At 48.8% G+C, this 107,587-nt stretch carries 148 protein-coding genes, 4 pseudogenes and 1 riboswitch (1 of these 153 cut by a window edge); of the genes and pseudogenes, 48 read left to right on the top strand and 104 right to left on the bottom strand.

Translation table 11 applies throughout. From position 1 onward, the window contains the following. The 7 genes and pseudogenes from ABJ225_RS12845 to ABJ225_RS12815 all read right to left on the bottom strand — a co-directional run. Positions 1–132: the start of a DUF7003 family protein gene (locus tag ABJ225_RS12845; RefSeq protein ID WP_347320589.1), read on the bottom strand. The gene continues 552 nt to the left of window position 1, outside the view; the window shows 132 of its 684 coding nt (coding positions 1–132); the start codon lies at positions 130–132; its stop codon lies off the left edge, out of view. 172 nt (positions 133–304) lie between these two features. After that, positions 305–1,144: a leucine-rich repeat domain-containing protein gene (locus ABJ225_RS12840; RefSeq protein WP_347320587.1), complete on the bottom strand. Its 840-nt coding sequence runs from the start codon at positions 1,142–1,144 to the stop codon at positions 305–307. Positions 1,145–1,845: 701 nt separating this feature from the next. Further along, positions 1,846–2,262: a WapI family immunity protein gene (locus ABJ225_RS12835; protein ID WP_347320585.1), complete on the bottom strand. Its 417-nt coding sequence runs from the start codon at positions 2,260–2,262 to the stop codon at positions 1,846–1,848. 479 nt (positions 2,263–2,741) lie between these two features. Next, positions 2,742–3,335 (bottom strand): DUF4240 domain-containing protein, encoded by a 594-nt coding sequence (locus tag ABJ225_RS12830; RefSeq protein WP_347320583.1) that lies wholly within the window; start codon positions 3,333–3,335, stop codon positions 2,742–2,744. Positions 3,336–4,006: 671 nt separating this feature from the next. Continuing rightward, positions 4,007–4,548, bottom strand: a pseudogene (locus ABJ225_RS22375) (RHS repeat-associated core domain-containing protein); the annotation flags it as partial. A gap of 64 nt (positions 4,549–4,612) precedes the next feature. Then, positions 4,613–5,428 carry an alpha/beta fold hydrolase gene (locus ABJ225_RS12820; protein WP_347320578.1) on the bottom strand — a complete coding sequence of 272 codons (816 nt, stop codon included), beginning with the start codon at positions 5,426–5,428 and terminating at the stop codon, positions 4,613–4,615. Positions 5,429–5,512: 84 nt separating this feature from the next. Continuing rightward, positions 5,513–6,304, bottom strand: a complete 792-nt coding sequence (locus ABJ225_RS12815; protein ID WP_347320576.1) for a LysR family transcriptional regulator — start codon at positions 6,302–6,304, stop codon at positions 5,513–5,515. A 119-nt stretch (positions 6,305–6,423) separates the two neighbouring features. Between ABJ225_RS12815 and ABJ225_RS12810 the strand changes: the two genes are divergently transcribed. Beyond that, positions 6,424–6,969, top strand: a complete 546-nt coding sequence (locus tag ABJ225_RS12810) for a DUF4865 family protein (RefSeq protein WP_347320574.1) — start codon at positions 6,424–6,426, stop codon at positions 6,967–6,969. A gap of 38 nt (positions 6,970–7,007) precedes the next feature. On the opposite strand, the gene ABJ225_RS12805 is transcribed toward ABJ225_RS12810, so the two are convergent. Further along, entirely contained in the window at positions 7,008–7,880 is an 873-nt protein-coding gene (locus tag ABJ225_RS12805; RefSeq protein WP_347320572.1) for an AraC family transcriptional regulator, read from the bottom strand. A gap of 575 nt (positions 7,881–8,455) precedes the next feature. Beyond that, complete coding sequence (locus tag ABJ225_RS12800; RefSeq protein WP_218245370.1) at positions 8,456–9,835, bottom strand: amino acid permease; 1,380 nt, start codon at positions 9,833–9,835, stop codon at positions 8,456–8,458. A 372-nt stretch (positions 9,836–10,207) separates the two neighbouring features. Here ABJ225_RS12800 and ABJ225_RS12795 point away from each other — a divergent pair, with 372 nt between their 5' ends. Both ABJ225_RS12795 and ABJ225_RS12790 read left to right on the top strand, forming a co-directional pair. Next, positions 10,208–10,444: a DUF3923 family protein gene (locus tag ABJ225_RS12795; RefSeq protein ID WP_048005514.1), complete on the top strand. Its 237-nt coding sequence runs from the start codon at positions 10,208–10,210 to the stop codon at positions 10,442–10,444. A gap of 169 nt (positions 10,445–10,613) precedes the next feature. Continuing rightward, positions 10,614–10,952 (top strand): hypothetical protein, encoded by a 339-nt coding sequence (locus ABJ225_RS12790; protein WP_347320568.1) that lies wholly within the window; start codon positions 10,614–10,616, stop codon positions 10,950–10,952. 15 nt (positions 10,953–10,967) lie between these two features. Here the strand turns inward: ABJ225_RS12790 and ABJ225_RS12785 are convergent, their stop codons facing one another. From ABJ225_RS12785 to ABJ225_RS12775, 3 genes are read right to left on the bottom strand one after another with little or no spacing between them, the layout of a single operon-like run. Beyond that, positions 10,968–11,480: a methylated-DNA--[protein]-cysteine S-methyltransferase gene (locus ABJ225_RS12785; RefSeq protein ID WP_347320566.1), complete on the bottom strand. Its 513-nt coding sequence runs from the start codon at positions 11,478–11,480 to the stop codon at positions 10,968–10,970. Continuing rightward, positions 11,434–12,348, bottom strand: coding sequence for a DNA-3-methyladenine glycosylase family protein (locus ABJ225_RS12780; protein WP_218245367.1), 915 nt, complete (start codon positions 12,346–12,348; stop codon positions 11,434–11,436). Before ABJ225_RS12780 ends, ABJ225_RS12785 begins: the two co-directional genes overlap by 47 nt. Next, positions 12,335–12,907 (bottom strand): bifunctional transcriptional activator/DNA repair enzyme AdaA, encoded by a 573-nt coding sequence (locus ABJ225_RS12775; protein WP_218245366.1) that lies wholly within the window; start codon positions 12,905–12,907, stop codon positions 12,335–12,337. Before ABJ225_RS12775 ends, ABJ225_RS12780 begins: the two co-directional genes overlap by 14 nt. A gap of 156 nt (positions 12,908–13,063) precedes the next feature. On the opposite strand from ABJ225_RS12775, the gene ABJ225_RS12770 reads away from it, so the two are divergent. The 5 genes from ABJ225_RS12770 (at position 13,064) to ABJ225_RS12750 (ending at position 15,273) form a co-directional block, all read left to right on the top strand. After that, positions 13,064–13,390, top strand: a complete 327-nt coding sequence (locus tag ABJ225_RS12770) for a hypothetical protein (RefSeq protein WP_218245365.1) — start codon at positions 13,064–13,066, stop codon at positions 13,388–13,390. Positions 13,391–13,441: 51 nt separating this feature from the next. After that, positions 13,442–13,729, top strand: a complete 288-nt coding sequence (locus ABJ225_RS12765) for a 3-isopropylmalate dehydrogenase (RefSeq protein ID WP_218245364.1) — start codon at positions 13,442–13,444, stop codon at positions 13,727–13,729. A gap of 13 nt (positions 13,730–13,742) precedes the next feature. Beyond that, positions 13,743–14,018 (top strand): hypothetical protein, encoded by a 276-nt coding sequence (locus ABJ225_RS12760; RefSeq protein ID WP_218245363.1) that lies wholly within the window; start codon positions 13,743–13,745, stop codon positions 14,016–14,018. Positions 14,019–14,121: 103 nt separating this feature from the next. Further along, complete coding sequence (locus ABJ225_RS12755) at positions 14,122–14,616, top strand: DinB family protein (RefSeq protein WP_218245362.1); 495 nt, start codon at positions 14,122–14,124, stop codon at positions 14,614–14,616. Positions 14,617–14,760: 144 nt separating this feature from the next. After that, entirely contained in the window at positions 14,761–15,273 is a 513-nt protein-coding gene (locus tag ABJ225_RS12750; RefSeq protein ID WP_218245361.1) for a DEAD/DEAH box helicase family protein, read from the top strand. A gap of 74 nt (positions 15,274–15,347) precedes the next feature. Here ABJ225_RS12750 and ABJ225_RS12745 read toward each other — a convergent pair whose 3' ends face one another. The 5 genes from ABJ225_RS12745 to ABJ225_RS12725 form a co-directional block, all read right to left on the bottom strand. Continuing rightward, positions 15,348–15,728, bottom strand: a complete 381-nt coding sequence (locus ABJ225_RS12745; RefSeq protein ID WP_347320563.1) for a hypothetical protein — start codon at positions 15,726–15,728, stop codon at positions 15,348–15,350. A gap of 537 nt (positions 15,729–16,265) precedes the next feature. After that, positions 16,266–16,949, bottom strand: coding sequence for a zf-HC2 domain-containing protein (locus tag ABJ225_RS12740; protein WP_347320561.1), 684 nt, complete (start codon positions 16,947–16,949; stop codon positions 16,266–16,268). Next, the gene (locus ABJ225_RS12735; protein WP_347320559.1) at positions 16,946–17,431 is read right to left on the bottom strand and encodes an RNA polymerase sigma factor; all 486 of its coding nucleotides are present in this window, start codon (positions 17,429–17,431) and stop codon (positions 16,946–16,948) included. The genes ABJ225_RS12740 and ABJ225_RS12735 overlap by 4 nt, the downstream gene beginning before the upstream one ends. Positions 17,432–18,112: 681 nt before the next feature. Further along, positions 18,113–18,469: a dihydrofolate reductase family protein gene (locus tag ABJ225_RS12730; protein ID WP_347320557.1), complete on the bottom strand. Its 357-nt coding sequence runs from the start codon at positions 18,467–18,469 to the stop codon at positions 18,113–18,115. Then, positions 18,466–18,675, bottom strand: coding sequence for a dihydrofolate reductase family protein (locus ABJ225_RS12725; RefSeq protein WP_347320555.1), 210 nt, complete (start codon positions 18,673–18,675; stop codon positions 18,466–18,468). Before ABJ225_RS12725 ends, ABJ225_RS12730 begins: the two co-directional genes overlap by 4 nt. A gap of 90 nt (positions 18,676–18,765) precedes the next feature. On the opposite strand from ABJ225_RS12725, the gene ABJ225_RS12720 reads away from it, so the two are divergent. From ABJ225_RS12720 to ABJ225_RS12700, 5 genes are all read left to right on the top strand, one after another. Next, positions 18,766–19,107, top strand: coding sequence for a helix-turn-helix transcriptional regulator (locus tag ABJ225_RS12720; RefSeq protein ID WP_347320553.1), 342 nt, complete (start codon positions 18,766–18,768; stop codon positions 19,105–19,107). 66 nt (positions 19,108–19,173) lie between these two features. Further along, the gene (locus ABJ225_RS12715) at positions 19,174–19,707 is read left to right on the top strand and encodes a helix-turn-helix transcriptional regulator (protein WP_347320551.1); all 534 of its coding nucleotides are present in this window, start codon (positions 19,174–19,176) and stop codon (positions 19,705–19,707) included. 171 nt (positions 19,708–19,878) lie between these two features. Then, on the top strand, positions 19,879–21,063 hold the full coding sequence (locus ABJ225_RS12710) for a hypothetical protein (RefSeq protein WP_347320549.1): 1,185 nt from the start codon (positions 19,879–19,881) through the stop codon (positions 21,061–21,063). Positions 21,064–21,094: 31 nt separating this feature from the next. After that, positions 21,095–21,427, top strand: coding sequence for a hypothetical protein (locus ABJ225_RS12705; protein WP_347320547.1), 333 nt, complete (start codon positions 21,095–21,097; stop codon positions 21,425–21,427). Between the two features lie 216 nt (positions 21,428–21,643). Further along, positions 21,644–22,477, top strand: coding sequence for a YitT family protein (locus ABJ225_RS12700; RefSeq protein WP_251401246.1), 834 nt, complete (start codon positions 21,644–21,646; stop codon positions 22,475–22,477). A 17-nt stretch (positions 22,478–22,494) separates the two neighbouring features. On the opposite strand, the gene ABJ225_RS12695 is transcribed toward ABJ225_RS12700, so the two are convergent. Continuing rightward, a complete protein-coding gene (locus ABJ225_RS12695) occupies positions 22,495–23,076 on the bottom strand; it encodes a DedA family protein (RefSeq protein WP_347320545.1) in 582 nt (193 codons plus the stop codon). A 176-nt stretch (positions 23,077–23,252) separates the two neighbouring features. On the opposite strand from ABJ225_RS12695, the gene ABJ225_RS12690 reads away from it, so the two are divergent. Further along, positions 23,253–23,510: a hypothetical protein gene (locus ABJ225_RS12690; protein WP_048012377.1), complete on the top strand. Its 258-nt coding sequence runs from the start codon at positions 23,253–23,255 to the stop codon at positions 23,508–23,510. 104 nt (positions 23,511–23,614) lie between these two features. Here the strand turns inward: ABJ225_RS12690 and ABJ225_RS12685 are convergent, their stop codons facing one another. The 3 genes from ABJ225_RS12685 to ABJ225_RS12675 form a co-directional block, all read right to left on the bottom strand. Then, positions 23,615–24,412 carry a CPBP family intramembrane glutamic endopeptidase gene (locus tag ABJ225_RS12685; protein WP_347320543.1) on the bottom strand — a complete coding sequence of 266 codons (798 nt, stop codon included), beginning with the start codon at positions 24,410–24,412 and terminating at the stop codon, positions 23,615–23,617. Positions 24,413–24,422: 10 nt separating this feature from the next. Then, positions 24,423–24,845, bottom strand: a complete 423-nt coding sequence (locus tag ABJ225_RS12680) for a VOC family protein (protein WP_347320541.1) — start codon at positions 24,843–24,845, stop codon at positions 24,423–24,425. A gap of 108 nt (positions 24,846–24,953) precedes the next feature. Beyond that, the gene (locus ABJ225_RS12675) at positions 24,954–25,625 is read right to left on the bottom strand and encodes an NAD(P)H-dependent oxidoreductase (RefSeq protein ID WP_347320539.1); all 672 of its coding nucleotides are present in this window, start codon (positions 25,623–25,625) and stop codon (positions 24,954–24,956) included. Positions 25,626–25,747: 122 nt separating this feature from the next. Between ABJ225_RS12675 and ABJ225_RS12670 the strand changes: the two genes are divergently transcribed. Then, positions 25,748–26,617, top strand: coding sequence for a LysR family transcriptional regulator (locus ABJ225_RS12670; RefSeq protein WP_252265856.1), 870 nt, complete (start codon positions 25,748–25,750; stop codon positions 26,615–26,617). Positions 26,618–26,744: 127 nt separating this feature from the next. Here ABJ225_RS12670 and ABJ225_RS12665 read toward each other — a convergent pair whose 3' ends face one another. The 9 genes from ABJ225_RS12665 to ABJ225_RS12625 form a co-directional block, all read right to left on the bottom strand. After that, a complete protein-coding gene (locus ABJ225_RS12665; RefSeq protein ID WP_347320537.1) occupies positions 26,745–26,969 on the bottom strand; it encodes a hypothetical protein in 225 nt (74 codons plus the stop codon). Further along, positions 26,945–27,433 (bottom strand): NUDIX hydrolase, encoded by a 489-nt coding sequence (locus tag ABJ225_RS12660; RefSeq protein WP_347320535.1) that lies wholly within the window; start codon positions 27,431–27,433, stop codon positions 26,945–26,947. Before ABJ225_RS12660 ends, ABJ225_RS12665 begins: the two co-directional genes overlap by 25 nt. Before the next feature lie 24 nt (positions 27,434–27,457). Beyond that, a complete protein-coding gene (locus tag ABJ225_RS12655) occupies positions 27,458–27,841 on the bottom strand; it encodes a DUF4362 domain-containing protein (protein ID WP_347320533.1) in 384 nt (127 codons plus the stop codon). 93 nt (positions 27,842–27,934) lie between these two features. Continuing rightward, a complete protein-coding gene (locus ABJ225_RS12650; RefSeq protein ID WP_218245344.1) occupies positions 27,935–28,150 on the bottom strand; it encodes a hypothetical protein in 216 nt (71 codons plus the stop codon). A 431-nt stretch (positions 28,151–28,581) separates the two neighbouring features. Then, positions 28,582–28,755, bottom strand: a complete 174-nt coding sequence (locus ABJ225_RS12645; protein ID WP_162838961.1) for a hypothetical protein — start codon at positions 28,753–28,755, stop codon at positions 28,582–28,584. 113 nt (positions 28,756–28,868) lie between these two features. Beyond that, positions 28,869–29,468 carry a hypothetical protein gene (locus ABJ225_RS12640; protein WP_347320530.1) on the bottom strand — a complete coding sequence of 200 codons (600 nt, stop codon included), beginning with the start codon at positions 29,466–29,468 and terminating at the stop codon, positions 28,869–28,871. Positions 29,469–29,601: 133 nt separating this feature from the next. Further along, the gene (locus ABJ225_RS12635) at positions 29,602–32,856 is read right to left on the bottom strand and encodes an ABC transporter permease (RefSeq protein WP_347320528.1); all 3,255 of its coding nucleotides are present in this window, start codon (positions 32,854–32,856) and stop codon (positions 29,602–29,604) included. Further along, the gene (locus ABJ225_RS12630) at positions 32,853–33,545 is read right to left on the bottom strand and encodes an ABC transporter ATP-binding protein (protein WP_347320526.1); all 693 of its coding nucleotides are present in this window, start codon (positions 33,543–33,545) and stop codon (positions 32,853–32,855) included. Before ABJ225_RS12630 ends, ABJ225_RS12635 begins: the two co-directional genes overlap by 4 nt. A 140-nt stretch (positions 33,546–33,685) precedes the next feature. Continuing rightward, a complete protein-coding gene (locus tag ABJ225_RS12625) occupies positions 33,686–34,231 on the bottom strand; it encodes a cupin domain-containing protein (protein ID WP_048005541.1) in 546 nt (181 codons plus the stop codon). Between the two features lie 118 nt (positions 34,232–34,349). Here ABJ225_RS12625 and ABJ225_RS12620 point away from each other — a divergent pair, with 118 nt between their 5' ends. Continuing rightward, positions 34,350–34,949, top strand: a complete 600-nt coding sequence (locus tag ABJ225_RS12620; protein WP_347320524.1) for a LysE family translocator — start codon at positions 34,350–34,352, stop codon at positions 34,947–34,949. Between the two features lie 6 nt (positions 34,950–34,955). On the opposite strand, the gene ABJ225_RS12615 is transcribed toward ABJ225_RS12620, so the two are convergent. Further along, positions 34,956–35,312 carry a DUF3221 domain-containing protein gene (locus ABJ225_RS12615; protein ID WP_347320522.1) on the bottom strand — a complete coding sequence of 119 codons (357 nt, stop codon included), beginning with the start codon at positions 35,310–35,312 and terminating at the stop codon, positions 34,956–34,958. A gap of 214 nt (positions 35,313–35,526) precedes the next feature. On the opposite strand from ABJ225_RS12615, the gene ABJ225_RS12610 reads away from it, so the two are divergent. The 4 genes from ABJ225_RS12610 (at position 35,527) to ABJ225_RS12595 (ending at position 38,566) form a co-directional block, all read left to right on the top strand. After that, positions 35,527–36,003: a GNAT family N-acetyltransferase gene (locus tag ABJ225_RS12610; protein WP_063191066.1), complete on the top strand. Its 477-nt coding sequence runs from the start codon at positions 35,527–35,529 to the stop codon at positions 36,001–36,003. A 284-nt stretch (positions 36,004–36,287) separates the two neighbouring features. Next, the gene (locus ABJ225_RS12605) at positions 36,288–37,577 is read left to right on the top strand and encodes a right-handed parallel beta-helix repeat-containing protein (RefSeq protein ID WP_347320520.1); all 1,290 of its coding nucleotides are present in this window, start codon (positions 36,288–36,290) and stop codon (positions 37,575–37,577) included. A 21-nt stretch (positions 37,578–37,598) separates the two neighbouring features. Further along, the gene (locus ABJ225_RS12600) at positions 37,599–38,165 is read left to right on the top strand and encodes a maltose acetyltransferase domain-containing protein (RefSeq protein WP_347320518.1); all 567 of its coding nucleotides are present in this window, start codon (positions 37,599–37,601) and stop codon (positions 38,163–38,165) included. A gap of 122 nt (positions 38,166–38,287) precedes the next feature. Continuing rightward, complete coding sequence (locus tag ABJ225_RS12595; RefSeq protein WP_347320516.1) at positions 38,288–38,566, top strand: hypothetical protein; 279 nt, start codon at positions 38,288–38,290, stop codon at positions 38,564–38,566. 50 nt (positions 38,567–38,616) lie between these two features. Here ABJ225_RS12595 and ABJ225_RS12590 read toward each other — a convergent pair whose 3' ends face one another. After that, positions 38,617–39,195 carry a histidine phosphatase family protein gene (locus tag ABJ225_RS12590; protein ID WP_347320514.1) on the bottom strand — a complete coding sequence of 193 codons (579 nt, stop codon included), beginning with the start codon at positions 39,193–39,195 and terminating at the stop codon, positions 38,617–38,619. Positions 39,196–39,332: 137 nt separating this feature from the next. Here ABJ225_RS12590 and ABJ225_RS12585 point away from each other — a divergent pair, with 137 nt between their 5' ends. Then, positions 39,333–39,494 carry a hypothetical protein gene (locus ABJ225_RS12585; RefSeq protein ID WP_347320512.1) on the top strand — a complete coding sequence of 54 codons (162 nt, stop codon included), beginning with the start codon at positions 39,333–39,335 and terminating at the stop codon, positions 39,492–39,494. Positions 39,495–39,512: 18 nt separating this feature from the next. Further along, positions 39,513–40,307 (top strand): GNAT family N-acetyltransferase, encoded by a 795-nt coding sequence (locus ABJ225_RS12580; RefSeq protein ID WP_347320510.1) that lies wholly within the window; start codon positions 39,513–39,515, stop codon positions 40,305–40,307. A 70-nt stretch (positions 40,308–40,377) separates the two neighbouring features. Here the strand turns inward: ABJ225_RS12580 and ABJ225_RS12575 are convergent, their stop codons facing one another. From ABJ225_RS12575 to ABJ225_RS12545, 7 genes and pseudogenes are all read right to left on the bottom strand, one after another. After that, on the bottom strand, positions 40,378–40,947 hold the full coding sequence (locus ABJ225_RS12575; protein WP_347320508.1) for a GNAT family N-acetyltransferase: 570 nt from the start codon (positions 40,945–40,947) through the stop codon (positions 40,378–40,380). A 112-nt stretch (positions 40,948–41,059) separates the two neighbouring features. Further along, a pseudogene (locus ABJ225_RS12570) lies at positions 41,060–41,731 on the bottom strand (5'-methylthioadenosine/S-adenosylhomocysteine nucleosidase family protein). A gap of 123 nt (positions 41,732–41,854) precedes the next feature. Beyond that, positions 41,855–42,220 (bottom strand): fluoride efflux transporter FluC, encoded by a 366-nt coding sequence (locus ABJ225_RS12565; RefSeq protein WP_347320506.1) that lies wholly within the window; start codon positions 42,218–42,220, stop codon positions 41,855–41,857. Continuing rightward, positions 42,217–42,591: a fluoride efflux transporter FluC gene (locus tag ABJ225_RS12560; protein ID WP_048012354.1), complete on the bottom strand. Its 375-nt coding sequence runs from the start codon at positions 42,589–42,591 to the stop codon at positions 42,217–42,219. Before ABJ225_RS12560 ends, ABJ225_RS12565 begins: the two co-directional genes overlap by 4 nt. Positions 42,592–43,066: 475 nt before the next feature. Then, on the bottom strand, positions 43,067–43,291 hold the full coding sequence (locus ABJ225_RS12555) for a hypothetical protein (protein ID WP_063191005.1): 225 nt from the start codon (positions 43,289–43,291) through the stop codon (positions 43,067–43,069). Beyond that, the gene (locus ABJ225_RS12550) at positions 43,282–44,070 is read right to left on the bottom strand and encodes an aminoglycoside phosphotransferase family protein (protein ID WP_347320502.1); all 789 of its coding nucleotides are present in this window, start codon (positions 44,068–44,070) and stop codon (positions 43,282–43,284) included. Before ABJ225_RS12550 ends, ABJ225_RS12555 begins: the two co-directional genes overlap by 10 nt. A gap of 15 nt (positions 44,071–44,085) precedes the next feature. Then, complete coding sequence (locus tag ABJ225_RS12545; RefSeq protein ID WP_347320500.1) at positions 44,086–44,574, bottom strand: hypothetical protein; 489 nt, start codon at positions 44,572–44,574, stop codon at positions 44,086–44,088. A gap of 425 nt (positions 44,575–44,999) precedes the next feature. On the opposite strand from ABJ225_RS12545, the gene ABJ225_RS12540 reads away from it, so the two are divergent. Then, a complete protein-coding gene (locus ABJ225_RS12540; RefSeq protein ID WP_197082207.1) occupies positions 45,000–45,206 on the top strand; it encodes a hypothetical protein in 207 nt (68 codons plus the stop codon). Between the two features lie 20 nt (positions 45,207–45,226). Here ABJ225_RS12540 and ABJ225_RS12535 read toward each other — a convergent pair whose 3' ends face one another. Continuing rightward, positions 45,227–46,267: an NAD(P)-dependent alcohol dehydrogenase gene (locus ABJ225_RS12535; RefSeq protein ID WP_347320498.1), complete on the bottom strand. Its 1,041-nt coding sequence runs from the start codon at positions 46,265–46,267 to the stop codon at positions 45,227–45,229. A gap of 192 nt (positions 46,268–46,459) precedes the next feature. On the opposite strand from ABJ225_RS12535, the gene ABJ225_RS12530 reads away from it, so the two are divergent. Then, positions 46,460–46,867 carry a MerR family transcriptional regulator gene (locus ABJ225_RS12530; protein ID WP_347320496.1) on the top strand — a complete coding sequence of 136 codons (408 nt, stop codon included), beginning with the start codon at positions 46,460–46,462 and terminating at the stop codon, positions 46,865–46,867. Between the two features lie 32 nt (positions 46,868–46,899). Here ABJ225_RS12530 and ABJ225_RS12525 read toward each other — a convergent pair whose 3' ends face one another. Continuing rightward, on the bottom strand, positions 46,900–47,037 hold the full coding sequence (locus ABJ225_RS12525; RefSeq protein ID WP_159129250.1) for a CbrC family protein: 138 nt from the start codon (positions 47,035–47,037) through the stop codon (positions 46,900–46,902). Positions 47,038–47,164: 127 nt separating this feature from the next. Here ABJ225_RS12525 and ABJ225_RS12520 point away from each other — a divergent pair, with 127 nt between their 5' ends. Genes ABJ225_RS12520 through ABJ225_RS12510 form a run of 3 tightly spaced genes read left to right on the top strand, consistent with a single transcriptional unit; the run spans position 47,165 to position 48,444 of the window. Then, positions 47,165–47,584: a MarR family winged helix-turn-helix transcriptional regulator gene (locus ABJ225_RS12520; protein ID WP_347320494.1), complete on the top strand. Its 420-nt coding sequence runs from the start codon at positions 47,165–47,167 to the stop codon at positions 47,582–47,584. Then, the gene (locus ABJ225_RS12515; protein ID WP_347320492.1) at positions 47,569–47,922 is read left to right on the top strand and encodes a DUF3147 family protein; all 354 of its coding nucleotides are present in this window, start codon (positions 47,569–47,571) and stop codon (positions 47,920–47,922) included. The genes ABJ225_RS12520 and ABJ225_RS12515 overlap by 16 nt, the downstream gene beginning before the upstream one ends. 12 nt (positions 47,923–47,934) lie before the next feature. Continuing rightward, complete coding sequence (locus ABJ225_RS12510; protein WP_218245317.1) at positions 47,935–48,444, top strand: YfiT family bacillithiol transferase; 510 nt, start codon at positions 47,935–47,937, stop codon at positions 48,442–48,444. A 43-nt stretch (positions 48,445–48,487) separates the two neighbouring features. Here the strand turns inward: ABJ225_RS12510 and ABJ225_RS12505 are convergent, their stop codons facing one another. The 5 genes from ABJ225_RS12505 to ABJ225_RS12485 form a co-directional block, all read right to left on the bottom strand. Next, a complete protein-coding gene (locus tag ABJ225_RS12505) occupies positions 48,488–49,231 on the bottom strand; it encodes a phosphotransferase family protein (protein ID WP_218245316.1) in 744 nt (247 codons plus the stop codon). 41 nt (positions 49,232–49,272) lie between these two features. Then, entirely contained in the window at positions 49,273–50,238 is a 966-nt protein-coding gene (locus tag ABJ225_RS12500; protein WP_218245315.1) for a DUF2268 domain-containing putative Zn-dependent protease, read from the bottom strand. Further along, positions 50,235–50,759, bottom strand: coding sequence for a P-loop nucleotide/nucleoside kinase family protein (locus ABJ225_RS12495; protein WP_082140677.1), 525 nt, complete (start codon positions 50,757–50,759; stop codon positions 50,235–50,237). Before ABJ225_RS12495 ends, ABJ225_RS12500 begins: the two co-directional genes overlap by 4 nt. A 51-nt stretch (positions 50,760–50,810) precedes the next feature. Further along, a complete protein-coding gene (locus ABJ225_RS12490; protein ID WP_218245314.1) occupies positions 50,811–51,251 on the bottom strand; it encodes a YhfM domain-containing protein in 441 nt (146 codons plus the stop codon). A gap of 96 nt (positions 51,252–51,347) precedes the next feature. Further along, on the bottom strand, positions 51,348–52,058 hold the full coding sequence (locus ABJ225_RS12485) for a lysozyme inhibitor LprI family protein (protein WP_347320489.1): 711 nt from the start codon (positions 52,056–52,058) through the stop codon (positions 51,348–51,350). Between the two features lie 141 nt (positions 52,059–52,199). On the opposite strand from ABJ225_RS12485, the gene ABJ225_RS12480 reads away from it, so the two are divergent. Continuing rightward, a complete protein-coding gene (locus ABJ225_RS12480) occupies positions 52,200–52,673 on the top strand; it encodes a GNAT family N-acetyltransferase (RefSeq protein ID WP_347320487.1) in 474 nt (157 codons plus the stop codon). Positions 52,674–52,676: 3 nt separating this feature from the next. Here ABJ225_RS12480 and ABJ225_RS12475 read toward each other — a convergent pair whose 3' ends face one another. Next, positions 52,677–53,051, bottom strand: coding sequence for a YobA family protein (locus ABJ225_RS12475; RefSeq protein ID WP_347320485.1), 375 nt, complete (start codon positions 53,049–53,051; stop codon positions 52,677–52,679). 96 nt (positions 53,052–53,147) lie between these two features. On the opposite strand from ABJ225_RS12475, the gene ABJ225_RS12470 reads away from it, so the two are divergent. Together ABJ225_RS12470 and ABJ225_RS12465 are read left to right on the top strand one after the other, a co-directional pair. Next, complete coding sequence (locus tag ABJ225_RS12470; protein ID WP_347320796.1) at positions 53,148–54,131, top strand: BRCT domain-containing protein; 984 nt, start codon at positions 53,148–53,150, stop codon at positions 54,129–54,131. 83 nt (positions 54,132–54,214) lie between these two features. After that, the gene (locus ABJ225_RS12465) at positions 54,215–54,607 is read left to right on the top strand and encodes a DUF5412 family protein (protein ID WP_053072456.1); all 393 of its coding nucleotides are present in this window, start codon (positions 54,215–54,217) and stop codon (positions 54,605–54,607) included. Positions 54,608–54,638: 31 nt separating this feature from the next. On the opposite strand, the gene ABJ225_RS12460 is transcribed toward ABJ225_RS12465, so the two are convergent. Further along, complete coding sequence (locus ABJ225_RS12460) at positions 54,639–55,499, bottom strand: HAD-IIB family hydrolase (RefSeq protein WP_347320483.1); 861 nt, start codon at positions 55,497–55,499, stop codon at positions 54,639–54,641. Positions 55,500–55,583: 84 nt separating this feature from the next. Here ABJ225_RS12460 and ABJ225_RS12455 point away from each other — a divergent pair, with 84 nt between their 5' ends. Continuing rightward, positions 55,584–56,570 (top strand): LacI family DNA-binding transcriptional regulator, encoded by a 987-nt coding sequence (locus ABJ225_RS12455; protein WP_347320481.1) that lies wholly within the window; start codon positions 55,584–55,586, stop codon positions 56,568–56,570. A gap of 243 nt (positions 56,571–56,813) precedes the next feature. Beyond that, positions 56,814–57,284, top strand: a complete 471-nt coding sequence (locus ABJ225_RS12450; protein ID WP_347320479.1) for a YrvL family regulatory protein — start codon at positions 56,814–56,816, stop codon at positions 57,282–57,284. Between the two features lie 149 nt (positions 57,285–57,433). Here the strand turns inward: ABJ225_RS12450 and ABJ225_RS12445 are convergent, their stop codons facing one another. After that, entirely contained in the window at positions 57,434–57,565 is a 132-nt protein-coding gene (locus ABJ225_RS12445) for a lipoprotein (protein ID WP_347320477.1), read from the bottom strand. Positions 57,566–57,712: 147 nt separating this feature from the next. Between ABJ225_RS12445 and ABJ225_RS12440 the strand changes: the two genes are divergently transcribed. The 5 genes from ABJ225_RS12440 to ABJ225_RS12420 all read left to right on the top strand — a co-directional run bounded on the left by ABJ225_RS12440 (position 57,713) and on the right by ABJ225_RS12420 (position 60,235). After that, on the top strand, positions 57,713–58,024 hold the full coding sequence (locus ABJ225_RS12440; RefSeq protein ID WP_347320475.1) for a hypothetical protein: 312 nt from the start codon (positions 57,713–57,715) through the stop codon (positions 58,022–58,024). Positions 58,025–58,148: 124 nt separating this feature from the next. Beyond that, positions 58,149–58,403 carry a hypothetical protein gene (locus ABJ225_RS12435; RefSeq protein ID WP_142126673.1) on the top strand — a complete coding sequence of 85 codons (255 nt, stop codon included), beginning with the start codon at positions 58,149–58,151 and terminating at the stop codon, positions 58,401–58,403. 70 nt (positions 58,404–58,473) lie between these two features. After that, positions 58,474–58,962: a DinB family protein gene (locus ABJ225_RS12430; RefSeq protein WP_347320473.1), complete on the top strand. Its 489-nt coding sequence runs from the start codon at positions 58,474–58,476 to the stop codon at positions 58,960–58,962. A gap of 40 nt (positions 58,963–59,002) precedes the next feature. Next, a complete protein-coding gene (locus tag ABJ225_RS12425) occupies positions 59,003–59,266 on the top strand; it encodes a hypothetical protein (protein ID WP_347320471.1) in 264 nt (87 codons plus the stop codon). Between the two features lie 195 nt (positions 59,267–59,461). Then, positions 59,462–60,235, top strand: a complete 774-nt coding sequence (locus tag ABJ225_RS12420; protein WP_347320469.1) for an HAD-IIB family hydrolase — start codon at positions 59,462–59,464, stop codon at positions 60,233–60,235. On the opposite strand, the gene ABJ225_RS12415 is transcribed toward ABJ225_RS12420, so the two are convergent. Then, a complete protein-coding gene (locus ABJ225_RS12415) occupies positions 60,225–60,692 on the bottom strand; it encodes a PH domain-containing protein (protein ID WP_347320467.1) in 468 nt (155 codons plus the stop codon). The genes ABJ225_RS12420 and ABJ225_RS12415 overlap by 11 nt on opposite strands. 158 nt (positions 60,693–60,850) lie before the next feature. On the opposite strand from ABJ225_RS12415, the gene ABJ225_RS12410 reads away from it, so the two are divergent. Beyond that, positions 60,851–61,246, top strand: coding sequence for a VOC family protein (locus ABJ225_RS12410; protein ID WP_148796933.1), 396 nt, complete (start codon positions 60,851–60,853; stop codon positions 61,244–61,246). Between the two features lie 48 nt (positions 61,247–61,294). Here the strand turns inward: ABJ225_RS12410 and ABJ225_RS12405 are convergent, their stop codons facing one another. The 15 genes from ABJ225_RS12405 to ABJ225_RS12335 form a co-directional block, all read right to left on the bottom strand. After that, positions 61,295–61,480, bottom strand: coding sequence for a hypothetical protein (locus tag ABJ225_RS12405; RefSeq protein WP_347320465.1), 186 nt, complete (start codon positions 61,478–61,480; stop codon positions 61,295–61,297). A 29-nt stretch (positions 61,481–61,509) separates the two neighbouring features. Beyond that, the gene (locus ABJ225_RS12400) at positions 61,510–62,697 is read right to left on the bottom strand and encodes an iron-containing alcohol dehydrogenase (RefSeq protein WP_347320463.1); all 1,188 of its coding nucleotides are present in this window, start codon (positions 62,695–62,697) and stop codon (positions 61,510–61,512) included. Positions 62,698–62,720: 23 nt separating this feature from the next. Beyond that, positions 62,721–63,347, bottom strand: a complete 627-nt coding sequence (locus ABJ225_RS12395; RefSeq protein ID WP_347320461.1) for a VanZ family protein — start codon at positions 63,345–63,347, stop codon at positions 62,721–62,723. A 127-nt stretch (positions 63,348–63,474) separates the two neighbouring features. Then, positions 63,475–64,152 (bottom strand): hypothetical protein, encoded by a 678-nt coding sequence (locus tag ABJ225_RS12390; protein ID WP_218245291.1) that lies wholly within the window; start codon positions 64,150–64,152, stop codon positions 63,475–63,477. Further along, the gene (locus ABJ225_RS12385; RefSeq protein WP_218245641.1) at positions 64,145–64,660 is read right to left on the bottom strand and encodes an RNA polymerase sigma factor; all 516 of its coding nucleotides are present in this window, start codon (positions 64,658–64,660) and stop codon (positions 64,145–64,147) included. The genes ABJ225_RS12390 and ABJ225_RS12385 overlap by 8 nt, the downstream gene beginning before the upstream one ends. A 179-nt stretch (positions 64,661–64,839) precedes the next feature. Next, positions 64,840–64,989 (bottom strand): hypothetical protein, encoded by a 150-nt coding sequence (locus tag ABJ225_RS12380; protein ID WP_347320459.1) that lies wholly within the window; start codon positions 64,987–64,989, stop codon positions 64,840–64,842. Between the two features lie 135 nt (positions 64,990–65,124). Continuing rightward, complete coding sequence (locus tag ABJ225_RS12375) at positions 65,125–65,673, bottom strand: YdhK family protein (RefSeq protein ID WP_347320457.1); 549 nt, start codon at positions 65,671–65,673, stop codon at positions 65,125–65,127. A gap of 81 nt (positions 65,674–65,754) precedes the next feature. Continuing rightward, positions 65,755–66,366 (bottom strand): FMN-binding negative transcriptional regulator, encoded by a 612-nt coding sequence (locus tag ABJ225_RS12370; RefSeq protein ID WP_347320455.1) that lies wholly within the window; start codon positions 66,364–66,366, stop codon positions 65,755–65,757. 99 nt (positions 66,367–66,465) lie between these two features. After that, positions 66,466–66,678 carry a hypothetical protein gene (locus ABJ225_RS12365; RefSeq protein WP_148796943.1) on the bottom strand — a complete coding sequence of 71 codons (213 nt, stop codon included), beginning with the start codon at positions 66,676–66,678 and terminating at the stop codon, positions 66,466–66,468. 117 nt (positions 66,679–66,795) lie between these two features. Further along, positions 66,796–67,332 carry a GNAT family N-acetyltransferase gene (locus ABJ225_RS12360; RefSeq protein ID WP_347320453.1) on the bottom strand — a complete coding sequence of 179 codons (537 nt, stop codon included), beginning with the start codon at positions 67,330–67,332 and terminating at the stop codon, positions 66,796–66,798. Between the two features lie 88 nt (positions 67,333–67,420). Beyond that, on the bottom strand, positions 67,421–68,449 hold the full coding sequence (locus ABJ225_RS12355; protein WP_290031492.1) for an ABC transporter ATP-binding protein: 1,029 nt from the start codon (positions 68,447–68,449) through the stop codon (positions 67,421–67,423). Continuing rightward, positions 68,446–69,957 (bottom strand): ABC transporter permease, encoded by a 1,512-nt coding sequence (locus tag ABJ225_RS12350; protein WP_347320451.1) that lies wholly within the window; start codon positions 69,955–69,957, stop codon positions 68,446–68,448. The genes ABJ225_RS12355 and ABJ225_RS12350 overlap by 4 nt, the downstream gene beginning before the upstream one ends. Before the next feature lie 56 nt (positions 69,958–70,013). Next, on the bottom strand, positions 70,014–71,063 hold the full coding sequence (locus ABJ225_RS12345) for an extracellular solute-binding protein (RefSeq protein WP_347320449.1): 1,050 nt from the start codon (positions 71,061–71,063) through the stop codon (positions 70,014–70,016). Between the two features lie 177 nt (positions 71,064–71,240). Next, positions 71,241–71,576 carry a YesK family protein gene (locus tag ABJ225_RS12340; protein ID WP_056533303.1) on the bottom strand — a complete coding sequence of 112 codons (336 nt, stop codon included), beginning with the start codon at positions 71,574–71,576 and terminating at the stop codon, positions 71,241–71,243. Next, positions 71,557–71,721, bottom strand: coding sequence for a hypothetical protein (locus tag ABJ225_RS12335; RefSeq protein WP_164468446.1), 165 nt, complete (start codon positions 71,719–71,721; stop codon positions 71,557–71,559). The genes ABJ225_RS12340 and ABJ225_RS12335 overlap by 20 nt, the downstream gene beginning before the upstream one ends. A 145-nt stretch (positions 71,722–71,866) precedes the next feature. Here ABJ225_RS12335 and ABJ225_RS12330 point away from each other — a divergent pair, with 145 nt between their 5' ends. Both ABJ225_RS12330 and ABJ225_RS12325 read left to right on the top strand, forming a co-directional pair. Further along, complete coding sequence (locus ABJ225_RS12330; RefSeq protein WP_347320446.1) at positions 71,867–72,271, top strand: Rrf2 family transcriptional regulator; 405 nt, start codon at positions 71,867–71,869, stop codon at positions 72,269–72,271. Between the two features lie 142 nt (positions 72,272–72,413). Continuing rightward, positions 72,414–73,046, top strand: coding sequence for an NAD(P)-dependent oxidoreductase (locus tag ABJ225_RS12325; RefSeq protein ID WP_347320444.1), 633 nt, complete (start codon positions 72,414–72,416; stop codon positions 73,044–73,046). 165 nt (positions 73,047–73,211) lie between these two features. Here the strand turns inward: ABJ225_RS12325 and ABJ225_RS12320 are convergent, their stop codons facing one another. The 9 genes from ABJ225_RS12320 to ABJ225_RS12280 all read right to left on the bottom strand — a co-directional run bounded on the left by ABJ225_RS12320 (position 73,212) and on the right by ABJ225_RS12280 (position 79,492). Further along, positions 73,212–73,802 carry an HD domain-containing protein gene (locus ABJ225_RS12320; protein WP_347320442.1) on the bottom strand — a complete coding sequence of 197 codons (591 nt, stop codon included), beginning with the start codon at positions 73,800–73,802 and terminating at the stop codon, positions 73,212–73,214. A 72-nt stretch (positions 73,803–73,874) separates the two neighbouring features. Continuing rightward, entirely contained in the window at positions 73,875–74,069 is a 195-nt protein-coding gene (locus ABJ225_RS12315; RefSeq protein ID WP_063191027.1) for a hypothetical protein, read from the bottom strand. A 143-nt stretch (positions 74,070–74,212) separates the two neighbouring features. After that, positions 74,213–75,103 carry a hypothetical protein gene (locus ABJ225_RS12310; RefSeq protein WP_347320440.1) on the bottom strand — a complete coding sequence of 297 codons (891 nt, stop codon included), beginning with the start codon at positions 75,101–75,103 and terminating at the stop codon, positions 74,213–74,215. 450 nt (positions 75,104–75,553) lie between these two features. Continuing rightward, positions 75,554–75,967 carry a GNAT family N-acetyltransferase gene (locus tag ABJ225_RS12305; RefSeq protein WP_048005693.1) on the bottom strand — a complete coding sequence of 138 codons (414 nt, stop codon included), beginning with the start codon at positions 75,965–75,967 and terminating at the stop codon, positions 75,554–75,556. A gap of 58 nt (positions 75,968–76,025) precedes the next feature. Further along, positions 76,026–76,535 carry a hypothetical protein gene (locus tag ABJ225_RS12300; protein WP_347320438.1) on the bottom strand — a complete coding sequence of 170 codons (510 nt, stop codon included), beginning with the start codon at positions 76,533–76,535 and terminating at the stop codon, positions 76,026–76,028. A gap of 240 nt (positions 76,536–76,775) precedes the next feature. Continuing rightward, a complete protein-coding gene (locus tag ABJ225_RS12295; protein WP_048005601.1) occupies positions 76,776–77,636 on the bottom strand; it encodes a GNAT family N-acetyltransferase in 861 nt (286 codons plus the stop codon). Between the two features lie 12 nt (positions 77,637–77,648). Then, positions 77,649–78,092, bottom strand: coding sequence for a hypothetical protein (locus ABJ225_RS12290; RefSeq protein ID WP_347320436.1), 444 nt, complete (start codon positions 78,090–78,092; stop codon positions 77,649–77,651). A gap of 78 nt (positions 78,093–78,170) precedes the next feature. After that, the gene (locus tag ABJ225_RS12285; protein WP_347320434.1) at positions 78,171–78,611 is read right to left on the bottom strand and encodes a GNAT family N-acetyltransferase; all 441 of its coding nucleotides are present in this window, start codon (positions 78,609–78,611) and stop codon (positions 78,171–78,173) included. Then, positions 78,584–79,492, bottom strand: coding sequence for a DMT family transporter (locus ABJ225_RS12280; RefSeq protein ID WP_347320432.1), 909 nt, complete (start codon positions 79,490–79,492; stop codon positions 78,584–78,586). The genes ABJ225_RS12285 and ABJ225_RS12280 overlap by 28 nt, the downstream gene beginning before the upstream one ends. Before the next feature lie 97 nt (positions 79,493–79,589). Between ABJ225_RS12280 and pdxR the strand changes: the two genes are divergently transcribed. After that, entirely contained in the window at positions 79,590–80,990 is a 1,401-nt protein-coding gene (gene pdxR, locus ABJ225_RS12275) for a MocR-like pyridoxine biosynthesis transcription factor PdxR (protein ID WP_347320430.1), read from the top strand. Between the two features lie 101 nt (positions 80,991–81,091). Here pdxR and ABJ225_RS12270 read toward each other — a convergent pair whose 3' ends face one another. After that, positions 81,092–81,724, bottom strand: coding sequence for a hypothetical protein (locus ABJ225_RS12270; protein ID WP_347320428.1), 633 nt, complete (start codon positions 81,722–81,724; stop codon positions 81,092–81,094). Between the two features lie 171 nt (positions 81,725–81,895). On the opposite strand from ABJ225_RS12270, the gene ABJ225_RS12265 reads away from it, so the two are divergent. Both ABJ225_RS12265 and ABJ225_RS12260 read left to right on the top strand, forming a co-directional pair. Then, positions 81,896–82,780 (top strand): ABC transporter permease subunit, encoded by an 885-nt coding sequence (locus ABJ225_RS12265; protein ID WP_218245275.1) that lies wholly within the window; start codon positions 81,896–81,898, stop codon positions 82,778–82,780. Beyond that, positions 82,773–83,798 carry a hypothetical protein gene (locus ABJ225_RS12260; RefSeq protein ID WP_347320426.1) on the top strand — a complete coding sequence of 342 codons (1,026 nt, stop codon included), beginning with the start codon at positions 82,773–82,775 and terminating at the stop codon, positions 83,796–83,798. The genes ABJ225_RS12265 and ABJ225_RS12260 overlap by 8 nt, the downstream gene beginning before the upstream one ends. Positions 83,799–83,842: 44 nt before the next feature. On the opposite strand, the gene ABJ225_RS12255 is transcribed toward ABJ225_RS12260, so the two are convergent. The 10 genes and pseudogenes from ABJ225_RS12255 to ABJ225_RS12210 form a co-directional block, all read right to left on the bottom strand. Continuing rightward, on the bottom strand, positions 83,843–85,918 hold the full coding sequence (locus ABJ225_RS12255) for a class I SAM-dependent methyltransferase (protein ID WP_347320424.1): 2,076 nt from the start codon (positions 85,916–85,918) through the stop codon (positions 83,843–83,845). Positions 85,919–86,031: 113 nt separating this feature from the next. Then, positions 86,032–86,618, bottom strand: a pseudogene (locus ABJ225_RS12250) (histidine phosphatase family protein). A gap of 28 nt (positions 86,619–86,646) precedes the next feature. After that, positions 86,647–87,000, bottom strand: a complete 354-nt coding sequence (locus tag ABJ225_RS12245; RefSeq protein ID WP_347320422.1) for a DUF2085 domain-containing protein — start codon at positions 86,998–87,000, stop codon at positions 86,647–86,649. Beyond that, positions 86,978–87,265: a hypothetical protein gene (locus ABJ225_RS12240; RefSeq protein WP_347320420.1), complete on the bottom strand. Its 288-nt coding sequence runs from the start codon at positions 87,263–87,265 to the stop codon at positions 86,978–86,980. Before ABJ225_RS12240 ends, ABJ225_RS12245 begins: the two co-directional genes overlap by 23 nt. A gap of 82 nt (positions 87,266–87,347) precedes the next feature. After that, the gene (locus tag ABJ225_RS12235) at positions 87,348–88,211 is read right to left on the bottom strand and encodes a gluzincin family metallopeptidase (RefSeq protein WP_347320418.1); all 864 of its coding nucleotides are present in this window, start codon (positions 88,209–88,211) and stop codon (positions 87,348–87,350) included. 13 nt (positions 88,212–88,224) lie between these two features. Further along, complete coding sequence (locus tag ABJ225_RS12230; RefSeq protein ID WP_347320416.1) at positions 88,225–88,725, bottom strand: NUDIX hydrolase; 501 nt, start codon at positions 88,723–88,725, stop codon at positions 88,225–88,227. 358 nt (positions 88,726–89,083) lie between these two features. Then, a complete protein-coding gene (locus tag ABJ225_RS12225; RefSeq protein ID WP_347320414.1) occupies positions 89,084–90,481 on the bottom strand; it encodes a DUF4179 domain-containing protein in 1,398 nt (465 codons plus the stop codon). Beyond that, positions 90,474–91,013: a sigma-70 family RNA polymerase sigma factor gene (locus ABJ225_RS12220; RefSeq protein WP_347320412.1), complete on the bottom strand. Its 540-nt coding sequence runs from the start codon at positions 91,011–91,013 to the stop codon at positions 90,474–90,476. The genes ABJ225_RS12225 and ABJ225_RS12220 overlap by 8 nt, the downstream gene beginning before the upstream one ends. A gap of 149 nt (positions 91,014–91,162) precedes the next feature. Continuing rightward, entirely contained in the window at positions 91,163–92,548 is a 1,386-nt protein-coding gene (gene rlmD, locus ABJ225_RS12215; protein ID WP_347320410.1) for a 23S rRNA (uracil(1939)-C(5))-methyltransferase RlmD, read from the bottom strand. Positions 92,549–92,563: 15 nt separating this feature from the next. Then, entirely contained in the window at positions 92,564–93,424 is an 861-nt protein-coding gene (locus ABJ225_RS12210) for a DNA-3-methyladenine glycosylase family protein (protein WP_347320408.1), read from the bottom strand. A 136-nt stretch (positions 93,425–93,560) separates the two neighbouring features. Between ABJ225_RS12210 and ABJ225_RS12205 the strand changes: the two genes are divergently transcribed. Then, positions 93,561–93,758 (top strand): hypothetical protein, encoded by a 198-nt coding sequence (locus ABJ225_RS12205; RefSeq protein WP_048016059.1) that lies wholly within the window; start codon positions 93,561–93,563, stop codon positions 93,756–93,758. 33 nt (positions 93,759–93,791) lie between these two features. On the opposite strand, the gene ABJ225_RS12200 is transcribed toward ABJ225_RS12205, so the two are convergent. From ABJ225_RS12200 to ABJ225_RS12190, 3 genes are all read right to left on the bottom strand, one after another. Next, positions 93,792–94,124, bottom strand: coding sequence for a hypothetical protein (locus ABJ225_RS12200; RefSeq protein WP_347320406.1), 333 nt, complete (start codon positions 94,122–94,124; stop codon positions 93,792–93,794). Continuing rightward, on the bottom strand, positions 94,125–94,367 hold the full coding sequence (locus tag ABJ225_RS12195; RefSeq protein ID WP_347320404.1) for a hypothetical protein: 243 nt from the start codon (positions 94,365–94,367) through the stop codon (positions 94,125–94,127). Positions 94,368–94,432: 65 nt separating this feature from the next. Further along, complete coding sequence (locus tag ABJ225_RS12190; RefSeq protein ID WP_347320403.1) at positions 94,433–94,930, bottom strand: NUDIX domain-containing protein; 498 nt, start codon at positions 94,928–94,930, stop codon at positions 94,433–94,435. Positions 94,931–95,055: 125 nt separating this feature from the next. On the opposite strand from ABJ225_RS12190, the gene ABJ225_RS12185 reads away from it, so the two are divergent. After that, complete coding sequence (locus ABJ225_RS12185; protein ID WP_231578704.1) at positions 95,056–95,997, top strand: 3-oxoacyl-ACP synthase III family protein; 942 nt, start codon at positions 95,056–95,058, stop codon at positions 95,995–95,997. Here the strand turns inward: ABJ225_RS12185 and ABJ225_RS12180 are convergent, their stop codons facing one another. From ABJ225_RS12180 to ABJ225_RS12145, 8 genes are all read right to left on the bottom strand, one after another. Beyond that, positions 95,998–96,402, bottom strand: a complete 405-nt coding sequence (locus tag ABJ225_RS12180) for a cytidine deaminase (protein WP_056533258.1) — start codon at positions 96,400–96,402, stop codon at positions 95,998–96,000. A gap of 32 nt (positions 96,403–96,434) precedes the next feature. Beyond that, positions 96,435–97,013: a GNAT family N-acetyltransferase gene (locus tag ABJ225_RS12175; protein WP_048006920.1), complete on the bottom strand. Its 579-nt coding sequence runs from the start codon at positions 97,011–97,013 to the stop codon at positions 96,435–96,437. Positions 97,014–97,038: 25 nt separating this feature from the next. Beyond that, positions 97,039–97,230 (bottom strand): hypothetical protein, encoded by a 192-nt coding sequence (locus tag ABJ225_RS12170; RefSeq protein WP_048006919.1) that lies wholly within the window; start codon positions 97,228–97,230, stop codon positions 97,039–97,041. Between the two features lie 93 nt (positions 97,231–97,323). Beyond that, positions 97,324–98,136 (bottom strand): SDR family NAD(P)-dependent oxidoreductase, encoded by an 813-nt coding sequence (locus ABJ225_RS12165; protein WP_347320401.1) that lies wholly within the window; start codon positions 98,134–98,136, stop codon positions 97,324–97,326. A 411-nt stretch (positions 98,137–98,547) separates the two neighbouring features. Continuing rightward, on the bottom strand, positions 98,548–98,964 hold the full coding sequence (locus tag ABJ225_RS12160; RefSeq protein WP_347320399.1) for a hypothetical protein: 417 nt from the start codon (positions 98,962–98,964) through the stop codon (positions 98,548–98,550). A 27-nt stretch (positions 98,965–98,991) separates the two neighbouring features. Continuing rightward, positions 98,992–100,158 carry a M20 metallopeptidase family protein gene (locus ABJ225_RS12155; protein ID WP_347320397.1) on the bottom strand — a complete coding sequence of 389 codons (1,167 nt, stop codon included), beginning with the start codon at positions 100,156–100,158 and terminating at the stop codon, positions 98,992–98,994. A gap of 57 nt (positions 100,159–100,215) precedes the next feature. Then, positions 100,216–100,313, bottom strand: a riboswitch (SAM riboswitch). A gap of 11 nt (positions 100,314–100,324) precedes the next feature. After that, on the bottom strand, positions 100,325–101,164 hold the full coding sequence (locus ABJ225_RS12150) for a DUF2785 domain-containing protein (RefSeq protein WP_347320395.1): 840 nt from the start codon (positions 101,162–101,164) through the stop codon (positions 100,325–100,327). 176 nt (positions 101,165–101,340) lie between these two features. Then, positions 101,341–101,799, bottom strand: coding sequence for a 2-thiouracil desulfurase family protein (locus tag ABJ225_RS12145; protein WP_347320393.1), 459 nt, complete (start codon positions 101,797–101,799; stop codon positions 101,341–101,343). Between the two features lie 210 nt (positions 101,800–102,009). On the opposite strand from ABJ225_RS12145, the gene ABJ225_RS12140 reads away from it, so the two are divergent. Continuing rightward, positions 102,010–103,185 carry an iron-containing alcohol dehydrogenase gene (locus ABJ225_RS12140; protein WP_347320391.1) on the top strand — a complete coding sequence of 392 codons (1,176 nt, stop codon included), beginning with the start codon at positions 102,010–102,012 and terminating at the stop codon, positions 103,183–103,185. Positions 103,186–103,225: 40 nt separating this feature from the next. Here ABJ225_RS12140 and ABJ225_RS12135 read toward each other — a convergent pair whose 3' ends face one another. The 6 genes from ABJ225_RS12135 to ABJ225_RS12110 form a co-directional block, all read right to left on the bottom strand. Continuing rightward, a complete protein-coding gene (locus ABJ225_RS12135) occupies positions 103,226–103,636 on the bottom strand; it encodes a DUF4181 domain-containing protein (protein WP_347320389.1) in 411 nt (136 codons plus the stop codon). A gap of 216 nt (positions 103,637–103,852) precedes the next feature. Next, positions 103,853–104,260: a DUF4181 domain-containing protein gene (locus ABJ225_RS12130; protein WP_347320387.1), complete on the bottom strand. Its 408-nt coding sequence runs from the start codon at positions 104,258–104,260 to the stop codon at positions 103,853–103,855. 40 nt (positions 104,261–104,300) lie between these two features. Further along, positions 104,301–104,696, bottom strand: coding sequence for a DUF4181 domain-containing protein (locus ABJ225_RS12125; RefSeq protein WP_347320385.1), 396 nt, complete (start codon positions 104,694–104,696; stop codon positions 104,301–104,303). Between the two features lie 12 nt (positions 104,697–104,708). Then, positions 104,709–105,101 carry a DUF4181 domain-containing protein gene (locus ABJ225_RS12120; RefSeq protein ID WP_347320383.1) on the bottom strand — a complete coding sequence of 131 codons (393 nt, stop codon included), beginning with the start codon at positions 105,099–105,101 and terminating at the stop codon, positions 104,709–104,711. 11 nt (positions 105,102–105,112) lie between these two features. Beyond that, a complete protein-coding gene (locus tag ABJ225_RS12115; RefSeq protein WP_347320381.1) occupies positions 105,113–105,259 on the bottom strand; it encodes a hypothetical protein in 147 nt (48 codons plus the stop codon). Continuing rightward, positions 105,259–105,693, bottom strand: a complete 435-nt coding sequence (locus ABJ225_RS12110) for an Lrp/AsnC family transcriptional regulator (RefSeq protein ID WP_347320379.1) — start codon at positions 105,691–105,693, stop codon at positions 105,259–105,261. Before ABJ225_RS12110 ends, ABJ225_RS12115 begins: the two co-directional genes overlap by 1 nt. A gap of 151 nt (positions 105,694–105,844) precedes the next feature. On the opposite strand from ABJ225_RS12110, the pseudogene ABJ225_RS22370 reads away from it, so the two are divergent. Beyond that, positions 105,845–105,973: pseudogene (locus ABJ225_RS22370) on the top strand (DUF1272 domain-containing protein); the annotation flags it as partial. Beyond that, entirely contained in the window at positions 105,968–106,570 is a 603-nt protein-coding gene (locus ABJ225_RS12105) for a cysteine hydrolase family protein (RefSeq protein WP_481900625.1), read from the top strand. The pseudogene ABJ225_RS22370 and the gene ABJ225_RS12105, both read left to right, overlap by 6 nt. On the opposite strand, the gene ABJ225_RS12100 is transcribed toward ABJ225_RS12105, so the two are convergent. Together ABJ225_RS12100 and ABJ225_RS12095 are read right to left on the bottom strand one after the other, a co-directional pair. After that, positions 106,515–106,988 (bottom strand): GNAT family N-acetyltransferase, encoded by a 474-nt coding sequence (locus ABJ225_RS12100; RefSeq protein WP_347320375.1) that lies wholly within the window; start codon positions 106,986–106,988, stop codon positions 106,515–106,517. The two genes, ABJ225_RS12105 and ABJ225_RS12100, sit on opposite strands and share 56 nt — an antisense overlap. Next, the gene (locus ABJ225_RS12095) at positions 106,975–107,409 is read right to left on the bottom strand and encodes an HIT family protein (RefSeq protein WP_347320373.1); all 435 of its coding nucleotides are present in this window, start codon (positions 107,407–107,409) and stop codon (positions 106,975–106,977) included. The genes ABJ225_RS12100 and ABJ225_RS12095 overlap by 14 nt, the downstream gene beginning before the upstream one ends. Positions 107,410–107,587 lie beyond the last annotated feature (178 nt).

Below are 107,587 nucleotides of genomic sequence, written 5' to 3'. Positions count from 1 at the left end.
AAAAGCAATTAGCCAGTTTTGATCTTTTACATATACGTCTAACTTGCATTTAACATAATCAAAGTTCGCATTTTCCAAGAAAATAAAATCGTAGTTATTATAATGTTGATCTAATACATCGGTTAATTTCAACTCGCGACCTCCGATAGTGAATATTTTTAGTCATTAATTACCTCTTTCCTGTTTAACAAAACACTGTTTGCAACGGGTGTATAATCTTCGGAAAGCTCCTGGATTATAAATTTGGTTAGCTGGTTGATGGTCACAAATATAAATTCCTTTTAAACTATTATTGAATAATACTTTAATTATATGGACTTTGATTTGAAAAATCAGAATACGAATGCGAATAATGTTTCTTATCATCGAAAGCTACGTAATCAAGTCTTTCAAGAGGAGTTAAATTTCCATCTTCTACTTCGGTCTTAACAAAAGCAAAATGGGATAGTGACGGCATTTCAGATATGAATTGTATACTAGGTATTTTTCCGCACCCTTCCAACATAATTTTCTTCAAGGTTTTTATTTTACTTAATGAGTCCATGTTGAGAAATTTCTTACAGTTTTCAATACTAATCTCTTCAAGTGTTAGACTAGATAATTCATCTAAATTCAAAGCTGTTCTACAATAATTCAATTCCAAACGCTTAAGATTCCCTAGAGAGGTACAACCTTCAAAAGAAGTAATATTGGATAGAGTTATTATTAATGATGTTAAGTCAAACATTTCTTCCAATTCAATTAAATTTTTATTTTTGGGTTTGTAATTATAAAGCATTAATTCCTTTAGTCTTGTTCTAGATGATAACCCTTTCATTTTACTATTCCATTCTATATCCAAATCTATTAAATCAGGGAAACACGTTAAATCAAGTGAGATTCCAGGAACATGAATACTTAATTTTTTCAGGGATTTTATATCATATAAACCTTCAATATCAGTGATGTAGCTACTGGAAATATAAATTTCCTCCACCCCTGGACACTCTCTTAAAAAATCTAAATTATCCATTTTAAAATAATAGTCGGTGATCTGGAGCTTTTTTTCATCGTTCTCTTTAATATATTCTAAGTGATAAGATAAGTTATTATCCTCAACAATAATTCGGCCATCATGTATTTTTCTTAAGCGCTTGATTGGCATTAGCCCTAACCTCCCTTAAGAAATAGAGAAGAAAAAGAATTCTCTCCTGCTATCTTTTTTGATACGTTCAATCCTGGACTGTTTATTGCATTTTAATTGCCCTATTTCGGTACAACTCCACCATCTTTCATTATCCTGGCATTCTCATCTATAAACGCAGCGTTTTCATTTTTTTGCTAGAGTCCAATGAATTCTTAACACTTGGATTTCTTCAGTTTTTGTTTTCGACCTACCTGACGCTCTAGCTCTAGATTTTGGTCCTATATCATGATATTTCATCCCGTTCTTAAAAACAGTATAGGAGCCCACTAGAGCTTATGGTTTCTTTGCTTTTTTGCAAATCCAACTGCTTTTCCAACCTTCTTCAGGTGGGCAACTTTCACAAAATTAATTCCAGCTGTCTACGACACGCGCAAGCTTTCTGCCCTTCTTACCGCCTTACTTTCCTGCTTTATATGCTTTGTAGCCATCACATGTCGCAATGACAGCATTCACCGCAAACCATATCAAAGTTAAATGAGTTTATATACTTAAAAACAATTCTTATTCATGACGGAATCTTTATCATTATTGACTCTTTAAATGGACGAGCCAGGAGAGAATCATAAAAAGAAGCCCCCAATTCAATATCAAAGTCTTCTCATTTCAAATAAGTTCAAGCTACTTTTATTAAACACTCTTCATTATTGAAACGGTAATCTTTAAGGAAGGTACCGACTGGGTTGAACATTAGATAATTCTTTAGATAGATCGTCTATAAATTGATGCAGATCTTTTTCATCGCATAAAATATCGACTTTAAATTCCTCTTTGTCATTATAGTCGACAATACTAATAACCCACTTATATCCTTTTGTTTGTTTGTGTACGTGTAACTTAATGAAAGGTTCTATGGATTCGAAGTAAAAGGACTGCGGTTTGTTCTCAATTAATAATGACAAATTGTTAACTATTTTTTCGTATTCTGACTTTAATAGTAGGGATGCAAGCAAGTTAAATACTGGTATTTCATTTCTTGAAATCCCCAAAAATGAATAGATAAACGGGTCATCTTCTTTTCCATTATATTTTCTTGGAAGGAGTTCAAGTTGAATCGTTAAGTCAGAAATTATAGCCATATAAAATTCTCCTACTTAGGAATTTTAATTTTCATGCCCTAATGTTAATGCTCTCTTCACAGCTTTATTTCCTGATCCTTGTGGAAGAAACTGTTTTATTGCCTATTGACTTGAACTCCCAAAACCGTTATTACTTGACCCTTGCATTTATAACCACATGCGCTTTTTCACCTACATGTTTCCTTGCACCGTCCGTCTTGATAGATTACTTTCTTAGGATTCTTTATAGCGTCTAGCTTTGCTTTTCGCTTACGCCTCTTCCACCATCTCAACCTATCGACTGATTTAAGCCATGGTATCGTATCGGGTGCTGCCTTCAGTATGAAGCAACAGCTGGTATTTATAGCTTTTTTATATAGGTACAGCACTCCAAATTTGTGCATATTGATGTAAAAATTGGGACTACCCGTCTCACAAAAGTGACTTACTATCAAATCATTCAATCAAGTTCAGGTTGTTTGTTTTCATTTCTGATTATTTCATTTTTCCCAAGCAGATGTATTCGAGTAAGTTTCATAATCAAAACTACTAACATAATCAAAAGTCTCACCGGTTTTTCTACTATAAGCTTCACTTGCCACTTCCAGGAGCTCTTCTGCATCCCACTCTAAGTCAATTTCCGCTGCCTCTTTGACTACCTGATCAAAATAATGTTGACCTTCTGTGATCACTGCACAACGTGCATAAAGGAAGGCATCGGGTGAGAGGTATTCTTCTGACTCACCATCAACTCCAGCATGTTCTGGCCTATTCAATAAAAAGAGCTTGTGGCTAAGTGTCTCTTCAAATGCATAGATTGTTTCAACAGGTAATTTTTCCAAATGACAGATTAATGCCTCCATTGGATCCTCTTGATCCATATCAATGAGATCAATTAACGACCAAAAGGTCTTCTCATCTAGCTCTTCAGAATAATCACCTTCCAGCACTGTAGGTTCTTGCTTATAGACAATCTCTGATTCTTTTTGTTTGTCTCTCATAAGGTCACTTGGAAAAAACTGCTTCCATATTCCACTGTACCAATTACTCTTCTTGATCTCATTTTTTCCTTTTAAATCAATTTCCCCGATCAATTTATAATTATCTCCAGGCTTCCCATCAATCCAATAGATGGATGGTTCGGGGCGTTTTAAATGTAAATCATAACCATAGTAAAATTGTTACAAGTAAGGATCCTCAATTTCTGGAGGAATTTTACTATAATACGAAGTCGTATAGACCAAATACGAATTTTCAACTACATTCAATACAACGAGGGCAAACCAGTAATGATTAGGAAATTGGGCTGTATATACTTGTCCAGGAACTGGTTTTTTCATCTTATTACTCATACTTTTCAGACTCCTTTACCTTCTTGGCTGAGGCCTCTTATGCTTCTTTTGACTTAAATCAAGATTCCCTGTTCTATATTCTCGGTTCACAGACGCCTTTTCCCATTGCTTGGCTCGACTTCTACCTCGAATATTTTGATGAATTATTACAGCTTTATACTGACCAGGACTATTTTTATTCCAAGCATTAACTTGTCTTTGAGCTCGTGGAGATGTTCCATTCTTATTTAATTATACCAATTTTCACCTCTTTATTTGTCGCATTCTCAGTAATATGGTATCTGTGGTTATTAGCCATGCTTTTGTTTACTTTTTTTGACTGCTTTCAGGACTTTACCAGCTTTTTTCAGATGGCCAACTTTAACAAAATTACTTCCAGTTGCCCTAGCAACAGATTCCGCAAGCTTCCAGCCCTACTTCCAAGCTTTCTTTCCTGCTTTATACGCTTTGTAACCATCATAAGCCGCAAACCCAGCATTTATAGCAAGTCACACATAATGACCATCTGGATCCACTAACATGACAGGATTGTTATTCGCATACGTGTAGACATCTTGAGTAAGAATATCATCGTCATCCCCGGGCTCAAGGTCCATTGAAGTAAATACGCCGGCTTTCGGATTGTAAAAACGAGCCATTAAATAGTAGTTATTGGTTTCAACATCAAATTGGTACCCGGCATAGCGATGAGGGTTCTTCGCAGCATAACTGCCTTCCTGGTAGAGGACATTCCCCCATGCATCATATACGTATGATGTAACAATCATGTTCGCTTTCATTGTTCCACCATTCTTTGTTACCATCACCACATCTCGATGAGCATTGGAATGGTAATAATAACGGGTACTGCCTTCCTTACGAGCTAATAATTGACCATTCGTATTGTACGTATGTAAGCAGTGATCACATCATTTGCATTAGCATCGTACAGAACGTTCAAGCCATTGCCATCATATCAATAGGAATTTTAAAATAAAAACAGAACTTCACATCCCGAAGTTCTGTTTTTTCACCTCATATTAGATGGTTTCTTCAACCCGCTCCAACCATTCTCCTACTAGAGCATTAAAAATCCCCGGCTGCTCAATCTGCAAGTTATGCCCTGCCTGGTCCACTACGGCAAATGTACCACGTGGATACTTCTCTTCTAATTCAAGGGCATCTTGGTATCCGACCGTCGCGTCTTGTTTCCCGAGGAGGAACAAACTTGGCTTGGCAAAGACCGATTGACCGACCTCAAATGAAAAACCATAATTCTCCTGGACCTTCTCCAAAAAGGCACGATCCGCCAGCCTAATTCCACTTATGATCTCGTTGTTGTATCTCTCCCATGTCGACTTATTCAGCACCACATTGTTGCTCCTGAAGTCTTCAAGTTCATTCTGACTCAGTGTGCTGATGAAATTCTCATCAATCTTCAAAACCTCGTGCTCCGGCACGGTCCGATCCTGATGATTGGGCTTAATCAATGGACAGATGAATGCTGCGCCAAGGATGTTATGTTCATCCTTATGGATCAGGCCGTTGGTTAAGTAACCACCGTATGACTCGCCCGCTATGACATACTTCTGATTAGGAATCACGGTCTGAATGAACTCATGGACTGCTTCCAACATATCATCGGAACATTTAATCCCGTCATAATTCTTCGTCGAGCCCATGCCTGGAAGGTCTATGTAGATCCGCCTCCACCCATGCCGTTCGTTGAATACCGGCTCCATGCACCCTTTCATTAAACGATGATCAGGTGAAAAGCCATGGATCATGATGATGGGGGTGCCTTCTCCTATTTCTTCATAATAGATGTCTGCTTTCCGGACTTTACAATAAGGCATGTGATCGTCTCCTTTTATATGTCTATCAATCTGTTATCACCTATTATATCGTGTTGAGTCATGAAATGTTGAAGAGGAAAAATCTTAAGACAACAGTCCAACAGGAATCTCCCGCCCTGATTCACGCATCGTATAGAAGTGTACAGGCAAGCTTTCTTCCCCTACATCTTCTACTCTTCCTAGTTGCTCATCATTTATAGGCAGAAAGGCGATGCCTTTTCCCTCTGAGATGAATTCCTGGATCAGTGAGAAAGAATCCAACGGTTGAAGTTTCTCCTTGGGGATATGCTTCTCCTCCATAAAGTCAATCGTACGCTTCCTGAAGGGGCATTGCCGGTCCTGACTGACAAAGAAATATTCGTTTGAATAATCCATGATCGTCTTCCCCTTCGCTTTCTGCAATCCCATTGAAATAGGGTGGCTACCTACTTGTCGGAAGTCCGAATCGGCATACGTTCCATACGTGATGACCATATCCACCTTTTCATTCCTTAACAATGAATGCAATTGGCTGCTGTTCTCGATCGTCAATTCGTACTTCGTGAACGTCCCGCCTATCCGTTTGCTGACATAGCTGGACAGAATCGATGGGGATGTGGCGATGCGGTAAGGAAGGGCGTTGGTCCTTTTGATTTCATGTTTGGCTTCGTCCACCAGGTTCAAGATCTTATTTGCGTAGTCGACCAGCACATCTCCTGATGGAAGGGTGGTGACGCCCTTATTCGATCGGTGGAGTAACGGTGTGTCCAGTTCTTGCTCCAGCCGTTTGATCCGTTCCGTCAGATGAGGCTGCACATAGCCCAATACGTTGGCAGCCTTACTGATCGACCCTTCTGTTACGACCGTTTTGAATATAATAAGGTCATTGATTTCCATATCGTTCAGCTCTTTTCCTGCTATCAGGTTTCATGATGACCAGCATCATTTCTACCTATTTTACACCTAATCTCTGCAGGATTATCATGAATCTATACCATTGAAAGAGAGTGATGAACATGATTGGCATGCAATACAAAGTCGTCCTGCCAAAGGATTATGATATGGGGATCATCAGAAACAGAGTTCAAGAAAACGGAACGAAGACGGATGGGTTCAACGGACTCAATTTCAAAGCCTATTTAATCACTGAAGCAGGGAAGAACGGTCAACTCTATAACTCTTACGCACCTTTCTATATGTGGAACAACCATGAAGGTATGAACACCTTTCTATTCCATGGATATTATGACAATATCCTGGACTCTTTCGGCTGGCAGCAGATTCAGATCGGTGTCCCCCTGATCCTCGACGTAGACCCGGACTTTTCCAACAGTCAGTACGTTATAGAATACGCTGGCCGTATTGCCAAGACTTCTTCATTAGCGGACCACTCCCTTCTTGAGGCCGTCAACGTGGAAAAATCCGGAGAATGCTTGGGAAATGTACTGGTTTATAATCCGGATAAATGGGGCTACAGTCATTTTCGTTTTTATGAAGAGAAACCGGATGTTGTGGCGTCAGAGCACCTGACTGTGTATGAGATTTTACATATTTCGAGATAAGCAAGAAGGGAGACCCGTGACGGATCTCCCTTCCTCCATTATTTTCTCCTCACCGGGATCCAAATCTCACTTCTATAGGTCGGTGAAGACAGATCCTTGCTTTCATTCCACAAAAGTTCCGGTCCTTCCACAAGTTCGTACCCGGATGAGGGGAACCATTCGGAGTAAATCCGTCCCCAGACGTCTTGAAGTGTTTCAGGAAAGGGACCGACGGATTCGAACACTGCCCATGTCAAAGCCGGCACCTCAAGATCCGCGAACCGGGCTGGGCATTCCTTCGATGTGGCCACCCCGATTATATGATCAAGCTCTCCCTTTTCCTCCATCCGTTCTTCAGAAAAGCGGGCGGAAGCACTGATTAGTCCCGTTGGCTCCACATCGGACAGGTCCTTCAATTCCTTGATCATGTCTTCCGTCAAACGCTCCCACAAGGCAGCAATCTTCGGGTTTACGCCTTCGAACTGGATCGGGACGCGTTCCTTCAGGCCAACGATGCGAAATGCCCCTTTTTCTTCTATTCGATAGTTCATTTCATTTCCTCCCTTAATGGCCAGTTGGAAGGTCATCGGTGGATACGCTTTGAGTGAAAGCCCACTCTTCCTGGCTTCTGAAGGCGTGATCCCATGAAGCTGCTGAAAGGCCCTGGCGAACGAATCAGGTGAATGATATCCATATTTCACCGCCACATCAATCACCTTCACCCCGTCCTGCTTCAGTTCAAAGGCAGCAAGAGTCAAGCGCCTCCGGCGAATGTACTCTGACAACGTGACGCCTGCCAGGAACGAGAACATCCGCTTGAAGTGATACTCAGAGCATAACGCCCGCTTGGCCACTTCCCTATAATCGATTTCCTGGGTCAGGTTCTCCTCGATATACGTCAGTGCATGGTTCATTTGTTTTAGCGAATCCATCTTCATGACCTCCTCTTCCTATACATTATCAGGGTCAGCATGCCTCCATCCGACTTTTCATGCACGGTTATGCAGGGGTCAGTCCATCCGTATCGCAAGAGTTTTCTTTAAAATTACATTTATGGATGAATTTATATTTATGAGGTAAGATGAACATAAGTTACATTGTTCATTCAGTGCGAGAGGAGTCTTGTCCATGTATAAACCGTCCCCTTCCATACGAATCTTCCTGTTGAGGCTTACCGGAATGGCCTGTCTGTTCGGCACCGTTTCGGTCCTGTACAGTTTGATTCGATTCTCCACATTCAATACCAACAGTTTCACATTGGCTCTCTGCTCTCTGCTCTCTGCTCTCTGCTCTCTTTATTTATTTTTTCACTATCATCAATCTTCTAGGAAACCTACATCTCCCTGAACAATCCGTCAGATTCCACCCAACCAATTTCATTCCAGAGGTGTCATGCTATGAAACGAGCAACACGTAAGACATTCAGTACATTACCTATAAAAACAGCTTACGCTTCCCCAAGGTTAAAAAAGAGGCATCCAACCATCGGATGCCTCTCAATTCTATTCTATTGATCCAATTCCTTCTCCTCCAACGGAACCTTCTTCCCAATCCCGAACGCAAAGTAACTGATCGTCACCAGCGCAAGGAAAACAATCCCCACAATAAGAGACATGCGAGTGTCGTCATTGAACCACATGCCGACCAGCACGGCGACCAGGAAGGCGAGAGTCAGATAGTTCGTGACCGGTGCGAACGGCATTTTGAACGGGTGATCGTCGAGTTCGGCACCCTTTATCTTCCGGAACCGGATCTGACTGATCAGGATGACGAACCACGGGACCATTCCCGGGAGGACGCTTGAGCTGTATACGTAGACGAAGAGGTTCTCCGGTGCGATGTAGCTCAGGATGACCCCGATCCCGAGTCCGATCATGACGCCGATCGTCCCGAGGAGCGGTACTCCATTACGTGAGAGCTTCGTGAACGATTTCGGTGCTTGTCCATTCACGCCGAGCGTGTACAGCATCCGTCCTGCACTGTAGATCCCACTGTTACAGCCTGACATGGCCGCGGTGATGACGACGAAGTTGATGACGCCGGCCGCTGCCGTGATCCCCACTTTGGCGAATGTCGCGACGAACGGGCTTCCGATTGCGTTCAACTCATTCCACGGATACACAGTGACGATGACGAAAATCGCCCCGATATAGAAGATCAGGATCCGCCAGATGATGCTCTGGATCGCTTTCGTAATTGTATTTTTCGGATCGCGTGCCTCACCGGCCGTAATCCCAATCAATTCCACCCCTTGGTAGGCCGCCACCACAAGGGAAAGGGCGAAGAAGAAGCCAGACCAGCCGCCGGCAAAGAAGCCGCCGTTCGCCCACAGGTTCGAGAGCCCGATGGCGTCTCCCCCATTACCGAGTCCGAAGAAGATCAGGCCGATCCCCGCGAAAATCATCAGGACGATGGTGATGATCTTGATGAGAGCAAACCAAAATTCAAACTCCCCGAAGGATTTCACGGAAATCAGATTCGCCGCACCCAGGATGGCCATGGCGATGATTCCCGGTATCCACGCCGGCAGATCAGGAAACCAGTACTGCATGTACGCCCCTACTGCGACGATTTCGGCCATCCCGACGATGACCCATTGGAACCAGTTGCTCCACGCCGTCATGTACCCGGCAAGTGGATGGATATATTTGTGCCCGAAGGTTGCGAATGAACCGGTGCTCGGCTCGACATACAGCATTTCCCCCATGGCACGCATGATGAAGAAGATGAAAATCCCGGCAATCGCATAAGCCAGCAGGACAGACGGACCCGTCCACTGGATCGTGCTTGCCGACCCCATAAATAATCCGACGCCAATCGTACCGCCCAAAGCAATCATCTGAATGTGACGTGCTTCCAGGCCTCGATGCAATTCTTTGTTAGCCATGCTGTTCCCCTCTTTTACGATTATTCGCTCTGATGTAGTAGAACGTGAAGACTTAATTGTTTTTCATTATAATATGTTTCCTAGGTGAAAACAATTGTGTTTTTGGGAGAAACAATCATTCATCAGGACTATTGACAAAATAATTACGAATGGAAATATCAGGATTCCTTATTTCAGTATAATTTCTGACTAGATCCTTGTTCATATGATTGGAACAGAAGCCTCTTTTCGTATCCGTCTTTCTCCATCCATACATCCATCCCCCACCCTACGTCTCTAGCCTTACTCGAAAATAAAGCCGTGGTCCATCAAAAGGAAGCTTCGAACACGGTAGAATAAGAAAAAGAATGAGATAGGAAATGGAGTGAGAACATGAAGAAAATGTGGACTTTCTGGTGGCTGACCAACCTGTTCTGGGTGATCCTGTTCGGTGTGATCTCGGCGTTCATCTGGCTGCGGGATGTGGACGGGGCAGGGATTGTGCAGTCTCCGGAAGCGAAGCTAGTGGCGTTTCTGATCCTCGCTGCTGCGTTCCTTTTCCCGGCCATCATTCAAGGCGTTTGGCTTGTGGTGAACGTGGTGATGAACCGGAAGAAAACGGTGATATAAGAAAACAGAACTTCCTTCTCATAGGGAGTTCTGTTTCGTTATGTATGGAGTCGGTTGCACATAGAACTTTTATTAGTTTGTTTCACTGGTGGAAATAAAAAAATCTCCTAAAATAAGGGACCAATCTATGATATGATGGGACACATCACAAGAAAGGAGTGCGAAGTTCATGACAGACAACAAGTGGTCCATCCTCCTCAACGCGGTTGCCGCACTCGGTTTTGCCATCAGTCTCTTCTATTACGATCCCTTTTTCTACACACGGATGATGGCATGCCTTTTTGCCCTATCGGAAGTCGTGATTCTGCTGCAAAAGGGACGAATTAAGAAAGGCGTGTATATCGTCTACTCTATGATCATCCTCGTCTTAATGGTCATTGCGAATCAATATGATCAGGATCGTGTTTATGACTGGCAGACCATCCTTCTTTGCATCAGTGTGTTTATGCTGTTAAGCACCACCTATCGAACCTTGTACCATGAGCCTCGTACATCGCCAAGCAGCTGAAGACCTGAACGGTTTTCAGCTATTTTCATGATTTCTCTCATGTCTCAGTAGCCACTCTTTCCGCCAGACGCCTCCCGCATACCCGGTCATTGTCCCGTTGGACCCGATGATCCGGTGGCACGGGATGACGATGCTCAGCTTGTTCTTCCCGTTGGCACTACCGACGGCACGGATTGCTTTTTCATTGCCGATCGAGACAGCGAGGTCCTTATATGAACCGGTTTCGCCGTAAGCCAGGTCGAGCAGTCCCTCCCAGACGCGCTTCTGAAAGTCGGTCCCCTTAACATGGACTGGGAATGAGAACGTCCGCCGGCTTCCGTTGAAATATTCAACGAGCTGATCATGGCAATCAATCATCACGTCAGGCGTATCGTCCTGTGTAACGTACTCCTTCTCTTCCCTATCCGCAAATAAGATCGAAGACACCGCCTCGGCAGTCCCGATGATCTCGAGGATCCCAAGGGGCGTGTCCAGATCCAGTTTATACTCCTTCTCCGTACAGTGATCGCCAGAGATAAAACGTAGCATAGGCTTCCCATCCTTTCCAATTGATTGCGAGTTCTTCGATTTCCCCGATTGTCGGCTTTCGTTCAAGGCCGAGGGCTTCCTTCAGGGCAAGATGAAGACCGACGTCGGCGACCGGGAACGCGGTCCGGTCATGGAAGCATTTCATCCTCACATAGTCTGCCGTCCATGCTCCGACACCACGAATCGCAAGTAACCTCTCCCGTATAGCCGATGGATCCAATTGGAGTAACGCCTCTTTGGAGAGTTCGCCTTTCGCCATAGCGTTTGCGAGATCAAGGATGTACTCTGCCTTCCGCTTCGTGAACTGAAGCTCCCGCAGTTCATCGATGGAGAGACTGGCCACACGTTCCCAGGAAGGGAAGATCCAATGCGTGCTCCCGTTGAACGTCAGACTTTCTCCGTACCGTTCAACAAAGCGTTTCTTCAGTGTATAGGCAAATGTCAGGTTGATCTGCTGACCAAGGATGGCCCATACAAGCGCCTCGAACAAGTCGGGTATGCAGAGGATGCGCATGCCTTCGAACCGCTCAGCGAATGGCTTCAGCACAGGATCCCGTCCAGCCATCTCCATGAACCCTGTGAGGTCCTGTTCCAGATCAAACCACTCCACTATAAAATCGGACACATATGCCCGAGCGCGTGTTGATGGAGCTGTGTTCTGGAACGTGACATTCAAGGCTTCGCCGGAGGAGGTGACCTTACAGAGAATCAACTCTCCATCAACTTTTAGAAGCTTAAGGACCGCGCCCTCTCCTACCTGATGAAGCACTTCCTGGTCCGACCTGGCCAAAAACCTCAAGCACTCCTTGAAGCTGAAGGGCTTTGGCAGACTGATTTCAATCGACGATCCATGATCACTCCACCTCATCCAACCGCTCCCTTCGGTACTCACTCGGTGAACACTCTTTTATGCGTTTAAACACTTTATAAAAATTGGACGGACTCTGGAATCCCACTTCATAACAGATTTGAAGATTCGTCAGACCGGACTCACGAAGCAAGTTCGCCGCCTTATCAATCCTGATCTTCTCCAGATACATCCGCGGCGTATGGGACGTTTCTTCTTTGAAGACCCGCTCCAGGTGATAGCTGCTCAGCCCCACCCCGTCTGCGATATCCTGCAGCTTCAGCGGCTCTTTGTGGTGGTTGACCAGGAATGCGATCGTCTCCTGGACGACCCCGATATGCGGCGAATGCTCCTCTTCGGGTTTGCACCTCTTGCAGGCACGGTATCCCGCCTGCTCCGCCTCTGCCCGCTCCTGATAGAAGTCCACGTTTACTTTTTTCGGCTTCCTCGACCTACACGAGGGCCGGCAGTAGATCTTCGTCGTCTTCACCGCTGTGAAGAACAGTCCATCATATGTCCGGTCGCATGCCATAATTTTCTCCCACATCTCTTCAAAAGAGAGATTCACCGCCGTCTTCATCGTCCTTCACCGCCTTCCTTCATCATCACTGGTTCCATCTTACCAATCTTTCACGGGGCATTTCATCCTCATTCTTGCTGTTTGGGTCTGACGTCATTCACACGCCACCCTTTTATTGGTAAAATATGAGTAACTATCTAAAAAAGGAAGGTTTTCATGTTCTATAAAGCTCCACTCATCCGCTCCTGTATCCTACTGGCCGCCTTTTATCTGATTATCACCGAAATCTATTTTTACGCTTTCCTGCTCATCATACTCTCCTTCGTTTTCCAATCACCGGGATCCAAAGGAAAAAAAGCTGAGCACTATCGGGTCAGTGACGCCGCCTATCGATGCAGCTTCCTATTCATTCTCATATTGCTCGGAGTCCACTTGTACATCGTGGAACTTACCCTACCGGCCGGACTCGGAATGACCGTCATCTTCATGCTAGTGTCAGAGATTGTCTTTTCCCTTGTCTTTCGTGCTCCCGATTATTCATAATCAGCTGGCTTGCCGGTACATATACTTTCTGTATAAAGGAGGAATCCGAACATGGATTTGTTGCTCTACATTCTGATGGGACTCCTGATCGTAGCGGCCAATGTGCTGGGCTTTCTCTCCTACCGCAAAAAGAAAAGCCTGTACTCCGTCACACTTACCGTCCTGCTGATGGCACCCGTCCTCGGCGGGATCGGAGGCGTGATCGCACTCCTCATCATCCGCGATGCCTTTGCCGTCTTTTATGGACTTCAAGTAGCGTACTTCCTGCTCGTGAACAGCGCGATCGTCCTAGTCATCGCCGTCATCACGTCTGCCGTCAGAAACTATCGCACTCCTTGAGGAGGGGAATCACTTGAAGAAAACCTATTCCATTCTTTCAGGCGCTTTTTCCATCATGGCCATCTTCCCAATCCTCGCCGGATTGACGAAGTGGGGATTTCCGCTGTATGTAGCTGTCCTGGAAGTGAGTCTCTTTTTGCCGTTCACACTGGCACTGGCTGGACTCGTTTTTGCGCTGATGGGACTGAAAGGCAAGTTGAAAATCAGCTTGGTTGTGATGAATGCAGCCGGGCTATCCCTGTCGTTGTTACTAGTATTTGTTGCGCTGTTTGGATTTCAGCAGCCATAAAAGTATACCCTTTAAATGAAAACCCTTCCATTTCACTAACGAACAACCTCCCTCCTTCATGCTACAATGAAACTGTCTTACATCCAAAAGGAGGGATTTTTTCATGTTCACATCAACCAGCGATTTTCTACGCGAATGGAAGCAAGAAGCCGCCACGACCCAGAAGATATTCGACGCACTCACGGATGCGTCACTGACGCAGGAAGCCGGCCCTGACCTTTACACGATCGGAAGCGTGGCCTGGCACGTAACGGGGGCAGCGTATTATTTCTTGGCTCAAGTAGGTGTCACCTTTGAAGCACCGGACCTTCAAAAAGAAGCCCCGGCATCCGCTTCCGAAATCGCCGAAACGTACAAGCTCGTGAGCACACGCCTAGCCGATGCCGTGTCAGATCAGGTAGCCGACGAGAAACTGAACGAACCAATCAGCCTCTTCGGCATGGACATGCCTTTCCAAGGCGTCCTTCGCCTCCTCATCCAGCATCAGGCCCATCACCGTGGTCAGCTGACCGTCCTCATGCGTCAAGCCGGACTTCAGGTACCTGGAGTGTATGGACCGAGTAAAGAAGAGACGGAAGCGATGCGGGCGGGGAAATAAGAGAGCCAGCGTCAAAACAAAAAGAAGACCCGCCGGGATGGGGGTCTTCTTTTTAACTTTATGAATTTTTTCACAAAGACGCATTGGCTAAGCACGAATGTCCTTATTCCTGCATATGGTTTTAGAAAGGCAGGAGGGATTGCCGTGAATCAAACTTCTTTATTCATCGTCACCGGCCTTAGTGGAGCTGGGAAGACCATCACATCCAAAGTGCTAAGAAGGATTGCCACCAACTTTTACGTATTTGATATGGATATCCTGGTGGAGAATCATGACTATCAAAAAGCAAGTTGCCAATGGCTGACGATCGCCCGCTACAACAGTATCAGCCAGAAACCTACGGTATTATTTGGAGCTGTTCCTCATCCTTATAACTTGGAAATATGCAAGGACTATCAAGCGTTCAGTACCGTCCATACCGCCCTGCTACATTGCAATCATGAGGATAGGTACAAACGATTGCAGGCGAGGGGAAGCGTTTGGACAGATGAGAATATAGCACTGACCATAGAGGAAGCCGAACGACATTTTAACGAGGCGCAAGCGAAAAAAATGCCCATTATCAATACCTCCCTTTATACCGTGGAGGAAGTTGCAGAAGGGTTATATTACTGGGTAGAGAACATTTTGCAGCAACTTGGCGAGCAAAAGCCATGACTCATCAAGACGATAAAGCGTCCTCCACCGAATAATATAGATAGAGCCAAGGGTCGGTCAGGTATGAAACGCCATCATACCAACGTCTCATGTTTGTTTCCACGCCCTTTCCCCGTCGTCACCCAAACCACTATGAACTGTGGAATCAAATTCAGCACCCCGACCACCAGCACCATCCGACTCCCCCACAGTGGTTTGAAGTACCCTTCCCACGCGGGGTCATCCACCATACCGCTTTTGAAGTAAAGGGATACCGCCACCGTTAGGATGTTCCCGATTATTAGGTAAGGGGTGTAGCTGAATCGTATGCACAGATATGCCAAAACAAGGGACGACGCGATCATGATCCCATATCCGGTCACCAAGCCGCTCGTGAAATCTGTGTGCATCGCGTAATAAGCAAATGGAAAAGCGTATATCATCACTATGATGATTCCGATGATCTGTTTTTTCATTCCGGTTCTCCTCTTCCTTTCATCGAACCATTCAGACAATGCTCATTTTACAGCTTCCTCACAAGCCTCGCCTCTCTTTGCTTCCTCCTTCAGGTGCGCGATGAACGGTTCCGGATCGTCCATGTATAGGTACACGCTCGTCACTGGCTTTTTCTTCGACATACTCCGAGACCTTCTAAAATTCTATAAATGGTATTTTAATACAATTTAATTGTACCACGATTTCTCCCCCTCTAACTCAATAAAACGTCATTTCCACTGAAATGACGTTTCAAAGTCTATTCTTTCTTTTCTTATCCTCCAATGCCCAGGTGAAAAAAGCAGCCGTGCAGAATATGCTTACACCAAAAAGAATGTTCTCTCCCCAATCAACCGTCCCGTTGTCCGTGTAGCTACGGAAAGCGTGGGTCGCTGCAATACCTAAGACTCCGAATAACACCATCATGAGCCATTTCACAATCCTGATAAATACCGCCCTCAAATCCTTTTATTGGAATCCCCACCATTATAGAGGGGAAGATTCACTTCTGTAAAGGACTATTCGAATCCGAACCGTTCCAGCACATTTTGATCTGTTTGCGGAAGGTCCATACCTTCTTTCCAAATTAGCTTACGATCATCGGGCGATCCAAAGTAAATGGCCTCGATTTTCACCTCGCGGATTTCTTCCTGCTCAGAAAGATCGACGAATTCATCAGCGTTTTCCAGGGCACTTGGACGGGATGCTTCTTCCTTGATCACCTGACGCTTGCCGGTGACATAGAAATCCCCGTTACTGTTCACATCATACTTCAACGTTGAAATCCTGTACCCATCGTCTACATTCAGATGAAAAAAGATCTTCCCATCTGCCTGACTCACTTTACTGATTTCCGCGTTCTCGGTCCCGACATTGACCACATTCCACTGGAACAGCCCCACATAAGCAAGGACCAGGCAGGCTGCGACGACAGACGTCACAAGCATCCCCTTCCAAAACGACCGCTTCCTCCCCTTCTTCCACGAGGACGCAATCCCCTTCATCACACGGTCATCGCTATTCCGATCAACCGCCACCTTTTCCTCGACCGGCAGCCCGGCACGCATCCGCTGAAGCTCATTCCGGCACGCTTCACATTGGCTAAGATGCCCCTCCACGAGTGTTCGGCTTTCCTCGCTGCACACGTCATCATGATATAGGGGCAGCAGGTCTTCAATGACCCGGCATGGTACATCCCTCATACGTCTTCCTCCTTCAAACAATCCTGAATTTTTTTCCGTGCCCGGTGATACGTCACCCTGGCCCAGCTTTCCGTCTTACCGAACAGCCCGCTGATGTCCCGGAAGGAAAGCTCCCCGAAGATCCTCAAGGTGAACACTTCCTTATACGGATCTTGAAGGGAGTGCAGCACCTTATGGACCCGCATCGCCTCTTCCCGGTTCTCAATGAGCCGCTCCATGACCGCATCCCCACTGGATTCGACCACTTCTTCCGGCACCATTCGCTTCTGCTTTGATAAATGGGTAAAGTATGTATTCTTCGCGATCTGGCACAGCCACACATTCATCTTGCACTGCCCCTTGAAGCCATCAATCGCCTTCAGCGCCTTGAAAAACGTCTCCTGCGTGATTTCTTCGGCCAGCTTCTCATTGCGGCTCATGGATAGGATGAATGCATACACTTCCCTGAAATGCTGATCATAGATCTTCTCAAATTCTGTCACCCGGCTGCCTCCCTTCTGTTGTATGACCTGGTTGGGGTGGATTCGTTACAGGATTAAATAAAATAAGTGGTTGGTGATTCTCACGTTCCTACATTCATCAAGTATGTTATAGTTTTTAAGCAGGTACACGCCCCATATAATACGGTGACAGAGCGGAACTCGTCAGGATCATTTCAATTCACTCGTGAATCCCGAACCGGTTATTTGCTACTTTTTTAGGATACTAGCGAAAGATCCCGTTTCTTTTCAAGCAGGATGGGAATATCAGCGATCACAAAGTGTGATTTCCGTCTATATTCGGTCGGTGACACCATTCGACATGCTTCGCACCCGCTTTTGACCCATTTCCCCTTAACCAACGTCCCTGACCCGTTCCAAGCGTGAAATACTTGCGAATTCCAAAAAAATATTTGCGGAATTTTTGATTCTATTTGCGATAATCAGAAATGTATTTGCGAATGGGCTTTTCACTGATTTTTGCATTTGCGAGATACACAGAATTCATACGATCGCTGTCCTTTATTTGCAAACAAGCCAGTTTACTAGCTATCAACAAAAACCTTGCATCCAGCACACGCCCTCCTAAGTATATAATTACAAGTCCCCTTGAACATAGAGGGTCCCTCAAAAATTCCACGCAAAAAAAGACAGCCCATCCCATGAGCTGCCTCGAATCCAATTCTACCTCTTCACTTCATAATGCAATTCCACAAACTGATTGAACTGCTGTGTCCCCTTCAGCGTTAGATTCAGACTGCGATCACCTTCCCTAAACAGCGGAATCCCGTTCCCAAGAATCACCGGTGCGACGGTGATGATGAACTCATCAATCAGGTCTTCTTGAATGAACGCATCCAGTAGCTCCCCACCGCCTACGATCCAGATGTTCTTTCCACCTTTACTTTTCTCCTTATCGACAAAATCACGTATATCTCCATTGACGAATGTTACATGGTCGGTATCCTCTTGGGAGGAACGTGAAAAAACATAACACTCTTTATTCTTATGGGGAACCTCGCCCGATTCTTGGTTCTTCACCCAATCATACGTCTTTTCCCAATTACTTCAGTATCCACTGTCTCATAGAACGCCGAGAATCCGTTATCTTCCTCACCGTCCACCTGAAACAACCACTCCAATGACTCATCCTTCGTCGCAATATACCCGTCAAGACTACATGCAATGAACACAACCATCTTACGATCCTGATGTATCTCATCTTCCTCCTTTTCATGTCGATACATTCAGTATACGATTAAAACATGACATCGTTTGTCATATTAATACTGACTAGTTTAACCAAAGGGGCGGATGGTATGAGAGCGGATCGATTGATGAACATTATGATCCTATTACAGAACCGGGGCAAGATGACAGCGAAGGAACTGGCGGATGAGCTGGGGGTGTCGGAGCGGACGATCCTCCGGGACATGGATGCCCTGACGCATGCGGGGATCCCGGTCGTTTCCGAACGCGGGAAGGATGGGGGATGGCGCCTGTTGGATCACTTCCGCAGCCGACTGAGCGGATTGAACAGCGCGGACATGACCTCGCTCTTCCTGTCCCCCTCCAAGGCACTCCTTGAAGATCTCGGGCTTCATCACTCCCTCGATACGCGACAGAAGCTGTTTGGAGCGATCCCCGACACATATCGTGAAGAGGCGCAGGCCATGTAGGAGAAGATCCATATCGATTCAGGCACATGGAAACCTTCCAGTGAGAAAAATCGCGCCATCACCATCGTGAAGCAGGCACTATGGGAAAATAAAAAACTGTTCATCCGCTACGGACGCACAGAAGGGGACATGAAGGAGCGGATCGTGGAACCACTGGGCCTTGTCGCAAAGGGAAGCACATGGTATCTGGTGGCAACCCGGGATGGGGACATCCGAAATTACCGGGTCTCACGGATTGGGCTAGCGAGCATGGAAGAGGAGACGTTCGAGCGCCCTCCCCATTTTCACCTTCCCGATTACTGGGAACAATCCAAGGCGTCCTTTGTGAAGAATCTCCCCGCCTATGATGTGGACGTATGGCTTCACCCCCGTATCATAGGAAGGATCACCTTCACCGGCAAATTCGTGAAAGTAGTGAAGAGAGATCAGCCCGCAGACAACGGATGGATCCCCGCGACCCTTCAGTTCAATGATGAACAGGAAGCTATTGAATTCATCCTTGGATTTTCCGATCAGATCCGGGTCGATTCCCCTCATCTCCAGGAGAAGGTACTGACGGCGGCACATGCGGTCATCGCGTCTTACCAGGGCAAATCCTGATCCTGATTTGAACGGATCGCCTCTCCCCGGGCGATCCGTTCATCTATCCAGACGGATCGCTCATTTCCTCTGAAAAACCACTCAAAACATATTGACCAGAACAACCCAATTACTTACACTTATAGAAACAATTGTATTAATAGAAGCATCATGAAACGGAAAGGGGAAAATATGAAATACATACTGATGATAGCCAGTGCGCTCTTCCTGCTTGTCGGATGCAGCCACAAAGAGGAGATAAAAAAAGAATCCCCCGGGGAAACCCGCCATGCACCAGTCACTTCCATGTCCAATGAGGCCACTCCTGTTTCAACGAACGAGAATCCAACCACCACGAGCGAGCACCTACTTTCCATTTCAAAAGATCCCATCGACCATCTCACACCTCACTCCTATGAACTCACCGATTCTTCTTGTCCAAAAGGAATGATTGCACCTTCCTATATCACGGACCAGTCCATCTTCTATGTGCATGACCCAAGCAGCGAGCAGCCGCTTGATCAGATCATTGCCTTTTCCCGATCAAGCGAAACATGCGATGTTCTATATGAAGCAACGGAAGGTATTGATTCTCTCGTCGGAATCGATCAAACACTGTATTGGACCGAGTATGATACAAGGCGCACGTCCGATGTCAGCTGGACGATCCACGCATTGGACCTTGATACCGGAAATGTCCAGACAATCCACGAAGGAGAGAGTACAAATGAAAACCCCACGCCTATCCTGACAACCGAAGATCAGTCCCTGAACTGGATTCAATACGAAGTGAAGGATGACCGGGTGATATCCCAGGTGATCAACTATGATGCGAAAACCCGTGAGAAGAATACACTCGTAACGACTGAATTAAACGAAACCGGAAGTCCTGACGGGGACTATATCCTGGAGCAGAAAAGGACAGGGAATAGCCTGCTTCTCCATAAAGCCATGTCCAAGGACGGTAAAAGGAGGCTCACCCTGGAACGGGTGGCAGACGATGAGGAGCACACCCTCCTCACAGATGAGGAAATCCTGAGTTTTGATGGAGCGGATGATCGTTTTGCCTATACATCTGACGAGGGATTAACCATTGTAGACAGTGGAAAAGAAGAAACCTACAGGTTCAAGACAACCTCGAGGCCCCCGTCGGATGCCGCCGTTTTCGTGAATCCTCACACGGTCGCCTTCAGAGATCGCACAGAAAACGTTTATCTTGCCGATTTGGATACCAGAACGGCCCTTGCATTGAGGCGCGATGGGTTTGGCCACACGGCAACAAAGCCTATATACTTCAACGATACTCTCTGTTTTGCCGTGTTGAAGGAAGAAAGCCCGGGTGAATCCATCACCTTCCATACGTATAAGATGAAGTAAGCTTCAAGAGTCCATTAAGGAGGAATGTCACATGGCGAACACCCTTCCACCCTGGTTTTGGATCGCCTATTATCTATTTTTGGCCGTCACCATCGGGATTGCGATCTACAACGTTTTCAATCAAAAAGAAAAACGATTGTCCCTCCTCACCATTTGGGTGGCCATCACGGTTCCTATTGTTGGTCTCTTGAATAGCATCGGGCGATTTGATGAACTCAATGAGTTTCAACACTTGGTGAACGAACTGCATCAAGGGGCTCTTTGGGCCTGGTATGCCTACAGTGGCTACTTGTTCCTTGTTGTCTGGTGGATCATATTGCTTCTGAAGATCATTACGCGTCAAAAAAAGATCGTCACCCGCTGAACCACGTCATGAACGGCCCCATCATCGGGGTCTTTTTTGTGCCTGCCTAGCAGATAATCCCCTCCCAACTGGATATACTACCAGTTAAAGTAAACCTCTTAGCTAAAACGTTCCCTTCCATTGAAATAACGCCACCGAACCGGCTGAATCACCTTCCCCCGCCCCATCCTCTGTGCTATAGTATTCTGGTATTCAAACGGAACGGAGTGATCACATATGAATTCGACAGCTAAAGAAATCACATTGATTATTATCGGATCCCTGTTCTTCGCGCTTGGAGTGAATCTGTTTGCGATTCCGAATGAGCTTGGCGAGGGAGGCGTGACGGGGATCTCCATGACCCTCTACTATGTATTCGGCTGGTCACCGGGCTACACGAACTTTATCATGAACGGGATTTTGCTGGCCATCGGCTATAAAGTACTGAATAAACGCGTGACATGGTATACGCTGCTGGCGATCTTCTTCACATCGGTGTTCCTGCACTTCACGGAAGGAATGGGACGCTCCCTTGATATCATGCTCGGCACCGTCTTCGCCGGTGTGTTCATCGGAATCGGCCTCGGTCTTGTCCTCCGCTCCGGCGGGACAACGGGCGGGTCCACGATCGTCGCCCGCATGCTCAACCAGAAGTTCGGCTGGGCCGTGAGCACGAGCATGTTCGTGTTCGATATCCTAGTTGTCATCGGCTCCGGCTTTGTCATCGGGATCGAGAACACAATGTACACAGGGATCTCGATCTATATCAGTACGAAAATCCTCGACTACCTGATCGACGGCTTCGATACGAGGAAGGCCGTCACCATCATCTCGCCCCTCACCGACGCCATCGCCGAGAAGGTGAGCGCCGAGATGGACCGCGGTGCGACGATCATCAACGCCCGCGGCCACTACTCCAAGGAATCGAAGGACATCCTGTATGTGGTCATCAACAAGCAGGAGCTCTTCCTCCTGAAAAAGACCATTCAGCAGATCGATGATAAAGCATTCGTCGTCGTCCACGACGTGCGCGATGTATTCGGCGAAGGATTCACCTTCCCGAAAACGTAATGAAAAACGCCTGGAATCTAGAATCCAGGCGTTTTTTCTATGAGTTCTTCTTTATGGACCTTCCGTCTCCACCTGAGCACGACGAAGCCGACAACGAGTACGACGATCGTCAACACTAGGGGCAAACGGTCAAGTAACAGCCCCACTACGAATTCTACCCCGACCTTTTCATCGAACGTGTATACAAGTCCGGTCCAGATCCCCGTGTAGATCGATGAGGCGATGAGCATTGCCGTCACATATTTCCTGAGTGGCATCCGCATGATGCCCGCCACATAGTGGATCGGATGACGGATCCCAGGCACGAAAAACGACACCATCACCGCCCAAAACCCATAGCGGGAAAGCATCCTCTCTGCCTTGTTCAACCACTTCGTCGACATCCATTTATTGAATAAGGGAATGCTCCGGAAGAACATCCCGACCACATAAAACCACAGGAAGGCCACGAAGACCGTCCCCCACGACGCAAGCCAGACACCGTAAGGATTCACCCCGTCCGCCGCCCAGATCCCGAGGCTCGATAGAAGGATCACCTCATCCGAGATCGGCGTAAACATGATGCCTGCCGCAAGACTGAGCAATTCGATGCTCTCCATAGTGCACCTCCCCCTCCGTTCATTGATACCTCCATTATATTCACGGAACCTTAATGTTTCAGGGGGGAAGTTCTTAAGAATTCTTAAGGAATAACAATCAGGAGACTTGGTGTTCCCTTTACCAGCTGCTCATAATGGTATATTATGGTTTAAAAGGACAAGAAAGGTGGATTTACATGAAACTCTTCCTGCAATCCATTGCCCTCTCCATCGGCATCCATCTGCTATTTTTCCTCGGGACTTACGTGACCGGTATCATCAGGACGATGAACTACACGCCTCACTTTGAGGCAGCTGGTTCCCTCACGTCAGAAGTAACATTCGGTACCACCTACACCTCGTCACCACTACTGCTTCCCATCACCTTCATCAGTGTCGCCGTGATCGCCGGGGCCCTCATTACCTTGTACAGAAGCAAATCGGCTGCCTACTGAGGAATGTCATATCCCGGGCCGTTGGTATCCCAAGGAAAATGGTCTGACTAGGGAACATTCAGCACTCTAATCAAAAAGAACTTCCACAACGGGAAGTTCTTTTTTTAATACGGCAGAATAAATCCACTGAAAACCATCAGTAGATTGATGATGAAATGCCACAGGATCGGTGGGAACAGACTTTCACTCCTCCATTTGACAATGGCAAAGAAAAACCCGCCAATGGAAAAGCCGAGCGCAGCCCAAAAGGGGATCCCGAGGGCAATATGATGGAGACCGAATGCCAGGCTTGTCACAACGAGTGCATACATCCATGAGACCTGTCCGGCCAGGACCGGGAAAAGGGTCCCCCTCCACAACATTTCCTCCAGCGTCGCATTCACGATTGAAAACGCGAGGGCGAGCAGCACGATCTCTTTCATCCCGTCCCATTCACCGAAGAAAAACACATTGAACGAGAACCCTAAGACGCTGCCCATGACGGAGAAGAGGAAGAAGAGCCTGATCGGAATCGAATGAAATCCGTGCGTGATAAAGGGGAAATAGATTCGATTGTTCCACCTCGGTTTTTGAAGCTGCATGGAAAAAGGGGTATTCGTCAGCTTGGCGGTCAGCACCAGCGCCGCAATCAGGAAAAAGAGCGTCCCCCTCTCGATGAGGATGGCCGTCGCCACATCCTCAACGTGAAGGCGCAAAAACGTCCTGAATGAGACATAACCATAAAATCCGGCTAAAAAGACACCCATAAAAAGGAGTGGCAAGACAGGCGTTTTGGGGATCAACCTGATACCTGCCAGTATAGCGAAAACGAGCAACACCCATGCCGGATGAGCTTGGCAGGCGATGACCACCATACCGAGAAGGAACACGATTCCTCCTCCCATGATACCGGGATGTTTCATATCCGATAAGTCACCTCGCCCGCTTCGCAATCGGATGATCCTTCTTCAACTGCAGCAGATCCCACAGATTCCCGTACAGATCCTTTAACACCGCAACCTTGCCGTATTCATGCTCCTTCGGCTCCCGCACGAATTCAATCCCGCTCTCCTTCATATCCCGGTAATCGCGTTCAAAATCATCCGTGTTCAGGAACAGGAACACCCGTCCACCCGTCTGATTCCCGATGAAGGGTTCCTGCTCCTCTTTCGATGCCTTGGCCAGAAGGATCGTCGTCCCGACCGAACCGGGCGGCGACACCACCACCCATCTCTTATCCTGTTCAGGCTGATATGTGTCCTCCACTAAGGTGAAATGAAGTTTCTTTGTGTAAAACTCGATCGCTTCATCATAGTCGTTGACGACGAGGGCGATATGGACGATGGATTGGTTCATGGGGAAATCCTCCCGTATGTAGGTTTTTTTATTACTATACCATTTTCTGTATAAATACAGTTGCAAAAAAGACGCCAGTTCCATAGAAACCGGCGTCTTTTTGTTATCTTATTTCACCCACTCAACGATGTCTTCGATCGGCTGTCTGACTTTCTCACGGTGAGGCTCCTCTGCACGGTAGCCGAATGCCGCCATGACCGAGATGCCGAAGTTCTCGCTGTCGAGGATACCTGCTTCCTCAAGGATGAGGGTGGCTTTTTCATAGTTGAATCCTTCGATCGGACATGAATCGATGCCGATCATCGCGGCTGAGGTCATCATATTGCCGAGGGCGATGTACGTCTGCTTGCTGGCCCAGTCGAATAATGCCCGTTCGCTTTCGTAGATGTTGATGTCCTCGTCTTGGAATCTTCTGTACGCTGCTGCCATTTCGTCCATCATGTGATCGGGTACTTCCTTGACGTTTCTCAACAGGTGCTGCGCATAGTCTGATTCTGGCGTCGCATTCTTACGCGCAAGGATGATGACCATATGACTTGCAGTCGGCAACTGCCCTTGTGCTCCGAAGCTTACTTCGCGCAGTCGCTCGCGGATTTCAGGATTTTGAAGGATGACGAATTTCCAAGGCTCATAGCCCACGGAGCTCGGTGACAACCTTCCTGTCTCAAGGATATAGTCAAAATCGGCATCGGAGATTTTTTTCTCCGGATCGAATGCTTTTGTCGCATGACGGAATGAAAATGCGTTCAGGACGGCTTGTTTTGTGTTTTCATTGCTCATGATTGATTCCACCTTTTCTTGAATATGATTGACTCTTTTTATTCTATTGAACATCTATCGTTTAGTAAAATAGATATATCAGAACGAAACGTTCAGTAATACTGAACTTAAGGAGAGTCACTATGGAACTGCGTCATCTACTCACATTCAAGACCATCGTCGAAAAAGGCGGATTCAAAAAAGCGGCAGACGAGCTGGGATATGCCCAGTCTTCCGTCACCAATCACATCAAGGACCTGGAAGATGAGCTTCATCAACCCCTATTCGATCGACTCGGGAAGAAAGTGGTCCTCACCACCTTCGGAAAAGAGTTCTTCCCCTATGCCACCAAGATCATCGACCTATATACAGAAGTAAAAGAAAAGGCCACCCATCAAGATGAGCCGAGCGGCAACCTCAGGATCGGGGCATTCGATCACCTCACGAGCTATCGTCTGCCACAGATCCTCGTCGAATACAAAAGAAGATACCCGAACGTGAACCTGTCTATTTCGTCCATCGACTTTCACAATCTCCACTCGGAACTTCAGAACGGCACCATCGACCTTGCCCTTATCCTTGAGACGAAAGAGTGGACCCCGAAGGAGCTGACCGTCCAACCGATCAAGCACGAGCCGATGGTACTGATATCACCGCCAACCGAACAAGATACCGATCCGACACGGACCGTCCTATATACAGAAAAGACGTGTGCCTACAAAAGCCTCTTCGACCGGTACATTGACCAGCAAAGCCTCGAAATCCAGGGAAGCGTGGAATTCGGAAACATCGAAGCCATCAAGCGCTGTGTCATGAGTGGCCTCGGAAGCTCCATGCTCCCGTATTTCACCGTGAAGAATGAAATCGATCAACACGCGTTCAAAGGCGACATCATTGAAGATCCGGCGTATCAAATCACCACATTCGTCGCGTATCATAAGGACAAATGGATCTCACCGGCCATCGCTTCCATGATCTCTCTCATTGAGGATCATGCCGAGCATTGGGATTGATTGATTCATAGAAAAAACGTGCATCATCCTTTAGGAGATGCACGTTTTATATGATGCTGTTCACCTTACCGTCTGGTACCCCGGCTCCGCCTGACTCGTTTCACCAAAACGGTTACCAGGTACCCCATCAGCAAGAGAAGGATATACAGGCGTACATCGAAGGAACGAACATTTCTGCAACCACTTCTGAAAAGGAGATCTCGCTCAGCACCGATATATGTTTCGTTGCTCCCGATAGCAGGATGAACATGGCCAGATTGGAAAGAAAAAATCCACTGACCATCAGTGAGACGGCCCGCCCTTCGGATACCTCCTTCTCCAGCTCCTCTATTTCCCCGATAGCACTTCCCACTCATCATACACAACGGCCTCGCCAAGTCCCCCTGTACGCAGCCATTCAAAGGCCTTGAGTACAAGCGGCGACGCATTATCAAGCGTCACTTCTTCTTCAGAAACCCATACCGCCCCCAAGGAATCCTGCCCCTCGAATTGCTCGGGTACCACGATCCCACCGCCGATTTTCCTGACAGAATAGTAGACGGCGATATGATGGACATTGGTGAAGCCCCGCCATTCCCATGGGAGCTTGAAGTCCGTCACACCGATGTTCTCTTCGATTTCAATTTCCACACCCGTTTCCTCGAGGAACTCCCTTTTCATTGCCTCTTGCAGCGACTCCCCGTCCTCGAGACTTCCGCCCGGAAGATCATACCGGTGAATATAGGGTCCCCCGTTCTTCAGGATGACCAGGAGCTTCCCGTCCCTGGCATAAATTCCGTACACGCCGAATGCCCTATGATACTTCTGTACTGTCATATTGTCTTCTCTCCGTTTCTTTCATCATTGAACGGGTGCGAGCTGAAGCTTTCCGTCTTCCTCAAAATCGCATCCTTCCAAGCTATAATGCTCTCCGTCGTTCCCCTTTGTAATCGTGAAGTCCCCACAGACATATTCTTCGATAAGTTCACCATCTACGCTGTGAGTCACCTCGATCTGCTTGCTCGTATAGTCCATGGTATGTACGACCCGTTGACCCTCGATCCCGTAACTTACATAATCGATGACCTGGGATTTCCCCTCTTTGACATTCTTTGCAAATGTCTTTAACCCTTCGCTATTCTGAATCTCCCCGTGATTGTTGACCACTTCGACCGTCGCGAGACGCTGGCAACCGCACAGGATACTTACTAGAAGCATGGCCAATGCAAAATAACGCATCCCCATTCCACACCCTTTTTGTTTAAATATACCATTAACTAAAATGAACATCTTGCTTTTTCACGCAAAAAAACAGGGAGTCCCTTCCCCCCTGTTCGGCTAATCCTGCTCCCCACTTACGTCCACGTCCAACCCATCTACCACAATGGAAAACGAAACAGAGTCCATGAGCCAGGATTCAAAGCATCTTCGAATGGCATTTTCTATTTCTTCTTTGGTTCCACTTTCATCAATATTCAGTTCCTCAAGGGTGAACGTTTGCTCCATACGTGCATCTTCTCCTGCCGTGCTGGCAGTGAAGTTAACGGTTATCATGTTGGATCCCTCTCCTGTCCCATTCCATTGGGTGTGCATCTCTAATACAATACGTTTCGTTTCGCTGCGGGAGTCCGCTTTCCACGGGGCTCGCGGTGAGCTGTTTCCCGTTGGAGTCGGACTCCCTCCTCTGCACTTCACTCTGTGATATGACAGGGGGCCAGCAATCTAGATATCTATTGATACGTACTCTATGTAAAGACCTCTGATTCCTCGTATCTTTTTACGAGCGCTCACCTGTTCAAACCAAAGAGTGCATTGAAGCGAAAGGCGCTTGACTCCTGCGGAAAGGAGGAGAAGCGAGACCCCGCAGGCACGAGGAGGCTCGATCTCCTCCCCGCGGAAAGGAACGGTCACATTTCCATTTATCCAAACTTTAAAATAAAACATTCTCACCAGTGACAGAAGAAGAAATGCGATTTCCCCTTCCCCTACTGACCACTTCCAGTATGACGATTGTCCCCCATCATATAATTCGAACTGTCACCCGGCTTCGCGTTCGGATCGGTTGGGATATGAGGGTTATTGTTGTTTCTCCTGCGCCTCCAGTCAATGAATAACGCGAACAATAAAACCCCAACAATCAGTATGACAAACCACCACATATCAGTTGCCTCCTAATTCGAGTGGATTTCGTCTTTACTATGCATACGAACTTGATTGAGAAAGGTTTCAAATTTCTACCATTCCATTAAAATATGGAGGACGCATATCAATCTTATTCTCTATCCAACGCCTCCAAATCAACAAGCAGATCCGACAAAAGCATTCCGTTTTTATCCATTTTGTAATAAAGGACTTTCGTATCTTTCGGTATTTCAAAGCTCTTTATAAAGATGATGTGACCATCAGGCTTCATATTCGCATTGTTCCAGCGTTCTTTTTTGACAAAGGTCGTTTGGACGGCTTCGTATTCTTCTCCGTTTTCATCGATTACAACCTGACCCCTGAGGGCAAATGGCGAATCGGTATCTGTCCCTTTTGTATCCTCATTGGGGAGCATTTTCACTTCCCCCTGAAGCGTGATGATTTCATTGTCGGGGTTCTCCGGAGCAATTTCTTCTGCAGGTTCTGCCTGGTCCACTACAATGGAATATTCAAAGGATTCTTGTGCTTCACCCAATGTTACTTTATTCGCCCCGTTTTCCAAGGTAGCCAATGCTTCTTGCGATTCGTTCCCTTCTTTCTCTTTGCTCTTTTCTTCCTGTTTGCCTGTCGTTTTTTCATCCGTACCCGAACCGGACATCACCACAACCAGATAGCTGATTCCTGCGATGACAATGAGTGCCCCGACCAATGAAAGGATGAGTTTCTTCATAAGGCCACACCTGCCTTCCCTGTAATCATCCGGATATCCATCGCATTTACTTTGAATTCTCTTATCAACAGCTCTACCACATTCTTAATTCTCACACATACTCCCCCTTTTTTATGTTCCACCTTTACTCCCATCACTCTGTTACTTCCTCACTCATCCCCTTCAAATCAATCAATAAGTAAGGTCTCGGCTTCCCGCTTGTGGCCCTCCTCATGTAGAGTGGAGTAGCGTCCTTTGGTACTTCAAAGCTTAGTTGAAGAATGACATGGCCACCTTTTAGAAGTTTGATATTGTTCCATTTCTCCTTCTCAAGGACGTTTGTTTGAACAGGCGTGTAGACATTGTTCTGATCATCCATAAGATCAAGTCCTTTCAGGGTGAACTCTGTGTCATCAATTGAATATTCATCATCCTTACGTGCATCCAGATAAAACTCCCCCTGCAATGTAATGATCCGGTTATTGGGGTTCTCGGGATTAATGGACTCCTCTGCTTCAGCCTCTTTGAATAAAATCCTTAAGGACTGATCCTCCATCACTTCATCACCGAGCTCTGCGATCTTCCAAGCTTTATTCTCGATTGACTGCGAATCACGGGCTTCCTCACTGTCTTTGTCCTCAGGTTTTTCTTTTTTCTCCTCTTGCTTGAACACGCTTTGCGCCTCTCCATCCGTCCCCTTCACCGTAGAAGGATCCACCTTTTCCGATGCTGACTCTTTGACCTGAGGTACGGCATTTGCGAGCACGGCGATCATGCCGGCAAACAGGATGATGCCTCCTGTCACAAGGACGACTTTGAACCCTTTTTCCGTTTTCTCTGAAGTATCGGCACTTCCCCCCAGCGCCTGGTATGGCATGACCTTGACCGCCGCTGCTGCCGGGAATAAGGCCCCGAGCATACCCGTTGCGATCGGGATGAGGATGCAGGCCAGAATGAACGGTAGATGCTCCGTCGGGAATTCTCCGTAAATTCTCCAGATGGCCGTAATGGCGATCACCAAGCCCAGGATGCCGGCTGCAAGGCCGTTGAGGAGTCCTTCATACAGGACAACCCTGCGGACCTTCCCGTTCTGCCACCCGACGGATTTCAGTAGGGCAATCTCGGGCTTCCTCTCAGACACGTTCTGCCAGATGATCTCCGTCGTCGTCAGAATGGCAATGAGAAGGGCGACTCCCATGGCGATATAATGCATGGCTCCGACTTCCATGGCGACGTATTCCCCGAGCCATGTGGCAAACATGACCCCCTTCAGCCTGAAAGTGATGAACAGGAAGAGGATGAAGAGACCCGTCGGAAGGGCGATGGAGACAATGGAAAGGATGCTCCGTTTCCACGTTCCTATAAAATGATTCACACTCATGGTGAAAATGGATGAGGAAGGCAGTAACCGCCTACCAATCGCGGTGATTTCACCACTCCTCATCGCTTCGTACGGTTTGATTTTCCGCACAAGGATGGCCGATATGACCGTACCGAGGAGGTAGATCAGAAGACCGAAACAACCGATGAGGATAAAGCGCACGATCGATGTGGAAACACTCGAGCTCACATAGAAGTACCCAAGGATGACCCAGCTCACAAGCGAGACGAAGCTTCCGAGGAGTATGGCTTCCATGAACAGGAGCTTTGACAGCTGATTCGGTCTCCAGCCTATGGAAAGGAGAACGGCGAATTCCTTCTTCCTCGTGAACATCATGATCAGGTTAGACGAGAAGACATAGACGATGGCGACTAGGATCACACTGGCAATGATGGCGCTCAGTCCCACCTTCGCTTCCTTGAAGATCGTCATGGAGGATCCGATCTTGATCCACGGCTGTTCCACCCATCCGATTCCTTCCTTCCCTTTCAAACCGGGGACATGGGTCAGAGCCGGTTGAGGGGAGGAACCGAGGGTGATGTCAGTGATCAGACCCGTTTCCTTCTCGATTTGATCGGCCACGGCTTGAAGGCGTTTCTCGCTCTCATCATTCATGGTTTCGACGCCTTTCACTTTGACCCGGATCGAGGAAACGGGCTTTTCCCCCAGCACCTTCTCCGCGGCATCCATGGTCGTCAGCATCATCGGCGGCTTTGTGAGGAATCCGTAAGGGTTGTTCGTCGGCATCATCTCAACTGGCGGATTGACGGGATTCTGATCCTCATCCATCACTAAGTTTGATTTTGCCGGGAAATACGTTTCCATCGGAAGCTCTGTTAATGGATCTTTCGAAATTTCAAGCTTGGTAGGGTCATAGACACCTTTAATATCGAGCCTTAGGCGTTTCCCATCTTGCAATCTTTCTCCAAAGAGATTGACTTGACGGTACGCTTCCCGCTCCAACAATTGCACGTCGTCGGGGATCAGATAAGGCTTTACCTCATAAGCAAACGGCCATCTTTCCGGGAACGGGCTGGACACCGGACGATACTCAACCGGTGACGCTTTGAATAGGACAATCGGGTCCAGGGCTAATCGCGAACCATTGGCCGAAGGATCCACAATATTTTTGATGTATTTTTCATGTGCTTCCTTGGAGGTGAACGAGTAGGATTCGATTTCTTCTCCTTCTTGCTTATCCAGATACTGTTCTCCACCTTTTTCCTTAATGCTTTCCATCGTCTTATCTCGTTCTTCTACAGGAAATGGAATGTCCAGTTTGGTAATGTTATAAAACTGCTTACTTTCGACAAAGTCCACATTGCTCAATAGGACCGGGATATTGGTTTCAACCATCTCTTCGAATTGGGACTGGGTCGCTTTATCGTTTTCCTCAAAGTATCGGCTGTTGTACCCTTCGACCACAGCTCCCTCAAGACCCACAAGGGCATTCTCAGCCTCAGGGTCGACCCCGGCCAGCATGACCTCCGAAATGACTGAAAGGGGAACATCACCTTCATAATTAAATGTCCCATGTTCCCCCATTCCTTCATCTGCCCAGCCGACCGAATAGTAACTATTGAATCCATTTTTTTGAGTCTCGTTGCCGTTCGTCAGCTCCTCCATATACTCAACGCGATAGATCCCGGGATCCTGAAAGGTCACTCTTTCTAAAGTCGTTTCATTATCCACAAACCCGATCATGGCAATCGGTGCCGCCACCTCGACATCGCCGATCCCTTTCACTGTCTCCAGCTGTTCCATGGTGATCCCGCCTGATAAGCCGCTCTGATAGTTCGGTTCGAGAAGATTCAACTCTTCTGTCACGCTGCGGGAATCGGCGGGTCGGACGACGATATGGTAGGAGGACTTCCAGCGCTGCTGCAGTTCATCCACGACCGTTCCCGAATTGGACTGGGTCACCCCGACCAGATAGCTGAGCCCCGTGCTGACGATGAGTGCCCCGACCAACAGCAGGATGAATCGCCCCTTATTCCGCCACCAGCTATTCCAGATGAACCTCATCATAGAGCCATGCCTTCCCTGTCCGAAATCACCCGGGCATCCTTCATCTCAATGATGCGATCCGCTTTCGCCGCAAGGGCGGGATCATGTGTGACGAAGATGACGCCGCAGCCCGTTTCCCGGTTAAGGTCTGAGAGGGTTTCGAAAATCACCTCTCCCGTTTCCGAATCGAGATTCCCCGTCGGCTCATCGGCAAGGAGCCACTTCGGTTCATGAATCAGTGCCCTGGCAATGGCAACCCGCTGCTGCTGACCACCCGAGAGCTGGGAAGGGAGGGAATTCATCTTATCTTTCAGCCCTACTTTTTCAAGGACCGCCATCGCCTTTTCTTTTTTATTGTAAGAGACCTTCCGGGCAAACAATGGGGCCATGACATTTTCGAGTGCAGTAAGGGTCGGGAGGAGATGGAACTGCTGAAAGATGAAACCGATCGTTTCAAAACGGAAATCGGCCAGCTCATTTTTCTTCATCTTCCGGACATCTTTCTCCCCGATCATGACGGTTCCTGAAGTCGGTGCATCCAGCGTCCCGATCAAACTGAGAAGGGTAGATTTCCCGGAACCCGAGGTACCGACAATTGATACGAACTCTCCATCATGAAACGTCAAATTCACCCCGTCCAATGCCTTGGTCCCGATTCCATCCCCCTTGAATTCCTTCGTCACCGATTCACACACAATCCCATTTCCCACAAATAATCCCCCTTATGTATTTATCTGTAAATTTAGTATATTCTAACTATAGCAAATTAGGAGAGATATGTGGGAGTTTTTTGGAAAATACAAAAAAACCCTATTAGATTCCTAAGAGAGCAGGGAAGGTACCCAACCAATTAAAATGCAGGAGGCGTGACAGAGAAAAGGATGCTTACCTCCTCTTGAGACGTATTTCGGTACATATGCTCAGCAAAAGGAGGAATCTTAACGCTGTCCCCTGCCTGAAGGATATGCGTGGTTCCTTCCAGCGTCAGCTCGATCGGTCCCTGCATGACAAACGCCACTTCTTCCCCCCTATGGGAAAGCGGTGAGTCGGAAGATGCTGCCCCTGCGGATAGCCTCATGATGGCCGTGACCAATGTGCTGGTGAAGTCCGGCGACACCAGTTCGTAGTGGATCCCGTCGATCATCATCTGCTTTCGTTCTTCCTTCCTGACAATCAGCTCGCTTGCATCGTGTTGCTCCATGAGGAAGGTGAAAACCGGTGTATCGAGGGCTTTGGCGATGGACTTCAGCGACTGGATGGACGGCGTCGCCTTCCCCTTTTCAATCTGATTCAGCATGGATGTCGTGAGCCCTGCATCCTGAGCGAGCTGGGTTTGCGTCCTGCCCGCTTCTTTTCTGAGCTTAGTGATCTTCTTCGCTAATTCGTCTTGTTCCATGGTGACACCTCTTTAAATTAAATTTAATTATTTTAAATTATAATTGTCTATTTATGCATTACGTGTTAAATTAAATTTAACATTTTTTAACTAAAGTAGCCACCAAGGAGGGAGAACCATGATCACATTCCTATTGATGACCCTGTTCGTCGTCATCAGCCCAGGCGTCGACACGGCCCTGATCACGAAGAGGACCATCGCGGGAAGCAAAAAAGACGGCATCTGGATGGCCGTCGGGATTTCACTCGGTTCCCTCGGTCATACGATCGCCGTCACGTGCGGGTTATCGGCCCTTCTCTTCCAATCAGCCTGGGCGTTCCAGACGTTGAAATGGGTGGGCGCCCTCTATTTGATCTACTTGGGGATCCAGTCCCTTTGGGTAAGGAAACACACGGGGGAAGGAGCACAGGTGGAAGCTAAGCGCTCTCCCCTTACTCAAGGGCTCCTCTCCAATCTACTGAACCCGAAAGTCCTGATCTTCTTTCTCACGTTCCTGCCCCAATTCGTGACAGACACCAACCGGGCGATGGCATCGTTTCTCCTTATGGGGCTCACCTATACACTGCTCTCCTTGATCTGGTTCATTCTTTACGCCATCTGCCTTCATTACATCCGTGAATGGCTCCTTTCCCCAATCGTCCAAAGGTGGATGGAGGGTGCGACCGGTGTGGTGCTGATCCTGTTCGGCATCAAGCTGTTATTCACCCAGGGAGGATGAGCCCACTCATAGCACTTCAAGCTTCAGCACCTGGATCTTTGAGGGAAACGATTCTTGTACCTCGGTGTACCAGATCTTCACCCGGTCCCCCGTTTGAAGCCGTTTAAAAAAGGAGAGATTTTGAATATCCAGTTTAGCGACAGAGCCGTATCGTCCAATCACCTCATTAATTGATACGCTCTCCACTTCTTCTTTTGACACGTCGTCATCGCCCACGAGGTAGATTTGCCCATTTCCCATGACCAGCATCCCTTGCATTGTCATGGCCCCTTGTTTGATCTTTGCCTTCTGACTCAACTCCCCTGCATAAAAAAGCAGAATGAAAAAAAGGAGAGCTGTGAGAAGTATATAAACCCTGTTCAACTGTTCTCCTCCTTTCCGCAACCATTATGAGATCTTTCTATAAGATCATGCTTTTCTTTTTTACAGAGCTAGGTGGTACATGATAGGAGGATTTCAGAGCCGAGATGATCAACTTGATCTCATGCGGTTGACCTCTCGTCCTGTTCTCTGCCTTGCCGACTTCCGTAAACTTCCCTATAATGAATATACTAAAAATTCACAATCGGAGGTCCTCATGAAGATTCGTTTACTGGAAGAGAAAGACAACAAGGCGATGGCAGCGATCATCCGCGACATCCTCGAAGCCAATCATCTCGACATCCCTGGAACAGCTTACTTCGATCCTTATCTTGACGACCTATCAAGCTACTATAGTGAACAGCCCGATGCCTGTTACTGGGTCGCGGTGAACGAGCAGGATCAGATCCTGGGAGGGGTCGGCATCGCCCCGTTCGATAGGGAACAACGGATCTGTGAGCTCCAGAAGCTTTATGTGTCACCGGAAGCCAGGGGACTCGGGGTCGCCAAATCGCTCATGAACACTGCCCTTGAATTCGCCTCGGACCACTATGATCACTGCTATCTCGAAACGATGGAACAACTGAAGGCAGCCAACTCACTGTACGATCGATTGGGCTTCACCAAGCGGACAGAACCCTTGGATGGATCCGAGCATGGAACCATGGATACGTGGTACATCAAACAGCTCTGACTTATTTGTAGAAAATGACCGATCGAACAATCTCATAAAAGTACTCTCTCCACGATTTCTTTGGCAATCCGATCCTCTCCTTTATCGTTAATAGGAATAGTATAAAGGTGTGCCTGGGACGATCCCATTAAGATTGGAACGCATTTCCTTATAAGACGTTAAGCAACGAATAAAATATCAATAAAAACATTCAGATCACGACCATCCCAACAGCGATTGGCCCTCTCCCATCGAACCTGACCGTCTGTCACGGTACCAGAAACCACTACCATCAAGGAGTTTTTATGAAACAGATCCTCAGTATCGCCATCATCCTATGTTGCTTCCTACCTCTTCACACGGAAGCAGCCGGACCATCCACTTTGTTCGTCTCTCCTGATGGAGATGACAGCGATCCCGGCACAAAGGAACAGCCCTTCAAGACGTTGAAAAAAGCAAGCAAAGCGGCCGTTCCGGGTACCACAGTCTACCTGAGGGAGGGCACGTATCCGGAACGGCTGGACATCAAGCACTCCGGGACAAAGCAGGAACCGATCCGCTTCACCCACTATGAAGATGAGGTCCCGGTGATCAACGGGGAGACTGCATCTGTAGATGGCGGCCTCATCACCATCCGCGATAAAAGCTATATCACGATCCAGGGACTCGATGTGGGTGGCCTCTCCACCGATCAAGAAGGTCCCACCCCGTCAGGTATTTTAGTAGAAGGAAACGGGACAGGCATCCGGATCCTTGATAATCGGATCCACGACATCACCACCACCCATCCGAACGGCAACGCCCATGGCATCGCCTTCTATGGCACAAAGGCACCTGAACCGCTCCAGGATATCGAGATTTCCGGCAATATCCTCGAAGACCTGACCCTCGGATTCAGTGAAGCGATGACGTTGAACGGCAATGTGAAGGATTTCCTAATCAAAGGGAATACGATTCGGAATGTTGATAACATCGGCATCGATGTCATCGGCTTTGAAGGGATCGCCCCGATTGAGCAATACGATCAGGCGCGCGAAGGCATCATCCGTGACAATCATGTGTATAACGTCAGCAGCCATTCCAACCCTGCCTACCATGAAGAATACTCCGCCGGAGGCATCTATGTGGACGGAGGGAAGGATGTGGTCATTGAGCACAACATCTCCCACCATAACGACCTTGGAATCGAGATTGCCAGTGAGCATCCCGGCAAACAAACGACGCGGGTCCAGATTGCGTGGAACAAAGTTTACGGGAACCGCTACACGGGTATTTCAATCGGGGGTTACGATTTGAAACGGGGTGGCACCACGCACACCCTCATTTCCCATAATCTCCTCTACGGGAATGACACCATGGACATGGACGGGGGACAGCTGCTCATGCAATATCATGCCACTCAGAATCTGGTGGAAAACAACATCATGATCCCCACCGATACCGGCTTGTTCCTGGCAAGCCTCCACCCATCCAACCGGGACAATCAGCTGATCGGGAATGTGTACGGAAACCACAGCAGTGAGTCCGATCGCTGGATCTGGAATGGACAAGATATCACACATCCGCCCTTCATTCCCGGTGTGATCCACAACTAAAATTGAAAGGGGCCATTGCCCATGAAGACCGAAAAAGAAAAGATGCTTGCAGGAGAGAACTACAATCCCGCCGATCCCGAACTCGTGGCAGGAAGAACCCATGCCCGTGAAAAGATCCATGACTTCAATCATTCACCGGTCGCAGACCTCGACAAGCGCACATCCATCATCCGCGAACTATTCGGTGAGACCGGAGACCAGTTCTTCATCGAACCGAGCTTCCGCTGTGACTATGGCTCCAATATTTACGTCGGAGAGAACTTCTACGCGAACTTTGACTGCGTCCTCCTTGATGTATGCGATATCCGCATCGGTGACAACTGCTTCATCGCCCCTGGCGTACACATCTACACCGCCACCCACCCGATCGACCCCCATGAGCGGAACAGCGGCATCGAGTCGGGCAAACCCGTCACCATCGGTCACAACGTCTGGATCGGCGGACGTGCCGTCATCAACCCCGGCGTCACGATCGGCAACAATGTTGTCATCGGCTCAGGTGCCGTGGTCACAAAGGATATCCCTGATAACGTCGTAGTCGGTGGGAATCCTGCCAAGGTCATCAAGTGGGTCAACAACAAAGGGTGACCTCACCCATGGACCTTGACCAAGAGGACATAGAACGCTCAAAAACGTGGGCAAAATGGGGATGTTTCCTGTGGGCTATCTTGTTGGTGCTGGGTCCACTCCTCTCCATTGGAGGGTATTTGTTGTACACTACCGAACTAAAAGAACGGCCTTTGTTCGTAAGCGAATCCCCCAGCCGGACGAACCAAATAGAAGTGGCCGAGAAAGGGGACCCCTTTTTCTTCGGACCTTCCTCTGTCCGGATTCGCTTTGGTCATCAGCATATAGACCGGACGATCTACAATGATGGAAAAAAACTGAATGGATCGAACGCTTCTGTCCAGTGGAAGGATGATTATACCGCTGTTGTCACCCTGTATGGTGAAGAACAAGAGCCCGAGACGATTGAACTGACCCTGTAATGAATCGTGAAAAAGACCAAAAGACACCCCAATGCCTTTTGGTCTTTTTGTTAGATCAAGTGCTTAGCGCAATTGTATAGGGAACAGTCCCACTGATCTTCATGATGATGCAATACCGTGATGGACGTATTCTCCATATTCGTCTGTTGGAAAGTATCGGGCATCAATCGCTTGAGCGTCAAACCGATCAACGCCCCGTGGCTCACCACCAACAACCTTTTGCCTTCATATTTCTGGACCACATCTTCCAAAAACTTTACGCCCCTGCCCGCTACGTCCTCATGCTTCTCCATCCCAAGAGCCCTGCTGCGCCATTCCTTCCCCCATTTTGCGAGGCGCTCTTCTTCGGTCATGCCTTCCGCTTCCCCGCAGTTCACTTCCCTGATCGTGTCATCCGTATGATGAAGGGACAGCCCGATCTTACGCCCTATGATGTCGGCTGTTTCAGTTGCCCGGCTTAGATCACTCGCAATGATCAGATCCCACGGCTCCTCGCCGGCTAACCTCTCACCCAATCTATCCGCCTGTTCCCTGCCTATTTCATTCAGCGGGATGTCGCTGATTCCCTGAGCCTTCCCCAAAATATTCCACTCTGTGATGCCATGTCTGATCAGTCCGATTGTTGTCATGATGGTCTCCTTCCACGCAAGAAATTCGTTCTATCTATCCTACTTCTACTCCAAACGTGGATTCACCTTCATTTCTCCCCACCTCACCAGCCAATTCATGGTAAAATAGGAAGCGCTATATCTTAAAGGAGCGACCCATGCAAACAACACTGATCATACTACTCATCAATCTCGTCACCCTGATGTTCGTGACATCTAAACAAAAGAAAGGCCGGACCACAATGACTGCGAAAAAAACCATCCTCGGACTCGGCATGACGGTTCTTGTTATCAATGTCATGCTGACGTGGATGATGTAATAGAAGGAGGGAACAACCATGAACCCAACCGATGATCTATACAATCTGGACCTCTCCTACCTCGGGGCATTCTCCACCCGCCTCGATACTCCGTGGGGAGCCCTCTTTTATAACGAAAATCAGCCTCGCTACTACGATGCCAATCATGCCCACGTCATCCGGGAGTACTATGATCCACAAGCAATGGTCGCGGAAGTGGTGTCTTTTTATAAGAAAAAGAACCTCGTACCGCGACTATACATCCATGAGCTCCATCTTCAACAACCGTTGCTGGTCGAATTAGAAAAGAACCAATTCCAGTATGAAGAATTCGTCAGCCCCGTCCAGCTATGGACCAATCAGGTGGCGAGTGTGGCCGACAAGCCAGGGGTGACCATTGAAGAAGTGACCGAGGAAAATGTCCAAGAAGCCATCGATGTTGAAAATACCATCAAGGAATTCGGCAGCAAGGACACCATCACAAAGGTCTTCGAAGAGCAATTTGCCCACCCCTCGTTCAGCTACTATCTCCTCAGGCTCAATGGTGAAGCGTGCTCCACGGCCTGTCTGTTTCAAGATGGTCCGGATGCGCGCCTTGAAAGTGTGGCGACCCTTGAAGCTCACCGGGGAAAGGGATTGATCGGTCACCTCATCCGCTTCATCCAGGAAGAATCAACGCGCAGGGGCATGGCCAATCTATGGGTCCTGCCGATCAATGAAGCCGTGGAGAAGGTGTATTCGCGCTACGGGTTCACGACCGTCGAACGGATGCGGATCGGGCATGCCTTTCTTTCCGGTAAGAGCATCAATGACATACGGGAAGGTCATTCATGAGCTGAATAGCCGAAACGTCATCAACAAAACGGGACAGTGGCATACATACCACTGTCCCGTTTTGATAAGATCACTTTTCCTTCTTCCTATACTCTTCCTGCAGAAGCCCATAAAGAGCACAATCTTTATACTGATTTTTAGCATTGCGGATCATATGTTTAATCGTACCTTCTTGCTCCATTCCATTCTTGAGCATAATCTTCCCTGAAGCAGGGTTATCCACATTATGTGCGGCTGAGATCTTATGAACGTTCATCCTTCTAAAACCAAAATCAATGACCGCTTTAAGGGCTTCAGTCCCGTACCCCTTGTTCCACCATTTGTAACCGATAGAATAGCCGACCTCACAATTATCCGTCAGACCATCAAAATGAAAAAGATCGATCGCTCCTATCAATTCACCGCTCGTTTTCAGTTCCATCCCCCAATAACAGAACTCCTGTGACTCATAGTTCTTCACGATTTCTTTTATCCTCTCAATGGTCTCCGATACAGACTTATGGGCACCTTTTATGAGATTGTCCATTACCCGATCATCGCTAAGCCAATGATCGAATACACACTGTGCGTCCGAGAGCTCGAGCTTCCTTAAAATCATCCGTTCCGTTTCCAGTACCGGCGTACCGAGATATTGTATCATCCGTCCCCCACCTCAACCCTATCAAGCTACTATTCATTTCTTCACATTCAAGCGTTTCTCCTTCTTTGATTAGCATATGGGTGAACGGCCGTGCCCATCTCGATCCGGTCTTTCAAATAAATCTCATCAGATACTCTCTGAATATCTTCTCCATTACCTTGGGGGTGTTCTCGATATAAGTTGTCATCTACTCACTGTTGGATTCGAATGTATCCTCGCTGCTCTCCTTCATTGCAAAATCAGATATGCCTTTTATGATGATACACTCCACTTGATTTTTCTTACAGATGTACGCAATCGCCCCTGCTTCTGTATCAGCGATCGTGATGTTATGTTCCTTAAGCTCAACATAATCCTTCCACATCACCACGGCCTTATCTGCCGTGCCGATCGTTCCCGTATTAAAATCATTCCCGTAAGGTGATAGATCGATATGGACGATGAAAGATTGTTTGATAAAAGGCTCTATCTCTTTAACGGTGCAGTCATATTGCACGGCTTGATCCGGTACAACAATATCCAAAGGACGGAACCGATCATCAATACCGGCACATGTCCCGGCGACGATCACTTTCGTTAACCCAAAGGCAGATATCATATACTGATTCGCACCGACCCCGTTTACTTTCCTGACGCCGGTGCTATAGAAAACAAGCTCTCGCCCATTGATTGTCCTCATGAAATACTCACCGTATGGATAGGCAAAACGTTCGCCATCTTTGACGCTAAAGTAACTCTGCGTCGCGTCGAACTCCCACTTGGTCGCGATACTTATACCGATCATGATTGAACCACTCCCCTTTTCCAGTGACCTTATTTTACCATAAACTGTTATACCCTTACGCAAATCTCAACATAAAAACAGCACCCTGAGTTTCGTTCCTCAAAGTGCTGTTTCATTGAGTTGCTATAACAGGCGACCCACCATCAACCCGATGTAGGCGCTCAGGATTCCACCGACATAGCAGCAGCTATTATAGTAGATGAATGCCCGCTTCTCCTTCTTGAGATGAAGCTGAACCCCTTCAAGTTTGAAGGTGGAAAAAGTGGTGAACGCCCCCATCATCCCTGTGCCGAAGAACAGTATCAGGGTATGACCCGCCGTGCTCCCCGTCAGGAATCCGAGGATAAACGAACCAAATATATTGACCGTCAAAGTGGAAACGGGCACGGTGGATGAGCTTTTTTTATTGATGGCCTGCGTGGTCGCAAACCGGGCAATGGCTCCGATAAAGCCGCCTGCACCGACCAGCAGAAGGGATAAGAAGCTCATTGCGCACCTTCTTTCTCTGTGAGGCGGAAGCCGATCCTGCTCATGAACAGACCGCCGAAGATACTGAGGGCAATATAGAGGAAGGCGAGCCCCGTCCGTCCGCCTTCAAAAAGGGCGACGGTTTCCACACTCAACGTCGAGAACGTGGTGAAGGATCCGATCATCCCCGTCCCGATGGCCGTCTTCACCATGGGGGACAAGGACCATCTCTCCACGAGCACCGTCGTGAAGATCGCCAGCAGAAAACTCCCGATCAGATTGGTGACCAACGTGGCAACCGGAAAGACGCTGCCGCTATACACATATATGCCCACGAGATACCGGAGCACCGCACCGACAGCGCCGGCCACTCCGACCCATACATAGATCATGATGAAAAACCCCTTTATTATACGGATGAATGATATCCAGATTATCTTACACCACTTGGTGAGGGGAAAGAAAGTCGCGATCTACGTAGTTTGAACGTAATTTGACCAAGTGAGCGAATGTGGGCATGCTTCATGCGCTAAAACAAGAGGAAATGAACAAAAAGAGACGTGTTTGTACCACCTGCCACGTCCACTTGATTACCTTTCTTTCAACTTTGAATCATTTCCTTTCAAGTTTGTCGCTTTTACTTTCAACTACGCCGATTTCATTTTCAACTTCTCTCAAAGACGAATTCTCATCATCAACTCTTTTCTTTTTTCATCAACTACCCCACTTTACTTTCAACTTCCCCCCTGTATCACCAACTACCCTCAACAAAACAGCAAAAAGCACCCGCCACATCTATATGGCTGGTGCTCCTTTCACTAGCACGACGTACTCATTTCTTTTTCTGAATTACAATTTCTCCCAACATTAAATGCCTTTATAAGGACGATCTTGTCGCCTTTTCCCTTTTCTGAACCAAAGGGTTGGGAGGACATATCCACTTAGCACCATCAGTCCGACGGAACAGATCCGCAACAGGATACCGAGAAATGATCCCGATTCTTGCAGGTCCCTGGCCTGACTGACATAGTAATAGAGGACGCTGGCTGCTGCGAGATAGACGAGGGAATAGAAGAACCTCCTCACCGCCATAAATGCCCTTCGCGCTTGATGAACTCCAGCTCCCGTTCGTAGTGATCATAATGCCCTTCCTCGATCATCCGCTGGAACGCCACATCCCCTTCTGCCGCCTTCCTCTTCATCGTCGATTGGAGGGCTTGAACTCGGAGCTTCACCACCTCGAGGATTCCTTCCTTCAGGTGCTCCATACCATAGGCTTTGAAAAAGAGATCGATCCGTTTCTTCCTTATATGAGCATCCCGGCTCGCTTCGTAGTAAACGGCTTCTCCCTTCTCATCGAGATCCCCCACCCCAAAAGGCACACATGTATAGAGGGCATATGCCACATCCCATACCCTCGGACCTGGCGCCGACACATCAAAATCGATGATTCCCGCGACCTGCTTGTTGTGGAAAATAATATTGTAGATTGCGAAGTCATTATGACAGATCAATTCATAAGGTCCCGGCGTATCATCAAGTGGCTCCCATTCTTCCTCGAACGGGAAATCACTTACCGCATCGTGGTAGCCACGAAGCATTTTCGCAATGTCGATCAACACTTCATCCGACCACATATACGATTTGAGGGGATAATTCCCGGCTTCCCCATTCAGATAAGAAAGCACCTCTCTCCCCTTCTCATCAATTCCCATGAACCTCGGAGCATGAGGAAATCCTTTCTCTTCCAAGTGCTTCAACAGCTTATGTATCCTTTCGCTCTCAGGCTTGATTTCACGGCGGACTGTATCTTCCACGCGGTAGACCTGCGAGACATTCCCACCTGTCAGCTTTTCTTCATGTTGACTCATCCAAGCCCCCCTTTGCTAAATCATAAAAATGATGATCAAAAGCACCACGACTCCGATGCCAAATGAATAGCCCGGAACCTTTTGTTTATCACGTGTTTGCCGATTAACGATCGACACGATCCAAAAATAAAATAGCCAAATGAAATACACAAGCAGCCCATACATGATCCAGCGCTGTTCGTCCACCCATTCAAACAGGCTTCCGCTCATGCCAAGCATAAGATAGACGGTGATGGAAACGATACCGATGATGAGCAGCAGGATCGGTGCACTCTTCCAGAATCGTCCATGGAACAGATCCGGTTTCTTCTGAAGCTGCAACATCAGAAGAAGGTACGCACACCCTGTGACACCGAAAATAAACATGGCCCCTAGAAGCATGAGGATGAACGCCATCCTATCATTACCCGGTGTGACGTTGATCGGGATATCCCCAACATCGACAAAGGCCAGAAGGATGATGAGGGTGAGGATCGTCAGTACTTGATACATGGTCCATTTCATTGATTTGATAGAATCACTCCTTGGTGTTGATTTGCTGGTGGAATAGCGGGAACGGTTGGGTGGTGATGCAGGAATCGTTCGCCGCTGCGTGGATTCCATTTCTTTTTTATACGAATTCAATCGAAAAAAGATTCATCCAGCGGGAGAGTCAACACCCTCTATTGTATATTACTTCCATTCTATCAAATACGTATGGGAGTTGGTAGAAACATAGGGAATTTGGTCGTAACGGGATGGAGTTGGAAGGTACGCATAGAAGTTGGTAATACGACACTTATGTTCGTAATAGGATTTACGATAAATCACGGAGTTGGTAATAAAAATTCGATTCCCGGTAGAAAAAATCAAAAAGTCGGTAGAATTTTTTCCATTGTCGGTAATAATGCCGGCTGTAAATGTGACGAAGACGTCCAATTTCATGATGAATGGGGTTATCCACAGGATATGAAGGGAAATCCCATCCCCTTTACACTCCTTCCTGTGCAGCGACCACCATTTCCCTTCGCCAGCACGTCGCCATTAATAAAGCGAATGCTATTCCCGAGATTCCGAGACTGATTGAAACGACGACCATCTTGATTCCCATTATTTCGCTCAAGACTCCATTCTTTAAAAAAGACCCCGAAGGCTGAACCTCCGGGGTCTATCACAATTAAATCGTGCTCGTATCAATAACGAACCGGTATTTCACATCAGAAGCCAATACGCGCTTGTACGCTTCATCGATCTGATCCGCCGAGATGAGTTCGATCTTCGGTGCGATGTTGTGTTCTGCACAGAAATTGAGCATCTCTTGTGTTTCTTGTATGCCGCCGATCATGGAACCGGCGAAAGAACGACGGTGGCCGATGAGGGACATGACGTTCAGTGACATCGGTTCTCCCGGTGCGCCCACATTGACGAGCGTCCCGTCAAGCGTCAGGAGGGAGAAGTATGCATCGATGTCGATGTTGGCGCTGACCGTGTTGATGATCAGGTCGAAGCGGCCTTTCAGCTTCTCGAATGTTTCCGGATCCTTGGTCGCATAGTACTCCTCGGCACCGAAGGCGAGTCCGTCTTCCTGCTTATTCAGCGTCTGGGAAAGGACGGTTACTTCTGCTCCCATGGCGTTGGCAATCTTGACGGCCATATGACCGAGTCCACCCATCCCGACGATGGCGACTTTCTTGTCGGGGCCGGCATTCCAGTGGTGAAGCGGTGAATACGTGGTGATTCCTGCGCATAGAAGCGGTGCCGCCGCATCAAGCTCGATACCATCCGGGATGTGCAAGGCGAAATCTTCCGTCACGACGATATGTGTAGAATATCCGCCTTGTGTCGGCTCGCCGTATTTATCGACGCCCGCATAGGTCGGCACATTGCCTTTCAGGCAGTACTGCTCCTCACCGGCCTTACAGTTGACGCATTCACCGCAAGAGTCAACCATGCAGCCGACACCTGCGCGGTCGCCCACCTTGAACTTCGACACACCAGAGCCGACTTCCGTGATGATCCCGGCAATCTCATGCCCCGGAACGAGTGGATAACTCACTTCTCCCCACTCACCGTGGGCTGTATGGATATCAGAGTGACAGATCCCTGCGAATTTGATTTCGATCAGTACATCCTTTTCATCCAGTTCACGTCGTTTGATTTCTGCTGAGCGGAAAGCCTTGTCCGGCCCGTCCACTGCGCGTGCTTTTGCCATAACCATAGTAGTTCCTCCTCGAATTCTGATTGTCCCAAGTCAGGGTGTCGTGCTCCTACTGCTATCCCCGTTTTCCCCTTGAGCAAAACCATCGTACTGCCTCTAGTTCACTCTAGGTCAAGCACGAAGCTCCCTTTTGACAACCAGTGACCACCGTGGTATCTTTCCAATCAGATAAAGACGAAAAGGGGAACCCTCATGAAAACCTACTCCATCAGCGAGGTAGCCAAGGAACTGAATCTCACCGTCTACACGCTCCGCTATTATGACAAAGAAGGACTCATGGCCTTCGTAGAACGCAGTCCGAGCGGCGTCCGCCTCTTCAAAGACTCCGATATCAGCACGCTCCGCATAATCGAATGCCTGAAATCGACCGGCATGCCGATCAAGGATATCAAAACCTTCATCGACTGGTGCACCGAAGGCGATTCCACCCTCCAGGAACGTCACGACCTCTTCATGGAACGGAAGGCCACCGTGGAAAAGCAGATGGCGGACTTGATGAAGACTCTGGAAGTAATCGACCACAAATGCAGCTACTATAAGGAAGCGCTGGCTGCGGGGACGGAAGAGATCCATCGTGACAGGAAAATTGAGATACAATAAAAAAACGCCCTGGATTGGGCGTTTTTTCACGTTCAGTTCGAATCCACCGTAAGCCGGTGCTGATGGCAGTGCACGCATTTGAACAAGTACCCCTGAAGCGCGCCATCATTGGTTAGCCATTCCTTCAGCTTCTCCTTCGGCATGTTATAAGTGGCCATGATTTCACTCAAGTCGCCGGCAAGTTCTTCCTCCAGATCATGACGGAAGCTGATCAGGGATTTCCTGATCAGCTATTTAACGTTTATTTATATCGTATTATACGATATAATTGAGGAAACCGAACCAAGGAGCGAATCCATGAAAAATGTGACCCAACTCAACCAACACTGGACCGACCTTTATTTCCACCTTCATATCCAGCATCAAGAAAAGATCTCCCACCAAGTCATCCGCATCATGCAGCTTGTGGATAAACGGGACAAAGTCAGTGTGAAGGATGTCGCCAATCTCCTCTCCGTTACCCAACATACAGCTTCCGAGCATGTGAAGCGGATCATCGAGAAGGGATACCTCCTTAAAAAAAGGCATCCCGATGATGAGCGCAAGGTGATCTTGGAACTCACCGATAACGGTCGGGCTGTGCTGTTCCGCAATACCAGTCTTGATGAAGACAAACTGCAGGCTGCCCTGGATCTCATGACTCCTGAGGAAAGAGCAACCGTATCGGAAGCATTCCGGCTGCTGAGCGAGAAGGCAAAATCATGTACGTCTTCCTGAAAATCCTTGTATCCGCGCTCGTCATCGGTGCCGTGACCGAGATTGCAAGGCGCTTCCCTACCTATGGGGGCATCATTGCGGCCCTTCCCCTGGTCAGCCTCCTCAGCATCATCTGGCTCCATGTACAGGGCGAGGCATCGGAGCGCATCAGCACATTCGCCCTCGGGGTCCTGTGGGGATTCCCCGCGACGGCCTTCCTGCTCATCATCGTATACCTGTCGCTCCAGCACTCCATTCATCTTTTCACAGCAATTGGGCTTGGACTCGCAGGATGGGCGCTGTTTCTCGTTTTACAAGATGTTGTCATCAAACAGGCAAAAATCTTTTTCTTGTCATAGGAGGAATAAAGAATGAATGAGCGTTATCCCATCGGGGAGTTCGAAACACCCGACCATCTATCAGCCGACCAGATTCACCAATGGATCGAAGAGATCCGCACGTTTCCTGCAAGACTCCTGGAAACCCTGAAATCTTTAAGCGAGCTTGACCTGGATAAGGCTTACCGCGAAGGCGGCTGGACCATCCGACAGGTCGTCCACCATGTTGCCGACAGTCATATGAACGCCTACATACGCTTCAAACTCGCCCTGACTGAAGAAAAACCGACCATCCGTCCCTATTCAGAGGATAAATGGGCCGAGCTCCCTGATTCCCGCTCTCCCATCGCATCATCCTTGACGATCATCTCCTCCCTGCACGAACGATGGGTCATTCTTTTAGAAAGCTTGACGGAAGAACTGCTCGCGCGGACCTTCGTCCACCCTGACTCTGGGAGCGTGGCCCTTGCCGTGAACATCGGAATCTATGCCTGGCATGGGAATCATCACCTGGCTCATATCCAGCATGCGCTCCAAAACTAAAATAAGCCTTGGCTTTCCTCTTAAGGAAGGGCCAAGGCTTTTTCTAAAACAACTCATACATTCCATGATAAAAGTACGTGAACTCCTCATCCGACACCCGGTATCGCTTATATCCCTCATAAAAGGCATCCCTCTCTTCCCCCGTGAACTTCCCGATCGCTAGGGACTCATCATAACGTGGATCTCCCACCGTCATACCGGACACATCGATTAAGCAGTTCACCTCACCGTCCACCACGAGCACATTATCGGGATTGCAGTCCCCGTGGATCATCGTGGGGTTGACCGAAGCCGGCCTCTCCTCCTTTAATTGTTCCAAAAGCGCTTTATCCCCATCCGTCTCACCTGCCCTGACATACGGCTCCGCCTCTTGCCATACCCGCTCCAGCCAATCACCTTTCTCACCCCCTACTAGTGGCGCTCTTTCATGGAAGCGATGAAGGAAATCTCCGAAACTCCTGATTAGCACAAGGCGTTCCTCGCCATCGTTGGCTCTCTTTAACGCCGATGTTAGGGAGATCCCCTCTATGTATTCCATTAGAAGATAGCTGTCTCGTTCACTCTCCCAAAACCCTATGAATCCAGGCACCGCGACATATCCCTGAACGCGTTGTAGCACCTGCGCCTCTTTCTTTAACCAGTTTCGGTAGCGTGGTAGAGACGCCTTCTTCAAAATGAACGTCCCTTCCCCGGTTTCAATCCGGCTCACTTCAGACGTGCAGCCCTGTTCTTCAAGGAGTAGATGTCGCAAGATGGGACCTACCAGACTTTCAATCTTCTCGATCATGCCAGACGCTCCTTTATCAAAATGTGATGACAGCGCGTGTCCTATTCAAACTTCTCCGCATACTTCCCTCTCTCCAAGATTTCCGCTGTAGTCATAGATGTCCATTCCGGTATGGGGACCTCGGGATTCTTCTCAAGAAATGCATCCATGATTTGAAGGCCGACACGGTAGTTGGACCACATCGGGATCTTCTTTTCGCGACTTCCAAAAAAAGTTTCATCATAGAGGTCTTGATTATAGGTATCGGGATTCTCTGAAATCATAACCCACACCATTTTTTCCTTATTTGGATGCAACGTGTCCACCGATGGAATTTCCACATCAGGATAGATCTGCTTAGCAAATGCATCTGCTTTCCCTTCAATGACGACACTATCCAAATTCGAGAATTGCTCTGGATCATGTGTCTCGAAATTGACGGTATGATGATACTCATGGGCGATTGTATATTCAAGATTTTCCACGTTGAAAGCAGGATCGATCAGGATGAGGATGGCATACTCACCGTACACCACACCATATACACCGTTCATAAGATTTGTATTAGATTTGAATTCAGGACTGGATGGAACCACGTAAATGGTTTTATTACCACCGGGAAGAACTTCGATAGACTTCTCCATGGCTTTCTTCATGCTCGAGTGGATGGTGTCCTGTTTTCCCTTTAATACCTGCAGGTCTTCCTCCATTGTATCTAGGTCTCGCGGAGCCTGTAAAAATTCATAACCAATCATTTTCATTATAGTCGGATCATCCGCCTCACCGTGCTCAACCATCGCTTTCTTGACCTTCTGTATGTAAAGCGTCTCTTTATCCTGATCAGGATTGTCACGTACACTTTCGATATAATCTGCCATCTCATTGTAGTAATAGTGAACCTTTATTTCTTGTTCTTTGTATGTAATCGTTTCTTCGCTCTTGAACGCCTCTTCTTCTTTGTCATCTGAACAGCCCGTGAGTGCTAGGAGCAGGGTACATATAGCAATCGTCCAATAGATCTTCTTCATTCCGCTCCCCCTTCTCCATTCTCAAGGTATCGAATGACCCTTGTAATATAAGACGTGATGTTAGAAGAAGTATCTATCTGTAGGCACGGGAGGCCATCGGGCTTTTTACTGTTCAACACCGTTTTCCGGAATGCTTCTTCGGATTTCACCTCTTTGATTTGGCTCGGCATCCGCTCCCTTTCCCTCAAACGCTCATTGATCAGGGTAAAATCATGCACCACACACTCAATATATTTATATGGAATTCCGTATTTTTCAGCAAGGAGCGTCCCCTTCTCTACAATCTCATCATAGAGACAAGGGCTATCAAAGATCACACTATGTCCTTGCACGAGCAACGACTCACTGATGGACCAGTCCAAGTGATATGATACTCGCCCTGCTGTATCATGGGTAAGTTCATTTTCCACCTTTTCCATCAGAGCTGATTTCGTGACGTCATGATCCACGATGACCGCACCTGTTCTTTTTCCTATCTCACGGGCAAGGGTTGACTTCCCCGACCCTGGAAATCCTGACATTTGAATAAACATACTCACGTTCACCTCGTATCCTTTTTATATAAACACCCCCTATTCATGCTCATTGCCTACCAACTGCCTCAGCCTATCCGTCCATTTCTCATCAAGTGAATAAACAGCGTTTGAATCCTTCGACTTCTTTACCCGACTCTCCTCCCCTTCATCACCCAACCAAAGAAGAAGCTTTTGCTGTTCACCGTTCGCAGCATCCACCTCCATGATAAAATCCGGATCTTCAAGATTAGCCAGCCCCTCAACCTTCACAGCACTAGCGAACACTTCCTGGACCGCTTGGATCATGAGCGCATCGTCCTCATTAATCCTTGAATCGACTCCCGGCTTAGAAAGATGGAGCCCTTCCCACTCTTTGAAATCAATCAGCCCGTTCTCCATGTTCGACGCCGGAGGATCGTACAGAACAGGGGCGGCCGTTTCCTTCTGACAACTGGCGAGTATAATACTCATCGAGACTGCAAACAGGATCTTTTTCATAGCGGCACCTCCACTTTCTTATACGTACACAAGAGGATTAAGTTTCCATTTATTGATAAAATTAAAACCGGACCCAATAGATCCGGTTTACTCACTTCATTTCATATAGGTCCTGACCAGGTCGTAACAGCGGGCTTCCGTCAAATTCGCCAATGTTGCCGTGTACTCCACCTGTTCATGGGTGCCTCCTTTGAACTGTTCAGAAGCTTCCTTCGCACTTGCGTCACGGGACTTGATCCAAAGGCGCTGCTCCTCCTTGAGCTGATCGAACTGATCAGCAGGAAGATTCGCTTTGAGTACACTGTAAACCTCATTCAAATGCGCATCCCAGGCTTCAAAGCGCCTGTCTTCAAAGTATTTCAACTCGTATGTAGATTCATTACCGGTTTGATTGGAGTCTTCTTCTTCGAATTTGGCTTTGGTTTCATCCAGTTCATTCACGTATTGTGATTGTATGCCCTTACGATTGGATTTACTGCCTTCTTCTGTTTGGCTTTCCTTCTGATCCGATTCTTCCGTGGCATCATCCTCTGAAGAAGAAGTCGTTTCCTGGCTGGAATCATTTTCCGATTCGGCAGAGTCTGCTTCCTGATTTTCGCTCTCCTGTTTACTCTCCGCTTTTGAATCAGATGTTGTGTCGCCTTTCTCAGCTTTTGAATCAGATGTTGTGTCGCCTTTCTCAGCTTTTGCTTCCCCGGTCTCATCTTGTTTCTGCACGGTGGCACTGGATTCACTGTTCTTACAAGCAGTCATGGAAGCAAGGATTCCAATGACCAGGATGATGATGATGCGTTTGTTCCACTTCATTTTCCAAACGACCTTTCTCTAAAAGTGTAGTAGCTCCGTTGATATCATTTCTCCCATATTCTTATATTACCATAATGTAACCATATGGGTATTTTATGGTTATACGTGATACTCTATTTATAAACCCCCGGGAGGTGACATATGGATCTGCAAAAAATCGATGTGGATAAACACAGGGAAATCATCGTTTCTTTCCGGAGGGATTCCTTCAGGGTCAGCTTCGGTACGAATCGAGACTTTGACGAGAAAGAATACGTACGATGGGTCGAGAAACAATCGGACTTGTTCCCGGATGGTTTCATTCTCCTCATGGAAGAGGGAGTGCCAATCGGTCAGCTTGAATTGACGGTGAAAGACTATGAAGATAGCAAAATCGGGTATGTGAACCTCTACTACCTGATTCCTGAGCGACGTGGATCAGGGATGGGAAATAAGCTTCACCAGTACGCCCTTCAGTTCTTCCGGAATCAAGGTGTATCCGAGTATCACCTTCGCGTTTCACCAAGCAACCGGCAGGCGCTGGGCTTTTACCACAGGAACGGGATGACGGTGCTGAAAAGAGAATTGGATGGAAAAGTCTTAAGGATGATGGGACGCGTGGAGGATGGATTGTAGTCTTCATTCCTCCCCTACTGTTTCAATCTTCTGGCAGACAGCATATGGCGGAGAAGACTCCAGGATCTTACCACACCACACCTTCACCTTGGTTCCGGACTTTATTCCTTTGAAATCTGAATCGTCATTCAACCTTAAAAAGTATCCGTCGTTTTTGCTCATAAACTCATTCAATGAGAGGGTCTTGTCTTCCTCCTTAAATTCTTCGCCCTCGATCAGAATGTTATGTTCCTCTTTCTGAATATAGATCCCTTCCATAGAAGGAGGCCCCTCACCATCGTGAACATATTTAGGCTCCCTTTCATGAATCATCTCCTCACACCCCGTAGCCAAAAAGAAAAGCCCCACCGGCAGAAGGAACTTCACGAAGCGTTTCATCGCACTCATCTCCTTTCATACAGTTGACAACATACAATCTCTGCTTCACTATGTGAATGATACATATTGAACTGAGGAGGCTTCCCCTTGAAAAACATGATACTGATCGACATCGAAATGGGAAGTGCCGCTCCTGATTCCGGGATCTTTCAAGTCGCCGCGCTTGTTGTGGAGGACGGGATCATCATTGATAAGCATTACTTTTTTGAAATAAAGGACGAGACCATGACGGCCTTCGGTTTTGGCGCTGGATATGTGAAAATCTCAGATCACATAAAGATGAAACAAACCTTCCGTGAGCTACTCGAAGACTACCCATACCCGGTTGTTTCGTTCAATGTAACCTTGGACCGAGCCACTCTTTTACATGACGGATGGCTGGATGAAGACAGGGAATACTTCAGTGCACTGGCCGCCATCAAGCACACCCATCCCCATCTGTTTTCCTATACCCTGAGTTATCTCTCACACTATTTCAAAGTGGGGTTGCCCGTTGACCACAAAGCCTATTTGAATTCGCTACTCCTGCTTGAAGTGATCAGCGGGGCCTCTCCGCTGGAGTGGAATCCGGTCCACTTAGCCAAGCCGGAACGCGATCGCAGGATTTTTCATGGAAAGTCCATCGTGTTCACCGGAGCCAGTGCCCAGCCCCGGGTGAGCATGAGCAAAGCCGCCAGAAGTTGCGGGGCCACCGTTAGCAATACCGTCACATCCAAGACAGACTTCCTCATCGTCGGAAAACGCCCGGGAAGCAAGCTGGATCGCGCCCGAAACCTTGGGGTCCCCATCATGTCGGATGAATGGTTTTTGGAGACCGTATCGACCGAACCTGCAAAAGAGGCATCTCCTTACATTAAGCTTGATGAAGTGGCAGGAAAGACCGTTTACCTCGCTCCCATGCCCGCGACGTACAAACGAAAGGTGAAGAATATCCTGAACACGATGGACGTTTCATGGGTGAGGGATTCGGAAGACTTGAAACCCGAGGTTGTCATCCATCGAGACGGATCAAGGTCCATGGAAGGATTGGAGATGACTCTATCCCTTTCGGAGTTGAACCGGATGCTTCTTGGTGAATAAAAGGTTCCGTCCTTTTGTTAAATAAATTCCTGATTTGAAGTATAATGGAAACCTCTCTATATCATCAAGGAGGCTTCCATTCTATGAAACGCTTCATCAAAAAACACCCCGTCGGCTTCACCATCACGATTTCCACCATCGTGTTCACAGCTGCAGTGAGCTGGGGCCTCATCGCCCTCATCCATTGGTCCTTATTTGACATAGACCGGCTGGAGCCAGGGGAACTCATTACAGAAGAAACGTCACCGGACGGACGCTATACCGTACAAACCTTCCGGAACAATGGCGGCGCGACCGTCGACTATGCTGTGCTTGGCGTACTGACATTCAACGAGAAAGATCGTGGAGTGAAGAATATCTATTGGCAGTACCATGAAGAAGAGGGCAAGGTCAGTTGGGTAGACGATGACACGGTACAAATTAATGATCAAGTCCTTCATGTACCGGATGAGGTGTATGACTACAGGCGGGAATGAGAGAGAAATTCCTTCCTCAGGAACCTCCACTTCACTTCTCCATCGCGCTGTCCCATTCCTTACGCGAAAACACTCTCCCACACACTTCCATGATCCCTTTCCCGTATTCACCTTCTGTTATGAAGTGATGCTTCCTTTTCGCTTCTTCCGTGGCATTTCCGAGAAGATACCCATGCTCCACGGCCTTCACCATTTCCAAGTCGTTGCCGCTGTCACCGAAAGCTAGGGTGCGACTACTGGGGACGTTGTAATGTTTCTTCATGAAGCTGACCGCGGCCTTCTTGCCGGTCCCTTTGGGAATGAAGTCGACGTCGTACGCATTTTCCGGGTCTCCTGCCTTCGGGTTGCAGCGGTTGATGTTGATCCCTACACCGTGATTGAACGCGAGCTGACGGATGATGCCGAGGTGATAATCGACACCTGTGTCCGAAGCGGTATAGTAATAGTAGTTCATCTTATATGTCCCCTGCCCGAATTGGGTTTGAGGGGTCAGTTTGATAGAGTAGATGTTCTTTAAGTCATCCAGGATCTCCTGTACGACTCCATGGGAGAAGCCTGACCGGGCAATCCTCTTCTCCCATTCCGGGATGGGACGGTAGCATTGGCTTGCATGCACTTCCCACATTTCCGTCCCGAGGTTGCTTGAGATGAAGTGGGGCAGATACCGCATCCTCGCTTTCTTCATCTTCTCCTCGACCTGGGTGAGACTGCTGCCTGTCACCCATCCGATCTTCACATATTGCTCAGACGCAAGCCATTGAAGATACTCCTCCAGTTCATGGACCATCATGAGCTGCTCCTCTGTACATGCATGAGGAAAATACGTTTCATCAAAATCAAAAAATGCGATGTACCTGGTCTCGCCTGTCGAATGGTAAACATCTTGCGGCATATGGACACCTCCTAGTAAGATAAATTCAACGTACTCTCTGGGAACGTTCCCATGTCAATACATAACTTGGAGGGAGATTGACCAATGCCGACCATTCTTGATATCGCCCGTATAAGCGGAGTGTCCAAATCGACCGTTTCACGGGTCCTGAATCACCATCCCCATGTCTCGGAAGACAGCCGGAGGAAGGTGGAAGAAGCCATCAAGGAACTTTCCTACGTCCGAAATCTCCGTGGCGTCCAGCTCCGTTTGCAACGTAATCACACGATCGGGATTGTCGTGCCTCTCCTGGATCATCCCTACTTCAGCCGCCTTGCGGGTATCCTTACAAAAACCTGCCGGGACGCCGGGTATAAGATGGTCATCCACCAGACCTTCTTTTCCCAGGATGCTGAATCCGAGATCTATGATGCTTTGATTCATAGAGAGGTCGATGCCTTGATCCTCACCCACTCCACCTTCTCTGAAAGGGAGATCAAGTCGAAGGTCCAGGATCAGATTGTCGTCGTGTGCAATGAACAGTTCTATGGGGCACACTTTGATACCGTCGGCGTGGATGAAGAGGAAGCGACGTTCATCGCCACCGATCACCTTCTTCATCAGGGGGCTTTCCCCCTCATCTTCTGCGGAGACGATATGGACTCCCCTCTCCAACAGAAGCGTTGGGAGGGTTTTAAGCTTGCCCACGCCCATCACGGACTTGAGTGCGCTGACACTTGTTGTCATAACAAGATTATCACCATTGAAGACGGGGTGGCGTTGGGAGAGGAACGTTTCCGCACCGCTTCACCACCAAAAGGGATCGTGGCAGGAAGTGATTTTGTAGCCGCAGGGCTACTCGCTGCTGCAAGTGCAGTAGGTCTGTCGGTGCCGGAGGACGTGAAGATCATCGGGTTTGATGATCATCCCATCTGCTTGACGACCTCCCCGACCCTTTCCTCCATCTCGTATGCTCTGGATGAAATCGCGCTAAATCTCATGGGTAGGCTGACACAGCGCCTTCAAGGAAAGAATCCCGAGCCCCTTTTGATCAAACAAAAACCAGTGTTTGTGAGACGAGGCTCCTCTTAATGGTTTTATTTTACATAAAATCCAGATTGGACTATACTTTGTAGTTAGTAAGGTAATAGGAGTGATCATGTGAAATCCGCCATCATCGATAACCGCTGAGAGGAACATGAATGGTTTCTTATTTTTGTGACCATCACATCGTTCTTGACCTTCCGCAAGATTCCTAGATTGGAAGCCTTTCATAAGAAACTAAGGGGAACATTCAAGCCATATTGAAGATCCATTACACCACGGAGGTACACCATGTCCGATCAAGACTCATTCAAAAATGAATCATTGCCCACCAAGATTTTCATCATCGTATCTGTCAGCCTGATCATTCTCGCGGCCATTGGATTCGTCGTCGCTCTGATTTTCTTCGGCTTCGTCGGTCTCTTCCGGATAATCGGCATCGAATACAGCTCTTACTGGTCCCTGCTTTGGTTCGCGGTATTCTACTTCATCTGCGGATTCATCGGAGATTTTATCGTGAAGCTGCTGTTCGGCCTCATGAAGGCATCGGGACGCTGGTCATGGAACGCATTAAAGGGAGGCTATTTCTTCTTCTCCTTCCTCATCAACTGGGGCATCATTTCCATCCTTGTTGCTCTCATGTCGTCCCTTGATATCCAGCCTATGACCCAGCTCGGGATTTCCCTATTCCTCGCCCTGTTGGATCTCGTGTTCGACCCACCGAAGGAAAAGAAGGAAGACATAGAAGAAGGAGGCGAATGATCGCCTCCCTGCAAGCTAACAGATACTAACCTCGCTCTTTTTCACCTTACCGGTCGCATCGTGGATATAGTCCGTCCCCGCCTCACAGTTCTCCGTGTTCTCCCACTCCACAATGTATTCCCTCCAGTTGTGCTGAACGGAAATAATCTCTACTTCACCAATGAATTTTCATGTTCCTTCATAACAATGGATCGGACTTCCTTCTCGGATATGTTCGGTTGAATGGAATTGCATCCGCCAAGCACCAGTATCAGCGATAAAGCCCCCACTATTTTCTTCATCCCCATCAGCCTCCTGTTCCTATAGACGATGCAACGCTACAGGAAGTTTCAAGCAGTGGATGCTCACTTTTAAAATTGTATATTTTTCCATAAAGTTGAAACTTCCTTCAGTGATCATACGTTTATATATATAAGGGGGAATGACCATTGAAAAAGACAGTTGTTTGGGCAATCTGCACAGCCATCGTCATGGGCCTTGTCGTTTGGACATCATGCAGGCTCATACCGTTTTCCTACACTGAATACAGCTTCTTCATCGGACTTGGCGTCTCAATCGTTCTGTTCTTTTTCAGCAGCAGTGGCGGCGTTTTCTCAAGAGCTGCGACCATGGATGCGAGTGAAGCTGTTTGGAAGGTGCAGAAGGTGGAAAAATCGAAGGTTACCGTCGGAGGTCTGTTTTACGGGACAGTGCTTTATACAGTGATTAGTCTGATCTTCATGATTGCTCTTTATTTCTAATTCAAAAGATACATCTGAACTTGACGAATCCAACATTTCAAATTCCTGTTAGCATTAACAAACTATCAGAAGAACAATGAGTAGCCTGCGTCATTTAGTTAGATTCCAAAAAATGAGGTGTCCAATGTTTTTTATTCTCTGGGGAGTTATTCTTGTCCTTACCTTAACTGCACTTAGTATCATTCCTTTTAAACGCGCATTCTGGCTCGTGCCGCCCATCGGCTACGCTCTGATCATCACGGTTTTTCTACTGAGTCCTGGCACTGACCCAGCCTATCATGTCTGGCAGTTCAAACTTCAACTGGCGCAACTGATCGGAGTCCCCTTTATCACAACGACTGCAGGAATCCTTCTTTACAAACAGTTCCGCTCTACTTAATCCCGTGGAAGAAGGGATTTTCCTCTGACCAAGAGAATACATGAAGTGCAATAAAGAAGGGGGCACACATATGAATCTCACTGAATACCGTTCGGTTCAACACACTCGAAAGACGCTTTTGGACTTCTGCCGGGACTTGCCTCAAGATGATTTCACAAATGAGAATGCCTTTGGCTGGGGAAGCATCCGACATACACTTGTCCATACTGCCGACTGCTACCATGCCTGGCTCGGCTCATTCCTGCTGCTGAAGACAAAGGAACCACTCACGCCGAAGAATGAGATAAAGGATGTCACCTTGGATGAGATCGTCAACCGGTTCGGCCAGGCCGACGACTATGTTAAGGAGGTCCTCGACCATTTCGCCGGACAGATGGATAAGACCATTTCCAGGAAGATTCCATGGCGAGACGGAGTGGATCCCATCTCCATGACCCCCGAGAAATTGCTGTTCCACGTGGTCACCCATGAGTACCACCACAAAGGACAGGTGATGGCCATGGTACGACAGCTTGGCTACGAACCTCCGAATACGGATGTGTTGGGGACGCCCGATTGACGGGCGCGTAACGTATTCGACACAGAAAGGAGACTGTCCGATGATTTTTCTCATTGTAGGATTCATTGCCTTGATCGTTCTCATAGTTCTATTCATACTTCCAAAGGGACGCTATCTACTAATCATTCCGCCTGCCGTCTATGTGGCGATCGTTCTCACCGGAGTCCTGGAAAAAAGCAATGACCTCATGTATGATGTGTGGGAATTCAAATTTGCCATCTCTCAGTTCATTGCCATCCCTCTGTTTATCTTCACGGGCTTGGTTGTTCTGGTGAGGTTGTATTGGCGAAAGAAAGCAGTCTGAAGTGGGGAATCCTTCAGACTGCTTTACTTTTTTGGAGCAACCATATTTTCAAACCTTACTGTACTCCCAGGTTGTATACAATCTCATAATAATCCTGACTTTCCGCTCTACGAACGATCTATTAAAAAATACTATATAAATGGAAAGTTATTACTGATACGATAAACTATATCAAATATTCCTAGGAGACCACCCATGCATTTCATTTTTGATTTAGACGGAACAATCTGCTTCAAAGGTAAACCCATCTCACCAGCCATCACCCATGCACTCCAGCAACTTGATAAAGCAGGACACCGAATTGCGTTCGCATCGGCCAGACCCATCCGGGACATGCTTCCCGTCCTGCCAAAGCCGTTTCATACTGGGACGCTGATCGGCGGGGACGGAGCACTGATTTCCGAAAACGGGAACATCACGTTCTCTCGGGCTTTTTCACCGGCCATTGTCGAGACCCTGATGAGCACCCTTCATGAACATCAAGCCACCTACCTGATTGACGGGGAGTGGGATTATTCGTATACGGGCAGAGCCGATCACCCGATCCTGACCAACCTTGATCCACATCGCCTTGCTACGAATGTACCCATCAGTGAGCATTCCTCCATCGTGAAGCTGCTCATCCTCAGCGCAACTGAAAAAGAAAACCTTCTGGAAAAGCTCGGAGAAATGGATATCGTCCTTCACCTCCATGCACAGGAGGACGTGATTGACTGCAGCCCGAAAGGCATCCACAAGCAAGCAGCACTCGCTTACCTGAATATCACCGATTACATCGCCTTCGGTAACGACGCCAATGATATCACCATGTTTCAAGGGGCCAGGCACGCCGTCATGATCGGGGACCACCAGGGGGTACGCCCGCATTGTACTGAAAGCATTCCATTCACTACCGAAGTAGAAGGAATGATCATTGAAAAATTGATGGAATTGAGCGATGCCTTCGCATCAGAATGCGTCACATTCTAATCGTATACAGCAGGGAGTCACAACGGGTGGATATTTTGGAAAACACACTATTCAATGAAGCTCTTATTACCAGATTAGGATTTGATTCCCTCAAAACCTGCAGGAACTCCTCCTGATTCCTGGGGGAAACCGCCAGAAACTTTGAGGCAGAGTAGGTAATCCCTACCCGGTCCACTGATAGCGCCGGCCCCACAAACGGACTCTTTATAAAAGCCACTCTCTCAATCTCTTGAATGGGAACCCGTAAGGTGATAGGACCATAATATATCACCACTTCCTCCGCCTCTACACGATAACCCGTCCGGAACCAGATAAGAAGGTTCACGACACCAAGCACAAGTGGGATTACAAAGATCCAGACCCACTCATCGGATAAAACCGGCAATCCGAAACAGAGAAACAGGATAATAAGATGAAGGAATCCCATCCACCCGTCTTTTTTTGAAGGGAAATACATGTAACCACTCCTTCGTCTATTAATAGCATTGGACTTCTACATAAGAGGTGAACGGGACCACTCTTCCCTCACCTTTTCTTTCATACAAGCTTTTCCAGAGTTCCATCTATGTGCTAATATAACGTTAGATTCATGACTCACCCACTAGGAGGATTTCCATGAAAAAAGCCACCCCGTTCCTTATGTTCCAAAACGCCGACGCCGAAGAAGCCATGACGTTCTACACGTCCCTCATTGAAGATTCAGAGATCACAAGTATCAACCGCTACGGAGCTGATGGGCCCGGTGAGGAAGGGACCGTCATGACGGCCACTTTCACCATCAAGGGTCAGGAGTTCATGTGCATCGACAGCCATATCAAGCATGGCTTCACCTTCACCCCTGCCTTTTCAATCTTCTTGGAGTGCAGCAGTGAAGAAGAGATCGATCACGTTTACGAGAAGCTTCTCGACGGCGGAAGTGCCCTTATGCCACTTGGAGGCTATGGATTCAGCCAGAAGTTTGGCTGGGTCAATGATAGATTCGGGGTATCATGGCAGATGACGCTGATATAAAAATGAGCCGGCATCCCGATGCCGGCTTTAATGCTTGGATACATTCGGTCATCTCTTCTTGAACCGCCTGTTGATCCACCTAAACAGAAAGCCGAAACCTTTGAAGAAAAGCCAGAATGGAACATACAACAAGAAGATGAACAATCCGTTCTTCTCCAGCATGAACAATAAGTGATCAACCTTCGATTTCTTCTGATTGTAGTAAGCATCCAGTTCTTTGTACTCTCTCCGCAAATCGTTTATGATATCCCGCCTCTTTCACATTATTGTTCTTTCCCTTCCACGACTTCTCCATCATAAGCCGCTTGATAAATCTTGTGGATATCCGCTGCATCCAGCTCCATCGGACTTCTTGCTAACAGTCTCTTCTGTTTCACACCGTCCTTTGTCAGCTCTTCAAGGGCTGATTCGGGAATATCAAACTGGGATAAGCTTTGTGGGATACCGACATCCCTAACAATTTCAACCAACTCTTTCACACACTGTTTAGATGCTTCCTCAACTGAAAGGTCGGTAGATTTTCCATTCAATGCTTCCAGGATATCTGCCATCCTCCCTTCACTGCTCTTCCGGATATACCCCATCACATAAGGAAGAAGGACGGCATTGGATTCTCCGTGGGAAATGTGGAACTGACCACCAAGGGGATAGGCGAGGGCATGGACACCTGCTACGCCTGCATTGAAGAAGGCAAGACCCGCAATATAGCTTCCGTAGCTCATATCAATGCGTGCCTGCCGATCGGAACCATCCTTCACAGCCGTACGAATGGATCCGGCAATCAACTTGATTGCGTGCAGGGCCAGGGCGTCCGTTGTCGGGTTTGCATTGATCGAGACATATGCCTCGACAGCATGAGTCAGGGCGTCGATCCCTGTGGCCGCCGTCACCTTTGGTGGCACCGTCAGCGTGAGTTTGGGATCAATGATGGCAACGTCCGCCAATAGGTTGTCATGGGTCACGACATCCTTCGTGGAATCTAAAGAGAGGACGGCAATATTGGTCACTTCCGAACCGGTTCCCGCTGTGGTCGGAATGAGGATCTTCGGAAGTCCCTTCACTTGGATTTCCTTCGTGCCTGATAGATTCAGATAATCCTCTACACGCCCTTCCTGCTGAGACAGGACAGCGGTCATCTTGGCCAGGTCGAGAGCACTGCCGCCTCCCATGCCAATCACCAGGTCGAAACCTCCTTCCCTCGTGAATGCCACCAGTTGTTCCCCTACAGAGAGCGGGGGCTCAGGTACCACTTCTGTATACAAGGTGATGTCGAATCCCTCTTCCTCAAGGGGTACCGTGACATTCCGGGTCAACCCGATTTCGACCAGTTGCGGATCCGTGACAATGAGGATCCTCTTTGCCTCCGCCCTCCTCACTTCAGGAAGTACGTTCTCCAACGATCCCCACCCTGTATAGCTAAGGGGCGCAAATACTAGTTTTGAACTACTCATCTTTCTCTCCTCCTTGTTGGTCATTATCCCCTTCCCATTGACCTGTACCGAACCACTTCCACTGGATACCTCCCAATCCCCACTTTCAGGATAGGGAAGGCTATCCCATATCCAATCAAGAAGCCGACCGTGTACAAAAGCAGATCGGACAGATCAAACTGTCCGACATTAAGTATGTGTTGCATCCACTCCAACGTCCAGGCAACCCCTTGGAACAATAAAAACCGCCCCTTAAAGCCCTTGAACACATTGGAAACTGCGAGAAGAAAATACATAGGAACAAAGATGTTCAGGTTGATCACCATGACCCATTGTGAGGCCGGGTCCCCTTGTATGTCAGACAAGAAAGCAATGGGATTCCATGACACATCACCCGTCCCGACGCTATACTGCCCATCCGGCCTCAACAGACCGAAGATCAGGACCGTAAAGTAGGCCAGCAACAGAGCGTACCGATCCCATTTCGTAGCCATGCCCAAGACCAATTTCAGAAGAACATAGATTGTCAGCACGACAATCGCCATGGAGAGAATCGTCTTCTCAATATTCTCCATATTGGGAAAGAACCGGGGCAGCATATTCAAGAAATACTCCATGTAGATCCAGATTCCTGCTACTAAACTAAAAACCAACACCACTAAACTTTTCAACTTCCCATGCATACAACCACCCTATTCTTCTTTACTATTTCATTTATCATACCATTTTTGTATAAAAATGGTAAAAGCGAGATCCTTCATAGGGATGTTCTTTTTTGTCGCTAGGGTAAAAGGAAGATCATCTTACCTTTTCCATTAACTCCCCTACCCCCTTGTCCCTGAATCTGATACTCTCTACCAACCCTTGATCGTTTACAGTGATATCGCCTGATAGATCTACCGTTCCTCTTTCATCACCGTCTCTACTATAGACGACCTTAACTGTAAACGTAAATGAACCCTGCACTGTTTCATTTTCCTTCACGACAATTTTCTCATCTTTCAATTTATATCCGCTTGAGTAGGCGTAATAAGGGAAAGTGATTTTCCCTTCATTCACATATTGCTCTATGGTATCAGGGGACATATAGGGTCGAAAGAGATCCTTGTAATACGAGAGGAACAGGTCAAAATACTCCTCGCTGTTTCCTTCTTCAATATACCTATCCTCTTGCTCCATCAGGCTTGCCAGCTCATCATCCGGTCCTGTGAAGATTCTCTCCAGCACCTCTTTGACCTCTCCTTCCCGGGAAGCGGTTTGATCTGTCATCACGGTGTTGAGCAGAAGGTTTCCCCCGGCGAGGATAAACAGTGCTGCTAGGAGTGCAGTCAGCAATGTTGGGACCAAGCGTTGCTTCTTCCTGCCCTTTTCCTCCATACTTTCCACCAATCTTGCGTAAACGTCCTCCTTCTCTCCCTGCTTCATGGAGACAGGTTCATAGGATGGAAAGCGAATGTTTTCATTCCCTTCACTCACGATGGTACCCCTCCTTTTCCAACTGAGCTTTCATTGCCTGCAACGCCCTTGAGAGCGTCGTCTTCACCTTGCTCTCCTTCCACCCGAGCACATCTGCTGTCTCACGGATTGACAGGCCCTTGATCTTCCTCAGTAAGAGAACCTCCCGATACGAGCGCTTCAACCGGCTCATTGCATCGTATACCATGCGTTCTTCCTCCCCAGCTTCCACAATGTCCTCCGGAGTGGCACCACCCACCCCTGTGAACATCTCCGTCACATAGTGAAGGGGCTTCTTCTTCCGTATGAAATCAATCGTGGCATTCCGGGCGATTCGATACAGCCAATTCTTATCGCTCATTTCCCCCTGAAACGCCTCCAATCGATGAAATGCTTTCAGAAACGTATCATGCGTCAGATCCTTTGCCTGCTCGCGGTCCCCGATCATCAGTACGATATACCGGAAAATTACGTCGCTATATTCCACGTACCATTCACGTATTTTCTGCTTCCTGTACCCCTCATCCAACAAGGTCACCTCGTTTCTTTCTTAGACCATTTACGGTAAAGACGGGCGAGGATGGAAAAAGTTTCATTTTTGGTCAAAATAAAAAAGTCATCCCCTTTGGAACGACTCTTCCTCTTTAGTAATTCAAATGGATCGATACTCACTATGGTAAGGTAGGTGTGCTTCCTGTTGATTATGAATTATTCCACCAACTGAAAAATCATCATTCCCAAAAAAATCACGGCGAGGATCACAACTTGGACATCACTGCCCACTATCCATTTCCTTCTTTTCGTGTGTCTATCTTCATGTTGGATTTTTCCGGCCTCTTTTTTTGGATGCTTCTCCATCGAATCCCTCCAATGATCGTAGACATCAGGGTAGTTCACCCTTTTCTATACCCTTCCATACCAGAATGAAAAACCCTTTTTGTATGTCATGTAATTTTCAAAAAAACCGGCACATCCATGCCGGCTCACACATCCTTATTCAGACTCCAATTCACTTTCCACGACCCACTTATGATTCTTCACCATATCCCCGCCGTCTGTCGGCTGGTAGTCGACCGTGTACACCGTCGTTTTTTCTGCAGACACGATGGTGGCTTTGGCATTTTTCATGCCTTTCATATGATCGGCTTCCAGGGTGACCTCGGTGCCGGGTTTGAGTTCTTCATCCCCTGCGTCTTTGATTTCTTCTTGAATCACCCACTTGTGATCCTTCACTTCTTCTCCTCCATCGGCCGGCTTATAGTCGATGACGTAGGCAGTGGTATCATAGGCACCGGTGACCATGCCTTCTGCCCCGTCCATGCCCTTCATGTGATCCGCCTTGATGGTGACTTTGCTTCCAGTCTCGAATTCAGGGTTTGCCGCTTCTTCAAGTCCTTCAGGCATCTCGGCCGAACCTGAATGATTCATATCCGCATGCTCGTCATGGGATTCCTTTTTGTCCGACTGACTGTCCGGGCTATTGCCGCATCCCGCGAGTGCCAATAGAGCCGCGGCTCCGATTACCAGTATGTATTTCTTCATGATCATCCCTCTTTCTAAAAGGTTTTCACCTACAGTGTTACCCTTTAGAGGAAAAAATCATCATGATTTCTGGAAAATGATTCAATGGTCCAACCCTTTTTCCATTCGTTGTGCTACCAAAGCATCCCCTTCCCGACCGGTCCGCCGTAACTCACTGGCGACGGATCGACGTCTTTCCTCAGGATGATGCTGGCTGAATTTCGCTTTTCCTTCCATCCTGGAAATCGGGATCCTGAAGGCTACGATCCCTCTCTGCAGTCCATTGAGCTTGTCTGAGGCAACCTGATCCAGGGAATACGCGCTTTCTGTCCCTTCATACTGATTGACCAGTCGCTGCAGTGAGTCCAGTATTTCCTCGCTGTCTTCCATGATCTCCAGCTTGCCGTATACGTGGGCGGCCTCGTAGTTCCACGTCGGCACCTCCTGATCGGATTCATACCAGGTCGGCGAGACGTAAGCATGTGCCCCCTGGAAGACGGCCAATACTTCCTGTCCTTGCCCATCCTTCCACTGACCATTCGGTCGCGCCATATGTCCGTAGAGTACACGGTCGCGCCGGTCCACCATCAGCGGGAGATGAGTCGCCCACGGGGAGCCTTGATGCTGGGAGAAGAGGATGGCGAAGCCGTTTTCCTTTATTAACTGAAAGATTTTTGCTTCGTCATTCAACTGAAAGTGCTTGGGGATATACATCTTCTTTCTCCTCTCATGCTCTCACGGATGCCCGTTTGTTTCTTTTACTGTACTGGTCCTGGCTTGTCTTTTCAATCAAAATCAGATGTAATACCGACGTTACGCACCAACAGCCCCCTGTGCCATTCGCTCATATGCCCGCATGAAACTCTTATGTGAACGATCACCAAGCGTCCCTTCATCGTTCTGGAACAAGCGTTGGAAGGTGAACGCCTTCGCTTCCTCCAACGTGGTGCCTCTGCTGTTCATGATTAGCGATATATACGCAATGAAATAGTCTTCACTAAGGTCACCGCCGTGGTTGATAGTCATGGTTATCCCCTCCTTTTATTTGATAAAGTCAACTATACGTATATGATATAATCAATAATTGATTTAGTCAAATAATTAATTCCACGAAAAAAAAGGGACGGTCCCTGCCCCTTTCACTTACAGCCTCAATACCATCCAATCCTCGTCATAATAGCACCCATCAAACTTCAATCCGTGTTTCTCGACGCCGAACACGGTAAATCCAAGGCTTGTATACAGGCGCTTCGCAGGTTCATTATCGGAAACGACGGTGAGGTTGATCTGTTCGAGCCCGTCGAACCCTTTTATATGCTGCAATAGTTCTTCTAAAAGCGATCTTCCCACAGCCTTCCCGCGCATGTCCGGTGAGACGAACATGCCGAAGATGTTTCCCTTGTGGGCCATTTTTGGACTTGTTTCCCTGACGAAGGTGGCCATGCCGACAAGATCACCATCCACCCAGGCGCCCATGGTGAATTTGCCTTCCGATGGTGTCAATCGCTCTTGTATAAAAGAGAGGGGAAAGGCAGCCTCCCGTTCATAGGTTGAGCCGAATGCTTCGGGATTGGTTTGAAGTGCCTGCAGGCGCAGCTCCTGGTACGCCTTTGCATCGTGTTCATTCAATATGGAGATGGTCATCTGCTGTTCCTTCTTTCTTCTAGGATCATCTATCACCTATTCGCTGAACTCCCGCCATTTCCTCCTATATACGAAAAAAAGCTCCATTCCAGCGATTGGAATAGAGCTTTGCTTCAACATTCATTCAGTAGATCACGACATCCCCGTCCACCTTCAAGCCGACGGTGTCCCCTACTTTGACCTGAGGTCTTCCGAGGACACGGATGGAAGCTGAAGTCGCCTGGCCGTTCTCATCGATGAGAAGTTCAATCAGGGAATCGTGTCCGAAGTAGGTCGTCTTCATGACCTTCGCTTGGATTCCGCTTTCGATTGGCCCTACGCTCAGCTGTTCCGGACGGATCATGACCGTGACTTGTTCGGCGCAACCGGAAGGCTTATGACATGGCAGCATGCCGAGCGGACAGTCGACGCATTCTCCGCTGATCCGTCCATTGAGGAGCACGGCTTCCCCAACGAAGGTGGCCACCTTCAAGTCTTTCGGTTTTGTATAGACATCATCCGGATTGGCGATTTGGACAAGCTCTCCGTCTCTCATGACCGCAATCACATCAGCCATGGAGAAGGCTTCTTCCTGATCATGGGTCACCATGATCGACGTCGCGTTCGACTGTTCGAGGGCGTGCTTGATATCATCACGGAGCTTAGCACGTAAGCCTGTATCCAGTGCGCTGAACGGTTCATCCAAGAGGATCAGGGATGGACCGGGAGCAAGGGCGCGCGCCAGGGCCACACGCTGCTGCTGCCCGCCGGACAGTTCATGGGGCATGCGCTTTTCAAACCCTTGCATGCCGACTAGCTCCAGCATATCGAGGACACGGCCGGTGCGTTTCATCTTCCTCGGCAGTCCGAAGGCGACGTTCTGTTCCACCGTCAAATGTGGGAAGAGTGCGCCTTCCTGCGGTACATAGCCGATCTTGCGCTTTTCCGGGGAGAGATAGAGGCGTTCACCGAAAGCCTTCACGCCCGAGATCTCGATTTCACCCGATGCAGGGATTTCGAATCCTGCGATGCTACGGAGAAGGGTCGTCTTCCCGCACCCCGATGGTCCGAGAACGGCGAGCATCTGCCCCTTCTGCAAGTCGAAGGAGACATTCTCCAATACTTTCACTCCATCAAAGTTCTTTGATAACTCTTTAATCGTCAAGGCCTTCATACTCTTTCACTCCTCTTACTGGAAAATGATCGCATGGTCAGGACATAGACCGGCACGCCCGAGATCAGGATCAGCAGGGCGGCATAGGGGGCAGCTGCGGCAAACTCGGAGTTCGCCGTGTGCTGCCACACCCTGATGGCGAGCGTATCGACACCCGTCGGACGGAGCAGCAGCGTCGCCGTCAATTCATTCATGATTTTCAAACAAACAAGGGCCATTGCCGCCCCGATGCCCGGGATGATCAAGGGCAGGGTCACGGTGAAGAAGACACTCATCGGCCTTCTACCGAGTGACCTCGCCACCTCTTCGACCCGCTCTGGCGCCTGCTCATACGAGGCACGGATCGATGACTGGGCAAGGGGGACGAACAGGATTACATATGCGATGATTAGCAGAGCCGATGTCTGGTAGATCCCGCTCATATAGCGGATGGCGAAGAACACAAGGGTCAAGCCGATGACAAGACCAGGCAGACTGTGGACCACATATGGGACACGCTCGGCCATGACCGACAGCGGCCCCCGGTGGCGGAGCGACAGCATGACGAGAGGCAGCGCGATGATCACCGTCACCACGGCCCCTCCCAACCCGTAGGACAAGGTGGTGAACAGATTGCCTACCAATTCAGCAGGCTCGAAGCTTGCCGAGCTTCCGGTTACCAACCAATACCCAAGACGTCCGAGGGGAATCCCGACGGCGAGTACCGTCAACGCGAGGAACCCCAGTTGGACGAACGGTGCTGCCAACCCGAGACTCACCTGCTCTCTCGCACGTGAGACTCCTCTTCCTACAGACGTATATTTAGCCTTCCCACGGACGTAGAGCTCCACTCCGATGAAGACGAGGCACAAGAACAGGAGGACCGTCGTCAGCATCGCAGCAGATGCCCCGTTGAAGGCCATCGTGTACTGATCATAGATCGCCGTCGTAAACGTATCAAAACGGAGCAGGGACAGAGCCCCGAATTCCGCAAGCGTGTGAAGGGCAATCAGGAGCGCCCCACCAAACAGTGCCGGCCGCATTTGCGGAAACGTGACGAGCCAGAAGGTCTTCCACTGTCCGTATCCTGCCGAGAATGCCACTTCCTCGAGGGAAGGATTCATCCCCCGCAGTGCCGCAGCCACCGGCAAGTGTACCAAGGGATAGCTGTATAGCGTCAGGACAAGGAAGGCACCGAAGAATCCTTCAAAAATCGGGCTCAGGGAAACCCAGCTGTAACTCGATACAAAAGCGGGGACGGCGAACGGAATCGTCACGAGGACGTTCCACACGCGTCTTCCCCATAGATTCGTCCGTTCCGTGCACCAGGCCGTGGCGATACCGATGACCATGGAGGCCACCGTCACCGACACGTCCAGAAGAAGCGTATTTTTCAGAAGCTCATACACACGGTCTCGGAAGATCAGGTTGATCGATGTCTCCCATCCGGCTTCATACGCGCGGAGGATAATGTAGAGGATAGGTAGACACGCGACAAAAATAAAGATAAAAACAGGTAAAAGGAGCAACAGCGACGTTCTTTTTCGCTGCGGCTCCTTCTTCCTCCATATGCCGGTCAGGGGCATTAGAGCAACCCTACTTCTTGTAGAAGTTCCAATGCCTGCTCACCATCAGAATATTCCCCGAGGTCAAGTGCTTCTTTCGGCGGATTCAATTCTGAGAAAGGTTTCATGTCCTTCGTGTCCACGCTAGAGTTCAATGGATACTGTGAACTTGTATCCGTCAATACCTGCTGTCCTTTTTCTTCAGTGGCGAACTCCATGAATTTCTGTGCTTCTTCTTTATGAGAGCTTGACTTGACAATTCCTGCTCCGGATAGGGAAATCATATCCCCGATATCGCCATTACCGAAGTAATAGAGCTTGGAGTTCATGTTGTCAGCGCCTTTTTCTTTTGCTTCATTGTCCCAGTAGTAGTTGTTGATAAGGGCTGCGCCTACATCGCCTTTTTCTACTGCATCAAGGGCAATCTTGTTGTTCTTATATTGCTTGCCGTATTTCTTCAAGCCTTCCAACCACTGTTTTGTTTCATCTTCACCATAAAGCATGATCATGGCAGAGATCTGGTTCGTGAACGCACCGCTTGTCGGTACGTAGGCTACTTTGTCTTTCCATTCAGGCTTAGCGAAATCGAATACCGTCTTCGGCAGTTCGCTTTCTTTCACCACATCGGGATTGTATGCCACGACGCGTGAACGCGCAAGCAATCCGACCCAAGTACCGTCTGGATCTTCATATTGGTCATCCATGTTATCAAGGGCCTTGGAATCGATCTTCTCAAGAAGTCCCTTCTCACTCAACATTACAAGGGGAGCCGTTTCTTCCGTGAAGATGATATCGGCAGGAGACTTGTCTCCTTCTTCTGCAACCTGATGAGCCAGCTCATTGCTGGATCCTTCACGCACGTCCACTTTAATTCCAGTTTCCTTCGTGAATTCCTTCGTCAACGCTTCGGTCACTTCCGTGTGCTGACCGCTGTAGATGGTCAACGCTTTTTCTTTATCGCCGTCCTTCGCGTTATCGCCGCCGTTCCCACATGCCGCCAACGCACCGACGACCATGACGGACGCTGCCGCCACTGCTGCCTTCTTCGCATATGTATGAAGCTTCATCATGTTGATTTCCTCCCCAAGACTGAATGGTATGTTTTATAGTGGTGTTTCACTTATTAACGATGCAAGTGATAATCATTATCACCACCTTAGTATAAGCAAGAGAAGAATCAACGTCAATGTCTTTAATGAAAAAAGTTCTCAATTAGCCGAAAATGTGAAAAAAGAATGACGTTTTCATCATTCTTTCACCAATAAAGACCATATGAACGATGTCACAAGCCCTGCCATGGATGCCATCATCACCATCATGGCAAGGGCACTGTACCCCATTCCCTTCCACCCCCCGATCGCAAATCCCACCACCCATCCGGCAGCTGACAGGAAAATCAGGATTAAAAACAGGATCAACCCTTCATAGGAGGGGCGCTTTGTATAGCGCAGGATCAATTGGATTGCCACACTTACCGCCACACCCGTTATCATCATGGTTTGCGGTGTCATTTCTTCACCTCCAGCTTTGACCACCGCAAGGAAGTGCGGCTCATCATCTCCATCACCAATCTCGGCCTTCACCAGACTGATAGTTACTGCTCTCTCCCTTTTTGGTGGATGGGTCACTGTGACGCGTATGTTTTGTATTGTTATTCCGCCTTCTCCTGTAGTCGATCAGAGCAGCGAACAATAGGATACCGATGATCATATAGAGGTAAAACATCATATCCGCACCCCCCTTTCTTCTATAGTATTCTCAATCACGGGTCAGATTCCTCCTTTCCCTACGTCCCCTGTCTATCCCCTTCATAAGCTGAGCCATTTGACAACCCCTCTATTTGTAACTAATATGGTTACGAAGGAGGGAGATCATGATTAACACCCGCTTATCGGTCGCGATTCATATCATGTCTCTAGTGGCCATGGATCCGAAGCAATCATCCGATCAGATCGCCCAGAGCGTCACCACGAATCCCGTCGTCATCAGGAGGCTATCCGGTGACCTGAAAAAAGCCGGACTATTGACGTCCCAAGCCGGAGTACCAGGCTTCAACCTGACACGTGACCTCAAGGACATTACCTTGCTTGATATCTATAAAGCCGTGAATATGGAGAAAGAGTTATTCTCCATCCACGATAAACCGAACCCGAAGTGCCCCGTTGGCAAACGGATCCAAGGTACACTGGATGAAACGTTCAGAAGCGTCCAGACAGCCATGGAAAATGAACTGAATGAACAAACGCTAAAGGACATCATGAATCATCTCTTCCAATAAGAGGTGATTTTTTTATGGTTGACAGATCAACCTGTAACATTTATAGTTACATTTAGAACAACTCATTCTCCCGAATCCATCGGGATTTATTTTCAAACAACCTGTAACAGAAATAGTTACAAAACAATAGGAGGAATGCAACATGAACATCGCCATCATCGGAGCAACAGGAAAAGCAGGATCATTGATAACAGAGGAAGCCATCCAACGAGGCCATGACGTGACCGCCATCGTGCGCAGCGCGTCAAAAGTGAACGCAAACGTGAACATTGTTGAAAAGGATCTCTTCGAACTCACAGGTGAAGACTTGAAAGGATTCGACGTCGTAGTGAACGCCTTTAATGCGCCTGAAGGAAAAGAACATCTCCACATTGAAGCTGGCAGGGTCCTTACTAATGCACTGAAAGATGCACCGGGAACGAGACTCGTTGTCATCGGCGGAGCCGGAAGCCTGTTTGTGGACGAAGACAAAACCGTTCAACTCTTGGAAACACCAGACTTCCCGAAAGCCTATTATGCCACTGCCTACAATGCGAGCCTCAGCCTGAAAGAGCTGCAAAACACTGAAGGCCTCAACTGGACCTACATCAGCCCGGCAGCCTTCTTCGACCCTGAGGGTTCCAAAACCGGCACGTACCAAACCGGTAAGGATCACTTCATCGTCAATGCAGAAGGTCAGAGCTACATCAGCTATGCCGACTATGCCGCAGCACTCCTTGACGAAGTAGAACAACCGAAACATAAGAACGAACGATTTGCCGTTGTATCAAAATAAGAACAAAGAGAAGGCAGGGACCCGATCCCTGCCTTCTTTTACTGTTCGTTATCTTCGCCAAACACCCCGATGGTCTTTAGGTTATTCTTTTCTGAAAAACGATAGGTTACATATGTAACCAAGGAAGACAACTCCAATCAGGCTGACATGCACAACCTTTGGAGATTACTGCCTTACACGCCCTTGAATCTTCTCATGCCCTTCCTTTTCAACGAGGTCTTTCAACTCCGTCAGGAAGCTGTCAAACTCCACATGTCTTCCCATGGCGTAGGTCATGTCCACCTCGACATCCAGCCACGTAGAAAGATCGGCCTCATTATGCTGGATCTGCACCTCGAGCTTGTCTAGAGCATTCGCCACCTTTGCCTCGTACGTCCCTTTTGCCTCGAACTCATGCCACAGCGTGTATAGCTCAAGTCCTACTTCTCCCGGAATCATGTCCCGGATGTTCTCGATTGCCTGTTCCTCACGCTCCTGTTTCAATGCCTTCAATTCAGCATTCCCTAGCGTATCAAAAGCCGGGACATCGCCTGCTTCCGCCTCTACCAGGTCATGAATGATGATCATCTTCAACAGTTTTTCCATCTCAACCGACCGGTCCAAAAACGGTTCCACGAGGATGGCCATGAGGGATACTCTCCACGTATGCTCCGCCACACTCTCCTGACGCCCATCCGACAGCCAGCTGTGTCGCATTTCCATTTTCAGCTTTTGGGATAGGTGGATGAGGTTCATGATGCCTTTTAGTTGATCCATCTAGGTTCCCTCCCCGTTTCTATAAAATGATCCTATTTTACCAAAATATGTTACAATAAACCTATCACACTCTCATGTAAAGGAAGTGACCACAATGGAAACACAAGCCCCTTCACCAAAAACGTATGGCTTCATCAGCTGGCTCTCCCTCATCATCGGTGTAATATCCTTCTTCCTTGTGTTCGTTACCCCGAAACGAATAGCCAATACCGGTTCTGCCATCGGGGATTCCATCACCCTCGGCCTGATGGTCATCGGGAGTATCATCTCGATTGTTGGACTCCTCAAAAAAAACGGAGAAAAAGGTTCTCTCCGTCATCGGTTTATTTCTTTCCCTTTTCTTTATCTTTTACTGGTTCCTGATCATCGTCCTCTTGGTCACCGGGCAGATTCCTTTTGCACCTTAAGAATCACTGCGTCAGATTTTCCATCTCAACCACTTTTCCGTCAGCCCGCTCGACCGTATAGCGGACAGAAGGATTTTGAGGGTAGGACGCATTGCCGTTATATTCCGTGATTTCAACACGATCGCCGTGGCTCACAAACTTGGTGAAACTCCCCCCCGCTCCGCTGATATTGCTGAAATGCAGAAGCATAGTGTCACCAGAAGTCCCTTCCTCCACCACTTCCCATAGATCACGCTCATAGTTCTCCCAGAAAATATTCTTGGAAACCTCATTTGCTTTGTTCTTATGAACCAATTCCCATAGATCCACTGCCTCGTCGATAGTATCCCAGGCAGCGCCGTCCCTCTGGAATTCGATCACCTGGCCATCAGGCACTGTGCCGTCTGCAAAGTACTGATCGAACGAATCGTCCTCTAACGTCAGGGCTTCCAAGGAATCTCCCTCACCTTTCAACAGCAAAGCAGTCATTTCGTTATCATCACGTATGATCTTCACCACCGTATAGCCATGGCGATCCTTATACTTCTCAACCTTATACACATACTCGTACTTTTCGTTCACCGCGAGCTCGCCATTGTTAAAGAACCACTTACTCTTCACTCCATCGTCCTTCCCCTTTGCCACCCAGGAACCGGAAATGTCGAGAGACGCTTCTTCTACTCCATCAGAAGTGGCTTCCTCGTCTTCACTTTTTCCCTCCTGTTCAGCCGTCGCACTCTCATCCGATGTGGTTTCTTCATCCTCAGCCTCAACCGGCTCCGACTGGTTCTCCTTCTGCTTTTGTTCCTCCTTCACTTCCGGTTTATCCTCGGTCTGAGCCTTTTCTTCCTTGCCGCAACCCGCTACCACCATGGCGGCAAGGATGGCGGATATCATCCAACTGTAGCTTTTCATTATGATTAAACACCCTTTACCCTCTAATGTTTGGAAGCAATATTCCATCCATGACTATTCGACAATTATTTCAAATAATCCTTTATATGGGAGGTTCTTTTAAATGTTTTCCAATACGATATTTAGAAACCGCCATTATTCCCTCCTAATACTCTTTTGGCTTGGTCATACTTTTGCTCGTTTTGAACCAACAACTATAAGTATCAGGACTTTCTTTGGAATAGGTTCATAGCACACACAAAAAGCAGAGAGTTCGGTATACTCATCTGCTTTTTGTGTGCTATGAATTTTTTCTATACACCAGTACAGATTCCACTAAGGCTACGAATGCTATGAACAGAAACCCCCAGTGGATACTCCCCGGCCCCGTCAATCCCCTATAGGAGAAAAACACACCAATGCCAATCAACAAAATAAATATCATGCAATTCTTCATCACATCTACAACCCTTACTCCATTACCCTGAATATCCCAGTCATGTTCGGTGAATAATCTTTGAAATCATACTTCTCGTAAAACGATTCTTTTCCACCGGATGCAAACAATCCGACAAATGCCTTGTCAGGAGCATGATCCTTTAAGTAACCGACAAGGCTGCCCATGATCTCCTGCCCAAGGCCCTTCCCCTGATGATCAGGGTGCACGACGATATCCTGTATGTAAAAATAAATCGCTCCGTCCCCGATGATCCGTCCCATTCCGATTGCCTGTGCATGGTCCATGATGACCACAGAGAACAATGAGTTTTTAAGAGATGTTTCCGCTGCATCGTAATTCATAAAATCCGTCCAGCCGACGGAATCACACAGACGTGTGTATTCTTGCAAGGTGGGTGTGCGTTGCTCAAGTTTGTATGTCTTCACCATTCTTCCTCCTCAGTTGCTCATCTATGTTATTCGACACATCTGCTCTGTATCTTTCTCACTCCCAAATGAGCCGATCAAATGCATACCCCAGGCTCATGCCTGTCACTTTATTTTCGACATGCACGAAGGATAACAGGAGATTGTTCTCATGATCTACGTACCCGATCTCTTGCATTCCCTGGTTTGAATCTGTATATGAAAAATAATTCTCACCATAGGCCGCAGTGACTTCGTCGAGTGAAGAACCCAGCCCGATATGAGCTGTCGTTGAACCCGTTCCACCTTCGATCACCCCAACAGCAAGGATTTCATCCGTCTCCTTATCCACACTTACATCCAGCTTTCCGTTTCTAAACTGATTGTAATTCCTGTCGTACTCCCCATTTGATTCATACACCTTGAATCCCGAATCTTCCTGGAGAAAAGTGCCCACTTTTAGTCCACCGATGGATTCACCCGACAAATTGGTAGACTGGGCTTTCTTCATGGATTGCTCCAGGGTTTGACTGCTGCAGGTTGAGAGCATTAAGAGGAGGAACAAACATAAAGCTGATAACTTTTTCATATAGGAACTCCCCGATCAAATTCTTTTCCTTAAAGCATCACAAAAGTAATTATTTTACATTATAAAAAGTCATTCTTTCTTTCCATCAAAGAGATCCCTCAATCGGATCTCCTCTGTTCGACCGTCATAACGGGCATGGAATCAGAATTCAGTTTTCTTAAAAGATGCCCCTAGGAATGATTCGTTTGAATGATTTTTGTTTTATTATAGAATCACTCACTGGAGTAACCCTTCTCCAAACTAATATGTCACCCGCCCGGTGTAGTGCTCCATCCGGTGAACTACCTCGAATCCCGCTCTCCCATAAAGACGGATGGCCTGGTCATGTCCAGCATCCACCGTCATACTGACCGTTTGGATCCCAAGCTCGTCATGCAAAAATGCCAGGGCCGCCTTAGTCAGAGTCGTGCCGATCCCTTGATGCCTTTCAGCCGGATCGACTGCGATGAATTCAATCGTTCCTTCGTTATAAGTGGGGCTGCCCTTCACATAGGCGTATCCCTTTATTCCGGCTTCCGATTCCACTGCGAACACTTTATGCTCGTGATCAAGGCGTTTGAGAATATCGAGACCGCTCATGTACGTTTCCGGAAATGCTTCGTCGTGCAGCTTGATGAATGACGCATGCCGTTCCGGACTCAATTCGTCGACTCGGGAATCGATCCTCACACCTTTTTGGTTAATGGCATGCATGATAAGGTGCGAACTTCCCTTACAGGCTCCTAGCCTATTCATGAAATCCCTCGCCAGGGTATTCTGTTCATTATAGAACCCATAGTAGGTGTGGACCTTGTCACCTAACCGCGTTGTAAGGTCCTCCCACAGTTCCAAAGCAAGCTCAGCTGGCTGCCCCTCTTTTAAAAACGGACCCCAAAGCTCCGCTGTTCCGTCCCCCAGATCGACATCTGCACCCAGCACCCCGATGATGGCGTCGTTTTCATGTATGACAGCAATGGATTCTCCTGCCGGCAGGTCTGAGAATTCATGAGAAATCGTGTGGAGGATTTCTTCCTGCTCATCGCCACAATAGCCGACGTGGTGTTCTGCTCTTTGGTTGGCAAGGGAAATGAAAGTTGAAATAGCTTCGAGGAACTTTTGCATCAGCACACCTCCCTAAGGATTAGTTTCGTACACATGGGTAACCTCTTTTGATCCTATCTTAAAATGAAAATCAGCCTGTTCCAACTCACTGAACCCTTCCCCTTCCGATACTAGGACAATGGAGTAGCGCTCTCCGCTCTTGATGGTATACGGGAGGTCAGCAAGTTTTGTTCTTTCATAACTCTCAGGCCAGTTCTTTCCTTCATCGTTGATGATATAGGCTCTCGCCGTCTCCATATGATTCACCTGGACAGAATCCAGGGTGGCCTCCTTTTTAGGATGTTGGAGTTCGAAGTTGATCTTCATATAAGTAGGGTACGATGTTTCCTCGAATTGAACCGTTTCCCACACCCACAATTCTCCTTCACGATCACCGCAACCGCTCAGGATCCATGTGTTAAATAGGAAAAAGATGATTATGAGCTTTTCACCTCTCCACCCCGTTTCCGTTTTCAATAAAGATATGCTTCCAATCACCATTTTTTACTTAATTATACAGTTCGACACATTTCCTCACATTCCTTTGAAACTTGATCATATCTCTTTCCTAAATGAATAACTCCGCCTTGTATATCCCATTCTCTCTTCATAAAAGCGGTGAGCATCCTTCCTCTTCACCCCTGATTCCAACGCCACCAATGCTGCTCCCTGTTCACGCCCATAGTCATGGATGTATGTGAGTAGCCTCTCCCCGTAGCCGTGGGATCGGTGATGGGGACTCGTGACCAGGTCATAAATGAACACGTGACGACCATTATACAAATTGGTGCAAAGCCTGATGCCTGCAAGAGAGACCAGCTCACCTTCTGCATAGAGGCCGAATAGCTGATAGCCCTCCTGGGTCATGACCTGTCTAAGACTCAGATAGCTCTCTAGCGATAGATCTGTCCGCAATGCCTTCATCACCTCAAATGATTGCGTCCATTCTTCCACAGTGTGAAGCTCCCTTATGTTGATGTTGATGTTGATGGCCATGTTTGTTCCTCCCTCATTTGTTTTCCTTTTAACGCCACAAAGGCACCTGCACATGACAAACTGAATCCGATCACGAGGTACGGGGTCAGGTCAGATTCACCGATCACCACCGATGCAATCCCTCCAATCGCAGGGAATAGGGCCACCATGTACCCGCTTCTCGCCCCGCCGATCTCCTTGACCAGTTTCAAATAAAACAGCCAGGCAAAGAATGACGCGCATACGGATAGGTACAGAAGTGCAGACCAATAGTGAATGGAGGGAGGCAGGGACACGGGGACCCCTTTGTCCCATACAAATCCTCCCATCACGACGCCTGCCACAAGGAACCCGAACATATTGGCGCAGACCGGGTCAACTCCCCTGTCGGCATTGATGGCAGAACACACATCACCGATGGATGTAATGATGGTCCCCACAAGGGCGAGCCCCAATCCACTCACTGACAGGGATTCCGGATGGTGGACAAGCGCCGGATACAACAGGATGAATACGGCCCCGATCCCCATTGCGCCACCCACGGCAATCCGACCCGATACAGATTCCCTCCCAACAACGGCAAGAGCCAGTGGAGTGAATACGACCTTCAGGGAGAAGATCATCGTCACCACGGCTGCGGAGCTTTGCAGCGTTCCGTAGTAAAGACAAAGATAGCTCAGGGCAAAATTGCACACCCCGAACAGCAAGACCGTCACCCTGCGCCCACCTCCCAACGGTTTATCCGGCTGTCTCCATAGAAGAAGGGCTCCGAACATCAGACAGGTGAGCGCCAGCCGATAAAACAGCGATAGCTCCGGCGCGACAAGGTCCCCCTGGATCTTGACAGCGATGAAATTCAATCCCCACACCAACGTACAAAACCAATAATACATTCGAATCATAAATATCCTCCTCTTACACCCCAATTATCCAAAATTTCTGTCATTTCAAAAAGATACAGTTTACACTAAAGATAAATGACAGATTAGGAGATTACTCATGGCCGAATTGATTTTTTCCATTGAACGAAATAGCCAGATCCCCATGTATCATCAGGTATATCAGTATATCCGCACGCAGATCACCTCAGGAAAACTTCCCCACGGAACCAGGCTTCCTTCCATCAGGGAGCTTGCCCGTCAGCTTGATGTGAGCCGGAACACCACGCAGCTCGCTTATGAGCAGCTTCTTTCAGAGGGATACCTCCGCAGTGAACACAAAAAAGGCTTCTTTGTGGAAGCCAAAATGTCAGATAGCGTATTTGCCTATGAACGGATTCCGGATACTGCTGACCCTGTGGTTCCAACCAACAGGCACCACATCGACTTCCGTACCGGAACGGTGGATCAGGACAGCTTCCCCCTCGCCAAGTGGCGGCGCCATTCCAATAAAATCATGAATGACCCTTCCCTGTACTCCTATGGCGACAAGCAGGGGGACACGGAGCTCAGACGGGAACTGGAGAACTATCTTTTTCAATCACGGGGCGTGCAGGCAGCTGCGGACCAGATCATAATAGGCGCAGGCACGAAGTCGTTGCTCCTCATTCTTCTCCTGATTTTAAGGTCCCACCATGTGATTGCCGTGGAGGATCCAGGATACGACCTGTCCAGAAAGCTCTTCACCCTCATGGGGTTTGAGGTTCATCCGACCCCAGTCACATCGTCAGGCATCCATACAGAGGAACTCAGGCAATCGCCAGCCACCCTTCTCTATACCACACCGACCCACCACTATCCGACAGGCGTGACCATGCCCGTGAATCAGAGGCTCGATCTCCTCCGCTGGGCACATGAGGTCGACGGCTACATCATCGAGGATGACTACGACAGCGAATTCCGCTACATCCACCAGCCTGTCCCCTCTCTTCAAAGCATGGACCATAGCGGACGCATCATCTTCATGGGAACCTTCTCAAAAGCCCTTCTTCCCTCAATCAGGATCAGCTATATGGTCCTGCCGCCAAGCTTGCTGACGCTGTACCGGGAAAACGCAGGGCTATTTGAACAATCCGCTTCCCCCATCCATCAGAAGACACTGGCCCGTTTCATGAAGGATGGCCACTGGTATCCACACCTCCGGAAATTGAAGGCTTTATATCGAAATCGGATGAACGTATTGGTGAGGGAGCTTCGACAGGCATTCCAAACCGATATTGATATCAAGGGCGAGCATTCGGGGATCTTTGTCGTGGTTGAACTGAAGACCGATCAGACCGAGGTGGAATTGATTGAAAAAGCGAGCAACCATGGTGTGGGCGTATATGGATGTTCGAAGTATTTTGTCGAGGCAAAACCTCGGTACCCTCATCTGCAGCTTGGACTGGGGAAGCTATCGGAGGAGGAGATTGTGGAGGGAGTGTCGCGGTTAATGCGGGCATGGGAAAGGCCACGAGAATAAGAAGAACCGCTTTCGTTTTCAGTTCATTTTCTCCATACAAAGAGGTTCTATCTCTACTTTTAGAGATAGAACCTTTTTGTACTATGTCTCCGATCAGGAAATTACTTCTTGAAATTCGGTCCTCCTGTGGATGTGATTTTCTCCCCTTTTTCCCCGGCAACAAAGGGCCTTGGATCGATAGTTTGAAACCCATTTTCCTCATAGGTCATAACATCCGTATATTTTCGTAGGATGACTACTTCTGCATCACCATCTTCTACAGTCTTCATCCCGAGGCTGTCCTTGATGTGTTCTCCGTTTGATCCTAACAGCTTCTGTATCTCCTCTGGTTGCTTGCGGGGATCAACGAAGGCTTCAATTCGGAATCTTTTATCTTGCTCCGATACAGCGCGCGGAAAAGCAACGGGCCCAAATTCCTTTGTTTCCTCCACTTTGACATCTTCCTCGCCTTTGATTTCATCTAAAGGTTCGGCCCCACTGTTTACAATTCTTAGATAATCATCACTATCGGAAAAAGGTTTTATTTGTACAGTCACCACGGTCCCTTCCGGCAGACTCGTTTCGCCTCTAACGACCATTTTAGAACCCAAAAGCACTAGATTCGGGTTGAAATCCACCATCACCTCTTTGGCTGTAGTTTCTTTTTTCTTCGGTTCTTTTTCTTTCACCCCCTCAAACGCCACCAACTTGCACCCTGCCAAAATAGGAAGCATACAGAGTATGAGAATCGTCAAAACCAGCCACTTGCTTCTCATCATTTCCCACCTTTCCGAGTAATCTGGAATAATTTATAAAAAACATCTATAAACAATTCCCTTAATTGCAATTTAATGGTAGTATGTTACCGAAAGAATGTCAATTAAATTCAGAATATTTAGATTACAAAATATATTAAGGGGGAAAAGATGAAAAAGATATGGTCCGGGCTTCTCTACACCTTTTTTATTTTCATAGGTTTCTTGTTGGTCAGCAGTGTGAGCGCCATGTTGCAGTATGACCATGTACTGGTGATCAATCTGGAAAACTTCGTTTTGTCCATGAAGACGACACTCACGCAGCTCGGGGACTTCTCGACTCTCCGCATCCCTTGGGGGGAATCCGATAGAACGTATCCTGTAACGGAAGTGTTTGCCGAGTCTTACGGGTACTCCTTCCTGATTCTGCTTGGTGCATTTCTTTTGGCTATTGTCGTCGCCATTGTGCTCAGCTACTGCTTCATGTTGCTTCCGCGGAAGGCGGGCCGGATCGTCAGCCGTTTTCTGGATGGACTTGATGCCTTGCCGGATGTGTTCATCGTCGTCCTGCTTCAGCTCTTCATTATCTGGCTCTTCAAGAATACCGGATTTCTTCTCTTCGATATCTACACCCTCGGGGAGGACAGGATCTATGTCTTGCCCATCGTCTGTCTCGCCGTTTTGCCTGTAACCTACCTCATCAAGAACTTCATCTTCCAGCTGCGGGAGGAAGAGTCCAAGCCGTATATCGAATTCTCGTATTCCAAAGGATTCTCAAAGTCTTATACGCTATGGGTTCATCTCTTCCGGAACGTATGGATCCATTTCTTCTATCACTCCAAGCCTGTGTTCCTGCTCATGCTCTCGAATCTATTGATCATCGAACTCATGTTCAACATCCATGGCTTCATGAAAGCCCTGCTGTTTGCTTCCACTGCTTCTCCCCCTGCCTTCCTGGTGGGGATGGTCCTGCTTGTCCTGCCGTTCTACGCGATTTATGCACTCGGCTCACTTTGTTTGAAAACCTGGTTAAAGGAGGGGACGACTGTTGAATAAAAAATGGATACTCGGTCTCTACCTGCCGCTTTCCGTTATCGCCCTCCTCATACTGGCCAGTTTCCTCCTGCCTATCCTCAATCCAGGGTTCGACGAGGACACGGTGAAATACTTGAAGGATGCTTCTGGGAAGATTTATGCTGCTCCACCCTACTCACCGCTTGAAATGCCGCCGCTCGGAAGTGAAAAAACCGGTCTGAACCTGTTCTGGCTCCTCATTGCCGGTGCAAAATACACCATCCTGGCGACCATCGCCATCGCATTCCTCAGGATGGTATTCGGGTTCATCTCGGGTCTGATCTATACCTTCCTTCCAAAGCTCTTGGTGAAACATGTGAAGGGACTTGCAGAAGTATTCCAATTCATCCCGCTCGTCATCATCGTGTACGCCCTTCTGCACTACGTGGATCAGGCGTATCAGTCGGCGGCACTTGAGTCCAACACCTATACCATCATCCAGGTCATCGCCATCGCAATCGTCATCATCCCCTCTCTCGGCATCTATATGGGGGAAGAAATGAAGCTATTCATGCACAACGAATTCATCGAAGCGTCCCGGACACTCGGAGGGACCAACCGGCACCTGATCCGGATCCATCTGTGGCCTCAGTTCCTGCGGCACTCCATCGTGCTGTTCTCGGAGCAGATCTCCCAGACCCTTGCCCTGCTCATCCAGCTCGGCATTCTGACCCTGACCCTGGGCGGCCTCCGGTATCTACCGGGAGGAGAAGACTCCGACCCGCTCTACTTCAACGTCAATTATGAATGGGCATCCATGATCAGCATGAACACCAACGCCATCTTCGTCACCCCGTGGCTCCTGGTGGCACCGCTCCTCTTCTTTGCGATCCTGATCTTCCTATTCAACACGATCAGCTCGAACCTGAAAAGGATGCTTCTCGAAACGAATGAAGAAAGCCAAGGAAGGAAGAAGAAAGTAGACAAAAGTGTCAAACCAGGCAAAACCTATTCTCAGCAGGATTTTGATATGATCAGGCTTGAAAAAAAGAGCGGGTAAAACAGAACCCCTGAGGCTCCAATGCCCCAGGGGTTCCTTTCATTTCATACCTTCTCTATCACAATAAAGCACGTACTATCCGGCAAGCCCTCTATCCCGTCTTCATCCCGCACCGTCACCTTGGGAGCGAGGAACTCCTCATACCCGTCCTGGAGATAATGCTTGAACGCAACGATTTTCGCCTTATCTCCCAAGGCTTCCTTGATGGCCCCCTTGAACGCGGATGGCGTGTAGTAGCCGAATTGCTCCTGCACTTCATGGGGATAGGCTTCTTCGCCCCACGTATACGTGTAGAGGAATTCCATGGCATCATTGACGGGAAGCTTGATCCGTCCGTCTTGGAGGAATTCGTATTCCAGCTTCCTTCCCTTGAAATCATGGACGTACCGCTTGAAGAATGCGTGCCCATTTTTGTCCTTGAATTCGATCGTGCGGTAAGCATCCTTCGGCTCCGTCATGATCCCATCCCTGATGATGATCCGTCCGCCTTCGCTGAGCACTTCGAACGAACTTCTCAGCGCCTGGATGATCACGTCATGATTGAACTTCTTCCCCTCGTACGGGATATACGAGAACATTTCATGGAGGATCGAGGAGAAGACGATGGTGTCGACGGACCCCGGCTCGTAATGGGCCCTCAGCTCGAGGGCATCGGCCTGCTGCACGGTCCATCGCTTGTTCTCTCGGTTTTTCCTCCTCGTCAGTTCTTCGATGACGTTGGTGGAGACGTCGATCCCTACCACATTGGCTTCCGGGTGATCGTCCGACAGCACATCAAGCATGACGCCCCCTCCCGCGCCGATGTCGAGCATCAGCGTGCCCGTGGCAAAATCGGAAATAATGCGCTTATGATCCTGCCCGCTATTCATGTCGGACAGATAGGTCTGTTCGTTCTGCAGGCGATCGAAGGCATCCTTCCTGAAGCCGAAGAAATCATACAGGAGGATCGTCGCCCGCTCATAGTGAGGGGACTTTTCTGCTTCCTGACAGAATTCAATGAGCTTCTCCCCTGCTGCCGAATATCGGAATCGAACCCCGATGATCTGACCCAAGAGGTCCATGGGCTCAGCCTCTAGCTCCACATGCTCATTGACCGGCTTCTCCCCATGAAGGAGATCTTCAAGGGAGAATTCCTTCAGATACGATTCTATGATCCTCTTTTTATACAGATTGATGGTTTTCCGGCCTTTGTAATCATAGTAGATGTCTTTCATGAACGCCTCGAAGCTCACATGCTGTACGGAGAGGGGATTCACCTTTTGATAGATCAAGAGGAAGATCTTCAGGAACTCTTCCAGCGTAAATTCCTTCAGGGCGGATTCGACGTACCACAGATCGGTCTTCTTGAAGAAGCTTTCCACATAGCCGTTCAACCTGGCATCCGCCATATATCGGTGATACTCACGGTCGACATTCTCGCCATTTTCGATCGAAGACCGGCGAAGCCGCTCGATCCGTGCTTTCAGCGTCATTTCCACTGAACGTTCTCCATCGATCAGGAAAGAAACAATCTGATCTGCTTCGTCCTTCACCACTTCCCAAATCTCATTCGACACCCCCTGGATGATGCACTGATTGAGTTTCTTCAGGACCACTTCCATATCCATACCGATTCCATTGTGCTCATCCATCCACTGAATGAGGGGGTGTAGCTGCTTGTAGCGCACCTCTCCTCGGATATATTGACCGATCAGCCCATGAGTCAGGATCAGGGTGTAGAGGAGCTCCTCCCGCTCCAGATCCCGCAGGTGAAGAGGAAGACTCATCTGCTCCGCCGCATAAATCTGTGCTGATCCTATATTGTGGATATCGAGCTGGAAGCCCTTCTTCCCCCAGACGTTCCGCTGATGCTTCGTACCGCCCTTGGCCACTTCCGACCACACCAGCACTTCCTCGATGATTCCCTTCTCCTTCTCCGGCAGATCCATTTCATTCAGCACGAGCAAGGTACGTTCCACATAAGGAAGGACCGGGTTCACCGGCATCCTCTCAAGGGAGGTGATCTGCTCCAGATTGATATGCTGCTCTCTCGTCAGGTAAAGGTACTGCAGCCACCTATGCTCCCTCAGGACATCCCGGTCCCCTGCCCTCGCTTTGTCGATAAGCTCCAATGATTTCATGATGGATCCTCCCTTTCGCTACCGTTCTTCATATGGAAAATTGTATCATAATTCACCCAGATGAAATGCCGCCGGCTCTCTGAAAAAACAAAAAAACCGAGGCGGCCTCCACCTCAGCTTGTACGTGGGACGGGATCCCACAGCCTCTCTCCCTCAATCAGCTCTTCCCCGTCAAAGGTCAGTTTGTAAATATCCGGCTTCGATGTCCCCAGCAGGAAGTCCAGTCCAACCCTCTCGTCGAAGTGCTGCATCATGAGTGTCATCACTGCCCCGTGGGTACCGACGGCGATTTTGTGGCCTTGATAACGGGACAGTAGCTCTTTGATGACCTCAACGGCCCGCACCTGACAACCGGCATTCGACTTGCACCAGGCAGGGAGTAATGGGGATCCTTGAACGACTTCTCAAGGAGGGGATACAGCTCCGCATCAGCCATCCGGTTCACCCCGGAAGAAAACACCCTTTCTTTCAATTCCTCATAGAGCAGTACGTCTTTTCCAGACAGGGAGGCGAGCTCCTCGATCGTCAGGATGGCCCGCTTATACGGACTGGAGACGAATACATCGATCCCCTCTTCCTTCAGGAGCTCCGTCACCCGTCCGGCGTCTGCCTGTCCTTTTCCGCTAATCCCCCTGAGGCGTTCGACTTCTCCCGTCTTCGGGGAATCGCCATGTCTGATCAAATAGATGATGGTATTCATCGTGCACCTCGGATTCTCTTTAGTCGAATTACGGCAACCACGCAATGATGTTCCAAAAAAGTCCTGATATCCCGATGGAGAGCCCCAACCCGCTCATCAAACCCGTTGCACTCCTAAGGGCATTGGTACTGGTTCTCCACCGTTTGAGCTGTGTCCACCCATCCAGCACCATGGGCACCTGCAGGACAAACCCGATGTAAATGGGCAAGGGGTGGATCAGGAACAGGGGGAGAAACAGCATCCCGATCAGGATGAACAAACATCTGGAACAGATCGGCATGGCCTCCCCTCCGATATGAAAACATCGCTCTTCCCTCCGATGACAGGGCACCGTGCGGAAGAACCCATAGAGCGTGGATTTAAGGTGTACAGTCAAATCCACAGCAATCGCCTCCACCCACATGCTTCCCTACTCCCCTTGGTACCGGCACACAATCACCAAGATACGCACAATCCACGCAGTCCCAGTAAGTAGAATCTTTTTTGGATGTTCTCTTTGATTGGGAGCGATAACGCCGGACCGTCGCCCCCAGGATGATGATAGAGAATACCCCGAATATCGCACAGTACGCCCATTCCCCTTGGTAGCCTGTATATCCGGTTAAAAGAGAGAATAATAGAAAGGACGAAATCAATACAAAATACATGCTATCACCCTCATCAAGGTCCTTTCCCTGAAGTTTCCTATGATATGAGATTTACTATTTTCCATGAGTGATCTTACCCTTTTTATAGCACCCATCCCCCTACTAAATGTATGTACCGCTCATCAATCTCCCCAAAATACGATCTTCGCTTCTCCAATCCAGGTACCTTGTTCTGTTCCCGCTCGCTCAGCTTATAGGATTCCTGATCAATATAAGCAAGCCACTCTTCCTCAAGCTCTGCCGCGTCCTTCCCATAGACCTCTTTCATCTGCTGTAGCGAGTCTTTTTCATTAAAGACCTTCTCGAACTCTTCCATCCCGTACTCTTCGATGAGGTATGAAACAAAGGAAGCCGACTCGATATAGGAAATCCACTGCAGAGACCGAGATGCTCCCTCACTTTCCAAGGAAGGTTGAAACAGCATCCGGCTCATGGACGTTCCACAAAGTTTCGTCAGGGGAATCATCATCCCTTCTTCTTTCACCACATTCATAATCGCGTGGGGGGAAACGTCATAATTTGGGTACACCGGGTCACCGTATTCCGTTTGAAGATGGATGGCAAGTCCCTCAAGTTCCCAGTAACCCCGGTCATCCTGCTCTTCCTTACCCCACAGAAGCGCATGGGAGAGCTCATGGACCGTCAGGAAGTGTCCGTTATCTTTAAACAGCACCACCTCGTCCCGTGTGGAAAAAGAGATATCCTTCTGATTGTAAAACTCCAGGGAAATGGGAGAGGCAGGATCGTAGTCACCCTTCACCGCCCCCATGATCGCTTCATAGGCATGGGTCACCTCGTCCTGGATGGAACTCCGGCTGGCAGTCGAATGGTTCTCTACGTCAAACTCCACCTGACCGACCCGGAAGGTGAACCGATCTTCTTTAAAATAGAACCAATAGATCATCAGTCCAGCGATGAGACCGATAAGAACACTAGCTGTGATCATCACTATCTTCTTGCTAGTAATCTCCCATCACCTGCCCTACCAACTCAATTCTCAACCACTCCAAAGGTGCCTTCTTCACAAAATGCTTCTCTACAAACGCAAGCACCACATCATTCCCCGGCAGCGTCGCCCGCTCCATGGCATCGGGGAAACGAAGCCACTCATACTCACTATGCTCCCTGTTCAGCATCACGTCCTGATCGTCCTCTACAAACCCGACGAACACCGGCGCCATGTAAATGTCATTCGTCGCTGGCGAGTAGAACTGATCGAATGTGTTCCCTGTGTACAACGTCCGGATGTCGATCCCCGTCTCTTCCCAGATCTCGCGCTTTGCCGCCTGCCATGCCTTTTCACCCGGCTCGATTCCGCCGCCGATGTAGCACCACGCTCCATTCAAGGTCCGGGATGCCCGCTTCAGAAGGAGCACGCAATCCTCTCCATCCACTTTCTTTACTAAAACAGCAGCAATCCCGCTGCGGCGTATAGGAAGTTCCGTTGTTTCACTCATCATCTACTGCACATCCTTACTATTATGTTGGCGGGGAGGGTGAAGGTCATCAATTCTTCCCGCGCGTACTTCCTGCCAATCAGGAAACAGATGGAACTTCCAATCAAACAGACTAGGAGTAGAACACTCACACTTCTGTTCTCCCAGAAAGCCAAAAAAGCCCCTCCATGCACACCCCAGGAGACGATGATGGATAGTATGACTCTCCAAGAATAGCTGAAGATGTTTTCATCCACCACATTCGAATTACTCCATTGGGATTTTAATCCATTTTACCATCAGGATCAGAAATTTCAATCAAATCTATAAATCAAATAAACAGAAAAAGGGTGCGCCGCCTTCAATGGCACACCCCTGGAATTTAGTTGTTCACGCTAATATCAAAAGGCTTCAACTCTTTAGCCGAAACAAAACTGGAGAAATCAAACTGAAGGACCGTTTTCTCCAGTGTGAAATTCTTGAACGGCTCTTCTCCATCCAACTCAAATGTGGATTGGAAGTGAGCGGTCTCCCCATCGATCGTTTTCACTGTGTTCTTGCGGATGCTGTGATGTTTAGGAGGGACAGGATTGTCAGGATCAATCTTATCAAGATAATCCTGATCCACCAACAGTAGCTCATATTGAAGATTGTTTTCCAGCAGTTCAAGTCGGTTTTTGCTCAAGTCTGCCGGAAGACCGAGCAGCTGATAATCCAAGATCACCTGATTACCGCGCTCTGTTATTTCGTTCACCTGCAGCTTCAGTCCAAGACGTTCACTGTCGAGTGTGAAGCCGTCTTGACCCAGCAGCTGCTCCACCTTCGGATCGGCTACATCCACCTGAGGATAGAACGTAAGGGACTCGATGGCCGAAGCCGGTTTCGTCATCTCCACGCGAATCGTCCGGTGGTACCCGTCTTCTTCCTGAGACTCGCTCAGTACGGTCGGATTGCCGAAACCGTATACCTTGCCGTCTTCATCCCTTGCCTTTTTAATCCGCACATCATCGTCTTTATATTTCTGAACCGTTTCATATACAAGGGACGAACTCGCCTTGCCCGTCAGGATTTCTTTCAGATGGAAGGTGACGCCATCCTGTTTGTACTCATGACTCTGGTCAAGTGCCGTCCGCATGTTCTCCTCCTGCTGAAGGGGCACGTCGAATGTCCACTCTCCTTTGACGCCATTGATGGAATGGATCGTGACGGGAAGAATCTCATTCTCGTCGATGGTTTCGTACGGATAGTTCATCTTCCACTGGAAGTCATACCCGCCCTTCACTTTCTTGACGGTACTGGAACGATCGCTCAACCACGCATCACGATCCCCCTGCCTGTCACCGTAGTTGACATCAAAGCTCACTTCCCCGGGCTCATTCTGCCCCTTCTCCACGCCATCATCCACAAATCCCGTAATCGATACCGCCACACCGTCGAAATAGGCGCTGGTCAGCTTCACCGTTACCCCGTTCTTCGTCATCGACTGATCAAGCTCCGTCACGGCCTGCTGATGAGCAAGTTCCATTCCGGTTTTATCATTGAACTGCTGGAAGATCCCCCCGATGAGTGGCGCACTGGCCAACACGCTGTTCATTGTCGGATTCACCAAACCCGTTCCGAGTGTAATCCCCACAAGAGCCACTGCAGCCGTCAACCCAGTAGCTACCTTTCGCTTCTTCTTTGGCCGGGCTTGGTTCAACCCTTCCGAAATGGCGCTGAACACCTTTTCCTTCGGCACTGGAATCTGCTCCACCGCTGCTTTCACCTTCTTGTTATCCATGGCACTTGTCCTCCTCATCCTGATAGAACTTCTTCAGTTCTACTCGGCCCCTGCTCAGATTCGTCTTCACCGTATTCTCCGGAATGCCCATCATCTCGCTGATCAGCTTGATCGGGTAATCATGATAATAGAAAAGGATGATAGCTGTTCGATAACCCTCTCGTAAATGACCGATCGCATCAAGAAGCTGTTCCGACTCTTCTAGTTCTGGGTCTGCGTGACCCGGCAGATTGGATAGAATCTCATCACTCAACGGAACCACTTTCTTCTTCCGTCGATATAGATCGCCTGCACACCGAATGACGATCCTCGTGAACCAGGTAAGGAAATACTCCGGCTGCTTCAAGGAATGAATCGATGTAAACGCCTTGAATGATGCCTCCTGCACCGCATCCAGCGCATCCTCTTCATTATTCACATACAAAAACGCCGTCCGGTAAATCCGTTCATAATGCTGCTGAAGCAGCCTCTCAAAGGCAGCCTTATTACCCTTGATCGCCTTCTTGACCAGCCGCTGGTCTTTTGCATCCATCTGGTTTGCCCCCTTTATACTTATTAGTGGGATGGTTGGGGGAGGAAAGTTTCAGGTTGGGAGAGTTTTTATTTATACGATATCATTTACGGGTGAATTGGAGTAAAAAAATAACAAGAACCGGTTTGGGTTCTTGTTATTTAAAAAAGTTATTTTAATGTTAGTTTTGCTACTACCTCAACATGCGCCGTCTGCGGGAACATATCAACCGGCTGCAAATACTCAACGCGATAGTCACGCTTCAAATAGTCGATGTCCTTCGCAAGCGTGGACGGATTACACGACACATACACAAAACGCTTCGGTTTGACTTCCTTGATGGTATCGAGGAATTTGCGGTCGCAGCCGACCCTTGGGGGGTCGACGACGACGACGTCGGGGCGCCAGCCTTCTTGTTTCCATTTGGGTATGAGGTCTTCGGCGCTGCCTACGTAGTAGTCGGCGTGGTTGACGCGGGATGCTTTGGCGTTCTTTTTGGCGTCGTCGATTCCTTCATTGATGACGTCCATTCCCCGGATTTCTTTGGCGCCGTCTGCGAGCCAGAGGCCGATGGTGCCGACACCGCAGTATGCGTCGACGACTTTTTCGTTGCCGGTGAGGGCTGCGGCTTTCTTGGCTTCGCCGTAAAGCTTGCTCGTCTGGATCGGGTTGAGCTGGAAGAAGGCTCGGGCTGAGAGTTCATACGTGAACTCGTCCAGGCGTTCTTTGATGCTGTCCTTACCTTGAAGGTTGATCGTCTGATCACCGAAGATCAGGGACGTCTTCTTCGGATTGATATTTTGGACGATGGAGACGACTTCCGGCAGGCGCTTGCTGATTTCTTGGACGAGGAGATCCTTTTTCGGGACCTTCTTTTCTGTTGTGACAAGCACGACCTGAACCTGTCCCGTTTCGAATCCAACGCGTGTGACGATCGTCTTGATGATCTGGCGCTTCTGCTTTTCGTCATAGACCGGGATCTTGAAATCATTGATGATGCGGATGATTTCCGTTGTGACCTTGTTCGTCAGCGGATGCTGGACGATGCACTCGTCGATGTCGATGAGCTTGTTGGAATTCATGCTGTAGAGACCGGCGATGGCTTTACCGTCTTGGGTGCCGACCTGGAACTGGCTTTTGTTCCGGTAGTGCCACGGATTATCCATCCCGATTGTCGGGCGGATATCGAGCTCATCAAGATTGAGCTTCGTGTGGCGCTCGAGGGACTGGATCAGGATATCGCGTTTGGCGTCCAGCTGTCCTTGATATTCAAGATGCTGAAGCTGGCATCCACCGCACTGTTCGTATACTGGGCACGGTGCTTTCGTGCGCTGGGGTGACGCTTTGCGGATCTTTTTCACGCGGGCTTCGGTGAATTTCGGATGGACCTTGGTGACTTCCACGACGACTTCTTCGCCTGGCAGGGCACCCGGTACGAAGACGATCTTCCGTTTAAAGAAGCCGACTCCTTCCCCGTTGATCCCGATTCGTTTTATGGTCAGAGGAAACTGCTGTTTCAACTCGATGCGTACTTGGTTTGACTGTTGTTTATTCATCTATTCACGTCCGTTCTACTCAATACTTCTCCACAGATACAGGGAGGCATAGCTCAGGTAAGGGTCCCATGCGGCGCTCATGCGCTCCATTTCCTCGCGCGTCGGCTTCTGTTCCATCCCGAACAGCTTCTTGATGGCGTTCTGGATGCCAATATCCGCCATGGGGAACAGATTCGGCCGCCCGAGTCCGAAGAGGAGGAAGCTCTGGGCCGTCCACGGTCCGATGCCGCGGATCTTCGTAAGCTCCTTGATGATGACTTCATCGGACTCGCGGGCAAGTTCTTCGAGGTTGAGCTCACCGCTTGCCACCTTCTCCCCGACGCCGATCACATACTCCGCTTTCCGCTGGGAAAATTGCAGCTCCCGCAGTTCGTCCGCGGTGAGTGTCGCGATCTTCTCCGGTGACGGATAGAACCAGACGCCGTCCTTCTCGGTCCCGTAGCGGGTGACGAACCGGTGGGTCAGGGTGAAGGCGAACTTCAGGTTGAGCTGCTGATGGATGATGCTCTTCACGATGGTGGCAAATGGATTGAAATCAAGGACGATCGGCGTACCAACATGCTCCTCGAAGATCGGCTTCAGATCCGTCGCAAGGAAGTGGGCTTGGACCTCATGAAGTCCCGTGTGCCACTGGAAGATGCGGGCGATATGGGCCTGTTTTTCTTCCAATTTGTCGTCTCGCTCGAATGATAGGACGAACGCCGGCTCATCCTTTGTCCCGACACCTTTTACCGTGATGACTTCCCCTGTCGGATAATACGGGACCTTTACAAGTCTCGCCTCTCGATCCACAGCATGGAGCGGGTCGATGGACAACCGCTCCAGCACACGGTCGAAGTCATACGGCCCCGGTATCTCGATCCTTGTTTCGCTCATTTGCCTCCCCCTTTCTACATATGCGTATTATAGCACACACCAGTATCCCCTCGCCTGCTCTGTGAAATACCTCTCAAACCCCACCCAAATTCATGTTATACTGTCAAACATAGGAATCTAGCAAGGAGGTTAACGCGTGAAGAAATCAACTTGGATCCTCGCTGTCGGAATCAGCGCCCTCATCATCCTGTCAGGATCTTTCCGAATCTACCAAATCAAAGAAAACTCCAAACAGAATCAGAAAAAAGCAGCAGAATGCGTGGATGGAGGCGGAACCGTCCTTCTCTATGAAGGCTCCATCTTCTCCCTCAGCTCGGTATCATGTGAACAGTAAAAGGATCGCTCCATGGATGGGGCGATCCTTTTGTTATGATGTTTTCTTCAGTTGATGGGCATATTTCAAGGAAAAGTTGACGATCGCGATGTTCCACGCAACGATGGCCAACCCGACCGGAACATAGGGCAGCGTGCGGATAAGGCTTTCCGGCATGAAATACATTTCGCCCTGCGGCATGAAGAAGCTCGCAATCTCAACGTTGTACATACCGGCTGTCATGAGTGCGACACCGGCGAACCCCGACCAAATTGACAGGGCATACGGCTTGATTGTTTTCACAAATTGGGATGCACCGTCGTTTACCTTCTCTGACAAGATCTTTTCCCCTGGAGGATAAGTGGTGCCGTCTTTCTTTCCACTCATCTAGTTATCTCCTTTTTTCAGCTGATGGGCATACTGGACGGTGCAGGTCGATATGGCAAGCAGGATACAAGCTAAGCCAAGGACCGATGGGATGTATGTATTGGTCAACAGGAAGCCCGCTCCCGGTAATGGTGAGGTGAACAGGAAATTCGCTATTTCAACTCCGTTTATGCTAATGATCAAGAGGATAATTCCAATCAGGGCGCTCAAGATGGAAAAACGATACGGCTTTAAGCGGATCATTGCCCCCTCTTTTTCTTCTTGGAGTACCTTTTCCTTAAGTTTTACCCGAACATCTTTCTCCATTTTCATCTCCCTTTCTCTATTTTCCTCCATGCAAGATCCAATATATCCTGATGCAACGGCATCCACCCTTTATAATGATCCGGTGCCTTCGAAGGTTCCATGAAAAGGCGCGCACCTGACTCATGCTCCCCCTCAAACGGATGGATCTTCGTGACTTCCATGACGAAATACACCTGATACCCGACCTTTGGATACGGTCCGTCTTCAGTCCATGAGTCGTTCTCACTATGATCCACCGTGATGTGACCGAGCATCGTGCAGTCGCCTTCTACATATCCTTCCTCCATGGCTTCACGCCTGAAGCATTCTTCCGGCGTCTCCTCGGCTTCCAGATGACCTCCGGGAATATCCCACCCTCTTGAATGGAGATTAACGAGAAGCAGCTTCCCTTCGTAAAAGCAGAACCCATGGGCACTTGTGATGCGCGAGGGATCCGGTAGGGAATCCGATTCTGTCCACGACAGCTTGATCCTTGCACCGCCCCATGTGACATATGTCATGACACGCCCCCCTTTTCATTCTTTCTACTTATACTAATTCCATATTATTCTTTTAAATTCCTTTTTATCCCTGTAATTATGCTAGGATGAATATGTAGGAAAAACTCATGAAATGGGGAATGTGTATGATGGTCAACACGGGAATCCTTGGGATCGGTGTCGATATTCCCGACCGCGTGGTGAATAATGAAGAACTCGGTGCCCGCTTTGGCATGAAAGCCTCTGACATCGAACGGAAGACCGGCATCATCGAGCGCCGCTACCTCAGCAAGGAAGAAACGCTCACAGAGCTGTGCGAGCGGGCCGGAAAACGGGCCATTGAGAACGCCGGCGTCAATGCAGAAGAGATCGACCTTGTCATCATCGCCACGAACACCCACGACACCCACATCACCGCAGCCCTCGTCCAGGACCGGATCGGTGCCAGGAAATGCGCCGGACTCGACCTTCACTCGGGATGTTCAAGCTTCATCACAGGGCTCGCCACCGCCGTTCAGTTCGTGAAGACCGGCATGTATAAGAAATCACTCGTCGTCGCCGTGGACAAGTGCTCCTCCCTCCTCAACCCCGATGATTATAAAACCTCCCTTATCTTCGGGGACGGCGCGGCCGCGGTAATCGTGGGAGAAGTCCCGGAAGGCAGAGGGATCCTCGGCATCACCATGCAGATGGACGGAAGCGGCGGTCACCACCTCCATCTCGACGAGAACAAACATATCAAAATGAACGGCCGGGCCGTCTTCGATTTCGCCGTCGAAAAGTTCCCGGAAGCCGTAAACGAAATCCTTGCCCAGACTGGCCACACCTTAGACGACGTCCACTTCATCATCCCGCACCAGTCCAATCTCCGCATCATCGAAACGAGCATCGCGTCCCTCGGCTATCCGATGGAACAAGTCCACACTCACACGATCCGCTACTACGGCAATTCATCCGCACCCACGATTCCCATCGGACTTCACAAGGAAGTCACTGAAGGCAAAATAAAAGACGGCGACCTCGTCATCCTTGTCGGCTACGGAGCCGGACTCGGATGGGGGGCCGTGGCCCTTCGCTGGGGAAGCTGATCACTCCCCGCGATACGCCTGATACCAATGAAACGGCTGGATTTCATCCAGCCTCTTGAACTCTACATGCCCTTCTTCAGTATAGATCCCTGCCTTCACCTGGGGTCCCCAGTAAAACAGACGCTCCTGGCATACGCCGCACGGAGTAAGGATCTGATACGGAGCATGCTCATCCTCTCGGGCCACACAGATCGTATGCGTCACCTCATCGGCAAACTTATGGGCTTCTAGGATCGCCCCTGTCTCCATGCAGAGCTCCGTTGATGCATTGATCACCTCAGGCGCCACGCTCGTCAACACGCGCCCGCCCTTCGTCATCATCGCCGCTGCCCCGCCCCAACCGGTCGGGTAGCGGGTGTTGATGAGGTCGATGGCTGCTTCGTATAGTTGTTGTTCGGTTGTCATGGTGTAATGCTCCTTTATTCGTTGGTAGTTGTTTAATGTCCTTCGTTTGAGAAGAACTCTTCCCTCAAAATCGAATACTGCTTCAGATCCATCTGCGTCCCCCTCAGATTCATCGCCTGCCGCAGCGTCCCTTCATACGTCATCCCGAGCTTCTGCATCACCCGCTCAGACCCGATATTTTCCGGGAAGCATCTAGCCTGGATGCGGAGGAGATCCATATGCTCGAACCCGAACTTAAGTAGTTCACGAGCCGCTTCCGTCATATACCCTTTTCCCCAATAGGGGCGTCCGATGGTATAGCCGATCTCCGCTGTCCGATGCCGCTCACTCCATGACACAAAATCAATCGTTCCGATGAATTTCCCGTTCTCTTTGCACTCGATCCCCCAAGGGGACACCTCCTCATTCCGGTACGCCTCCAGCGCATAATCAAGGAACTGTCTCGTGTCCTCAAGGGTCTGATGGGTATCCCACAGCACATACTTCGTCACCTCTGGATCAGATGCATACCGGAACATATCGTCAAGATCGGTCGCCGCGATCTTCCTGAGGAGCAGTCGCTCGGTTTCAAATATGGGCGGGTTGCTGTAGATGGATTGGATCGTGGTCATGGGTTTTCCTCCTTTTTGATTATCGTCATTCTAAGCCAAGAAATGTGATCATCACGAGTGTCCATGCGATCAAAGTGAAAGAAAGTGTCAACCAGAACGTGTTGATGGCTGTTTTCTCATCCCTCTTGATCTTTTTCATGATCGTGACGAGATTCAAACAGAATATGATGCTGAGGATCGGTGTCAGGTACATACCGATATATAAGAAGACAATCATTGGTCCCCCCCTTAATGGAATCCATTATCTAGCTGACTATTATTCCATCATTTAACAAAAACAACAAGATGATTTTCAGAATCATCGGTTATTTCAATGGGTAAAGGGGCGGGTTCCGTCAACATCGGTAAATCCATATGTACTGGCCGATTCAGCGACCTCAATGGCCCGTCCGGATAGAGATGCAACATGGGCATCCATAGCCAATGCGACCACTGCGCGCCCAACATAGGCGGTGGTTTCCGTCGCTCCATCTTTCGGTCCGAATCCCGCATCCATGACCCTTTCCGTCCTCATCCAGCCGGGGCACAACGCCACCGCCGACACGTTGTATTCCTTCAGTTCCTTCGCCATCACCAGGGTCATCCGGTTGACGGCATTCATGGCAAGATCATAGTACAAGTTAGCTGAAATCGTATTATCAAGCTGGGCGGTGATGTTGATGATCAGCCCCTTTTGCTGTGGGATCATGAGTGGTACGGCACTCCGGGCAGTGAGAACGTAGGCATGGGCACCCGCACCCATCATCGCATCCCAGTGTTCCTCCGGCCGCTCCCAGAAACGCCGGCCTTCCGTACGGGGAAGCGAGCTTTCCGAACCGCCGAATACGCTGTTGACGAGAAGATCAATACGGCCGTGTTGGTCTTTGATGCCTTCGAATAAACGGCGGACATCGGTTGAGTCGGTATGATCACAGCGAACGGCGATCCCCTTCCCGCCGCGTGCCGTGACCCCTGCGGCCGTTTCTTCGATTGTTTCCGGTCGGTTGTCGGTTGTGGATCCGTGGATGCTTCGTCCCGTCACATAGACAGTGGCCCCAGCTTCGCCGAGCTCGCAGGCGATGCCCCTGCCTGCTCCGCGGGATGCACCGGTGACGACGGCGATGGTGTTTTGTAGTGGTTTCATGGTCAAAATCCCTTCATGTTAGGTGGTTTTGGTTCTGGACGGGTCTTGTGTGGTCACATTTTCGGAAAAACAGGATGAAATGGCGTACTTTCTTCATTTTCCAATTCCTTATATATCCAATTATATCACTCCACCTCCATTTTCTACCGACTTTTAAACTTTTTCTATCAACTTTGGGAAATTTATTATCAACTTTCGAGATTTTACTTCCAACTTTTTTCGGGCTGGCTTTTTTATTTTCAACTCTTCGAGGTTACTGTCAACTCGGGAACGGTACGTCCAACTTCACACGTATATTACCAACTTACGCCCACCTAAGACTCCAAATCTTCCAATCCATCACTCCCCCAAACAAAAAAAAGCCCCGACCGCTTCATAAAAAAATGAAGCTCCGGGACCGTCACCATGTACCTATTCGATATACGTCACGCTGGCCACATACCCATCATTCGCTTCTTCTGCCTTCAACACCCAGTTGCTTGAGAGCAGCTTCTTCAGCTGGATCAGCTCTTCCACGCTGAGGTGCAGTCCTTCGATTCCGTTGTCCAAGTCGGTAAACGGCTTGCGGAATTTCATGCGAAGAAGGTTGCGAAGGCCGTTGTAAGTGACGAATTTGATCTGGTAGCCATCATTCAGGATGCTCTCCAACGCGTCCCGATCCTCGGCGAGTTTCAGCAAAGCATCGAAGTTCCCTTCTGGATCGGCTTCCAACAGTCGCGTTGTATCTCCACTTGCTGCGGCCTCAAGCAGTATCTCGTTGGTGATGCCTTTTTCGCGGAGGGATTCGATGGCGTAGGCGTCCATCATCGTGATTTTGTAGGTTGTCATCTATGTATCTCCTATTCTTCTGTTAAGTTAAAAAACGTAGTGCTCGGCCAGTTTGATGAAGGCTTTGCCCGTGTGAACGAGTGCGCGTTCGTCGATGTCGAAGCGCGGGTGGTGATGGGAGTACTGGGTTGCCAGGTCATCGGTCCGAGATCCGACTCGGAAGAAGGTACCGGGCTTTTCCTGAAGGTAATAGGCGAAGTCTTCAGCGCCCATGGTCGGCTCGGACTCGGCCACAGGTCCAAGATCAGCGAAGAGGCGACGGGCAATTTCCGTTTCCTCCGGATGGTTATAGAGGGCCGGGTAGCCACGCAGATAGTCGATGCTGTGCGTCGCCTTGAATCCGGATGTGATGCCGGCGACAATCGAATGGATCTCTTCCTGGACCTGGTCGCGCACTTCGCCTTCGAATGTACGCACTGTGCCTTCGATGGTGACGTTGTCGGGGATCACGTTGAAGGCGGTGCCGGCTTTGAAAATGCCGATGGTGACGACGGCGGATTTCAGGGGATCGACCTTCCTGCTCACGATCTGCTGGAGGGCGTTGACGACGGTCGTGCCGATCACGAGTGGATCGATCGTCGTGTGCGGCCTTGCGCCGTGACCGCCGAGGCCATTGATGTGGATGGCGAATTTATCGACGGCTGCCATGCGGAAGCCTTCTCCGACGCCGTAAGACCCAAGTGGCAAATCCGATGCAAGATGGGCTCCGAATACATGGTCCACTCCTTCAAGCACGCCTTCTTCGATCATGAATTTGGCTCCGCCCGGCGGTGTTTCTTCTGCCGGCTGGAAGAGGAAGATGAGTGTGCCGTTGATGTCTTGTCCATATTGACTCAGCACCTTGGCAACAGACAAAAGGGCGGACGTATGCCCGTCATGGCCACATGCGTGCATCACGCCGGGATTCTTGGATTTGTACGGTGCGTCTTTTTCATCCGTGATCGGCAAGGCATCGAAGTCGGCCCGGAAGGCGATCGTCTTGCCCGGCTTCGCCCCGCGGAGCGTGCCGGTGATGCCGTTGCCGCCGATTCCGGTCTTCACCTCAAGCCCGAACTCACGCAGCTTTCTTTCGATGAAGCGAGCGGTTTCGGTTTCCTTGAAGGAAAGCTCGGGATTCTCGTGGAGATGCCGCCTCCAGCTTCGGGTTTCTTCAAAGTTTCCTTCAAGTTCTGTATACATCTCTTGTCTCGTCATGCTCTTCCTCCTTCTCTTCATAAAAAAAGACCTCTCCAAGAGGCCTCTTTCATCAGCCTCTTATCGTTCAGACGCAGCGGTCTGCTGGATTTGGCACCGTGGATCCGGTTGCCGAGGCTTCATGGGGCCAGTCCCTCCGCCTCTCTTCATAAGAGCATTGCACTATTCAGTTGAGTTCTTTCAAGACCCGGTCGATCGCATCCCTCAGCTTTGAAAGGGTCGGGTAGTCTTCCAGTTTCATATAGAACGTTTTTGAGAAGGTCTTCACATTGAAAAACAGGGTCCAGTAGGCCTCTTCCTCAAGTTCGGCTTTCTGCTTCTCAAGCATCTCAGGAAGTTTTTCCACCAGCGTTATGACTTCCCCCTCATCCATCCCCTGCCAGATCATCTGGAGGATCGGGACGAGGAGTCGCTCATCTTCATCATGGATATAGGCATGGTGGGACACCAACACCTTTTCCCATAGTGCTTTCAGCAGAACCGGGAACATATCCTGATCCACTTTCGGGTTCAGCACGAGCTCATCCACCATGTCGGCTGCGTGGGCGACACTGTGTGCCCATCCCTTTTCCTCGACGAAGCCTCGCACGTCCTGTTCCTGCTCCAGATATTCCACCGTGATATCGGCTGCTTCCTGAATCTTATCCTCTGATAGGAAATCGGCCTCTTTGTCCCGTCCAAGGACGAGTGCCATGAGGAGGGTCGTGAAGGCGCGCGTGAAGACGGAATCCGTCCCTTCCTCACCGATCCCCTTCATAAGAAGATGATCCATGGAAAGGTCGAGGAGATCCTTCAGGACTTCGGTATGGAGTCTGTCTTCCTCAATGATCAATCGGTAAAAGGTGGTGTAAATCAATTTGTCTCGGAGTACGGGATCCGGCGTCCCGATATGCTCCACCATGGCCAGGAGTACGTCCAGTTGTTTCCCTTCTTCGACATCCCCTTGCTGCAGGAGTGACTTTAATTCTGCTTCAGGTAAGAAGGTTTGACCTGTTACATCGCTCATTCGATTCTCTTGCCCCTTTGTGATCGTATTGCAGTCGAAGGACTGTTCTCTATCTCTACTTTTCTTTCCATACAATACCCAGGACATGTTCCGTTGAAACTGTTCCGCGTCTGTATGTGCCATTACTATTATTCATCGGCTAATCAGCACAGGTGTTTAGCAGAACGATGGTAAATTTACACAAATTCATTCACAGCATCCTCTTCCGACCGAACCTTGATTCCATGTCTTCTCAAGAGTGCGGTTGTCACACCTTCCCCCGGGATCTTCTCTCCGGAAAAATCCCCATTGTAGATTATGGAGCTGCCACAGGAAGGACTGTTTTCCTTCAAGACGATGTCCGTCGCCCCCATCTTCCGGCAGATGGCGAGAGTCTCAGCAGCACCGGCTACATATTGATCCGTCACATCCGCTCCTGAACGGTCCAGCACGCGAGCCGTTCCGTCGAGCACATCCTCACCCGTACCGCCCTGGATCTCGGCAGGCTCACGCGGGGTTTGGAATCCACCCAGAATCTCAGGGCATACCGTGACCGCCTTTCCCGACCTCACCATATCTCCAATCACTTCTTCAAGGCAGTCAGTTCCGTTGTATCGTACCTTCATGCCTGCAAGACATGCGCTTACCACCAGCATGACGATGCGCCTCCTCATGAACAACTATTCAATTCTTATTATTTCAAATTTTCAACCTTTGTACAACAGAAATAAAACTTTTGCCAATATCAGTAATAATGTCTCATGATGATTGCAGAATCGACAGACACCTTCACTTGCTAAACCTTCCGACCCGCGTTATACTTGCACCTTTGATTCTTTAACGACAACTCAGAGGAGGATGACAATATGGAAAACTTTATGTACCATAATCCAACGAAACTGATCTTCGGGAAAGATCAGGTCAACGCATTGACGGACTTGATCCCCCAGTACGGAAAGAACGTCCTGCTTGTATACGGAGGCGGAAGCATCAAGCGCAACGGCCTGTATGATCAGGTGCTGGACATCCTGAAGAACCTTGACGTGAACGTATCCGAGCTTGCGGGGGTCGAACCGAACCCGCGCCTATCCACGGTCCGGAAAGGGATCGACATCTGCCGTGAGGACAACATCGACTTCATGCTCGCTGTCGGCGGAGGCAGCGTCATCGACTGCACGAAAGCCATCGCTGCTGGTGCAAAGTATGACGGCGACGTCTGGGACATCATCAATAAGCAGGTCATCGCTCAGGATGCCCTCCCGTTCGGGACCGTGCTGACCCTTGCCGCAACCGGATCTGAAATGAACCCGGACTCTGTCATCACCAACTGGGAGACGAACGAGAAGTATGTATGGGGCAGCCCAGGTGTGACTCACCCTGCCTTCTCCATCCTTGATCCGGTCAATACGATGTCGGTTCCACGCGACCAGACGATCTACGGCATGGTGGACATGATGAGCCACGTGTTCGAACAGTACTTCCACAATGTAGAGAACACGCCGCTCCAGGACAATCTATGCTATTCGGTCCTTCAGACCGTAATTGAAACAGCGCCGAAGCTCCTTGACGACCTCGAGAGCTACGAGAACCGCGAAACGATCCTGTACTCAGGTACCATCGCCCTGAACGGTACCCTTCAAATGGGCTACTTCGGCGACTGGGCGTCCCATACGATCGAGCACGCCGTCTCGGCTGTATATGATATCCCCCATGCCGGCGGACTGGCAATCCTGTTCCCGAACTGGATGCGCCACGTCATCGACCATGATCCGGTCCGCATGAAGCGCCTCATGCTAAGCATGTTCGATATCGAGACGGAAGGACGCAGCGACATAGATATCGCCCTTGAAGGTGTCGAGAAACTGAGCGCGTTCTGGACCAGCCTCGGAGCACCATCCCGACTCGCCGACTACAACATCGGTGACGACCGCCTCGACGAAATCGCCGGCATCGCCGCCCGCGAAATGGAATACGGAGGCTTCGGTAACTTCAAGAAACTCGGAAAAGAAGACATCCTTTCCATCCTGAAGGCTTCCCTATAAAACAACGAAAGCCCTGTCCGCGTGTGGACAGGGCTTTTTGTCAGGAAATCCAGAAAAAATCCGTGACGTACAGGATCATCATGAAAGATAGCAAATACGCTACGCTCAGCAGTACGCGGATATATTCCTTTCGTTGCTCGGAATACTTCCATTCCATATACGCACGGTACAACTCAGGAATCGTAATGCCCGCAAAAATCGCAAACAGCAGCACGAACCATAACGACTCATCACCGCCCTGAAGGATCATCACCCATATGAACGAGGACATGAGAATACCCAAGCTGACCCAGCACATTATCTTATGCCATTTCCAGTGCGTCTCGTTGTAAAAAGTGGGAAACTTCCTCCGACTCTCAAGATGGAGCCATTTCCCCAGCGCCCACTGCAACACCATGTACAGCGCCGCAAATACCAACAACACGAGCAGTACCAAAGCCATACTCGCCATCGAACAGCCTCCTTGATCAACACATGATGAGCTCACCCAACAAGCATCCCACCAAAAGGGATGAGCGATGAAACTCCATCCATGTATATTCGCCTGCCCCTTGCCTCGCCACGGCACCCCTTAAATAAGCGGAGACCCGTTTTCATGGTGACGAAATGGCTCAAGGTTGATGAGCGGTATTGAAAAAGAGTACATGTCCGACAACTTCCTCAGCCTTCATGCCAGCCCGAAGAAGTTGGTGACGTAAAATGTGAACAGGAATGCCATTATACACCCTGCTGATGCCAGCACCCGAATGTATTCCCTTCGCTGCTCTGAGTACTTCCATTCCATGTAGGCAGTACATAGTTCTTGAAAGCACATTCCCGCAAAGTTCGAAAACAAGATAACCTTCCAAAATGATTCATCGACTCCTCGATCGATACCCCACATGCACCCCACTGCAATGATCAACGCAGATACTAAACGCACCCTAAGGTCCCATTTTTTATGCGTTTCATTGTGAAACGTCCGGTAATGGCTCCTCTTCCCGAGATGGAGCCATTTCCCCAACGCCCATTGCAGGAGAAAGTATACCCCTAAAAACATTCCCAATATGACGATAAGCCAGATCCAGGTTGCCATATAATTCTCCTTCTCCCATTGGTTGATCGTCCATCACGATCTAGCGAACCGCCCAGTAAAAGTTTGTGGCAAATGCCATGATAAAGAATACAACCATGTAGCTCATGGTAATGATCATACGGATATACTCTTTACTCCCATCAGAAAATTTCCATTCCCAATACACACGTAGTGCGTTCTGAAGGATGATACAGACGATGAAGACGTAAGGCAACGCATCACGCATCACCCCACCATCCACAGACATCATAAAACTGATCAGAATGATGAACATCAACACACCACTTGTTTTGATTTCCCAATCCTTATGCTGTTCGTTGTGATAACCCTTCTTCTTTTTTTCAATCTTAAACCATTTACCCAATACCCATTCCAGAAGGAAATAAGTAGTTATGAATACGCCAAGGACAATGAGCATCCTTGTACCGTTTTCCATTTGTAACACTCCTTACAGTATGCTTGTAGATAGAATCGTAAAGAATAGGGTCAGGCCGAACGCCATGTACCCTGTTTCGATAAGCGATCGTACGTATTCGTTGCGCTTTTGGGAATACTTCCAATCCATATACGCCTGGAACAACTCTTGAAAAAGAAGGGCGATTACGGATGAAATATACACGTACATAGGACTGAAATCGTGATAATAACAGACACCTAATAGGATCAACAACAGGACAAGTAACATCACTCTGACGTGCTTATCCCATTGACGATGGCTTTCATTATAATGTTCGCGCATCCGCTTACTGAGACGCAATTTCCTTCTCAGGATTTTTCCCAGAATAAATGAGCCTATAAAGTACAGTGCGATAAACACAAGAAAAAACAAGATTCCGTTCATTCTCTCTCCTCCTACCCCAGAAAAACCCCTATAGCCGTTGCAGCCAGCAGGCTCACAAACACCGACACGCCCCAATCCACTCCCCGTCGCATGTTGAGGAGCATATTCAACGTCCCACTGATGGCAAAACAGATGATAAATCCGAGTATGAATGCCATCACGCTTCACCGACCGTAAGCGGCTTCCCGGAAACTGGGGATGATAGATTCATCATCGTATAGGGCTCGCCGTATTCCATGGCAGCGTCGATGAAATCTTCGAGTTCAGCATTCGTTCCCGTGACCAGCTTCACGAGGTAACTGTATTCCCCCGTGAGCCGGTGGCACTCCATCACATCGGCGTGCTCCCTGCAGAAGGAGCGGAATGCTTTGCAGCGATGGGTCTTCATGAGAATGAATGCCTTGATGGTCTTGCCTACACGGTCGGGATCGACCTTTGCATGATACCCTGTGATGACTCCCTGCTCCTCAAGGCGCATCACCCTCTCCTTCACGGCAGGCACCGACAGCGACACCCGCCTCCCGAGTTCGGTCATCGACAGCCGCCCGTCCTGCTGTAGTTCTTCCATGATCCGACGATTGATTTCGTCCATGATTCGCTCCCACCTTATCTTTTAATCCCGATTGCCAATTCTTCCGTCGTTTTTACGGCGTTCCGGCGTTTTTTCCTTCATGATAGCATAGTTCCGCCTATCTTTTTCCAATAAACTGAATACTAGAATCAATGAATAGGAGTGATTGGACATGGAACATTGTTTAGCGTGTGAAAAGAAGATGGATGAGGGAGCATACCATTGCTCCCATGACTGCACCTTTTGCGGTGAATGTACGGAGAGCTTCAAAAACGTCTGCCCGAATTGTGGCGGAATGCTGGTACCGAAAGTGAAGCGGGCCCTGCTCCTCATCGATGTGCAGCAGGCATTCCTGCATCCAAAATGGGGATCACGGAATAACCCCCATGCGGAGGAAGAGATGCTGTTTGTTTTGAATGAATGGAGGCGCCTCGGCTGGGAGGTCATCCACATCCGGCACCGGTCGCTTCATCCGGAGTCCATTTTCCATTCTTCGAAGGAAGGCTTCCGCTTTAAAGAAGGCTTCGACCCGATCCGTGGTGAGACTGTACTGGAGAAAGACGTGAACAGTGCGTTCATCGGCACGGGACTCGAGGAGCACCTCCGACAACTCGATGTCACCGAAGTAGTGATCGTGGGCTTGACGACACCACACTGCATCTCCACGTCGGCAAGGATGAGCGGCAATCTTGGCTTCACGACATTCGTATTATCCGACGCCACGGCTGCCTTTGATCTTGCGGATCCCGAAGGCCTCACCCTGGATGCCTCCCTCGTTCACGACGTATCACTCGCAACCCTTCACGGTGAGTTTGCCACCGTACAAAAGGCAGCCGATTATGTTAAAGCTCTTTTTCCAGACAATAGTGGGGCTTCCCTCCAATGTCCACTTCCTTAAAGGAGTGAAAGCCCTTCTTCATCCAAAATGCCAATCCCGCCTCGTTCGAAGCGTGGACTGCCAATCGGAGGCGGTTCCTGCCGCTTCTCCCGACAAGTGCTTCCAATTCCCCGTACGCTTCATGGGCGACCCCCGTCCCCTGATGGGCACGGTGTACGACGAAGAGGCTGATCCAAGCTTCTGAATCGGTCGGATTATGGAGGCAATAATCAACGACCGCCACGTATCGGCTGTCTTTTTTCACCAAAAGGCGCCTCACTCCCCGGCGTTCGCATTCCTGGAACTCTGATTCCACTTCATCAAACCCGATTATTTCCCGGTCCCTGGCCAGACGGTTGAAAGCGGGGTTGGAATTCATGATCTCCACCTCGGCCTTCATCTTCTTCCGCATCCGACTGTTCGGCTCAAACTCGAGCATGCTGCTCCATCTCTTTGATGACCCGGATCAGCTTCTGGGCAGCCTGAGCAAGATCCTCTTCCTGAGCCGGCTTTCCCTCCTCAGAGAAGAACTCGGCAAAATCCTGTCCTTCAAAACGAGGGATCACGTGCATATGATAATGGTCGAGGTCGTTGAATCTCCCGCCGTTTTGGATGATCGTGATACCATCAGGATCGAACGCTGCCTTTATAGCTTTAGAAAGGAAGCGCGATGCTTCCATGATATCGATGGCCATCTTCGGATCAAGCACCTCCACCTCTTCCGCGTGTTGTTTTGGAAGGATCAAGACATGACCGGGATTGAACGGCATATAGTCAAGGATGCATGTAAGGGTGGCTGTTTCGTACACCACATGGACGTTCTCTTGTGCATTGGCCAGTCTGCAGCCTATACAATTCATGGTCGCTCACTCCTTTTTAGGTTTATTTTACCATATCAACAAGGTAAGACTCTAGAGATCATTTGGAATGAGACAAAACGAAGGAAGGAGAAGCATTTATAATTGCTTTACAGCGGGACTACTCTTTCATGTTTTATACTTGAGGGTAAATTGATGAGTGGAAAAGTAGGTTAGTAAA

Source organism: Rossellomorea sp. RS05, assembly GCF_039822645.1.
Lineage (GTDB): Bacteria > Bacillota > Bacilli > Bacillales > Bacillaceae_B > Rossellomorea > Rossellomorea marisflavi_B.
This window is presented reverse-complemented; position numbering and strand designations above follow the sequence as displayed.

Coding starts and splice junctions, on each gene's coding strand:
- ABJ225_RS12840 (WP_347320587.1), bottom strand. CDS start 1,144: ATGCCAATCAAGCGCTTAAGAAAAATACATGATGGCCGAATTATTGTT.
- ABJ225_RS12835 (WP_347320585.1), bottom strand. CDS start 2,262: ATGGCTATAATTTCTGACTTAACGATTCAACTTGAACTCCTTCCAAGA.
- ABJ225_RS12820 (WP_347320578.1), bottom strand. CDS start 5,428: ATGCCTTATTGTAAAGTCCGGAAAGCAGACATCTATTATGAAGAAATA.
- ABJ225_RS12815 (WP_347320576.1), bottom strand. CDS start 6,304: ATGGAAATCAATGACCTTATTATATTCAAAACGGTCGTAACAGAAGGG.
- ABJ225_RS12810 (WP_347320574.1), top strand. CDS start 6,424: ATGATTGGCATGCAATACAAAGTCGTCCTGCCAAAGGATTATGATATG.
- ABJ225_RS12805 (WP_347320572.1), bottom strand. CDS start 7,880: ATGGATTCGCTAAAACAAATGAACCATGCACTGACGTATATCGAGGAG.
- ABJ225_RS12800 (WP_218245370.1), bottom strand. CDS start 9,835: ATGGCTAACAAAGAATTGCATCGAGGCCTGGAAGCACGTCACATTCAG.
- ABJ225_RS12795 (WP_048005514.1), top strand. CDS start 10,208: ATGAAGAAAATGTGGACTTTCTGGTGGCTGACCAACCTGTTCTGGGTG.
- ABJ225_RS12790 (WP_347320568.1), top strand. CDS start 10,614: ATGACAGACAACAAGTGGTCCATCCTCCTCAACGCGGTTGCCGCACTC.
- ABJ225_RS12785 (WP_347320566.1), bottom strand. CDS start 11,480: ATGCTACGTTTTATCTCTGGCGATCACTGTACGGAGAAGGAGTATAAA.
- ABJ225_RS12780 (WP_218245367.1), bottom strand. CDS start 12,348: ATGAGGTGGAGTGATCATGGATCGTCGATTGAAATCAGTCTGCCAAAG.
- ABJ225_RS12775 (WP_218245366.1), bottom strand. CDS start 12,907: ATGAAGACGGCGGTGAATCTCTCTTTTGAAGAGATGTGGGAGAAAATT.
- ABJ225_RS12770 (WP_218245365.1), top strand. CDS start 13,064: ATGTTCTATAAAGCTCCACTCATCCGCTCCTGTATCCTACTGGCCGCC.
- ABJ225_RS12765 (WP_218245364.1), top strand. CDS start 13,442: ATGGATTTGTTGCTCTACATTCTGATGGGACTCCTGATCGTAGCGGCC.
- ABJ225_RS12755 (WP_218245362.1), top strand. CDS start 14,122: ATGTTCACATCAACCAGCGATTTTCTACGCGAATGGAAGCAAGAAGCC.
- ABJ225_RS12745 (WP_347320563.1), bottom strand. CDS start 15,728: ATGAAAAAACAGATCATCGGAATCATCATAGTGATGATATACGCTTTT.
- ABJ225_RS12740 (WP_347320561.1), bottom strand. CDS start 16,949: ATGAGGGATGTACCATGCCGGGTCATTGAAGACCTGCTGCCCCTATAT.
- ABJ225_RS12725 (WP_347320555.1), bottom strand. CDS start 18,675: ATGTATCGACATGAAAAGGAGGAAGATGAGATACATCAGGATCGTAAG.
- ABJ225_RS12720 (WP_347320553.1), top strand. CDS start 18,766: ATGAACATTATGATCCTATTACAGAACCGGGGCAAGATGACAGCGAAG.
- ABJ225_RS12710 (WP_347320549.1), top strand. CDS start 19,879: ATGAAATACATACTGATGATAGCCAGTGCGCTCTTCCTGCTTGTCGGA.
- ABJ225_RS12705 (WP_347320547.1), top strand. CDS start 21,095: ATGGCGAACACCCTTCCACCCTGGTTTTGGATCGCCTATTATCTATTT.
- ABJ225_RS12700 (WP_251401246.1), top strand. CDS start 21,644: ATGAATTCGACAGCTAAAGAAATCACATTGATTATTATCGGATCCCTG.
- ABJ225_RS12695 (WP_347320545.1), bottom strand. CDS start 23,076: ATGGAGAGCATCGAATTGCTCAGTCTTGCGGCAGGCATCATGTTTACG.
- ABJ225_RS12690 (WP_048012377.1), top strand. CDS start 23,253: ATGAAACTCTTCCTGCAATCCATTGCCCTCTCCATCGGCATCCATCTG.
- ABJ225_RS12685 (WP_347320543.1), bottom strand. CDS start 24,412: ATGAAACATCCCGGTATCATGGGAGGAGGAATCGTGTTCCTTCTCGGT.
- ABJ225_RS12680 (WP_347320541.1), bottom strand. CDS start 24,845: ATGAACCAATCCATCGTCCATATCGCCCTCGTCGTCAACGACTATGAT.
- ABJ225_RS12675 (WP_347320539.1), bottom strand. CDS start 25,625: ATGAGCAATGAAAACACAAAACAAGCCGTCCTGAACGCATTTTCATTC.
- ABJ225_RS12670 (WP_252265856.1), top strand. CDS start 25,748: ATGGAACTGCGTCATCTACTCACATTCAAGACCATCGTCGAAAAAGGC.
- ABJ225_RS12660 (WP_347320535.1), bottom strand. CDS start 27,433: ATGACAGTACAGAAGTATCATAGGGCATTCGGCGTGTACGGAATTTAT.
- ABJ225_RS12655 (WP_347320533.1), bottom strand. CDS start 27,841: ATGGGGATGCGTTATTTTGCATTGGCCATGCTTCTAGTAAGTATCCTG.
- ABJ225_RS12650 (WP_218245344.1), bottom strand. CDS start 28,150: ATGATAACCGTTAACTTCACTGCCAGCACGGCAGGAGAAGATGCACGT.
- ABJ225_RS12645 (WP_162838961.1), bottom strand. CDS start 28,755: ATGTGGTGGTTTGTCATACTGATTGTTGGGGTTTTATTGTTCGCGTTA.
- ABJ225_RS12640 (WP_347320530.1), bottom strand. CDS start 29,468: ATGAAGAAACTCATCCTTTCATTGGTCGGGGCACTCATTGTCATCGCA.
- ABJ225_RS12635 (WP_347320528.1), bottom strand. CDS start 32,856: ATGATGAGGTTCATCTGGAATAGCTGGTGGCGGAATAAGGGGCGATTC.
- ABJ225_RS12625 (WP_048005541.1), bottom strand. CDS start 34,231: ATGGAACAAGACGAATTAGCGAAGAAGATCACTAAGCTCAGAAAAGAA.
- ABJ225_RS12620 (WP_347320524.1), top strand. CDS start 34,350: ATGATCACATTCCTATTGATGACCCTGTTCGTCGTCATCAGCCCAGGC.
- ABJ225_RS12610 (WP_063191066.1), top strand. CDS start 35,527: ATGAAGATTCGTTTACTGGAAGAGAAAGACAACAAGGCGATGGCAGCG.
- ABJ225_RS12605 (WP_347320520.1), top strand. CDS start 36,288: ATGAAACAGATCCTCAGTATCGCCATCATCCTATGTTGCTTCCTACCT.
- ABJ225_RS12600 (WP_347320518.1), top strand. CDS start 37,599: ATGAAGACCGAAAAAGAAAAGATGCTTGCAGGAGAGAACTACAATCCC.
- ABJ225_RS12590 (WP_347320514.1), bottom strand. CDS start 39,195: ATGACAACAATCGGACTGATCAGACATGGCATCACAGAGTGGAATATT.
- ABJ225_RS12585 (WP_347320512.1), top strand. CDS start 39,333: ATGCAAACAACACTGATCATACTACTCATCAATCTCGTCACCCTGATG.
- ABJ225_RS12580 (WP_347320510.1), top strand. CDS start 39,513: ATGAACCCAACCGATGATCTATACAATCTGGACCTCTCCTACCTCGGG.
- ABJ225_RS12575 (WP_347320508.1), bottom strand. CDS start 40,947: ATGATACAATATCTCGGTACGCCGGTACTGGAAACGGAACGGATGATT.
- ABJ225_RS12565 (WP_347320506.1), bottom strand. CDS start 42,220: ATGAGCTTCTTATCCCTTCTGCTGGTCGGTGCAGGCGGCTTTATCGGA.
- ABJ225_RS12560 (WP_048012354.1), bottom strand. CDS start 42,591: ATGATCTATGTATGGGTCGGAGTGGCCGGCGCTGTCGGTGCGGTGCTC.
- ABJ225_RS12555 (WP_063191005.1), bottom strand. CDS start 43,291: ATGGCGGTGAGGAGGTTCTTCTATTCCCTCGTCTATCTCGCAGCAGCC.
- ABJ225_RS12550 (WP_347320502.1), bottom strand. CDS start 44,070: ATGAGTCAACATGAAGAAAAGCTGACAGGTGGGAATGTCTCGCAGGTC.
- ABJ225_RS12545 (WP_347320500.1), bottom strand. CDS start 44,574: ATGAAATGGACCATGTATCAAGTACTGACGATCCTCACCCTCATCATC.
- ABJ225_RS12540 (WP_197082207.1), top strand. CDS start 45,000: ATGGGGTTATCCACAGGATATGAAGGGAAATCCCATCCCCTTTACACT.
- ABJ225_RS12535 (WP_347320498.1), bottom strand. CDS start 46,267: ATGGTTATGGCAAAAGCACGCGCAGTGGACGGGCCGGACAAGGCTTTC.
- ABJ225_RS12530 (WP_347320496.1), top strand. CDS start 46,460: ATGAAAACCTACTCCATCAGCGAGGTAGCCAAGGAACTGAATCTCACC.
- ABJ225_RS12520 (WP_347320494.1), top strand. CDS start 47,165: ATGAAAAATGTGACCCAACTCAACCAACACTGGACCGACCTTTATTTC.
- ABJ225_RS12515 (WP_347320492.1), top strand. CDS start 47,569: ATGTACGTCTTCCTGAAAATCCTTGTATCCGCGCTCGTCATCGGTGCC.
- ABJ225_RS12510 (WP_218245317.1), top strand. CDS start 47,935: ATGAATGAGCGTTATCCCATCGGGGAGTTCGAAACACCCGACCATCTA.
- ABJ225_RS12505 (WP_218245316.1), bottom strand. CDS start 49,231: ATGATCGAGAAGATTGAAAGTCTGGTAGGTCCCATCTTGCGACATCTA.
- ABJ225_RS12500 (WP_218245315.1), bottom strand. CDS start 50,238: ATGAAGAAGATCTATTGGACGATTGCTATATGTACCCTGCTCCTAGCA.
- ABJ225_RS12495 (WP_082140677.1), bottom strand. CDS start 50,759: ATGTCAGGATTTCCAGGGTCGGGGAAGTCAACCCTTGCCCGTGAGATA.
- ABJ225_RS12490 (WP_218245314.1), bottom strand. CDS start 51,251: ATGAAAAAGATCCTGTTTGCAGTCTCGATGAGTATTATACTCGCCAGT.
- ABJ225_RS12485 (WP_347320489.1), bottom strand. CDS start 52,058: ATGAAGTGGAACAAACGCATCATCATCATCCTGGTCATTGGAATCCTT.
- ABJ225_RS12480 (WP_347320487.1), top strand. CDS start 52,200: ATGGATCTGCAAAAAATCGATGTGGATAAACACAGGGAAATCATCGTT.
- ABJ225_RS12475 (WP_347320485.1), bottom strand. CDS start 53,051: ATGAAACGCTTCGTGAAGTTCCTTCTGCCGGTGGGGCTTTTCTTTTTG.
- ABJ225_RS12470 (WP_347320796.1), top strand. CDS start 53,148: ATGATACTGATCGACATCGAAATGGGAAGTGCCGCTCCTGATTCCGGG.
- ABJ225_RS12465 (WP_053072456.1), top strand. CDS start 54,215: ATGAAACGCTTCATCAAAAAACACCCCGTCGGCTTCACCATCACGATT.
- ABJ225_RS12460 (WP_347320483.1), bottom strand. CDS start 55,499: ATGCCGCAAGATGTTTACCATTCGACAGGCGAGACCAGGTACATCGCA.
- ABJ225_RS12455 (WP_347320481.1), top strand. CDS start 55,584: ATGCCGACCATTCTTGATATCGCCCGTATAAGCGGAGTGTCCAAATCG.
- ABJ225_RS12450 (WP_347320479.1), top strand. CDS start 56,814: ATGTCCGATCAAGACTCATTCAAAAATGAATCATTGCCCACCAAGATT.
- ABJ225_RS12445 (WP_347320477.1), bottom strand. CDS start 57,565: ATGAAGAAAATAGTGGGGGCTTTATCGCTGATACTGGTGCTTGGCGGA.
- ABJ225_RS12435 (WP_142126673.1), top strand. CDS start 58,149: ATGTTTTTTATTCTCTGGGGAGTTATTCTTGTCCTTACCTTAACTGCA.
- ABJ225_RS12430 (WP_347320473.1), top strand. CDS start 58,474: ATGAATCTCACTGAATACCGTTCGGTTCAACACACTCGAAAGACGCTT.
- ABJ225_RS12425 (WP_347320471.1), top strand. CDS start 59,003: ATGATTTTTCTCATTGTAGGATTCATTGCCTTGATCGTTCTCATAGTT.
- ABJ225_RS12420 (WP_347320469.1), top strand. CDS start 59,462: ATGCATTTCATTTTTGATTTAGACGGAACAATCTGCTTCAAAGGTAAA.
- ABJ225_RS12415 (WP_347320467.1), bottom strand. CDS start 60,692: ATGTATTTCCCTTCAAAAAAAGACGGGTGGATGGGATTCCTTCATCTT.
- ABJ225_RS12410 (WP_148796933.1), top strand. CDS start 60,851: ATGAAAAAAGCCACCCCGTTCCTTATGTTCCAAAACGCCGACGCCGAA.
- ABJ225_RS12400 (WP_347320463.1), bottom strand. CDS start 62,697: ATGAGTAGTTCAAAACTAGTATTTGCGCCCCTTAGCTATACAGGGTGG.
- ABJ225_RS12380 (WP_347320459.1), bottom strand. CDS start 64,989: ATGGAGAAGCATCCAAAAAAAGAGGCCGGAAAAATCCAACATGAAGAT.
- ABJ225_RS12375 (WP_347320457.1), bottom strand. CDS start 65,673: ATGAAGAAATACATACTGGTAATCGGAGCCGCGGCTCTATTGGCACTC.
- ABJ225_RS12370 (WP_347320455.1), bottom strand. CDS start 66,366: ATGTATATCCCCAAGCACTTTCAGTTGAATGACGAAGCAAAAATCTTT.
- ABJ225_RS12365 (WP_148796943.1), bottom strand. CDS start 66,678: ATGACTATCAACCACGGCGGTGACCTTAGTGAAGACTATTTCATTGCG.
- ABJ225_RS12355 (WP_290031492.1), bottom strand. CDS start 68,449: ATGAAGGCCTTGACGATTAAAGAGTTATCAAAGAACTTTGATGGAGTG.
- ABJ225_RS12345 (WP_347320449.1), bottom strand. CDS start 71,063: ATGATGAAGCTTCATACATATGCGAAGAAGGCAGCAGTGGCGGCAGCG.
- ABJ225_RS12335 (WP_164468446.1), bottom strand. CDS start 71,721: ATGATGTTTTACCTCTATATGATCATCGGTATCCTATTGTTCGCTGCT.
- ABJ225_RS12330 (WP_347320446.1), top strand. CDS start 71,867: ATGATTAACACCCGCTTATCGGTCGCGATTCATATCATGTCTCTAGTG.
- ABJ225_RS12325 (WP_347320444.1), top strand. CDS start 72,414: ATGAACATCGCCATCATCGGAGCAACAGGAAAAGCAGGATCATTGATA.
- ABJ225_RS12320 (WP_347320442.1), bottom strand. CDS start 73,802: ATGGATCAACTAAAAGGCATCATGAACCTCATCCACCTATCCCAAAAG.
- ABJ225_RS12315 (WP_063191027.1), bottom strand. CDS start 74,069: ATGATACTCCCGATGACCATCAGGCCGAGGGTGATGGAATCCCCGATG.
- ABJ225_RS12310 (WP_347320440.1), bottom strand. CDS start 75,103: ATGAAAAGCTACAGTTGGATGATATCCGCCATCCTTGCCGCCATGGTG.
- ABJ225_RS12300 (WP_347320438.1), bottom strand. CDS start 76,535: ATGAAAAAGTTATCAGCTTTATGTTTGTTCCTCCTCTTAATGCTCTCA.
- ABJ225_RS12295 (WP_048005601.1), bottom strand. CDS start 77,636: ATGCAAAAGTTCCTCGAAGCTATTTCAACTTTCATTTCCCTTGCCAAC.
- ABJ225_RS12285 (WP_347320434.1), bottom strand. CDS start 78,611: ATGGCCATCAACATCAACATCAACATAAGGGAGCTTCACACTGTGGAA.
- ABJ225_RS12280 (WP_347320432.1), bottom strand. CDS start 79,492: ATGATTCGAATGTATTATTGGTTTTGTACGTTGGTGTGGGGATTGAAT.
- pdxR (WP_347320430.1), top strand. CDS start 79,590: ATGGCCGAATTGATTTTTTCCATTGAACGAAATAGCCAGATCCCCATG.
- ABJ225_RS12265 (WP_218245275.1), top strand. CDS start 81,896: ATGAAAAAGATATGGTCCGGGCTTCTCTACACCTTTTTTATTTTCATA.
- ABJ225_RS12255 (WP_347320424.1), bottom strand. CDS start 85,918: ATGAAATCATTGGAGCTTATCGACAAAGCGAGGGCAGGGGACCGGGAT.
- ABJ225_RS12240 (WP_347320420.1), bottom strand. CDS start 87,265: ATGTATTTTGTATTGATTTCGTCCTTTCTATTATTCTCTCTTTTAACC.
- ABJ225_RS12235 (WP_347320418.1), bottom strand. CDS start 88,211: ATGATCACAGCTAGTGTTCTTATCGGTCTCATCGCTGGACTGATGATC.
- ABJ225_RS12230 (WP_347320416.1), bottom strand. CDS start 88,725: ATGATGAGTGAAACAACGGAACTTCCTATACGCCGCAGCGGGATTGCT.
- ABJ225_RS12225 (WP_347320414.1), bottom strand. CDS start 90,481: ATGGATAACAAGAAGGTGAAAGCAGCGGTGGAGCAGATTCCAGTGCCG.
- ABJ225_RS12220 (WP_347320412.1), bottom strand. CDS start 91,013: ATGGATGCAAAAGACCAGCGGCTGGTCAAGAAGGCGATCAAGGGTAAT.
- rlmD (WP_347320410.1), bottom strand. CDS start 92,548: ATGAATAAACAACAGTCAAACCAAGTACGCATCGAGTTGAAACAGCAG.
- ABJ225_RS12210 (WP_347320408.1), bottom strand. CDS start 93,424: ATGAGCGAAACAAGGATCGAGATACCGGGGCCGTATGACTTCGACCGT.
- ABJ225_RS12200 (WP_347320406.1), bottom strand. CDS start 94,124: ATGAGTGGAAAGAAAGACGGCACCACTTATCCTCCAGGGGAAAAGATC.
- ABJ225_RS12195 (WP_347320404.1), bottom strand. CDS start 94,367: ATGATCCGCTTAAAGCCGTATCGTTTTTCCATCTTGAGCGCCCTGATT.
- ABJ225_RS12190 (WP_347320403.1), bottom strand. CDS start 94,930: ATGACATATGTCACATGGGGCGGTGCAAGGATCAAGCTGTCGTGGACA.
- ABJ225_RS12185 (WP_231578704.1), top strand. CDS start 95,056: ATGATGGTCAACACGGGAATCCTTGGGATCGGTGTCGATATTCCCGAC.
- ABJ225_RS12180 (WP_056533258.1), bottom strand. CDS start 96,402: ATGACAACCGAACAACAACTATACGAAGCAGCCATCGACCTCATCAAC.
- ABJ225_RS12175 (WP_048006920.1), bottom strand. CDS start 97,013: ATGACCACGATCCAATCCATCTACAGCAACCCGCCCATATTTGAAACC.
- ABJ225_RS12170 (WP_048006919.1), bottom strand. CDS start 97,230: ATGATTGTCTTCTTATATATCGGTATGTACCTGACACCGATCCTCAGC.
- ABJ225_RS12165 (WP_347320401.1), bottom strand. CDS start 98,136: ATGAAACCACTACAAAACACCATCGCCGTCGTCACCGGTGCATCCCGC.
- ABJ225_RS12160 (WP_347320399.1), bottom strand. CDS start 98,964: ATGACAACCTACAAAATCACGATGATGGACGCCTACGCCATCGAATCC.
- ABJ225_RS12155 (WP_347320397.1), bottom strand. CDS start 100,158: ATGACGAGACAAGAGATGTATACAGAACTTGAAGGAAACTTTGAAGAA.
- ABJ225_RS12150 (WP_347320395.1), bottom strand. CDS start 101,164: ATGAGCGATGTAACAGGTCAAACCTTCTTACCTGAAGCAGAATTAAAG.
- ABJ225_RS12145 (WP_347320393.1), bottom strand. CDS start 101,799: ATGCTGGTGGTAAGCGCATGTCTTGCAGGCATGAAGGTACGATACAAC.
- ABJ225_RS12140 (WP_347320391.1), top strand. CDS start 102,010: ATGGAAAACTTTATGTACCATAATCCAACGAAACTGATCTTCGGGAAA.
- ABJ225_RS12135 (WP_347320389.1), bottom strand. CDS start 103,636: ATGGCGAGTATGGCTTTGGTACTGCTCGTGTTGTTGGTATTTGCGGCG.
- ABJ225_RS12130 (WP_347320387.1), bottom strand. CDS start 104,260: ATGGCAACCTGGATCTGGCTTATCGTCATATTGGGAATGTTTTTAGGG.
- ABJ225_RS12125 (WP_347320385.1), bottom strand. CDS start 104,696: ATGGAAAACGGTACAAGGATGCTCATTGTCCTTGGCGTATTCATAACT.
- ABJ225_RS12120 (WP_347320383.1), bottom strand. CDS start 105,101: ATGAACGGAATCTTGTTTTTTCTTGTGTTTATCGCACTGTACTTTATA.
- ABJ225_RS12115 (WP_347320381.1), bottom strand. CDS start 105,259: ATGGCATTCATACTCGGATTTATCATCTGTTTTGCCATCAGTGGGACG.
- ABJ225_RS12110 (WP_347320379.1), bottom strand. CDS start 105,693: ATGGACGAAATCAATCGTCGGATCATGGAAGAACTACAGCAGGACGGG.
- ABJ225_RS12105 (WP_481900625.1), top strand. CDS start 105,968: ATGCTGGTACCGAAAGTGAAGCGGGCCCTGCTCCTCATCGATGTGCAG.
- ABJ225_RS12100 (WP_347320375.1), bottom strand. CDS start 106,988: ATGCTCGAGTTTGAGCCGAACAGTCGGATGCGGAAGAAGATGAAGGCC.
- ABJ225_RS12095 (WP_347320373.1), bottom strand. CDS start 107,409: ATGAATTGTATAGGCTGCAGACTGGCCAATGCACAAGAGAACGTCCAT.